60 protein-coding genes (1 of these 60 only partly in view) are annotated in these 115,343 nt (G+C 70.3%); 39 read left to right on the top strand and 21 right to left on the bottom strand.

Going from position 1 to position 115,343, the window contains the following annotated elements; translation table 11 throughout:
* From ACFWMR_RS05860 to ACFWMR_RS05845, 4 genes are all read left to right on the top strand, one after another.
* Nucleotides 1-693 carry the 3' portion of a carbohydrate ABC transporter permease gene (locus ACFWMR_RS05860; protein WP_378377335.1) on the top strand. The gene continues 264 nt to the left of window position 1, outside the view, so the window shows 693 of its 957 coding nt (coding positions 265-957); its start codon lies beyond the left edge, outside the window; it ends in the stop codon at nt 691-693.
* On the top strand, nt 686-1,525 hold the full coding sequence (locus ACFWMR_RS05855; protein WP_093936462.1) for a carbohydrate ABC transporter permease: 840 nt from the start codon (nt 686-688) through the stop codon (nt 1,523-1,525). The genes ACFWMR_RS05860 and ACFWMR_RS05855 overlap by 8 nt, the downstream gene beginning before the upstream one ends.
* A 32-nt stretch (nt 1,526-1,557) precedes the next feature.
* On the top strand, nt 1,558-2,889 hold the full coding sequence (locus tag ACFWMR_RS05850; protein ID WP_378377333.1) for a GH1 family beta-glucosidase: 1,332 nt from the start codon (nt 1,558-1,560) through the stop codon (nt 2,887-2,889).
* A gap of 96 nt (nt 2,890-2,985) precedes the next feature.
* Entirely contained in the window at nt 2,986-3,669 is a 684-nt protein-coding gene (locus ACFWMR_RS05845; RefSeq protein WP_378377331.1) for a DsbA family oxidoreductase, read from the top strand.
* Here the strand turns inward: ACFWMR_RS05845 and ACFWMR_RS05840 are convergent.
* Nucleotides 3,612-4,070, bottom strand: coding sequence for a winged helix-turn-helix transcriptional regulator (locus ACFWMR_RS05840; protein WP_378377329.1), 459 nt, complete (start codon nt 4,068-4,070; stop codon nt 3,612-3,614). The genes ACFWMR_RS05845 and ACFWMR_RS05840 overlap by 58 nt on opposite strands.
* Before the next feature lie 92 nt (nt 4,071-4,162).
* On the opposite strand from ACFWMR_RS05840, the gene ACFWMR_RS05835 reads away from it, so the two are divergent.
* From ACFWMR_RS05835 to ACFWMR_RS05765, 15 genes are all read left to right on the top strand, one after another.
* A complete protein-coding gene (locus ACFWMR_RS05835; RefSeq protein WP_378377327.1) occupies nt 4,163-4,798 on the top strand; it encodes an FMN-dependent NADH-azoreductase in 636 nt (211 codons plus the stop codon).
* Between the two features lie 141 nt (nt 4,799-4,939).
* Complete coding sequence (locus ACFWMR_RS05830) at nt 4,940-6,415, top strand: amidohydrolase family protein (protein WP_093936040.1); 1,476 nt, start codon at nt 4,940-4,942, stop codon at nt 6,413-6,415.
* Complete coding sequence (locus ACFWMR_RS05825) at nt 6,412-7,554, top strand: M20 family metallopeptidase (protein WP_378377325.1); 1,143 nt, start codon at nt 6,412-6,414, stop codon at nt 7,552-7,554. The genes ACFWMR_RS05830 and ACFWMR_RS05825 overlap by 4 nt, the downstream gene beginning before the upstream one ends.
* Nucleotides 7,555-7,585: 31 nt before the next feature.
* The gene (locus ACFWMR_RS05820) at nt 7,586-8,470 is read left to right on the top strand and encodes a GNAT family N-acetyltransferase (protein ID WP_093936061.1); all 885 of its coding nucleotides are present in this window, start codon (nt 7,586-7,588) and stop codon (nt 8,468-8,470) included.
* Nucleotides 8,467-9,573 carry an o-succinylbenzoate synthase gene (menC, locus tag ACFWMR_RS05815; protein ID WP_378377323.1) on the top strand — a complete coding sequence of 369 codons (1,107 nt, stop codon included), beginning with the start codon at nt 8,467-8,469 and terminating at the stop codon, nt 9,571-9,573. The genes ACFWMR_RS05820 and menC overlap by 4 nt, the downstream gene beginning before the upstream one ends.
* Before the next feature lie 76 nt (nt 9,574-9,649).
* The gene (locus ACFWMR_RS05810) at nt 9,650-11,320 is read left to right on the top strand and encodes a PucR family transcriptional regulator (RefSeq protein WP_378377321.1); all 1,671 of its coding nucleotides are present in this window, start codon (nt 9,650-9,652) and stop codon (nt 11,318-11,320) included.
* A gap of 137 nt (nt 11,321-11,457) precedes the next feature.
* Complete coding sequence (locus ACFWMR_RS05805) at nt 11,458-12,720, top strand: MFS transporter (protein WP_093936059.1); 1,263 nt, start codon at nt 11,458-11,460, stop codon at nt 12,718-12,720.
* A 98-nt stretch (nt 12,721-12,818) separates the two neighbouring features.
* On the top strand, nt 12,819-13,730 hold the full coding sequence (locus ACFWMR_RS05800; protein ID WP_378377318.1) for a serine hydrolase: 912 nt from the start codon (nt 12,819-12,821) through the stop codon (nt 13,728-13,730).
* Nucleotides 13,731-13,850: 120 nt separating this feature from the next.
* The gene (locus ACFWMR_RS05795) at nt 13,851-15,239 is read left to right on the top strand and encodes a serine hydrolase domain-containing protein (protein WP_378377317.1); all 1,389 of its coding nucleotides are present in this window, start codon (nt 13,851-13,853) and stop codon (nt 15,237-15,239) included.
* Complete coding sequence (locus ACFWMR_RS05790) at nt 15,236-16,138, top strand: serine hydrolase (protein WP_378377316.1); 903 nt, start codon at nt 15,236-15,238, stop codon at nt 16,136-16,138. The genes ACFWMR_RS05795 and ACFWMR_RS05790 overlap by 4 nt, the downstream gene beginning before the upstream one ends.
* A gap of 9 nt (nt 16,139-16,147) precedes the next feature.
* Nucleotides 16,148-17,746, top strand: a complete 1,599-nt coding sequence (locus tag ACFWMR_RS05785; protein WP_378377314.1) for an ABC transporter substrate-binding protein — start codon at nt 16,148-16,150, stop codon at nt 17,744-17,746.
* A complete protein-coding gene (locus ACFWMR_RS05780) occupies nt 17,746-18,726 on the top strand; it encodes an ABC transporter permease (protein WP_093936034.1) in 981 nt (326 codons plus the stop codon). Before ACFWMR_RS05785 ends, ACFWMR_RS05780 begins: the two co-directional genes overlap by 1 nt.
* 1 nt (nt 18,727) lies before the next feature.
* Nucleotides 18,728-20,608 (top strand): dipeptide/oligopeptide/nickel ABC transporter permease/ATP-binding protein, encoded by a 1,881-nt coding sequence (locus ACFWMR_RS05775; protein ID WP_378377312.1) that lies wholly within the window; start codon nt 18,728-18,730, stop codon nt 20,606-20,608.
* Nucleotides 20,605-21,597 (top strand): ABC transporter ATP-binding protein, encoded by a 993-nt coding sequence (locus ACFWMR_RS05770; protein WP_378377310.1) that lies wholly within the window; start codon nt 20,605-20,607, stop codon nt 21,595-21,597. Before ACFWMR_RS05775 ends, ACFWMR_RS05770 begins: the two co-directional genes overlap by 4 nt.
* Complete coding sequence (locus ACFWMR_RS05765; RefSeq protein ID WP_378377308.1) at nt 21,594-24,926, top strand: serine hydrolase; 3,333 nt, start codon at nt 21,594-21,596, stop codon at nt 24,924-24,926. The genes ACFWMR_RS05770 and ACFWMR_RS05765 overlap by 4 nt, the downstream gene beginning before the upstream one ends.
* A gap of 148 nt (nt 24,927-25,074) precedes the next feature.
* Here ACFWMR_RS05765 and ACFWMR_RS05760 read toward each other — a convergent pair whose 3' ends face one another.
* From ACFWMR_RS05760 to ACFWMR_RS05745, 4 genes are all read right to left on the bottom strand, one after another.
* Nucleotides 25,075-25,260, bottom strand: a complete 186-nt coding sequence (locus ACFWMR_RS05760) for a hypothetical protein (protein WP_378377306.1) — start codon at nt 25,258-25,260, stop codon at nt 25,075-25,077.
* 70 nt (nt 25,261-25,330) lie between these two features.
* Nucleotides 25,331-27,433, bottom strand: coding sequence for a HelD family protein (locus ACFWMR_RS05755; RefSeq protein ID WP_378377304.1), 2,103 nt, complete (start codon nt 27,431-27,433; stop codon nt 25,331-25,333).
* Between the two features lie 87 nt (nt 27,434-27,520).
* On the bottom strand, nt 27,521-28,441 hold the full coding sequence (locus ACFWMR_RS05750; RefSeq protein ID WP_378377302.1) for a helix-turn-helix domain-containing protein: 921 nt from the start codon (nt 28,439-28,441) through the stop codon (nt 27,521-27,523).
* Between the two features lie 9 nt (nt 28,442-28,450).
* The gene (locus ACFWMR_RS05745; RefSeq protein ID WP_378377300.1) at nt 28,451-29,293 is read right to left on the bottom strand and encodes an alpha/beta fold hydrolase; all 843 of its coding nucleotides are present in this window, start codon (nt 29,291-29,293) and stop codon (nt 28,451-28,453) included.
* A gap of 121 nt (nt 29,294-29,414) precedes the next feature.
* Here ACFWMR_RS05745 and ACFWMR_RS05740 point away from each other — a divergent pair, with 121 nt between their 5' ends.
* Together ACFWMR_RS05740 and ACFWMR_RS05735 are read left to right on the top strand one after the other, a co-directional pair.
* Nucleotides 29,415-30,008 carry a TetR/AcrR family transcriptional regulator gene (locus tag ACFWMR_RS05740; RefSeq protein ID WP_378377298.1) on the top strand — a complete coding sequence of 198 codons (594 nt, stop codon included), beginning with the start codon at nt 29,415-29,417 and terminating at the stop codon, nt 30,006-30,008.
* Nucleotides 30,009-30,010: 2 nt separating this feature from the next.
* Complete coding sequence (locus ACFWMR_RS05735) at nt 30,011-30,859, top strand: oxidoreductase (protein WP_378377296.1); 849 nt, start codon at nt 30,011-30,013, stop codon at nt 30,857-30,859.
* Between the two features lie 36 nt (nt 30,860-30,895).
* Here ACFWMR_RS05735 and ACFWMR_RS05730 read toward each other — a convergent pair whose 3' ends face one another.
* Entirely contained in the window at nt 30,896-31,624 is a 729-nt protein-coding gene (locus ACFWMR_RS05730; protein ID WP_378275118.1) for a GntR family transcriptional regulator, read from the bottom strand.
* A gap of 117 nt (nt 31,625-31,741) precedes the next feature.
* On the opposite strand from ACFWMR_RS05730, the gene ACFWMR_RS05725 reads away from it, so the two are divergent.
* The 3 genes from ACFWMR_RS05725 to ACFWMR_RS05715 are packed head-to-tail and all read left to right on the top strand — an operon-like array spanning nt 31,742 to nt 34,052.
* Nucleotides 31,742-32,599 carry a fumarylacetoacetate hydrolase family protein gene (locus ACFWMR_RS05725; protein WP_378377294.1) on the top strand — a complete coding sequence of 286 codons (858 nt, stop codon included), beginning with the start codon at nt 31,742-31,744 and terminating at the stop codon, nt 32,597-32,599.
* Nucleotide 32,600: 1 nt separating this feature from the next.
* On the top strand, nt 32,601-33,518 hold the full coding sequence (locus tag ACFWMR_RS05720; RefSeq protein ID WP_378377292.1) for a VOC family protein: 918 nt from the start codon (nt 32,601-32,603) through the stop codon (nt 33,516-33,518).
* Between the two features lie 18 nt (nt 33,519-33,536).
* Nucleotides 33,537-34,052: an SRPBCC family protein gene (locus ACFWMR_RS05715; RefSeq protein WP_093936025.1), complete on the top strand. Its 516-nt coding sequence runs from the start codon at nt 33,537-33,539 to the stop codon at nt 34,050-34,052.
* A 76-nt stretch (nt 34,053-34,128) separates the two neighbouring features.
* Here ACFWMR_RS05715 and ACFWMR_RS05710 read toward each other — a convergent pair whose 3' ends face one another.
* The gene (locus ACFWMR_RS05710) at nt 34,129-34,905 is read right to left on the bottom strand and encodes an SDR family NAD(P)-dependent oxidoreductase (RefSeq protein ID WP_378377290.1); all 777 of its coding nucleotides are present in this window, start codon (nt 34,903-34,905) and stop codon (nt 34,129-34,131) included.
* Nucleotides 34,906-35,014: 109 nt separating this feature from the next.
* Between ACFWMR_RS05710 and ACFWMR_RS05705 the strand changes: the two genes are divergently transcribed.
* Nucleotides 35,015-35,665: a TetR/AcrR family transcriptional regulator gene (locus ACFWMR_RS05705; protein ID WP_378377288.1), complete on the top strand. Its 651-nt coding sequence runs from the start codon at nt 35,015-35,017 to the stop codon at nt 35,663-35,665.
* Between the two features lie 78 nt (nt 35,666-35,743).
* Here ACFWMR_RS05705 and ACFWMR_RS05700 read toward each other — a convergent pair whose 3' ends face one another.
* Nucleotides 35,744-36,418 carry a S1 family peptidase gene (locus ACFWMR_RS05700; protein WP_378377286.1) on the bottom strand — a complete coding sequence of 225 codons (675 nt, stop codon included), beginning with the start codon at nt 36,416-36,418 and terminating at the stop codon, nt 35,744-35,746.
* Nucleotides 36,419-36,591: 173 nt separating this feature from the next.
* On the opposite strand from ACFWMR_RS05700, the gene ACFWMR_RS05695 reads away from it, so the two are divergent.
* Complete coding sequence (locus ACFWMR_RS05695; protein ID WP_093936021.1) at nt 36,592-37,008, top strand: DUF6228 family protein; 417 nt, start codon at nt 36,592-36,594, stop codon at nt 37,006-37,008.
* A 35-nt stretch (nt 37,009-37,043) separates the two neighbouring features.
* Here the strand turns inward: ACFWMR_RS05695 and ACFWMR_RS05690 are convergent, their stop codons facing one another.
* Nucleotides 37,044-37,598, bottom strand: a complete 555-nt coding sequence (locus ACFWMR_RS05690; RefSeq protein WP_378377284.1) for a GNAT family N-acetyltransferase — start codon at nt 37,596-37,598, stop codon at nt 37,044-37,046.
* A 158-nt stretch (nt 37,599-37,756) separates the two neighbouring features.
* On the opposite strand from ACFWMR_RS05690, the gene ACFWMR_RS05685 reads away from it, so the two are divergent.
* From ACFWMR_RS05685 to ACFWMR_RS05675, 3 genes are all read left to right on the top strand, one after another.
* Nucleotides 37,757-38,164 carry a hypothetical protein gene (locus ACFWMR_RS05685; RefSeq protein WP_378377282.1) on the top strand — a complete coding sequence of 136 codons (408 nt, stop codon included), beginning with the start codon at nt 37,757-37,759 and terminating at the stop codon, nt 38,162-38,164.
* A gap of 73 nt (nt 38,165-38,237) precedes the next feature.
* The gene (locus ACFWMR_RS05680) at nt 38,238-38,717 is read left to right on the top strand and encodes a VOC family protein (RefSeq protein WP_378377280.1); all 480 of its coding nucleotides are present in this window, start codon (nt 38,238-38,240) and stop codon (nt 38,715-38,717) included.
* 265 nt (nt 38,718-38,982) lie between these two features.
* Nucleotides 38,983-39,438: a hypothetical protein gene (locus tag ACFWMR_RS05675; RefSeq protein ID WP_378377278.1), complete on the top strand. Its 456-nt coding sequence runs from the start codon at nt 38,983-38,985 to the stop codon at nt 39,436-39,438.
* A 22-nt stretch (nt 39,439-39,460) separates the two neighbouring features.
* Here ACFWMR_RS05675 and ACFWMR_RS05670 read toward each other — a convergent pair whose 3' ends face one another.
* A complete protein-coding gene (locus ACFWMR_RS05670; RefSeq protein WP_378377276.1) occupies nt 39,461-40,900 on the bottom strand; it encodes an FAD-dependent monooxygenase in 1,440 nt (479 codons plus the stop codon).
* A gap of 117 nt (nt 40,901-41,017) precedes the next feature.
* On the opposite strand from ACFWMR_RS05670, the gene ACFWMR_RS05665 reads away from it, so the two are divergent.
* Complete coding sequence (locus ACFWMR_RS05665; protein WP_093936015.1) at nt 41,018-41,986, top strand: Lrp/AsnC family transcriptional regulator; 969 nt, start codon at nt 41,018-41,020, stop codon at nt 41,984-41,986.
* 7 nt (nt 41,987-41,993) lie between these two features.
* Here ACFWMR_RS05665 and ACFWMR_RS05660 read toward each other — a convergent pair whose 3' ends face one another.
* The 3 genes from ACFWMR_RS05660 to ACFWMR_RS05650 all read right to left on the bottom strand — a co-directional run bounded on the left by ACFWMR_RS05660 (nt 41,994) and on the right by ACFWMR_RS05650 (nt 44,225).
* Nucleotides 41,994-42,641, bottom strand: a complete 648-nt coding sequence (locus tag ACFWMR_RS05660) for a response regulator (RefSeq protein WP_378275110.1) — start codon at nt 42,639-42,641, stop codon at nt 41,994-41,996.
* Nucleotides 42,629-43,828: a sensor histidine kinase gene (locus tag ACFWMR_RS05655; protein WP_378377274.1), complete on the bottom strand. Its 1,200-nt coding sequence runs from the start codon at nt 43,826-43,828 to the stop codon at nt 42,629-42,631. The genes ACFWMR_RS05660 and ACFWMR_RS05655 overlap by 13 nt, the downstream gene beginning before the upstream one ends.
* A 76-nt stretch (nt 43,829-43,904) precedes the next feature.
* Nucleotides 43,905-44,225, bottom strand: coding sequence for a hypothetical protein (locus tag ACFWMR_RS05650; RefSeq protein WP_378377272.1), 321 nt, complete (start codon nt 44,223-44,225; stop codon nt 43,905-43,907).
* Nucleotides 44,226-44,386: 161 nt separating this feature from the next.
* On the opposite strand from ACFWMR_RS05650, the gene ACFWMR_RS05645 reads away from it, so the two are divergent.
* Together ACFWMR_RS05645 and ACFWMR_RS05640 are read left to right on the top strand one after the other, a co-directional pair.
* Complete coding sequence (locus tag ACFWMR_RS05645) at nt 44,387-45,451, top strand: ParB/RepB/Spo0J family partition protein (protein ID WP_378377270.1); 1,065 nt, start codon at nt 44,387-44,389, stop codon at nt 45,449-45,451.
* Between the two features lie 255 nt (nt 45,452-45,706).
* Nucleotides 45,707-46,678 carry a ParB N-terminal domain-containing protein gene (locus ACFWMR_RS05640; RefSeq protein ID WP_244199794.1) on the top strand — a complete coding sequence of 324 codons (972 nt, stop codon included), beginning with the start codon at nt 45,707-45,709 and terminating at the stop codon, nt 46,676-46,678.
* A gap of 70 nt (nt 46,679-46,748) precedes the next feature.
* Here the strand turns inward: ACFWMR_RS05640 and ACFWMR_RS05635 are convergent, their stop codons facing one another.
* From ACFWMR_RS05635 to ACFWMR_RS05610, 6 genes are all read right to left on the bottom strand, one after another.
* Nucleotides 46,749-49,076, bottom strand: a complete 2,328-nt coding sequence (locus ACFWMR_RS05635) for a penicillin acylase family protein (RefSeq protein ID WP_378377268.1) — start codon at nt 49,074-49,076, stop codon at nt 46,749-46,751.
* On the bottom strand, nt 49,073-50,575 hold the full coding sequence (locus ACFWMR_RS05630; protein WP_378377266.1) for a tryptophan 7-halogenase: 1,503 nt from the start codon (nt 50,573-50,575) through the stop codon (nt 49,073-49,075). The genes ACFWMR_RS05635 and ACFWMR_RS05630 overlap by 4 nt, the downstream gene beginning before the upstream one ends.
* A gap of 170 nt (nt 50,576-50,745) precedes the next feature.
* On the bottom strand, nt 50,746-51,786 hold the full coding sequence (locus ACFWMR_RS05625; RefSeq protein ID WP_208636018.1) for an ABC transporter permease subunit: 1,041 nt from the start codon (nt 51,784-51,786) through the stop codon (nt 50,746-50,748).
* Nucleotides 51,768-52,694, bottom strand: coding sequence for an ABC transporter ATP-binding protein (locus ACFWMR_RS05620; RefSeq protein ID WP_093936010.1), 927 nt, complete (start codon nt 52,692-52,694; stop codon nt 51,768-51,770). Before ACFWMR_RS05620 ends, ACFWMR_RS05625 begins: the two co-directional genes overlap by 19 nt.
* A 35-nt stretch (nt 52,695-52,729) precedes the next feature.
* Nucleotides 52,730-54,682 (bottom strand): ABC transporter ATP-binding protein, encoded by a 1,953-nt coding sequence (locus tag ACFWMR_RS05615; RefSeq protein WP_093936009.1) that lies wholly within the window; start codon nt 54,680-54,682, stop codon nt 52,730-52,732.
* A 12-nt stretch (nt 54,683-54,694) separates the two neighbouring features.
* Nucleotides 54,695-55,522, bottom strand: a complete 828-nt coding sequence (locus ACFWMR_RS05610) for an alpha/beta fold hydrolase (protein ID WP_378377264.1) — start codon at nt 55,520-55,522, stop codon at nt 54,695-54,697.
* Nucleotides 55,523-55,773: 251 nt separating this feature from the next.
* On the opposite strand from ACFWMR_RS05610, the gene ACFWMR_RS05605 reads away from it, so the two are divergent.
* Genes ACFWMR_RS05605 through ACFWMR_RS05575 form a run of 7 tightly spaced genes read left to right on the top strand, consistent with a single transcriptional unit; the run spans nt 55,774 to nt 113,422 of the window.
* Entirely contained in the window at nt 55,774-56,046 is a 273-nt protein-coding gene (locus ACFWMR_RS05605; protein ID WP_093936007.1) for an acyl carrier protein, read from the top strand.
* Entirely contained in the window at nt 56,043-62,270 is a 6,228-nt protein-coding gene (locus ACFWMR_RS05600) for an amino acid adenylation domain-containing protein (protein WP_378377262.1), read from the top strand. The genes ACFWMR_RS05605 and ACFWMR_RS05600 overlap by 4 nt, the downstream gene beginning before the upstream one ends.
* A complete protein-coding gene (locus tag ACFWMR_RS05595) occupies nt 62,267-83,191 on the top strand; it encodes a non-ribosomal peptide synthase/polyketide synthase (protein ID WP_378377260.1) in 20,925 nt (6,974 codons plus the stop codon). The genes ACFWMR_RS05600 and ACFWMR_RS05595 overlap by 4 nt, the downstream gene beginning before the upstream one ends.
* Nucleotides 83,188-109,242 (top strand): non-ribosomal peptide synthetase, encoded by a 26,055-nt coding sequence (locus ACFWMR_RS05590; RefSeq protein ID WP_378377258.1) that lies wholly within the window; start codon nt 83,188-83,190, stop codon nt 109,240-109,242. Before ACFWMR_RS05595 ends, ACFWMR_RS05590 begins: the two co-directional genes overlap by 4 nt.
* Before the next feature lie 23 nt (nt 109,243-109,265).
* Entirely contained in the window at nt 109,266-109,976 is a 711-nt protein-coding gene (locus ACFWMR_RS05585) for a thioesterase II family protein (RefSeq protein WP_378377256.1), read from the top strand.
* A 9-nt stretch (nt 109,977-109,985) separates the two neighbouring features.
* Nucleotides 109,986-110,810, top strand: coding sequence for an SDR family oxidoreductase (locus tag ACFWMR_RS05580; RefSeq protein ID WP_378377254.1), 825 nt, complete (start codon nt 109,986-109,988; stop codon nt 110,808-110,810).
* Between the two features lie 32 nt (nt 110,811-110,842).
* Complete coding sequence (locus tag ACFWMR_RS05575) at nt 110,843-113,422, top strand: amino acid adenylation domain-containing protein (protein WP_378377252.1); 2,580 nt, start codon at nt 110,843-110,845, stop codon at nt 113,420-113,422.
* 11 nt (nt 113,423-113,433) lie between these two features.
* Here the strand turns inward: ACFWMR_RS05575 and ACFWMR_RS05570 are convergent, their stop codons facing one another.
* Together ACFWMR_RS05570 and ACFWMR_RS05565 are read right to left on the bottom strand one after the other, a co-directional pair.
* Complete coding sequence (locus tag ACFWMR_RS05570; RefSeq protein WP_093939411.1) at nt 113,434-114,099, bottom strand: response regulator; 666 nt, start codon at nt 114,097-114,099, stop codon at nt 113,434-113,436.
* Nucleotides 114,096-115,232 (bottom strand): sensor histidine kinase, encoded by a 1,137-nt coding sequence (locus ACFWMR_RS05565; protein WP_378377250.1) that lies wholly within the window; start codon nt 115,230-115,232, stop codon nt 114,096-114,098. The genes ACFWMR_RS05570 and ACFWMR_RS05565 overlap by 4 nt, the downstream gene beginning before the upstream one ends.
* Nucleotides 115,233-115,343: the final 111 nt, after the last annotated feature.

The raw sequence follows: 115,343 nt of genomic DNA, 5'->3' as shown, positions 1-115,343 counted from the left end.
GCCGCGGCGGGAAAATCACTGCTCGGCTCCTTCTGGATCAGCGTCCTCTACACCGTCCTGTCGGTCGGGTTCTGCTGGCTCTTCGGCACCTCCGCCGCCGTGCTGATGCAGAAGAACTTCCGGGGGCGGGGCCTGCTCCGGACGCTGTTCCTGGTGCCGTACGCACTGCCGATGTACGCCGCGGTGATCACCTGGTCGTTCATGTTCCAGAAGGACACCGGCCTGGTGAACAGCCTGCTGGGCACCGATTCCTTCTGGCTCATCGGGGACAACAGCTTCTGGTCGCTGGTGGTCGTCTCGGTCTGGCGAAACTGGCCGTTCGCGTTCCTGATCGTGATGGCAGGCCTGCAGAACATCCCTGGCGAACTGTACGAGGCGGCGGCGATCGACGGCGCGGGCTGGTGGCGGCAGTTCCAGGCGATCACCCAGCCGATGCTGCGCCCGGTCAACCAGGTCCTGCTGCTGGTGCTGTTCCTGTGGACCTTCAACGACTTCAACACGCCGTACGTCCTTTTCGGAGCGTCCGCGCCGAAGGAGGCGTCGCTGATCTCGATCCACATCTACCAGAGTTCCTTCGTGACCTGGAACTTCGGCCTCGGCTCCGCGATGTCGGTGCTGTTGCTGCTGTTCCTCCTGATCGTCAGCACCGTCTACCTGGGACTGACCGCGCGGAGGAGGAACGCCGTTGTCTGAGCCAAGCTGGGTCCCGTGGGCCCGCCGATTCGTCCTCGGCTTCCTCGCCCTGTTCACCCTGATCCCGCTGTACGCGATGGTTTCGTCGTCGCTGAAGCCGCTCGGGGACGTGCAGGGCAAATGGGAGTGGATCCCGTCGACGCTGACCATCCAGCCGTTCTTCGACATCTGGGAGACCATCCCGCTCGCCGACTACTTCGTGAACAGCCTGGTCATCTCGGGTTCGGCGGCGATCCTCTCGGTGGTGATCGCGATCTTCGCGGCGTACGCGCTGAGCCGGTTCCGCTTCCGGGGCAAGAACTTCTTCAAGATGACCGTGCTCTCCACCCAGATGTTTCCCGGCATCCTGTTCCTGCTGCCGTTGTTCCTCATCTTCGTCAACATCGGCAACACCACCGGCATCGTCCTGTACGGCTCCCGGCTCGGGCTGATCATCACCTACCTGACCTTCTCACTGCCGTTCGCCATCTGGATGCTCGCCGGCTACATCGACTCGATCCCCAAGGAACTCGACGAGGCCGCGATGGTCGACGGAACCGGGCCGCTCGGCGCGTTGATCCGGGTGGTCATCCCGGCGGCCATGCCGGGCATCGTCGCCGTCGGCATCTACTCGTTCATGACGGCCTGGGGCGAGGTCCTGTTCGCGTCGGTGATGACCGACTCGGGCACGCGGACCCTCGCCGTCGGTCTCCAGGAGTACTCCACCCAGGTCCAGGTGTACTGGAACCAGGTCATGGCCGCCTCCCTGATCGTCTCCGTTCCGGTCGTCGCCGGATTCCTGCTGCTCCAGCGCTACCTCGTCGCCGGACTCACCGCCGGTGCCGTGAAATGACCCGCCCGTCGCTCCGTACAGAGAGGTCCGCCTTGAATCTGCACCTGCCCGCCGATTTCCTGTGGGGTGCGGCCACCGCCGCGTACCAGGTCGAAGGCGCCGTCGACGCCGACGGCCGGCTCCCGTCCATCTGGGACGACTTCGTCCGGGTCCCGGGTGCCGTCCTGAACGGCGACACCGCCGACGTGGCGTGCGATCACTACCGGCGCTGGCCGGAGGATCTCGCCATCATGAAGCAGCTGGGTCTGGACGCTTACCGTTTTTCGGTGGCTTGGCCGCGGGTGATCCCGACCGGCCGCGGCGAGGTCAACGCCGCGGGTCTCGGCTTCTACGACCGGCTTGTCGACGCGTTGCTCGAAGCCGGGATCCGCCCGTTCGCCACGCTTTTCCACTGGGATCTGCCCTCGGCGCTGAAGGGCGGCTGGCCCGAGCGCGACACGGCTTACGCCTACGCCGACTACGCCGCCGTCGTCGCGGCTCGGCTGGGGGATCGGGTCAAGGACTGGAACACCGTCAACGAGCCGTTGTGCTCGGCGTGGCTCGGCTACCTCGAAGGCCGTTTCGCTCCCGGGGTCAAGGACCTCAAGCAGGCGATCCACGCGTCACACCACCTCCTGCTCGCGCACGGACTCGGCGTGCAGGCGATCACCGCGAACGCCGCCGAGCCCGCCAACGTCGGCCTGGTGGTCAACCTCAGCGGGATCGAGCCAGCGTCGGACGCGGTCGAGGACGTCGAAGCGGCGGCCCGGATGGACGGGCACGTCAACCGCTGGTGGCTCGACCCGTCGAACGGTCGTGGCTATCCGGCGGACATGATCGAGGTCTACGGCGTCGAACCACCCGTGATCGGGGACGACCTCGAGGTGATCTCGGCCCCGGTCGGCTTCCACGGGCTGAACTACTACTTCCGGCAGATCGTCGAGGACGAGCCGAACGGCCCCGTGCCCCGTGCCCGGCAGGTGCCGGTCGAGGGGGCGGCCACGACCGCGATGGGCTGGGAGATCCACGGCCAGGGGCTCGCGGACCTGATCCACCGCCTCTCCAACGAGTACGGCGCAAGGGCCATCTACGTCACGGAGAGCGGGGCCGCCTTCGACGACAAAGTCGCCGAGGACGGTTCGATCGACGACGCCGACCGCATCGCCTACCTGGAGGAACACCTGGGCGCGGTGGCCAGTGCCGCCGAAGCGGGTGCCCCGGTGAAGGGCTACTTCGCCTGGTCGCTGCTCGACAACTTCGAATGGGACAGCGGGCTGAGCAAGCGGTTCGGGCTCGTGCGGGTCGACTACGACACGCAGGTCCGGACGGTCAAGGCGAGTGGTCACCGGTACGCGGAGATCATCGCGGAGCACCGGAACCGCTAGGAGCACAGCGGCCCATGACGCACTTCAAAGTGCCTTTTGTAAGCACTCTCTTACTCACTCATGATGGTGTTACGCACTAATAGTGAGGTGATGAAGATGGGTGAGCAGCCACCCCGACCCAGGGAGCCGCGGGTCGCCATCGAGGTGTGGTCCGACTTGGGCTGCCCGTGGTGCTATCTCGGGAAGCATCGGCTCCAGACCGCGATCGCGCGGCGTCCCGACGCGGACCGGTTCGAGATCGTGATGCGGGCGTTCGAGTTGGACCCGGGCGCCCCACGCGAGCCGGAAGCGAACGAAAAGAGCTTCCTTCGTGCTCACGGCGGCGCCGCCGTCGACGTCCTCCGGGCCGAGCGCCGGATGCAGGCCCTGGCACGCCAAGAAGGGCTCGAGTATTCGCTGAACCGTATGAACGCCAACACCTCCGACTTGCACCGCGTGGTCCGGTACGCCAACGACCAGCGCCGCGGGTTCGAGTTCTTCTCCACCGTCCAGGACGGCTTCTTCGCCGGCACCCTCGACCCTCACGACCCGGACACCCTCGCAGGTGTCGCGGCGGCGATCGGACTGGACGGGCGGCGGGTCCGCGAAATCCTCGCGAACAGTGAGTACGCCGACCGAGTGCGCGCCGATCGCCGTGAGGGTTTGGAGCTGGGCGCGGCCGGCGTTCCGTTCGTCGTCTTCGATCGGCTGGTAGCCGCCCCGGGTGCCCAAAAGATCCCTGTCTACAGCCGACTTCTGGAGCGGGTGGCCGGGCCCGTGCCGGGCGAGCGTGTCTCCTGAGCCGTCTTGCCCCGGCCGACCCCGGTCAGTTCGCTGGCGGCCCGGTTGCCGGCGATCTCGCCGTGGTGGGCGGCGGCCCAGCCCACCATCGCCGTTACCGCGTCCAGCAGTGACCGCCCCAGATCCGTCAGCTCGTACTCCACTCGCGGCGGGACCTCGGCGTACGCGGTCCGCGTGATCAGTCCATCCCGCTCGAGATGCTTGAGGGTCTGGGTCAGCATCCGTTGCGAAATTCCCGCGATGCTCGCCTGTAAATCGGAGTAGCGCAGCGAGCCGGCGCTCAGGGTGCTGACGACCAGCACCGTCCATTTGTCACCGATGCGATCGAGTACCTCGCGGATGAAGGTGCTGTCCTCCGGCCACGCCTGGCATGGACCACTGATCCGTCGCGCTGACGCCATCCCGCTCGCCTCCCATCCGGTGTGCAACCGCACTACCAGTATGTAACACCCGGTCGGCGACCACACGCCACTGTCGAAAGGGAAACCAAGCCATGTCGTACCTGCTTCACCTCGATTCCTCGGCGCTCGGCGAGGCCTCGGTTTCGCGCCAGGTCGCACAGTCCTTCCTCGAAGGCTGGCACGGCGAGGTCGTCCACCGCGACCTCGCCGCGGCGCCCGTGCCCCACCTCAGCGCCGCCGGTATCACCGCCCGCGTCACCGATCCCGCCCGGCACACCGACGAGCAAGCCGCCGCGGCCGCGTTGCAGGACGAACTCATCGAGGAGTTCCTCGGCGCCAGTGCCTACCTGTTCACGGTGCCGATGTACAACCTGTCGATGCCTTCGGTCTTCAAGGCCTGGCTCGACCAGGTCATGGTCTACGGCCGCACCTTCAAGCCGTCCCCGGCCGCCGGACGTCCGGCGGTGCTGATCTCCTCCCGAGGCGGCAGCTACGGGCCCGGCGCGCCCAACCACGGCCTCGACTACGTCGTGCCCACCACCGAGGCGGTGCTCGGGCACGAGAGTCAGCTGGGACTCGAGGTCGCCACCGTGATCCCCGAGATGACCATGGCTCCCCACACGCCGTCCCTGGCGGAGTTCCTCCCGATGCACAAGGCATCCATGTCCGATTCCCACGACCGTGCTCGTGAACTCGCCGCGAGGATCGCCACCGCGACCGCCGCTTGAATCCCCGGCGGTCGCCGCGGCGCGCTGATGGTTCGTGTGCGCGGATGGACCGAGGGGCCCGGATTCGTCGCGCGGTACGAACGGACGTCTGAGGAAACCTCCTAGGGTCGCCATGAACGAGGCGATCCAAGGAGGCGAAGCATGCGGACACTCTTGCGTGGCGGTCGTGTCATCGATCCGGCGACGGGGTTCGACGGCACGGCCGACGTGCTGGTATCCGACGGCGTGATCACCGCCGTCGAAGCGGGTTTGACCGCGGAGCCCGGTGATGTGGAAATCGACGTCACCGGGCTCGTGGTCGGACCGGGCTTCATCGACCTGCACAGCCACGTGCACACCATCGCGGGCCAGCGGCTCCAGGCGATGGACGGGGTGACGACCGCGCTCGACCTCGAAGCCGGGCTGATGCCGATCGAGCGGGCCTACGCCGAGGCCGCCGCGGCGGGGCGTCCGCTGCACTACGGGTTCTCCGCGTCCTGGGGCGCCGCGCGGGCGCAGGTGCTCGCCGGGATCGAACCGGACGCGAACATCGACAGCGGTCTCGCGGTGCTCGGGAACCCGGTCTGGCAAAGGTCTTCGTCGCCGAAGGAACTCGCAGCCTGGTTGTCCCTTGTGGACGGTGAGCTGGCCGCGGGCGCGCTCGGCGTCGGGGTCCTCCTCGGCTACGCGCCCGACACCGACCCCGGCGAGTTCCTCGCGCTGGCCCGCCTCGCGAAGGAGGCCGGGGCGCCGACCTACACCCACGTCCGCGAACTGGTCGAGGTGAACCCGGAGACGCCGATCGACGGTTCGGCGGAGATCGCGATCGTCGCGGCCGAGACCGGCGCCGCGATGCACCACTGCCATGTGAACAGCACGTCCGGTCAGCAGATCGAGCGGGTGCTCGCGGCGCTCGAAGCGGGCCGCTCGGCCGGATCCAGGGTGACCGTCGAGGCCTACCCGTACGGTGCGGGCAGTACCGCGATCGGCGCGGCGTTCCTCTCACCCGAACGCCTGAAGATGAAGGGGCTCTCGCCGTCCAGCGTGATCATGCTGGAGTCGGGGGAGCGCATCGCCGACGAAGGCCGCCTCCTCCAGGTTCGCGCCGAAGACCAGGGCGCGCCGTGCATCCTGGAGTTCCTCGACGAAAGTGACCCGCACGACCTCGGCCTGCTACGCCAGGCGCTCGCGTTCCCGGATGCCATCGTCGCCAGCGACGCGCTGCCCGTCTACTGGAAGAACGGGACCAGCGAGAGCACCGAATGGCCGCTGCCGCCCGGCGGTGCGACGCATCCGCGCACGGCCGGCACGTACGCCAAGACGTTGCGCCTGATGGTGCGCGAGAGCAAGGCCTGGACCTGGCTGGAAGCGTTCCGGCGCTGTTCGTACCTGCCGGCGCGCGTGCTCGACGAGGTCGCTCCCGGGGCCCTGGCCAAGGGACGGCTCGACGTGGGAGCCGACGCCGACATCGTCGTCCTCGATCCGCACACCATCACCGACGCGGCGACCTACTTCGACTCGACCAGGCCTTCGGTCGGCGTCCGGCACCTGTTCGTCGCGGGCGTCCCGGTCGTCACCGACGGGAACCTGCGCACCGACGCCTTCCCCGGCAAGCCGCTGCGGGGTGAACCGCGATGAGCGAACTGCTGGACGACATCGAGACGCTCGTCCGCTGCGAGTCCCCGTCCTCGGACCACGAGGCGGTGTCCCGCAGCGCCGAAGTGGTGGCGGAAGTGGGCCGGAGACTGCTCGGCGTGGAGCCGGAACGGATCGTCGTCGACGGGGTCACACATCTGCGCTGGCGATTCGGCGACGGACCGCCGCGGGTGCTGCTCCTCGGACACCACGACACGGTGTGGCCGCACGGTTCGCTGGAGACTCATCCGTTCTCCGTGCGGGACGGTGTGCTGCGTGGCCCGGGCTGTTTCGACATGAAGGCCGGGGTCGTCATGGCCTTGCACGCTGCCGCGACCGTGCCCGACCGCGACGGACTGTCCATTCTGGTCACCGGTGACGAGGAGGTCGGCTCACCGTCGTCCCGCGCCCTGATCGAGGAATCGGCGGCGGGCTGCGACGCGGCGTTCGTGCTGGAGGCGTCGGCCGACGGTGGCGCGCTGAAATGCCGTCGCAAAGGCGTTTCCCACTACCGGGTCGAGGTCGTCGGCCGCGCCGCGCACGCCGGGCTCGAACCGGAGAAGGGGATCAACGCGGGGATCGAGATCGCCCACCAGATCCTCGCGATCGCCGCGATCGCCGATCCGGAGGCCGGGACCAGCGTGACACCCACCGTCGTCTCGGCGGGAACGACGGTCAACACCGTTCCCGCCGCCGCGAGCGTGGCCGTCGACGTCCGGGTGTGGAACGAGGCCGAGCAACTCCGGGTCGACCGGGCCATGCGTGACCTCCGGCCGGTACTGGAGGACGCGGAGGTCCGCGTGACCGGCGGGATCAACCGGCCGCCGCTCGAAGAAGGTTCGTCGGCGGGATTGTTCGAGCTGGCCCGGGAACTGTCGGGCGAACTCGGTCTCGGTGAACTCGCTTCCGCGTCGGTCGGTGGCGCTTCGGACGGGAATTACACCGCGGGGATGGGAATTCCCACGCTGGACGGCCTCGGCGCCGTCGGCGGCGGGGCGCACGCGGATCACGAACACGTCGTCGTCGCGGAATTGCCCCGGCGCACCGCTTTGCTGGCCACACTCGTGGAAAACGTGCTCGCGAAGCGGGGTCCGTCCGGCGCGACGAATAGCGCGGGCGAATCTGGTGTGGCACGACGGTGACTCGGCCACCGAGCCGGGAAAGGATTGTCCCGTGACGAATCTTGCGACGAATACCGAGAGCCTGGTGCCGGTGGAGGTGCGCGACGAGGCCGTCGCCGCCGCGCGCGCCGCGGCCGCGGCTTCGGGCGTCGAAATCCGCGAACTCACCGAAATCGCCGATCTGGCCGCGGTGGTCGGCCTGTTCGACTCGATCTGGCAGTCCGCCCCGGGCTCCCGGCCGGTGAGCACGGAGCTGCTCCGTGCCATGTCCACCGCCGGGAACTACGTCGCGGGCGCGTTCGAGCACGGCGAACTGCTGGGGGCCTGTTTCGGTTTCTTCGGGAATCCGGGGAAAGGGAGCCTGCACAGTCATATCGCCGGGGTCGCCCACGCCGGCGCGGGACGGGGGATCGGGCACGCGCTCAAACTGCACCAGCGCGGCTGGGCGCTGCTCCAGGACGTCTCGGTGATCACCTGGACCTTCGATCCGCTGGTGCGCCGCAACGCCTATTTCAACCTGGGGAAACTCGGCGCACGCCCGATCGGGTACCTGCCCGATTTCTACGGTCCCATGGAGGACGGCATCAACGGTTCGGGTGACACCGACCGGCTGATGGTCGGCTGGGACCTGACGAGCCCGGACGTCCGCTCCGCGGCGTTCGGCGAACCCGTCCTGATCGACGCGGGGGCGCTGGGCGCGGCGAAGGCGCTGTCGGTCGACTCCGACGGCGGTCCGAGCATCGGATCCGCCGACACCCCGACGGTGCTCGTCGCCGTCCCGTCCGACATCGAACGGTTACGCCGCACCGATCCCGGTCGCGGCAACGCGTGGCGCGTCGCCCTGCGCGAAGTCCTCGGCGGACTGATGGCGGACAACGCCCGGGTCGCCGGTTTCGATCGTGCCGGCTGGTACGTGATCTCGAAGGAGCAGTCGTGAAACTCAGCGGTGTGGAACTGCGCCGGGTCCGGATGCCGCTCGTGGCCCCGTTCCGGACGTCGTTCGGGACTCAGTCCGAACGGGAACTGCTGCTCGTCCGCGCGGTGACCCCGGCGGGCGAAGGCTGGGGCGAGTGCGTCACGATGGCGGCGCCGGTCTACTCGTCGGAATACAACGACGCCGCCGAACACGTGCTGCGGAACCATCTGATCCCGGCCCTGCTGGCCGCCGACGACGTGACCGCGTACAAGGTGACGCCGTTGCTGGCGAAGTTCAAGGGCCACCGGATGGCGAAGGGCGCGCTGGAGATGGCGATTCTCGACGCCGAGCTCCGGGCGCACGAACGGTCCTTCGCGGCGGAGCTGGGATCCACTCGCGACACAGTGGCCTGCGGTGTCTCGGTCGGGATCATGGACTCGATCCCGCAGCTGCTCGACGTCGTCGGCGGGTACCTCGACGAGGGCTACGTCCGCATCAAGCTGAAGATCGAACCCGGCTGGGACGTCGAGCCGGTACGGCAGGTGCGGGAGCGCTTCGGTGACGACGTGCTGTTGCAGGTCGACGCGAACACCGCGTACACCCTGGGCGACGCGCCGCTGCTGTCCCGGCTCGACCCGTTCGATCTCCTGCTGATCGAGCAGCCGCTCGAAGAGGAGGACGTGCTCGGCCACGCCGAACTGGCCAAGCGGATCCGGACGCCGATCTGCCTCGACGAGTCGATCGTCTCCGCCAAGGCCGCGGCGGACGCGATCAAGCTGGGCGCCTGCCAGATCGTCAACATCAAGCCGGGCCGGGTCGGCGGCTACCTCGAAGCCCGCCGGGTGCACGACGTCTGCGCGGCGCACGGGGTCGCGGTGTGGTGCGGCGGCATGATCGAGACCGGGCTGGGCCGGGCGGCCAACGTCGCGCTGGCGTCGCTTCCCGGCTTCACACTGCCGGGTGACACCTCGGCGTCCGGCCGGTTTTACCGCACGGACATCACCGAGCCGTTCGTGCTGGACGCGGGGCACCTGCCGGTGCCGACCGGGCCGGGCCTCGGCGTGACCCCGATTCCCGACCTCCTGGACGAGTTCACCACCGAGAAAGCGTGGATCGGTTCGTAGCGAACTACGAATTCCGGGGTTAGATTTGGTCGAAACGAACCAATCGGTTCGGTGAGACCGGGTTTAACTTCGGGGGGTGCTGACACCGGTGCCCAGCAAGCCGCACACGAGCTTGGGGCGCGTCCTCGAAGACCTCGGGGACGTGCTCCTGGAGCCGGTCGCGGTCGGCCGGACCACCCGCAAGCAGCTCGGCGGGGTGGTCATCCACGATCCGCACGACGAATCCGACATCCCTGGCGGAGCCGTCGTGCTCGGCGTCGGGGTGCGGGAGCAGGACGAGGTCGTCCGCCTCTTGCGCGACGTGGGCGCGAGGGGCGCGGCGGCGCTCGTCGTCCGCTCTCCCGTCACCCCGACGCCGGAACTCCGGCGCGCCGCGGATTCGTCCGGGGTCGCCCTGCTCGGGCTCGCGCGAGGCGCGTCCTGGGCCCAGCTCGCCGCCATGCTCAGGACCCTGCTCGCCGAGGGCGACGTCGGCGAGGTCTCGCCGCAGACGCTCGGCGGCATGCCGTCGGGTGACCTTTTCGCGCTGGCCAACGCGATCGCCGCGCTCCTGGACGCCCCGGTGACCATCGAGGATCGGAACTCACGTGTCCTCGCCTTCTCCGGACGCCAGGACGAGGCCGACCCTTCCCGGGTCGAGACCATCCTCGGCAGGCAGGTGCCGGAGCGGTTCACCCGCGGTCTGGAACAGGACGGCGTCTTCGAACGGCTGTACCGCGACCACACGCCCGTCTACGTCGACCCGCAGCGATACGAAGACATCGAGATCGTCCTTCCCCGGGTGGCGCTCGCCGTCCGGGCAGGCGACGAGATACTCGGCTCGATCTGGGCGGCGGTCCGGGAACCGCTCAGCGACGAGCGGACCCAGGCGCTGATCGACGCCACCAAACTCGTCGCGCTGCACCTGCTCCGGCTTCGCGCGGGCGCGGACGTCGAACGACGGCTGCGCGCGGACCTGGTGAGCACGGCGCTCGAAGGCGGTTCCGGGGCGCCGGAGGCCATCGCCCGGCTCGGCCTGCTCGGCCAGCCGTCGATCGTGCTCGCCATGGGACTGCTCGGCGCGCCCGCGCTGGAGGACGACCTCCGGCTGGTCGCGGATCGCCAGCGGGTCGCCGACGCGCTCGCCATGCACCTCAGCGCCGTACAGCCGCGCTCGGCCGTCGCTCTCGTCGGCGACGTCGCCTACGGCATCGTCCCGATGCCGGGCAGCCACGACGACTGCCAGGAGCGTTCGGTGCGGGTCGCGTCGACCTTCCTGGAGCGCACCGGGCGACGGGCGGCCGCCGCGATCGGCATCGGCCCGCTCGCGCTCGACGGCTCCGGCCTGCGTGCCTCACGTGACGGCGCGGACCGGGCGCTGCGCGTGCTGCTCACCAACGCCGGCGCGAAACGGGTCGCGACCGCCGACGACGTCCACGTCGACGCGCTCATGCTGGAACTGGCCGACCTCGCCGCGGCCAGGGGAGACGTCGCGACAGGACCTGTCGCGCGGTTGCTCGCCTACGACGCCCAGCACCAGTCACAACTGGTGCACACCCTCCGGTGCTGGCTGGACGCCTTCGGTGACATCGGTGCCGCGTCCGCCGCCGCCTACGTCCATCCGAACACGTTCCGCTATCGCTTGCGGCGCCTCGCGGAAGTCGGGGAAATCGACCTCGACGACGCGGGCGAGCGGTTCGCCGCGATGGTGCAACTACGGCTATTGCCCCGCGACGCGCGGACAGGGCCACCGGGCGCCGAAGACTGACGTTGGTCTCCCGGCCCGAAACGGCGCCGGATGTTCGTGAAATCGCACGAACTCCGTCCGCCGAGTGCGTTTCAGAATGAGTGATCGGCGCCACCCTCGCCGTTCTCCTTCTCTCCCAACGTTTCCGCGGAGGCGCCATGACGGCAGTGGTCAATGAGGACACCTGGACAGCGCGGCGGATCAACCGGACGGCGCTCATCACCATGGTGGTGATGGTCTTCGCCTGGGCGGTCGACTACATCGACCGGTTCTCCATCGGGATGGCGCTGCCGATGATCGGCGCCGAGTTCGACCTCAGCAAGACCCAGCAGGGCTGGCTCGTGACCGTGTTCGCGCTGGTCTACATGGTCTGCCAGATCCCGGCGGGATTCCTCGCCGACCGGTACGGTTCGCGGGGGCCGATGCTGGTGACGTTGCTGGCCTGGTCGGCGTTCACCGCGATGACCGGGATGGCGGGCACCTTCGGCATGCTGTTGGTCGTCCGCGGCCTTTTCGGCGTGTGCCAAGGTCTTTTCCCGGCGGCCTCGTTCAAGGCGATCGCCGAACGGACCACTCCCGGCAACCGGGCGACGGTGACCGGCGTGATGCTGTCCGCCGGCGGGATCGGCGCGGGACTCGCGCCGCTGATCGTCGGCCCGCTGCTGATGGCCCTCGGCTGGCGGCACACCTTCTTCTGGATGGCCGGGATCGGCGCGATCATCGGCGTGGTCGTCTGGACGCTGTTGCCCAAGCCGCTGCCGAAGTCGTTGAGCAGTCTTCCCCGCACCGAGGCGAGCACGCCCGAAGTGTCGCGCAAACAGGTGCTGAAGTCCTTTGTGGTCTGGAAGTTCACACTGTTGTTCTGCGCCACCAACATGCTGAACTACGGCCTGATCACCTGGGTGCCCAGCTATCTGCTCGAAGCGCGGGGCTTGACGCTGAATCAGACCGGGGTCCTCGCGGCCATCCCGATGCTGGTCAGCATCGGCACGACGATCCTCGGCGGCTGGCTGTTCGACAAGTACTTCCACGACCACGGCCGCTGGTATCTCGGTTCGATCGCGCTGGTGACCGTGGCTTTGCTGACACTGATGGTGAACGCGGACAGCACGGCGGAATTCACCCTCTACGAGACGCTCGCGCTCGCGGTGTTCGGCATGGCGACGATGGCCGTCTTCGGTCTGCCGCTGCGGGTTCTGCCCACGGCCGTCACCGGAATCGGCATGGGAGTGATGAACTTCGGCGGCCAGGTGGCCGGCGCGGTCGCTCCGGTGGCGATGGGCTGGCTCGCCGACGCCTTCTCATACACCGCGGCGTTCGGTTTCCTCATCGGCACCACGTTCCTCACCGCGGTGATGGCGTTCTGGGTGCCGCAGAATCCGGCGCAGTTCACCTTCTCCCCGGCGAGTCCCAGGGGCTGAAGGGGCCCTTCACCGCGTCAGATGCGACGAAAGCGTCCTTCGCCGCGTCGCATGCGGTGAAGGGCCCCTTCAGTCCACCCAAAGCAGACAGGAGTTCCATGACCACCGCGTCCCAAGTCATCGAAACGATCAACGCCCGAGCCAAGGAGGTCGGCGTCCGGGTCCGGCTGCACGCGGCCGAAATCGACGGCGCCCGTCGGATCGGGATCGACGAGAACGCGCCCGTCGTCACGGCGTCGGTCTTCAAGGTCCCGATCGCGCTGGAGCTGGCGAGGCAGGGCGCCGAGGGTGAGCTCGACCTCGGCGAGCCGGTCACCGTCCCGCCCGGGCACCCCACGCCGAGCCCGTACGGCCTGGCCACCTTCCGGCACGAGATCACGATGTCCTGGTACGACCTCGCGATCCTGATGATCGGGATCAGCGACAACGTGGCCACCGACCTGATCCTCGCCCGTGTCGGGAAGGAACCGACGGCCAAGACGTTGCGGCGCCTCGGTTTCGAGCACACCACCGTCCCGCAGGACTGCCGCGAGGTGCTCGACAGCATCGGCGAGGACCTCGGGATCTCCTACGAGGACGATGAGAAAGCGCTGTCCGAGCTGTCGATCGAGCGGATACACGCGTTGCGCGCGTTGCAACCGGCGCACACCTGCGCCACGACGGCCGAGGAGATCACCCGGCTGCTCGGGCTGATCTGGCGGGACGAGGCCGCGTCGCAGTCCGCGTGCGCCGACGTCCGGCGCTGGCTCGACCTCCAGGTGTGGCCGCACCGGCTGCGATCCGGGTTCCCGGACGACGGGATCCGCGTCAGCGGCAAGACCGGGACGCTGCCGTCGGTGCGCAACGAGGTGGGTGTGGTCGAGTACCCGGATGGCGGCCGTTACGCGGTAGGGATTTTCACCGACGCCGTCGACGGGCGGTCGCGGGTGCCGGAGCGGGACGCGTTCATCGGCTTCGCCGCGGCGCAGGCCGTCGAATGGCTCAGGCTTCCCGAGGCCGGGGACGAATGATTCGTCCGCCTGGATGAATTTTCTCGCCGCTCTCGTCGTTCCGCACGAACCGGTGACGCCCGTCACCGTCTTAGCATTCCGGGAACTGCCGGTCCACTCTTTCCACGGACAAGGATGCCCATGTCGAAACTTTCCGAAATCGATGCCTGGCTCGCGGACAACTTCGCCGAGCTCCTGGCGAAGCATCAGGTACCCGGCGCGGCCGTCGCGGTCTTCGCGAACGGCCAGGTGATCGACCACGCGGCCGGCGTCCTGAACAAGAGCACCGCCGTGGAGTCCACAGTGGACTCGGTCTTCCAGATCGGCTCGATCACCAAGGTGTGGACGACCACGCTGGCGATGCAGCTCGTCGACGAGGGCAGGCTGGACCTCGACAAGCCCGTCCGCGACTATCTTCCCGAGTTCGTCCTCGCCGACGACGCCGCCGCGGCGCGGATCACCGTGCGGCAGCTGACCTGTCACACCTCCGGCTTCGAGGGCGACATCTTCACCGACACCGGACAGGGCGACGACTGCGTCGCGAAACTCGTGGCGACCCTCGCCGACGTGCCCCAGCTGTTCGAGCCGGGGGAGATGTTCTCCTACAACAACGCCGGGTACTGCGTGCTCGGCAGGATCGTCGAGGTCCTGCGCGGCAAGTCCTACGACGACTGCCTGCGCGAGCACCTGTTCGCGCCGCTCGGGCTGACCCACGCCGCGGCCGGGCCGTACGACGCGATCCGCTACCGCGCCGCGATCGGCCACGTCCAGCCCGCTCCGGACGCCGAGTCGGTCGCCGCGCCGGTCTGGGCGCTGACGCGGTCGAACGCCCCGGCGGGCTCGCATCTCGCGATGCGCCCGCGTGACCTGCTCACCTTCGTCCGCATGCATCTCAACGAAGGCCGCGCGGACGACGGCACCCAGGTCCTGAAGCCCGAAACCGCCCGCGCGATGTGGGAACGCCAGGTCGAACTGCCCTACCTCGGCCTGATGGGTGGGGCGTGGGGCCTCGGCTGGATGATCTTCGACTGGGACGGCGGCCCGGTGATCGGTCACGACGGCGGCACCATCGGCCAGTCGGCGTTCCTGCGGGTGGTGCCGGGCAGCAACGTCGCGGTGGCGCTGCTGACCAACGGCGGCAAACCGCTGCACCTCTACCTGGACGTCTTCCGGAAGGTGCTGGGCGACCTCGCGGGCGTCGAGGTCCCGCCGCTGCCCGAGCCCGACGCCGCGGAGGCCCCGGCCGACCCGTCCCGCTTCGTGGGCGAGTACTCGTCGCAGGTGGCGGAGATCGTCGTCAGCCAGGACGAGGACGGCGACCTGTGGCTGGAGCGCACGCCGAAGGGGATCTTCGCCGAGCTCGGGACCGGGCCGGAGAAGAGCAAGCTGCTCGGCTACAAGGGTGACACCCTGGTGGTGGCGCACGACGGGCTCGGCCTGCACATGCCGCACGCGTTCGTCGGTGACGACGGCACCGGCCGCGCGTTGTACGTCCACACCGGCCGCGCCGACCGGCGGGTGAGCCGGTGACGGCGATCGTCGAACGGATCGAAGCGGTCTTCGCGAAGGCGGGGGCGCGCGGGTTCGTGCACGCGCGCGAGGTCGGCGCCCCCGGCGGTCCCGAAGTCGGCGTCGGTGCGGACGACCCGGTCGTGCTGGCGTCGGTGTTCAAGATCCCGGTGGCGGTCGCCTTCGCCCGTGAGGTGGCCGCCGGACGGCTCGACGACACCGAGCGGACCCGTGTCACCGCGCGCTACCGGATCGGCGGCATCGGCACCGCCGGCTGCGCGGACGACGTCGAGATGAGCTGGCGCGACCTGGCGCATTTCATGCTGACGATGAGCGACAACGCCGCGACCGACGTCGTCTACCACCGGGTCGGGCAGGAGGCCGTCGACAAGGTCCTCGCCGATCTCGGACTGACCAGGACACGGCTGATCGGCTGCTGCGAAGACCTCTTCGCCTCGGTGATCGCCGATCTCGGCGCGAAGCCGGACGACGACCTGGAGGCCGTCTTCGCCGCGGCCACCGAGGAACAGCTGTGGAAGCTCGCGGTGCTCGACCCGGAACGCACCACGGCGTCGACGCCGCGTGAGATCACCGAACTGCTGGACGCGATCTGGACCGACCGCGCGGGCGACCCGGCCGCCTGCGAACGCGTAAGGACGATCATGGCCCAGCAGATCTGGCCGCACCGGATCTCGTCCGGTTTCCCCGCGGGAGTGGCGATCGCGGCGAAGACCGGGACACTTCCCGCGGTCCGCAACGAAGCGGGGGTGGTGACCTTTGTGGACGGTCGCCGGTACGCCGTCGCGGTGTTCACCCGCGCCGACTCCCTCGCCGATCGCCAGCCCGCGATCGATTCCGCCATCGGCGAAGCCGCCAGCCTCGCCGTCGAACACCTCCGTGCGCAGACCGTCACCCAGTAGGAGAACCGCATGAAGAAAGCCCGGCTCACCGCCGCGATCGCGAGCGTGGTGGCCTTGACCGTGAGCGCGTGCGGGGGGACGTCGCAATCCGGGCAGGACCGGACCGCGAACCAGAAACTCACCGAAGGCAAGACCTTCACCATGGCGATCGGGACCGACCCGGGAGCGCTGGACCCGGCGATGACCGTGCTCTCGACCGCTCTCGAAATCGGCCGCTACCTCTATGACAGCCTGATCAACCTCGACGAGACCGGGAAACCGATCCCGGGACTCGCCGAAAAGTTCGAGGCCACCACGACCACGGCCTCCTTCACCCTGCGGAACGGAGTCACCTGCGACGACGGCGCGCCGTTGACCGCGAGTGACGTCGCCGCGAACATCAACTTCGTCGGGGACCCCGCCAACAAGTCCCCGATGTCCGGGCTCACCGTCACGCCGGGAACCAAGGCGACCGCCGACGACGCGGCCCGGACGATCACCCTCACCAGCGGGGCGCCGGACGCGTTCCTGCTGCGCAACCTCGGCGGGATGCCGATCGTCTGCGGCAAGGGCGTGACCGACCGGCAGGCGCTGGCCAAGGGGAAGTACGGCACCGGCATGTTCACCATGACCGAGATCGTGCCGAACGACCACTACACCCTCACCCGGCGGAAGGACTACGCGTGGGGACCGGGCGACTGGAAACGCGACCAGCCTGGTTTGCCGGAAAAGGTCGTCTTCCGGGTCGTCCAGAACATGACCACCACGTCGAACCTGCTGCTGTCGGGTGAGCTCAACGCCGCCCGGATCACCGGTCAGGATCAGCAGCGCCTCCGCGCCCAGAAGTTGTTCCACGGCGAGATGGTCGTGCCGATGGGCGAGATGTTCTTCAACCAGGCGCCGGGCCGTGCCGGTGCCGATCAGGCCGTCCGCCGCGCGCTGGTGCAGGCACTCGACCTGGCCCAGATCGGCAAGGTGCTCACCAGCGGCGCCGGGGCGCCCAGCCAGGGCATGGTCACCACCGAACCCAGGGCGTGCGCGGGTGACGCGGTGAGCGGCAAGCTGCCCGCGTTCGACGTCGCCGCGGCCAAGTCGGCCCTCGACGCGGCCGGGTGGAAGCCGGGCGCGGACGGCGTGCGGGTCAAGGACGGCAAACGGCTCGCGCTCACCGCGATCTACGGAACCCAGCTGGGGCCGACGATGGCTTCCGCCGCCGAACTGATGCAGCAGTCGTGGAAGGCCGCCGGCGTGGACGTCACGCTCAAGGGCCTCGACAGCCCGGGGACCAGCCAGGTGCTCTTCAACACCGGCGAGTGGGACATCTCGCTCGCGCCGGTGACCCTGTTGCTGCCGAGCCAGGTCAGCTCGTTCGTGTCCGGGCCGAAGCCGCCCGCCGGGACGAACTTCGCGCACATCGAGAACGAGAAGTACACGTCGGAAGCCGCGAAGGCGGCGCAGTTGCCGGGGGACTCCGGCTGCGCGACCTGGCTCGCCGCGGAGTCGGCGCTCATCGAGCGGCTGGACGTCGTGCCGTACGTCAACTCGGTCGTCCCGATCTTCGGCAGCAACGCGCGGTTCAAGGTCAACTTCGGCACGATCGAACCGTCGAGCGTCCGGATGTACAGCTGATGGCGGTCGCGCTCGCGCCGTCGGGACTGCGCGGCAGCCCCTGGCTCTCGTTCGCGGTGCGCCGCCTCGGCCGGTTCGCGGTTTCGCTGTGGGTGCTGGTCACCATGGCGTTCCTGATGATCCAGCTGATCCCCGGCGACCCGGTCCGGGCGGCGCTCGGGCTGACCGCGCCGGTGGAACTGGTGAACGCGCGGCGGGCGGCGCTCGGCCTCGACGATCCGTTGTGGTCGCAGTACGTCCACTACCTCGGCGGGCTGGTCACCGGTGACTTCGGGACGTCGATGACGAGCGGGCAGCCGGTCTCCGAGGTGATCGGGGACCGGCTGCCCGCCACCCTCCAGCTGGCGTTGCCCGCCTTCGCGGTGGTCATCGCGGTGGCGATCCCGCTGGGACTGCTGTTCGCCGTGCTGACCCGGGGCGGACGGCGCCGGGGTGGCGAACTGGCCTTCACCTCGACGACCGTGCTGCTCGCGGCCATCCCGGAGTTCCTGCTCGCCGTCGCGCTGGTCGCGTTCTTCGCGGTCCGGCTCGGCTGGTTCCCGGTCGCCGGGAACGCGGACGCGACCTCGTTCGTGCTCCCGGTGATCGCGCTCGCGCTCGGCCCGGCCTCGGTGCTCTCCCGCATCGTCCGGGTGGAGACGCTTTCCGTGCTGGGCAACGACTTCATCCGCACCGCGCGGGCGAAACGGTTGCCCGCGCGGCTGGTGTACCTGCGGCACGCGCTGCCGAACGCGCTGACCGCGACGCTGACCATGGGCGGGCTGATGCTGACCGGGATGGTGGCGGGGACGGTGCTGGTGGAGACCGTGTTCGCCTGGCCCGGCCTCGGTTCCACCATCACGCAGTCGATCCTCCAGAAGGACTATCCGCTGGTGCAGGCGATCGTGCTGGTCTACGGCATCGGGGTGCTGCTGGTGAACCTGACGGTGGACGTGCTGCTGGCCGCCCTCGATCCGCGTTCGACGATCCGGGAGAACTGAGATGGCGAAGTGGTTCGCGGCCCTGCGCACGCCGGTCGGCGCGTTTTCGGCGGTCCTGCTGTTCCTGGTGCTCGTGCTCACGGTGTTCGCCCCGATCCTGTGGCACGACAACGCCTTCGAGATCGACACCGAGGCCATCGCGCAAGGGCCGTCGGCGGCGCATTGGCTGGGCACCGACGACCTCGGCCGCGACATCCTCTTCCGTGTCCTGGTGGCGACCCGGCTTTCGGTACTGCTGGCGGTGTTCGCGACGGTGATCGGGGTGGTGACCGGACTCGTCCTCGGCACGTTGCCGTCGCTGCTGCCACGGCCTGCCGCCCGGCTGATCACCTCGGCGGTGAACATCGCTGTCGCATTCCCTGGTCTGCTTCTGGTGCTGTTCTTCTCGGTCATCTTCGGGGTCGGTACCCACGGTGCGGTGCTGGCGGTCGGGTTCGCGCTGGCACCGGCGTTCGCCCGGCTTGCGCAGACGTTGTCGGCTTCCGTGGCGGGGCAGGACTTCGTGTCCGCCGCGCGGATCTCCGGCGTCGGCCGGATCCGGCTGCTCGTCCGGCACATCCTGCCCAACATCGGTGAACCGCTGGTGGTGAACGCGACCATCGGCGCGGGCGCCTCGCTGCTGGCGTTCGCCGGGCTTTCGTTCCTCGGCATCGGTGTCCAGGCGCCGGAGTACGACTGGGGACGGCTGCTCGGCGAAGGGCTCAACGGGATCTACGTCAATCCGGCGGCGGCGCTCGCGCCGGGTGTCGCGGTGGTGCTGGCCGGGCTCGCCTTCAACCTGGCGGGGGAGACCGTGGCCGGCGTGATCGGTGTCCGCACCGGGCTGCGCAAGCTCGCACCGCGGAAGGCCGTTCCCGCCAGGGAGAGCGCCGCCGAAGACCGCGACGACGCCGTGCTGGTGGTCGAGAACCTCCAGGTGGCTTTCCCCCGTCCGGCGGGCTGGACCGTGCCGGTGCGCGGCGTGAGCTTCACCGTCCACGCGGGCGAGGCGATCGGCGTCGTCGGAGAGTCGGGTTCGGGGAAGAGCCTGACCGGGCTGGCGGTGTCACGGCTGGTCGAAGCGCCGGCCGTGGTCACCGCGGACAGGCTCGATTTCGCCGGGAAACCGTTGCTGAAGACCCCGGAACGGGAATTGCGCGGGCTGCTCGGCACGTCGCTGGCGATGGTGTTCCAGGATCCGATGACCTCGTTCAACCCGACCAGGCGGATCGGCCGTCAGCTGGCCGAGGTCGCCGAACAGCACCAAGGCCTGCCGCGTGCCAAGGCGTTCGAACGGGCCGTGGACCGGTTGCGCGCGGTGCGGATCCCGGCCGCCGAACGGCGTGCGAAGCAGTACCCGCACGAGTTCTCCGGCGGGATGCGGCAGCGCGCGATGATCGGCATGGGGCTGATGGGCGACCCGCGGCTGATCATCGCCGACGAACCGACCACCGCGCTCGACGTCACCGTACAGCGGCAGCTGTTACGGCTGCTGGCGCGGACAAGGGCCGAACGGGACACGGCGATCATCCTGATCAGCCACGACATCGCGGTCGTTTCGCAGACCTGCGAGCGGATGCTGGTCATGTACGCGGGCCGGGTCGTGGAGGACATGCCGTCGGCGGGGACGCCGAGGCATCCCTACACCAGGGCCTTGCTGGCCGCGACGCTCGACCTGGAGACCGATCGTGACGCGCCGCTCGCGGTGATCCCCGGCCGTCCGCCGGAACCGGATCGCGTGCCCACCGGCTGCGCCTTCGCCGACCGGTGTCCCGCGGTGACCGACCGCTGCCGTCTCGAAGACCCGGTGCTGGAACGCGTGGAATCCGGGCATCGCGTCGCGTGCTGGGAGGCGTCTTCGTTGCCCGTCAAGGAAACCGTGACCGCCGGAGGTGCGGAGTGAGCGATCTCGTCTTCGACGCGGTGAGCGTGCGATACGGCGGACGGCGCGGTCTCACCGCCGTCGACCGGGTCGGGCTGACCGTCCCTTCCGGACAGGTCGTCGGGCTCGTCGGCGAATCGGGCTCGGGCAAATCGACGCTCGCCCGTGCCGCCGTCGGGCTTTCGCCGGTCAGCTCCGGACGGGTCCTGCTGGGCGGGGTGGACGTCCGGAAACTGCCAAGGCGTCCTCCGTTGCAGATGGTGTTCCAGGATCCGTATTCCTCTTTGGACCCCCGGATGAGCATCGGGGAGTCGATCACCGAGGCGATCCCGCGCGGTGTCCTTTCCGGTCGCGGCGCGCGCCGGGACGAGGTCGCCCGGCTGCTGGAACTGGTCAACCTCGATCCGGATCGCGCCGGGCACCTGCCACGGCAGCTTTCCGGCGGCCAGCGGCAACGGGTGGCGCTCGCCCGCGCGCTGGCCGGACGGCCCGAGGTGCTGATCGCGGACGAGATCACCTCGGCGCTCGACGTCTCGGTGCAGGGCGCGGTGCTCAACCTCGTCCGGTCCGTGCAACGGCGGCTGGGCCTGTCGATGCTGTTCATCTCCCACAACCTCGCGGTGATCCGTTACCTCAGCGACATCGTCGCCGTGATGTACCTCGGCCGGATCGTCGAGGTCGGCCCGGCGGAACAGGTGCTCACGGATCCCCAGCATCCCTACACCCGCGACCTGCTCGCCGCGGCGCCTTCCGCGCACACCTCCTTGCTCGGCACCGGCGAGGACGCGGCGATTGCCGACACCGAGCCCGCCGACCCGCACCATCCGCCTGCCGGATGCCGCTACCACACACGCTGTCCGGTCGGCCCGCTCGTGCGCGCAGACCGCGAACTCTGCCTCCAGGCGGATCCCGCCGCCGACGCGGCACACCGACGTCATTCGGCGGCCTGCCATTTCAGCGAAAACGAGAGCCGCCGGCTCGCGATCCCCAGAGGAGCAAGCGCACCATGACCCGACGTCTCGGTCTTGACGACCTGTACGGAATCGCCGTCCCCAGCCAGCCTTCGCTGTCGCCGGACGGCGAACGGATCGTCTACGTCCTGCGCACCGCGGACCGCGACGAGGACCGGAACACGCACACGCTCTGGGAGGTCGGCGCCACCACCGGCGAAGCCCGGCAGTTGACACGCGGAACCGCCGACCTGGCGCCGAAGTGGGCGCCGGACGGCGCGCGGATCGCGTTCCTCCGCGCCAAGGACGGCCCGCCGCAGCTGTGGTTCCTGCCGTCGTCGGGCGGGGAGGCCGAACAGATCACCGAACTCCCGCTCGGGGCGGGCGCGCCGGTGTGGAGCCCGGACGGCGGCAAGATCGCGTTCTCGGCCGCCGTCGACCTGGCCGGCGGCGAACCCGCGCCGAACGCGCCGGTGGTGGCGGACCGGCTGGACTTCAAGGCCGACGGCGCCGGGCTGATCAAGACCATCCGCAAGCACCTGCACGTCCTCGACGTCGCCACGAAGGAAGTCCGGCAGGTCACCTTCGGCGATTGGCACGCCGGCGACCCCGCCTGGTCGCCGGACGGCACGCACCTGGCCTTCTCCGCCGGGCGGGACGCCGACGCGGACCTGACTTTCCGTTCCGGCGCCTACGTTCTCGACGTCACGACGAAGACGTCCGAGCCGCGGCTGGTCGGCTCCGGTGAAGGCATGGCGGGCACCGTCGGCTGGACGGCGGACGGTGCCGCGTTGCTGGTGGTCGGCCGGGCGGACACGCGGGTCGGTCACCTCGGGCTGCTGCGGGTCTCGCTCGACGGCGGCGAGTCCGTGGATCTGGCGGCGTCGCTCGACCGCAACGTGATGGCCGGTGGCGCGGGCTACCCGGGCGCGCTTCCTCAGTTGACCGCGGACGGCGGTTCCGTACTGTTCGGTCTCCGCGACCGCGGCTGTACCCATCTGTACCGAGTGGACGTCGACGGCGGGAATCCGCGTGCCGTCCTGGCGGGCGCCGGCAACGTGGTGTCCGGAATGGACATCGCGGGGGCCCGGGCGGTGGTCGCGCTGGCCACGGAGACCTCGTTCGGCGAGATCGCGGTCGTCGATCCGGAGACAGGCGACGTCGACGTGCGCACCCGGCACGGCGCCGCTGTCGCCGAGATCGAGCTTTTCCGGCGCGAGGAACGGGAATTCACCATCGGCGACGGCACCGTCGTCCACGGCTGGCTGCTGCGTGACCCGGCCCGGTCCGGCGCCGCGCCGCTGCTGCTGGACATCCACGGTGGCCCGCACAACGCCTGGAACGGTGCGGCCGACTCGGTCCACCTCTATCACCAAGCGCTGGTCGCGCGAGGGTGGGCGGTGCTGCTGCTCAACCCGCGAGGCAGCGACGGCTACGGCGAGGACTTCTACACCGGCGCCGTGGGCGCGTGGGGCACCGCCGATTCCCCCGACTTCCTCGAACCGCTGGACCAACTCGTCGCCGAAGGGATCGCCGACGCGGACCGGCTCGCCGTGTCGGGCTACAGCTACGGCGGGTTCATGACCTGCTACCTGACCAGCCGCGACAACCGTTTCGCCGCCGCCGTCACCGGCGGCGTGGTCAGCGACCTGACCAGCATGGGAGGCACTTCCGACCTCGGGCACTACCTGGCCGTCGGCGAACTCGGCGGCACGTCGTGGGACATGGCGTACGCGGAATTCTCGCCGTTCTCGAAGGTCGACCAGGTGCAGACGCCGACGCTGGTGATCCAGGGCGCGGAGGACGATCGGTGCCCGGTCGGCCAGGCCGAGCAGTGGTTCGGCGCCCTGCGGGCGCGCGGCGTCCCGTCCCGGATGGTGCTGTACCCGGACGCGTCGCATCTGTTCATCCTCGACGGCCCGCCCTCGCACCGGCTCGACTACAACCGGCGGATCCTCGACTGGGTCGAGCAGTACGCCGTGCCGGTGGGCGGAGTGTCGCGGGTGCCGATCGAAGCGGAGCACTGGCGACGGCGCCTGGCCGAACTCGCGCGCAAGCACCGCGTCCCCGGTGCCGCGCTGGGCATCACCCGGGTCGGCGATGACGTGGAAGGCACTGAGGTACTCGCCTCCTACGGCGTGCTCAACACGGCGACCGGGGTCGAGGTCACCGAGGACTCGGTGTTCCAGATCGGGTCGATCTCCAAGGTGTGGACCTCGACCGTGGTGATGCAGCTGGTCGACGAAGGGCTCCTCGATCTGGACGCGCCGATCTCCGACGTCGTCCCGGAACTGCGGCTGGCCGATCCGGACGTCGCCAAGCAGGTGACCATGCGGCATCTGCTGACGCACACCAGCGGGATCGACGGCGACGTCTTCACCGACACCGGCCGTGGTGACGACACGCTGGAGCGCTACGTCGAGATCCTCGACCAGGCCGCGCAGAACCATCCTCTCGGCGAGACCTTCTCCTACTGCAACTCGGGTTTCGTGCTGATGGGCCGGGTGATCGAGAAGCTCACCGGGCAGACCTGGGACGCCGCGATGCGGGAGAAGCTGTTCGCCCCGCTCGGCCTCACCCACACCGTGACCCTGCCCGAGGAAGCGCTGATGTTCCGCGCCGCTGTCGGTCACGTCCCCGACGCGGACAAGGAACCACGGCCCGCGCCGATCTGGGGACTGCCCAGGAACATGGGCCCGGCCGGCCTGATCACCGCCACGACCAAGGACGTCCTCGGATTCGCCCGGCTGCACCTGACCGGCGGCCTCACCCCGTCCGGTGAGCGGATCCTGACGACCGCGTCCGCGACCGCGATGGCCTCGAAGCAGGCCGACATTCCCGACAAGCATTCGCTCGGCGATTCCTGGGGGCTCGGCTGGATCCGCGACGACTGGAGCGGTCAGCGGGTCATCGGCCACGACGGCAACACGATCGGACAGTCGGCGTTCCTGCGACTGCTGCCCGCCCAGGGGCTCGCCGTCACGCTGCTCACCAACGGCGGCAACACCCGCGACCTGTTCCAGGAGCTGTACCGGGAGATCTTCGCGGAACTCGCCGATGTGGCGATGCCGAAACCGCTGGAGCCGCCCGCGATCCCGGTCACCGTCGACGGTTCGAGGCACGTCGGCGTCTACGAACGGGCCGGGGTGCGGATGGAGGTTCTGTCCGAAGGGGACGGTCTCCGGCTGCGGCAGACCGTCACGGGACCGCTCGCGGACTTGATGCCGGAGAAGACGATGGAGTTCGACCTGGTCCCGGTGGCCGACTCGCTCTACGTCTGCCGGGAGCCGGGTGCCCAAACCTGGATGCCGGTCACCTTCTACACCTTGTCGACCGGTGAGCCGTACTTGCACTACGGCGTGCGCGCGACGCCGAAGGTGTCCTATTGAGGGTAGTCGAATATGGCTTTCCTGACCGGTCGCGTCGGCGGCGGATGTTCCCAATGTCGCATTCGTGTCGCTGAGCGTCTCCAATGCGACATTGGGAACAAGGACCGGGAACAGGAGCCCCGAAAGACCAGCCGGGCGGGCCGTGTGCTTACGCCCTGCGTTTGGCCACGTAACGGATGATCAGAAGCACGATGCAGACGACCGAGACGGCGCCCGCGATCATGCGGAAAGTCCAGTCCATCCCCGCGAACTGACCGATCGAGTTGGTGGCGGCGCTGACGAGGAGGACGAGCCAGAGAGAGGCGGTGACCAGGACGCTTTTGCTGTCGTTCATGGGAAAGACGCTAGGGAAGGGCAAGGTGGGGAACCAGGGGAGTGACCCCCGATCGCTGGTGGTGCTGGCGCTACCCCGGAAACGGCGTGAGTTCTTGGATCCGTGACAGTTCGGCCGGTACCGGGCCGGGATGCACGATCTCCAGCCGCCGGGTGGCGCGTGTCATGGCGACGTAGAGATCGTTGTGTCCCAAGGGGGTGGTGAGGATCGCGGCGGGGTCGATGATCAGCACGGAATCGAATTCCAGTCCTTTGGCCTGGACGGGTGTCAGTACGACGACCGGATCGGTGATCGCGGGTGTCATGGCGAGGCGCAAAGACCTCCTGAGCATGGTCAGGTGGGCGGGCGGGGTGATGATCGCCAGCCTGCCGGAGGTGTGCCCGCCGGCGATGCCGGCGACGACGTGGGGCAGTTCGGCGAGCGTGGTGCGCCGTCGCCGGGGTGATTCACCGGAGGCGCGTACGGATCGGGGCGGTCGCAGGCCGGGATGGTGCGCGGCGAACAGGTCGCCGGTGGCGGCCATGATCTCGGCCGGGGTTCGATAGTTGATGGTGAGCTGGGCCAACCGCCAGCGATCGCGCACATGTGGCCGCAGTACGCGATCCCAGGACGAGGCGCCTGCCGGATCGCTGGTCTGGGCGAGGTCGCCGACGATGGTCATCGATCTGGTGGGGCAGCGGCGCATCACCATCCGCCAGGCCATCGCGGACAGTTCTTGCGCCTCGTCGACGACCACGTGCCCGAACGTCACCCTGGACGCGGCGCTGGTTTCGCCGAGGATCGCGGCCGCCTCGTCCAGCAACGGAATGTCCGCCGTGCTCCACCGCCCGGCCGGGTCGGCGAGCAGGTCGGTCACCACCTGCCGCGCGGTCAGCGGGGGCCACAGCTCGTCCAGCATGCGGCACACCGCACCGTCGGTCAGCAAAGCGCTGCGCAGGCGGGCGACGTCGTCCTCGTCGAGCAGGCGCCTCGGGCCGGCACGGTCGTCCTCCCGGCCGGGGTCGATCACCACACCGGCGGCGGCCAATGCCCGCAGGTCGGCCGCGCTGAGCCGCCCGTCGGCGCTGCCGCCATCGATGGCGTCGCCGGTATCGGTGAACACCACGCTCTCCATCTGGTCGATCAGGCACTGAGCCATCAGTTCGACGAGCCGTCGCTGGAACACCAGCCGAGCCTGGTTGTGCGGTAATCCACTCCGGGTAGCCATGTCCAGCGCGCGGCGGCAGTCACTCGGATCCAGCCGCACCGTCTGCTGCTCGAACTCCGCCTCGACCGGCTCATCGGGCACGCGCACCCGCGACCGCACCGCGGCGGCGATCCGGTCGGCCATGTCGGCCCCGCCTTTGACCTCGGCGATCTCCGCCGGGTCCGTGCGGCCGATCCGGATGTCCGGACGGAGCAGGGAGATCGTGCCTGTCACCACGGCGTGTTCGCCCAGCCCGGGGAGCACCTGCCCGATGTGGTCCAAGAAGACTTCGCTGGGGCCGACGATCAGCACACCCCGCGTGCGCAGGTGCGGACGGGTGTACAACAGGTAGGCCAGCCGGTGCAGTGCGACCGCCGTCTTGCCCGTCCCCGGTCCGCCCTGCACCACCAGCACTCCGGCATATCCGTCGCGGACGATGTGGTCCTGTTCGGTCTGCAGCGTGGTCACGATGTCGCGCATCCGTCCGGTTCGATCCGCCGTCAGCGCCGCCATCAACGCGGCCTCCCCGACCAAGGCGCCTTCCTCGGCGGTATCGGCCGTATCCGGATCGAGCAGTTCGTCGTCCAGCGCGAGGACCACCCGGCCTCGGGTCGTGATGCGCCGTCGCCGTCTCACCCCGTGCGCCGCGGCCATGGTCGCGGTGTAGAACGGCTGAGCCGCCGGCGCCCGCCAATCGAGAAGCAACTGCTCGTCGTACTCGCCCTGGAACAACCCCAGTCGGCCGACGTAAACACGGCGCCCGTCACGCAGGTCCAGCCGCCCGAAGCACAGTCCGTCCTCAACGGACTCCAGGCGAGCCAGTTCCGCCTGCCACAACGCCATCGCGTCCCGGTCCGCGTCGGCATCCCGGGCCGCGGACAGCCGGGTCGCCGCGTGCGCGCGCAGGGTGTCCAGCCTGGCGTACAGGGCGGTCACGTACTCCTGTTCGAGGACAAGCTCGCGATCGGTCTCGTCGCTGGTCGGCACCCCTGAACTCCTTGCCGTTCGATGATCGATGACATCGAGGGTGCACGGCGATATCGCGAAGAAACAGTCTTGTTCTTGTCGGCGGCTTCAGCCGGTCGACACGAGGCTGGGCGGCCGGCAAGGACCACCCAGGGCCGGCGCCTGGTCTATCAGGCTGTCGCGGGGTTGCGGGGCCGGTGATGATCCGGGCCACGCGACGTCGTCGATGGCGAGCCACGGCGCGACGGCCACGACCGAGGGCGTCTGCCCGGTGAACGCCTTGACCTCGCGGTGGAGGTGGGATTGGTCGACGTAGCCGCACTCGGCGGCGACGCTCGCGGCGGGGTGACCGGCCGCGAGGAGGTGCGCGGCGTGGTCGAACCGCACCAGGCTGATGGCGCGTTTGGGGCTGATTCCGAGCTGTGACCGGAAGCGGGACCACAGGCGCTTGCGGTCCCATCCGACCTCGGCCGACAGGGTGTCGACCCGTATCCGCCCGCGGCTCCTGAGCGTCCGCCGCCAGCTGTGGGCGACTTCCGGTTCGACCGGTGTGCGGACGCGCATCCGTTGGCTCACGACCTCGGCCGCGATCCTGAACCGTTCGTCCCATGTCGAGGCGGAGCGCAACCGGCCTTCGAAACGCCCGGCGTCGCGACCCCAGACGTCCGCCAGCGATGACATCGTCCCGCTCAGATCGGGTGCCGCGTCGAACACAGTGGCCGCCACGTCCGGCTCCAGCCGGATCTGGAGGCATTCACCCACGTGGCCACCTGCCCGCAGATCGCCGGGCGCGAGCCCGATGACGACGCTGCCGCGCTCGTGTCGGTCACGGCTGTCGACGACGATTCCTTCTCCCTCGCTAAGGTCGATGAGCAAGGTGACGGACGGGTGCGTGACCATGGCGATGTCCACGGGGGCGGGGAGACTCTGGCGGAACCCGGCCATGCTGACCCCCGGCAGCCGATTCGGCCGACGCGGAACCGCGATGTCCACCGTGTTCCAGTCCAGCGGTGTTCCGGTCAAGGGCACACGGCCAGTCTAGGGATCGGGAACCACCGGCGGGGTGCTCGCGGTTCGCCGCCGCGAGGTCCAGTCCAGCAGTAGTTCGGCGGTCGCCGCGGGGGCTTCGAACGCGGGAAGGTGCCCGACACCGGACAGCAGTTCGATCCGAGCTCCTGGCACCACCTCGTACTGCCGCACCGACGACGGGTCCCAGCGAGGATCGGCCGTACCGAAGACCGCCAGTACCGGGACGTCAAGGGCGGCGAGGCGATCGGGCACGCCGCGCTCGGCGATGTACTCGGTGTTGTGGCGCAATATCGCCCTGAACGTGTCGTAGGAGATGTGTTTGAGATCGGCGACCGCCTCATCGGGTACGTCCACCGGGAGAGCCGCCGTCGCCCCGATTCCCTTGCGGATCACCGCATCCGAACGTCTCGGCCAGATCAGTGGGCCGAACGGCGGGCCCAGCAGGAGCCGAAGGATCAACGGCTGGGCGAGCAACGCGCCGGGATGCGGGCCGCAGCTGATCAGCGCGACCGAGCGCACCAGGTCGGGGCGCTGTTCGGCGAGGGCGGTGGCGACGTAGCCGCCGCTGGAGTGCCCGGCGACGGCGACTTCGCCGAGGCCGAGGTCGTCGAGCACCGCCGCTACTCGGCTCGCCTGAGCGGGCACGTCGTAAGGCGGTGAAGGTGGGGATTGGCCACAGCCGGGGAGGTCGACCCGGATGACGTGATGGTGATCGGCGAGGGCCGGGACCACCGGGCTCCACGACGCACCCGACGCCCCGGATCCGTGGATGAGCAACAGCGGCGGCGCCTGCCGCGGACCGTCGCGCACGACGTGTATCCCCTGCGAACGCTCAACATCGTTCTCGCTCATGCGGGGATCGTGCACGGTCGACGACCAGCGGTCTTGGACGAATGTCGTCCTGCGATCTACGCCACGCTGAATTTTTTCGACAGCGTGCAGAGTTTTCTCGGCACTGTGTCATAGTCGTGTCGTGGCACCGAAACGTCGGGAAACACCGAGCAAGGGCGATCTGCGGGAACAGGCGATCCTGGACGCCGCCGAGGTGCTGCTCGAACGGGAACACGCCGAGCCGATGACCGTCGAGTCGATCGCCAAGGGGGCGGGCATCTCCCGCGGCTCGCTGTACTTCTACTTCGGGTCGAAACAAGAGGTTCTCGCCGCGCTGGTGGCACGCACCGTCGCCCGGTTGTACCTGGACGAGCAGCCCGCCGACCCCGGCCTGCCCGCGCACGACACCGTGCGAAGGGCTGTGGGGAACGCGGCCCGCGCCTGGCGTGAGCACGGACCGGTGATGCGGGCGGCGGTCGAGTTCGGCCCCGAAGTGCCCGAGATCGCCCGGCTGTGGCGCGAAACCATCGCCAACAACGCCGAGGCCATGACTCGCGTCCTCGTCGCGGGCGGCCTGCCCGCCGGGGACGGCCCGACCGGCGCGGCGGCGCTGGCCCAGGCTCTGTGCTGGATGACCGAACGCAACTTCTACCACGCGTCGACACAACCCGGCGGCCTGGATCGCATGACCGAGACGATGGTCGAGATCTGGTGCCGCCTCCTACCTGGAGGGTAGCCATGCTTTTCCTGATCACCGGTGTCAGCAGCGGTCTCGGCCGGGCGTTCGCCCAAGGGGCGCTCGACGCCGGGCACACCGTCGTCGGCACGGCCCGCCGGGCGGAGGACGTCGCGGCGTTCGAAGCGCTCGCGCCTGGACGTGCGCACGCGCGTCAGCTGGATGTCACCGACGACGACGCGGTGTTCTCCGTCGTCGGTGAGATCGAGGCTCAGGTCGGACCGATCGACGTGCTCATCGCGAACGCCGGATATGGACACGAAGGAGTGTTCGAGGAGTCACCGCTGTCCGAGCTGCGGGCGCAGTTCGCCGTCAACGTGTTCGGCGTGGCCGCGACAGTGCAGGCGGTGCTGCCGTTCATGCGCGAGCGTCGTGCGGGGCACGTGTTCACGGTCAGCTCCATGGGCGGGTTGATGACCGTGCCCGGGCTGGCCTACTACTGCGGCAGCAAGTATGCCGTGGAAGGCATCCTGGAGACCGTTGCCAAGGAGGTCGCGGATTTCGGCGTGCACGTGACGATCATCGAACCCGGCTCGTTCCGCACCGACTGGGCCGGCCGATCGATGGTCCGCACGCAACGGTCCATTCAGGACTACGACGCGCTGTTCGAACCCGTCCGCGCGGCCCGGCAGGCGGCCAGCGGCAACCAACTGGGCAACCCGGCCAAAGCGGCCGAGGCCGTCCTGAAGATCCTGGAGGCCGAGAAGCCGCCTGTTCATCTGGTGCTGGGCTCGGATGCGCTGCGGCTGGTCGCGGCCGGCCGCTCCGAGGTCGACAAGGATCTGCGCGAGTGGGAGGAGCTGTCTCGCTCCACCGACTTCCCGGATGGTCACCAGATCGCTTCGAACTGACCACGACGCGAACTTCGAGTGGCGGACCGAGGCGATTCACGAAGTGTTCGTCACCGAGGATCGCGAAGCCGGTTCTTCCCCGACCTGGTTGGGCTGATCGGGCGCGCAGCTGATCAACAGCCGGGCGGTGTGCGCGATGTGGTCACGCAGCAGTTCCTGCGCGTGATCGGCGTCGCGCGCGAGAACGGCGTCGAGTAGCGCTCGATGCTCGGCGGCGACGTCGCGGCCGGGTTCGTTGCCGAGGGATACCGACCACTGCCGGTACAGCTCGGCCTCCTGTCGCAACGACCGCGCCGCGTCGAGCAGCCGCTGGTTGCGGCAGCCGGCCAGCAGCGCGTGATGGAAGGCCGCGTGCGCCTGCGACCACTCGTCGGACAGGTGGTCCGGATCGGCCGGGTCCAGATACGGCGCGCGTTCCAGAAGGTGGTGCGCGGCAACGGCATCGGCCTCCCAGCGCGTGTCGCCTTCCCGCACCGACAGCCCCAACACCAGGGACTCGATCTCCGCCCGCGCCTGTGTCAGTTCGGCCAGATCCCGATGGGACAGCGGCCGGACCAGATATCCCTGACGCGGCCTGGCCACCACCAGTCCTTCGGCGACCAGTCTCGTCAATGCCTCGCGGGTGGCTCCGACGCTCACTTGGTAGCGGTCGGCCAGGTCCGGGAACTTGAGCCGGTCGCCCGGTATGAGCCGACCGGCGAGGATGTCGGCGCGCAACGCCTGGTGGATGCCGTCGGTGCGGGTCGCTCCGCCGCTTGTGGTCATGCCCTCAAGTCTAGCACTTTACGAATCTGGGTTGAACTTTCGAAAGTTTGGGGCTAGTTTCGAATTCGGCCGCCGGCACCGAGGTCGAGTCAGGCCGAATCCCGGAAAGGTGTAGTCATGAAACTGGCCAATGTGGACGGACGCGCGGTCCTGCTGACCGCCGACGACACCGGAATCGACGTCGAAACCGCGTCGGGCGGCAAGTTCGGCCCCGGCCTCGCGTCCGTTTACGAGAACTGGGACGGGTTCCGGGCCTGGGCGCGACTGCCGCCCGCCGAACCCGGCGTCGTCTTCACCCGCGCACAGCTGGGCTCACCCTCACCGGCCCCGCGGCAGATCGTCGCGATCGGCCTGAACTACGACGCCCACGCCGCCGAATCCGGTTTCGAGGCGCCGGAAGGACTTCCCCCGACGTTCACCAAGTTCGTCTCCGCGCTGACCGGCCCCGACGCGGAGGTCGTGCTGCCCGCCGGTGGCGACGTGGACTGGGAGGTGGAGCTCGTCGCCGTCATCGGCCGGACCGCCACCCGGGTCGCGGAATCCGACGCGTGGGACCACGTCGCCGGGGTGACGATCGGACAGGACCTCTCCGAGCGCGTCACGCAACTGGCAGGCCCCGCCCCGCAGTTCAGCCTTGGCAAATCCTTCCCGAACTTCGCGCCGGTCGGGCCGTGGCTGGTCACGCCGGACGAGCTGGCGAACCGGGACGACCTGGCGCTCGGCTGCGCGGTCGACGGCGAGACCGTGCAGGACGGCCGCACCCGCGAACTGATCTACCCGGTCGCCAGGCTGATCTCCGCACTGTCGCGGACCATCACCCTGTATCCGGGCGATCTCGTCTTCACCGGGACCCCGGCGGGCGTGGGCATGGGCCGCACGCCGAAGCGGTTCCTGCGGGCAGGCGAACGCCTCGTCAGCTGGATCGAAGGCATCGGTGAGATGCGCCAGACGTTCGTCGCCGCTCAGGAGGACTGACATGGGCATGCACCGCCTCACCCGGGTCACCATGGGTGTGCCGAACGTCGCGGAGACCATCGCCTACTACTCCGAGTTCGGGCTCACCCACCTCGGCGACGGGGCCTTCAGCACTCGCGACGGCGGCGAGCAGCTGCGGATCCGGCATGCCGTATCTCGGCGGGTGCTCGAACTCGGAGTGGGCGTCGACGACGTCGACGACGTCGCGCGGGCCGCGTCACGGCTGGAACGACTCGGCGTGACAGGCGGCACGGACGGCACCGCGGTCACCGCGATCGAGCCGGTTTCCGGGTTCACCGTCCGCGTCGAAATCGCGCCGAGAATCGCGCAGCAGCCCGTCCCGGCCACCCCGTACAACGGGCCCGGCCGCGTCGAGCGGTTCGGCCGCGCGCCCGGAGTGCTGCGCGAGGACCCGATCCGGCCCAGGAAACTCGGCCACTGCGTGGTGGGCACGACCGATCTCGAAGCCACCATGGGGTTCTTCACCGAAGGACTCGGTTTCAAGATCAGCGATTACATCGGGAACAAGGGCGCCTTCATGCGCTGTTCGGTCGATCACCACAACGTGCTGGCGCTCGCGGCACCGGTGAACTTCCTGCATCACACGTCCTGGCAGGTCGACGACATCGACGACGTCGGGCGAGGCGCGGCGGCGATGCTGGCAGGCGACGCCGAGCGACATGTCTGGGGCCTCGGCAGGCACCACGCGGGATCCAACTTCTTCTGGTACCTCAAGGATCCGGCGGGGAACTTCAGCGAGTACTACGCCGACATGGACTGCATCCCCGAGGACGAGATCTGGACCCCGGAAGTCTTCGAGGGCGCCCAAGGCCTCTTCAGCTGGGGCCCGCCCCCGCCACCGTCGTTCCTGGAACCGGACGACCTCGCCGCGCTCATGACCGGACAACACGCACCCTGATCAACAAAGGAGAAAGTCGTGCCAGTGGAATTGTACGTCCCCCAGATCCCGGACAACCTGAACATCCGATTCGTCGAAAACCGCATTGTCATCAACCGCCCGGCACAGGAGGTGTACGACTGGGTGACCACCTGGTCGAACCTGCCGAAATGGCTGCCGATGGCCCTCGGCACCGAGGTGCGACGCGGCACCGAAGGCGTCCCCGCCGAGATGGGCGACGTACTGCTCGAGACCATTCAGCCGGAGCTGAACGAGAAGCCGAAGCTCTACACCGTGGTGGCGCGGGTCCCCGGCAAGCTGTGGACGGTGGTCGGCCGGGACGTGCTCGACGACGGCTCCCTGGCCCCGGCGATGCACGCGATCGCCACCTTCACCACGTTCGACCTCGGCGATGGAACGACCCTGTTCTGCCGCCTGTTCGAACGACTGGTCCCGGACACCGAGCCGCCCGGCCCGCACCCCGTCGAGGACCCGGCCCGCATCCAGCCCGGCCTGGAACTGATCAAGGCACACCTCGAAGGCACGGCTGGATGACCTCGGTGGTTCGGGGCCGCCACCTCCGGCGGCCCTGAACGGATCGCCGGTCGGCCAACGGCTCCGGCTTCACGCTTTACGCGACGGGGACGTTCAGGGCGGGGCCGAGCAAAAGCCCGCCGTCCGCGACGAACTCCGAGCCGGTGACGAACGAGGCGTCGGCGGAGGTGAGGTAGAGGAGGAGTGCGGTGATGTCGGCCGGGGTTCCCAACCGGGGGATGGCGTACGGCTCGGGGGAGTAGAAATCGGCGATGGGCGGCTGGCCGGCGATCGGTTCGTTGATCAACGGGGTGGAGATGACGCCGGGGTGGATGGAGTTGACCCGGATGCCGTCCCGGCCCAGCTCCAGCGCGGCGGTCCTGGTCAGCCCGCGCAACGCCCACTTGCTGGCGACATACGGCGCGTAGAGCGAGGTGCCGACGTGGGCCATCGTGGAAGCGATGTTGATGATCACGCCGCCGCCGTTGCGGCGCAATGACGGGGTCACGGTCTTGATGCCGAGAAACGTGCCGGTGAGGTTGACGTCGAGAACGAGGTCCCAGACGCGCCGTTCGATGGCCTCGATCGGCACCGCGGGGTTCTGGACGCCGGCGTTGTTGACCAGTACCGCGATCGGACCGAATCGGCGTTCGGTCTCGTCGACCGCCGCCGCCCAGGCGTCCTCGTCGGTGACGTCGAGGTGGACGAACAGTGCCCGCTCACCGAGTTCGGCGGCGAGCTCCTTGCCGAGCCCTTCGGAGAGTGCGGCGATGACCACGTTCGCCCCCTCTTCGTGGTAGGCCCGGACGTGGCTGGTGCCCTGCCCGCCAGTGCCTCCGGTGACGAGAACGGTCTGCTTGTCGAAGCGTCCCATGACGCGGTCCTCCCTGCGAAACAGTGGTGAGTCGAGCGACTCACCTCGCCAACGCTACGGACTTGGCGAGTGGTGAGTCAAGTGACTCGCCTCGCGTAGGATGGCGCCCATGACGAAGGAGCCCTCGCCCTACCACCGGCGCGTCGCCGAGCAGAAGCGGGCGGCCATCATCGAGGCCGCCACCCGGCTGTTCCTCGACGCCGGGTACGCCGGCGCCTCACTGGCCAAGGTCGCCGAGACGGCCGGGGTGTCGAAGGCGACTCTGTTCAAGCAGTTCCCGACCAAGGCGGCGCTGTTCGACGCGATCGTGACGGAGTCCTGGGCGGCCGAGGACGACGGCGACCTCCACCCGCCGGCGGGCGACCTGCGGGCGGGCCTGACGGCGATCGGCCGCCGGTACGTCTCCCTCCTCGCCCGGCCCGGCATGGCGGCCCTCTTCCGCATCGTCATCGCCGAACTGCCGCGCTTCCCCGAGCTGGGGGAGTCTCACTTCGAGCGCGGGAAGATGCCTTACTTCGACTCGGTACGCCGCTATCTCGACACCGAGAACGCCCTGGGAACGGCGAAGCTGGACGACACGGAGCTTGCGGCGACCCAGTTCCTCGGGATGATCTCGAACTACGTCTTCTGGCCCCGGATGCTGCTCATCGACTGGTCTCCTGACGACGCATCGATGGCACACGTCGTGGACGAGGCCGTGCTGATGATGGAAGCCAGATACGGCGCGGCGAACACTGCCAACCGAAGCAGCCGTTCGTAGCGCATGAAGGTTGATGGACGGGGCGACAACGTTGCTCCGGCCGAAGCAGGCTGGTCTACGAGGCGCACCGTCGTCCTCTCAGGCGAGAGTGGCGCCGTACGCGGTGAGCACGGAGCGCAGTGGCTGGAAGAAGCTGACCTTGCTGTTCCCGCCGGACAGCACCCCGTAGCCGATGCCGGCGTAGAACAGCGGGCCGCCGCTATCGCCGCTCCCGATGGGGATGTCGGTGGCGATCGTCCCGACAACCTGTTTGCCCCCGCCGAAGTTCACGGTCTGGTTGAGGCCGAGGACCTTCCCGCACGTCTTCTTCGTGGTCATCCCGCTCTTGCACACTTTCTGCCCCACTTGCGGGGTGCCCGCGCGCAGGATCAGCTGGGTGCTGCCGTCGTAGAGGTCGACCCGGCTGCGCCCGGAGCCGGAAAGGTCGCGGACGCGGCCGTAATCGGTCACCGGGAAATGAGTGTCCACGCTGGGGCCGATACCTTGCCAGTCCAGCCCGTGTTCGGTGCAGTGCCCGGCCGTGAGGATGTAGCGGACGCCCTTGACGAGGATCGCGAACCCCGCTGAGCAGTAATACGGTTCACGGCCGGGGCCCGGCGAGACCGTGTACATCGCATCACCGCCGTACACCGTCGACTGCTGTGCCGCACCGGCCGCGGCCGGTGCGGCGGAGGCGACCGGGCAGGCCAGCAAGACGGCCGCGGCCGCGGAAATAAGCACCCCGGCCTGCTTACGGCGTGAGCTGCCGAACATGGTCAGATCCTTCCGTCCTTTGGAGACTGGATATGTGCGACCAGTCCAGTGCCGCGCGGTCCGCGACACAAACGGAGTCAGCCTGACGAGTGATCAGAAGCCGTCGGCCGCCACGATCGTGCTATCCGGCTATTTCGGTTGTCGTCCCGGCGGCTGAACGCCATGATGCGACCGTGATTCAGGTACGAGTCGGCTCCAACCAAGACTTTCTGCGGCTGACAGCCGATTCCACAGAGGACGGTCCGCCACGGTGCTTGCTCGCCGAACTGCAGCTCGACGGCTTGTCCGCGTCGGTTCTCCTCGCGCAACACTATGCGACAGGGTTCGCCGATCTCGCGGAGTTCTTTCAGGAGCACGGCGATGACTGGCGTGGCTGGGACGGGGTCCGGACCTGGGAGTCTCTCGAAAAAGAGCTGAGAATCGATGCGTCGCACCAGAGCGGCCACGTACAGTTGCGGGTCACCCTCCAGAGGTTTCGGCCCGACTGGGGAAACGACGGCTGGACCGCGACCGGTGATTTGACGATCGAACCCGGAGAACAACTCTCCCGAATCGTCCAAGACATCAAGGTACTGGTGACTGGCTCGTAGCGATTCACCAGCACGACGGGAGATCCGAAGGCCGGCTACAGGTGATTCGCCGGGGTTTCGTAGATGATCTCCAGTCCGTCCTCGTCGTCCCATTGTTCGCCGACCCGGACGAAGCCGTACTGCGATGCCAATCGGTAAGATGCGGTGTTGTCGGGGCTGATCGTGACCCGGACGGTGTGCACCAGCGGCTCCTTGGCGGCCCGCGCCAGCAACGATTCCAAGGCTGCTCGCGCGTAACCGCGTCGCCGGTATGCGGGGTCGACGGCGTAGCCGATCTCGACCATCCCCGCTGTGTCAGGAGGCCCGTGGTAGCCGGCTGTTCCGACAGCCAGCAGCCGTTGCCGATCCCAGATTATGCCGGTGACCCAGGCCGCACTGCCGGGGTCGGCCGCGACCTGTTCGGCGCGCCTGCGCCACAGCCCACGCCGGTCCGGTCCGGCCAGGTAGGCCGTCAGGGGTACCGGGCCGGCCGCGGTTGCTCCGGCCAGATCGCCGAGAGCGAGCGAGTCGAACACAGGGCCGGTCAGCTGCACGATGCGAACGTCCGGCTTCGGCGTGGTCGATTTCGCCGCGTGATGATCGTCTGGCATGGGGGCGAACCTGCCACGGACGAGAGCATGACGCATCCGAAATACCACGGCTACCGTGAACCAAACCCGGCCTGCGCGACACCCGGGTTTGCCTTGACCCCGACGTGGCACATCAGGGCGCACTTGGCAGGGCTCGTGCCGTACGTAACGATGACGCGGTGCTGGTTCAGGTGGAGCGGTCTTCCCAGGGGCCCGGCGATGCCGCGCCGGTCACCGTGATGACCTCGGTCGGGACCGTGCCGGCGTTTTGGGGCGGAAACCCGGAAGCGGCAGCGGGCGAGCACTACATCGAGTGGGAACTGGACGAGGAGTTCCGGTGGGGGTTCAACTGCTCGCCGGTCGCAGTCGAGGAACCGCGCCTTTGGCAGAACGAACGCGGAGTCTTCTGCCGAGGACGACTCGGCCTCACCGGGTTCGAGGGGGCGCAGCCGTTCGCGCATCTTGAGCTGGCCGGCGCGATGATCGACCTCGGCCATATCGACGGCCTGCCTCCCGGGATGGACGGCGAATGGATCGAGATCAACCTGAGCCCTGAGAAGATCAAGATCTATCCCTACCAGCTATGACCGTCATTGCCGCCACGGCCGCTGATCGAGGTCGGGGCGTTTCAGCGCATCGTGGAGTTGGTAGACAGGGCGGGTGAACACCTTCTACCACTTGTGCTTCGTCGTCCAGGACATCGGACGGGCGACCGAGGACCTCACGTCGACCCTGGGTGTGACCTGGAGTCCGGTCCGCGCGGGCACTCTCGGGGACTGGGACTACAACATCGTGTTCTCCGTCGAGGGGCCACCGTTCTTCGAGGTGATCCAGGGCCCCGCCGGTAGTCCGTGGGACGCGACCGACGGTTCCCGCTTCGACCACATCGGCTACTGGTCCGAGGACGTCATGGCGGACAAAGAGCGTTTGGTGGATCGAGGCGCGCCGATCGAGTTCGACTCCTGCCCCTACGGTCGCTCCTTCACCTACCACCGCCTCGACAGCATCGGAGCCCGGATCGAGCTGGTGGACCTCGCGGTCCAGCCAGGGTTCCTCGAAACCTGGGCCCCGGACGCGGCGGCGATGCCCGCGCTCGACCTCGACGATCCGACCACCGGACCGGTCGCGCCGAACTATTGAGGGGCAGATGTGGCGTGTCCGCGGAATGGGTCAGTGACTCCGCGTGGCACCGGAAATCGGGCGCCGACTGTGTGGATTTCGGTGCGTTGGACGCTCAGAAATCCACACAGTCCCGGATGACCGGACCGGTCACGGCCAGGTGGCCCGAGAGGCTTGAGGGGGGTGTGGAGGCTTCCTTGCCGAACCGGCCACACGGGACGCCGCCACCGCCTAGGATCTGCCTGGCGTAGCCGGTCGTCCGGCGGAGAGTTCGTGGAAGGCAGGCATGACACCCCTTACGAGCACGGTCATCGAAACCATCCCGCGAGTGTTGCTGCTCGTGGTGGGGATACTCGGCATGGTCTTTTCGATCAAAGGCCGGTCCAGGGGAGTTTCCGGCCTGATGGTGGCCGCTTTCGTCATCATGATCGTCACGACGGTGGTGAGCATCGCCTGGCAGTTCGTCGTGATGAACCTGTCGTCCTGGGCCGACGACCTCAGCGCCAGTGAGATCCGCTTGATCTTCATGGGGGTCGGCATCCCGCTCGACGCCGGCGCGGTGCTGTCCTGGCTCCTGGTCGCGGTCGGCGTCGTCAAGAGTGGCCGTTCGCTCCGGCAGCCGGGTCCCGCACCGTATCCGGCCCCCGCGGGCTACCCGATGACCGCGCAGCCGGGCTTCCCGGCCCAGCAGCCCGTGAACCAGCAGCAGCCCATCCCGCCGACTCAGCAGCCGCCGAGCTGACGAGAGGGACAGCGGCCGGTGGTCAGCGCGGCGCGCCGAACCACCGGCCGAGCGCCGCTTCGAGGTCGTCCGGGTCACCGGCCCAGCACACGTAGCCGTCCGGGCGGATGAGCATCGGCTCGGTGTCGGCGCCCTGACCGGCGCGGTCGACCCGGTCCGGCCAGAGGTCGGCGACCTTGGCGAACCGGTCACCCGGGTCGATCAGGACGCCGCGCCCGGACCGCAGCAGTTCGTGTGCGCGGACGGGGCCGAGGTCCGCGTCCGGCGCGGCGCGGCCGACGAGCGGATGGCTCCCGGAACCCGGCATCGGGTAGGTGATGGCCATCCCGGACAGCAGGTCGCCCAGATGACGCTGGACCTCCGGAAGTCGCGTCATGGCGGCGAAAAGCTCCTTGGCGGCCAGCACTTCCGGATCGCGGGTGCCCGCCCAGTCCATCAACAGGCTTTGCGCCTGGACGTTGCGCAGCACGGCGGCTCCGACCAGATGCCGTTCCGCGTGATAGGTGTCCAGCAGATCCCCGGGCGCCCATCCGTGCACGGCGCCACCCAGCTTCCAACCGAGGTTGAGCGCGTCCTGGATCCCGGTGTTCATGCCCTGCGCACCGAGCGGAAGGTGGACGTGCGCGGCATCGCCCGCCAGGAACACCCGTCCGTGCCGGTAGTGCTCGACTTGCCGGGCCGCGTTGGTGATGCGGCGGGCGTAGCGCAGTTCGAGCAGTTCCACCCGTGACCCGTACACCCGTCGCAGGCCGTCCCGGATCTCCTCTTCGGTGATCGGGACGTCCCGGGGCACCGAGCGGCCCGGCCCGCCGACGACCAGCCTGCGCAGCTCCCGGCCTTGCGGATCGGTACCGAGCGCGAACAGCGCCACCCAGTCCCCGTCGTCGTTCCAGGTATGCGACATCACCTGGTCGGCGCCGCTCAACCGGACGTCGGCGGCGATCACGGTGGCCGTTCCCGCTTTGCCGGGGAAACCGGCCCGCAGCAGGGATCGCACGGTGCTGTGGGCGCCGTCGGCGGCGACGAGGTAGCGGCAGCGGACGGTGGTGCCGCCCGCGAAGGTGGCGGCGACCCCGTCCTCGTCCTGGGCGAGGCCGATCAGTTCGTGGTCACGCCGGACGTGGAGGCCCTGCGCGGCAAGGTGCCGCTCAAGGAATCCCTCGATGACCACCTGCGGCACTGATCGCCACGGCAGGCGGTGCCCGGCGTGTTCGGGAGAGAACGGGACGCCGGCGAAGTGACCGGCGCTGGTCGGGTAGTTTCCGTTGTCCAGCAACGGTTTCAGCAGGCCGCGCTGATCGAAGGCCTCCAGTGTGCGTGACTGCACACCGCCGGCTTTGGACAGGTCGCTGCGCTGCGGCAGCCTGTCGGCCAGCACTGCCGGGACCCCCGCGAGAAGCAGTTCGTTCGTCAGCGTCATACCGGTCGGACCGGCGCCGACGACGAGCACCTCGGTGTCCATGGATTCTCCCTCTGGTCGTGTCGATCAGGACGAGGACAACGTTCCGCCCGCCGAACCGGGTCAGGCCACGAACAAGTGAGAACGTGCTGATATCCGACACCGATTAGGCTCGAAGCCGTGGAATCCGACTACGACGAGCTGGATCGACGGCTCGTGCACGCCCTCCAGATCAACGGCAGGGCTCCGTTCAGCACGATCGCCGAGGTTCTCGGCGTGTCGGATCGCACCATCGCCCGCCGGTACGCGCGATTACGGTCGGCGGGGGCGGTGCGGGTGCTCGGCGGCGTCGATCCGATCGCGCTGGGCGCGGAGCTGTGGTTCCTGCGGGTGCGCTGCGCGCCCACCGCGTCGGGTGCCGTCGCCGAGGCGCTGGCCCGACGTCCCGACACGTCCTGGGTAAGCCTCACCTCCGGCGGCACCGAGATCACCTGCACGGTCCGTACGGAAAGCGAGGAAGACAGCGAGACGCTGCTGCTGGCCAAGCTCCCGCGCACCCCGCGGGTGGAAGGCGTGACAGCGCATTCCGTACTGCACGCCTTCTATGGCGGCGCGGACAGCTTCGTCGCCAAGATCGGCTCGCTCGACGAGGAGGCGATCGCGCGGCTGCGTCCGCCACCGGTGCCGTATCGCCCGGGACCGGTGCGGCTCGACGACGGTGACCGGAAGCTCCTCGCCACGCTCTCCATGGACGGCCGGGCCGAGCTCGCCCAGCTGGCCGCGGTGACCGGCTGGTCGCCGACGACGGTCCGGCGACGGATGGCCGAACTGCGCGAACGCGGCGTGCTGTATCTCGACATCGACGTCGACGGGAGCCTGTTCGACGTCAGCACCCGGACCGTGCTGTGGCTCTCGGTCGCCCCCGCCTACCTGGAAGAGGCCGGTACGGCCCTGGCCGGGCATCCCGAGATCGCGTTCGCCGCGGCCACGACGGGGCCGACGAACCTGTGCGCCACCGCGGTGTGCGCGAACCAGCGGGATCTGTACCGGTACCTGACGACCCGGGTGGCCGCCTTGCCCGCCATCACGCAGATCGAGACGGCGCCGGTGATCAAGACGGTCAAGCGCGCCGCGAACCGGGCGCGGTGACGTCGCGTCAGTTCTTCCCGCTCAAGTAGGCGAGCACCGCGAGAACCCGCCGATGCCCGCTGTCCTCCGGCAATCCGAGCTTCGCGAAGATGTTCCGGATGTGCTTGTGCACCGCGCCGTCGCTCACCACCAGCAATTCGGCGATGGTCGTGTTGTTGTAGCCCTCCGCCATGAGCCCGAGCACCTCGCGCTCGCGCGCTGTCAGCCCTTCGAGCGGATCGGTGGCCCGGCGGTGTGCCATCAGCTGGGTGATCACCTCGGGGTCCATGGCCGTCCCGCCCTTGACGACCCGGTCCAGCGCGTCGAGGAACTTCTCGACCTTCCCGACCCGCTCCTTGAGCAGGTATCCGACGGCGCCCTTGCCGTCGGCCAGGAGCTCCGCCGCGTACCCGGTTTCGACGTGGGCCGACAGCACGAGCACCGGCAGGCCGGGGTGCATCTTCCTCGCCTTGACGGCGGCGCGGAGGCCTTCGTCGGTGTGGGTCGGCGGCAGCCGGACGTCGGTGATCACCGCGTCGGGCCGGTCGTCGGCGACCAGTTCGAGGAACGCGTCCACATCGTCCACCGCCGCGACGACGTCGATGCCGGAGGTGTTCAGCAGCAGCACCAGGCCTTCGCGCAGCAGCGCGTCGTCCTCGACGATCACGACCCGCATGGCAACTCCACCTTCAGTACGGTCGGCCCACCGTGGGGGCTGGACAGCTTCAAGGTCCCGTCGAACGCCTCGGCGCGTTTGCGGATCCCGGACAGGCCGCTGCCGCCGGATTCGTCGGCGCCACCGTGGCCGTCGTCGCGGATCTCGATGAGGAGGGTGTCCGCGGTGCCGTCGAGCGTGATCCAGGCGTGCTCGGCGCCGGAATGCTTGGTGACGTTGGTCAGCGTCTCGGCGACGACGAAGTAGGCGGCCGCTTCGACGGCGGCGGGACGACGGCTGTCGCTGCGAACGTCCACAGTGCACGGAACGGGGCAGCGGTCGGCCAGCGCGGTGACCGCGCCGTCGAGGCCGCGGTCGGTCAGCAGCGGCGGGTGGATGCTCCGGACGACGGTCCGCAGCTCGGCGAGCGCGCCGGTCGCGGTGTCCTGAGCCTTGCTCAGTAACTCCCGTGCCTTTTCCGGATTCTTGTCGAAGATCGAGTCGGCGATCCCCAGTTGCAGCACCACTGCCGCGATCCTCGCCTGCGTCCCGTCGTGCAGGTCCCGTTCGAGACGGCGGAGTTCGTTGCCGTGCGCCTCCAGCGCGGCGGCACGGGTCGCGGCCAGTTCGACGACGCGGTCGGTCAGCACGACACCGGGCGCGGGGGCGAGCAGCTTGCGCGCGACGGACGCCTGCCACCGCGCCACCGCGGGGGCCAGGAACACGAGCGCCATCATGCCGACACCAGTGATCGCGCTGAGCGCCGCCGTGGGCCAGGACGTCACCATGAACCCGAGTGAGCTTTCCAGCCCGCCGGGCACCGTCGGCCAGACGAACGCCGTGACGACCTGCCGGAGACCGCCGAGCGGCAGCGCGACGGCGAAGATCCCGATGACGAACCCGGTCGCGCCGTGGAAGGCGAGCCAGCCCAGGTCCCGCCGCGAGGCCGGATCGGTCACCGGGTTGCCGTCCCGGTACGGCGCGGGGATCGGCTCGTCCAGCAGGCGGGCGGCGCGCCGGCGTTCGAAGTCGACCGGACGGCGGATCAGCCGGAGCGCGACCGGCAACGCCGGGATCCCGACGCCGAACGGGCACATCAGCAGCACGAACAGCATGCCGACGAGTACGAACCAGGACACCATCGAAGAGGCCGCGCCGACAGCCAGGTACCGGATCGCGGACCAACAGGACCGCAGCCGGGTGATCACCCGGACAGTCTCCCATCCGGCGGGGACCGGCCTGAGGGTGGTGCCCGGCTTGCTCTCGCTCGCGTGAGCTGGGCCACTACGGGTACGGGCGATCGTGGAAGCCCGGCTTCACCGTGACGAATACCCGATTCGTGGGCGCCGACAGCTTCGGAATTCGTCGTCGCCGGTCGATCGAGACTTCGAAGATCGTTCTCAAGGTCCGTACAAGAGATGAATGATACTCCGCCGCAATCCCGTTTTCACCGTCGGCGGGGTCACGATCGGATTCGGGTACGCGATAACGGTTCGCGCGTATCGGCCGTGAATGCATCCGGAATTCAGGCTTGATTGTTTCGGCCCGAATGACATCGACGACGATGAGGCCGAGGTAAGCGGAGCGGCGACTCTTGCTCACCATGGTCGAATCCGCGATGCTTGCGTGGGGGTCACGGATCAGAGCCTGCCACTTCGGCTCGGCGGCGGAGAGCCGGTCGAGTACGCGGTCGTTTTTGGCTTGTCGTGAGCGGTGGGAGACGTGGGGACCGGGCCTCGGACGGTGTCGGACGTCATGGGGGATGCATGATCGATTCGAATGCACGGCTGTTCCGTTCGGTGACGGCGCATGAGGAAATAGTCACGATTCCCATTCTTTCGCTGAGAGCGGGTGAGTCGCCCCGGCTGAGAGGCGAGGACAAGAGACATGTCGCGCGGCTCGCGGAAACGGACGCACCGCTGCCGCCCATCCTGGTCGACCGGCGCACGATGCGGGTCATCGACGGGATGCACCGGTTGATGGCGGCGTCGATGAGGGGGCAGGACACGATCGACGTCGAGTTCTTCGACGGCGATCCCGAGGAGGGGTTCCTGCGGGCCGTGCGGGCGAACGTGACCCATGGCCTCCCGCTGTCCCAGGCCGATCGCCGGGCCGCGACGATCCGGATCGTCGCCGCCCATCCCCGCCTGTCGGATCGGACCATCGCGGAGATCACGGGTCTCGGTGCCAGGACCGTGGCGTCGATCCGGCGGTCCACCGACTCCGTTCCGGAGGTGGCCGCGCGCATCGGCAGGGATGGCAAGGTGCGCCCGTTGAACCACGAGGAGGGGCGGCAGCGGACCGCGGAGTTCATCGCGTCGAACCCGAACGCGTCGCTGCGCGAGGTCGCCCGGGCCGCCGGTGTCTCACCCGGCACGGTACGGGCTGTCCGCAAACGGCTCGAACGCGGTGAGGAGGCCGAGTCCTCCGAGTCGCGATCGAATGGTGAGGCGGAGAAGGACGCCGCGCGACTCGAGCCCGTCGCGGGGGAGGCCGACGCGGTCACCACCGCGAAGTTCGGCGCGGAAGTGGCCAAGTCGCCGGGCGTGGACCACGATGTGGCCCGGTACGCACTGGAGAAACTGCTGCGGGATCCCTCTTTGCGGCACAACGAGCAAGGCCGACGGCTGTTGCGGCTCATTCAGCACACCGCGGCCGAGGCCAAGGATTGGCTCGGTTCCACGGAGGCTGTTCCCCCTCACTGCCTGGCGATGATCACGAGCCTCGCCCGCCACTTTTCGGAGATCTGGCTCTCCCTCGCGGAAGAACTCGACGATCGCGCGGCGATCGCCGACCCCTGGGGCGTCCGTCCGGTGGACGACCCGAAATGACCGCCCCGGCGGCGCCGGTACGCCCGGCGCCGCCGGGTGTTCCACGGGGTGAAACCTCGCGAAGAAACGCGTGACAATCCGCCGCGTTCGGCAAAGAATGATCGGCGCACATCGCGGGCATTATCCGGTCATTCCGTTGTGTGGGATTTGGCCGGGTGCCAATTGTTTCCTGTATTCGTGTTCAACTGCGCAAAAGGTGGCAGTTGAACGCCGTGGCATGAGTGCCGGGTAGGGACGAAGTTAAGGAGCTGGAAATTGCGGTTCGCACTGGGGCGCGACGATCTGCAACCGACAGAAGAAGTGGAAATTCGTTTTCTCTCCGCGGGTGACTCCCCGCGGATCGCGGGCGAGAGTATGGAACACGTGGAAATGCTGGTGGCCGCCAGCGTGCCGCTGCCGCCGATCGTGGTGCACCGGCCCTCGATGCGGGTGATCGACGGCGTGCACCGCCTTCGGGCGGCGATGCTGGCCGGCCGCAAGACGATCGCGGTGCGGTTCTTCGAAGGCACCGAGGAGGACGCGTTCATCCTGGCCGTGGAGTCCAACACCACGCACGGCCTGCCACTGTCGACGGCCGATCGCAGACAGGCGGCGGAACGCATCATCGTCACCCACAGCCGCTGGTCCGACCGGATGATCGCGTCGGTGGTCGGCATGTCCGCCAAGACGGTCGCCGCGATCCGCCGCGACAACATGGCCGGTGAGGAGAACGAGGCGGGCCGTATCGGGAGGGACGGCCGTGTCCGGTCCATCGACGTGAGCGCGGGGCGCAAGCTGGCACACGAGATCATCGTCGGCAATCCCAGCCTGTCGCTGCGCCAGGTCGCCCGGGCGGCGGGCATCTCGGCGGAGACCGTGAGGGACGTCAAGAAGCGGATGTTGCGCGGGGACGACCCGGTCCCGCGGAAACGGCAGGCGAAGCTCGGGGAGTGGGAGCCCGACGACCGGCTCTCCGGCCGTGTCGTCGCCCGGTACGAGGTGAAACCGCCGCCGGCGCTGGTGATGGCGCGGTTGCGGGAGGATCCCGCGCTGCGTCTCAACGAGAACGGCCGGGACCTGCTGCGGCTGCTGAACATCCACATGGTCCGGTCCGAGGACTGGAACAGGCTCGTCGACAGCGTGCCGCCGCACAGTACTGAAACGATCGCCGAACTGGCGCGCTATTGCGCCGAGAAATGGTCGGAGATCGCGTTCCGCATCGAACACAAAGGGTCGAAATCCGCCTGAGGGAGCTGAAAACGGGCCCCTCTCGATGACCTCCTTTGGTCATCGAGAGGGGCCCGTTTTCCCGCGGCAGTCAGGCGCGGGGGAGCAAGACGATCACCTTTTCGGCGTTGCGCTCGATCGCGGTGCGACTGTAGAGCAACGGGAAGTAGTCCCCGGTCCGCCAGCGCTCCAGCAGGTCGCGATAGTGCGGGCCGGTCGTGTCACCGGACTGGCCGGGGGCGCTGACCGCCTTGGAGCCGTCCCAGCGCCCGACGTCGAGCGCCATCTTGAACGAGCCGCCCACCCCCTGGCCGTAGGTGGAGGGGTCGTACTTCGAGACGTCCACCGTGTACCCGGAGCCGCCGCGCTCCACCGGGCCGACATGCCGTCCGGTGGTGCTGAGGAAGGACGTGTGCTGGAGGGCGCCCCAGCGCCATTTGCCCGGATCGTCGCCGAGTTTCCCGCGCACGTCGGCGTAGGCGGCGCCGAGCGTGGTCAGCAACAACCGGTCCCTGGCGGCCGCTCCGCCGGGCCCGAACCAACGGTCGGGATGTTCGAGCGCGTCGAGCATCAAGCCGACGTCGCCGCCGGGAATCGCCGCGAGCGACGCCGCCTCCTCGTTCAGGAACACGCGGAGGAACGCCGGGACGAGGTGATTGGTGAACCAGGGCTCGTAGAGCGCGGTGCCCGCCGAATCGACGTGGGCGACACCGTCGTACCCGCGGAGCAGGTTCAACGCCCGCTCGGTGTCGGGATCGGTGCTCCGCAACCCGGCCAGCAGCGGCACCAGGCGGCGAGCCGGCAGCGAAAGCTGGTCGTTCTGGAGCCGTACCGAATCGTCGACGGACTGCTTGCGGCCGGCGGTGAGCACGTCGTCGATGCGCTGCTTGCGATACGGGGGTTCCCACTCGTAGCCCACCTGGAACGGATGCCCCGCCGGGACGTTGTACTCGTTGGCGGAGGCGATGAAGCCGTTCTTCGGATTGTAGGAGCGGGGCAGTGCCGCGCCATCGTGAAAGCCGGTCCACTCGTGGCGGCCGTCCCCGGGGACCGGGAACAGCCCGTCGTAGCCGGAGCGCTTCGGAGCCAGCCCGGCCGCGACCCAGCCGATGTTCCCGCCGGTGTCGGCGTAGAGCAGGTTTTCCGCCGGCCCGCCCCACTGCCGCAGCGCGGCGGAGAAGTCGCCGAAGTTCCGTGCCCGCAGATAGCGCAGGGAGCCGAAATACGGTGCCGTCCCGGGTTCGGTCCAGGCCGTGCGCAGCGCGTAGGCCACCTGACGCCCAGCGTCGACCCGCAGTACGGGACCGTGCCGGGAGAACTGCATTTCGATCCGCTGCGGCGGCCCGTCCTTGACCGGCACCTCCTCGGTGACGGTCCGGAAGGACTCCCAGCCGTCGCCGTAGCGGTACCGGCCGGGATCGCCCGGGTCGAGCTTGTAGACGTAAAGATCCTCCTGGTCGATACCGAACACGGTCAGGCCGAACGCGACCGATTCGTTGTGCCCGATGGAGACCCCGGGCTGGAACGGCTCGCCCGCCCCGATCACGTCGAGGCCCGGCGCCGAAAGATGGCTGAGGTACCGCAGCGGCGGCGCGGTGAGCGCCCGGTGCGGGTCGTTGGCCAGTATCGGGCGCCCGCTCGCGGTCCTGTCCGGCGACACCACCCAGCCGTTGCTGCCTTCGGCCATGCCGGAGGTGTAAGGAGGCTGCCCGCCGAAGGCAGGAGCGACGGGATCCAGCACGTCCGGCGGGATCGAACACGGGTCGATCCCGGCCGGGACCGCCGGGACGTGGGCGGGCTGGAGCGCATGGGAGAACTTGTCGGCCTCGATGCCGCCCGCGCAGACCAGGCGGGAGCGGAGCACCTCCGACGCCGCGTTCATCGACAGCCCGTGCTTGCGGACGCGCACCACGTCCTCCGGCCGCCATCGCCCAGGCTTGAAGCCGAACTCGGTGAACTCCGGCGGCAGGCTTTCCGGGTGCTGCTCGATCCAGTCCAGCCGGGCGTTGACGCCTTCGGTGAACAGGATCGCCGCTTGTTTCGCCTCGGGACCGTACGCCGCCCATTCGCGGTCCATGTCGCCGCGGTAGAGGAGCAGCCGGGCCGCGCGATCCTGCTTCACGAACGACGGGCCGAGGATCTCCGAGAGCAGCCCGAGACCGCTTCGCCGCCAGATGTCCATTTGGAACAGCCGATCGCGCGCGGCGTTGAATCCCTGCGCGAGGAAGAGATCGTCCGTGTTCCGCGCGTAGATGTGCGGCACACCCCAGTGGTCCACGACCATCCGCACCGGACGGCTCAGCCCGGGGACCTGGAAGGTCTCCGGACGCGGGCCGGCGATCGCGGCCGGGGGAGTCATGCCGGACAGCAGCGCGGAGACGGCCAGCAGCACGACCGCCTTCCGGCCGCGCCGCTTCATCGGACCGGATCCGGTTCGCTCCACGACATGCCGTCGGGCGTCGCGACGAGACCCCCGTCGAAGACCGGGGCGACCTCGCCCGCTTCGTCGCCGAGCTGCGCCCGGGTCTGCACCTGCGAACCCTCCTGCATCGCCTGGCGCACCACCGACGACCGGAACAACGGCGTCATGTTCTCCTCGCGGGCGTCGACCAGCGTGTCGACGGCGTCGGCGAACTCCGCCGAGCGCTGCTTGAGGCGCAGGACCCCCGCCTCGGTGTCGGCCAGGTTGAATTCCGTGCTGGACATCCCGGCGACGAGTTCGACGAACGACTCCAGTTCCGTGTCGCTGCTCTTGGTCACCTTCTTGGCCGACCAGAAGTACGAGTCCTCGTCGATGTGCATGTCGTAGAACGAGGTCAGGAACTCGTAGAAGACGCTGTACTCGCGGCGGTACCGCGCCTCGAACTCGTCGAAGGCCCGTTGCTCGCCGACATTCCCGTCCAGGACGCTGTTGATGGACCGGGCCGCCAGCAGCGCGCTGTAGGTGGCCAGGTGGACCCCGGAGGAGAACACCGGGTCCACGAAGCAGGCGGCGTCGCCGACGAGGACCATGCCCGGCCGCCAGAAATTCGTGTGGTGGTAGGAGTAGTCCTTGCGCACCCGCAACTGGCCGTACTGGCCGGTCGTGACACGCGTCGCGTCGGCGAGGTACTCGCCGATCATCGGGCACTCGTCGATGAGAGCCCGCATCGCCTCCTCGGGGTCGCCCTGGATCCGCGCCGCGTCCTCCCGGCGCACGACGGCGCCGACACTGGTCAGCGTGTCGCTGAGCGGGATGTACCAGAACCACCCGTGGCTGAACGCGACACACAGGATGTTGCCGGAGTTCGGGGCGGGCAGGCGCTTGCCGTTCTCGAAGTAGCCGAACAGGGCGAGGCTGCGGAAGAAGTCGGAGTACTTCCGCGAACCGCCGACCCGTTTGTGCAGGCGACCGGTGTTGCCGGAGGCGTCGACGACGTAGCGGGCCGAAACCTCGTGCTCGGTGCCGTCCGGATCGGTGTACCGCAATCCGCGCACCCGGCCGTCTTCACCCTCCACGACGTCGGTCACCGTGCGGTTCTGGCGGACGTCGACCCCTTTACGAGCGGAATTGTCGAGCAGGATCTTGTCGAATTTGCTCCGTTCGACCTGATAGGCGAACGAGGTCGGCCCGGCGACCTTGGGCGAGACGGAGAAGGCGAAGTTCCACGGCGTCGGGTTGGCGCCCCACCGGAAAGTGCCGCCACGCTTGCGGAGGAAACCGGCTTCGGCGATCTCTTCGTCGACGCCGAGCAGATGACAGATGCCGTGGATGGTGGACGGCAGCAGCGATTCACCGATCTGGTACCTGGGGAACGTCTCCTTCTCCAGAAGCAGGACGCGATGCCCTCGCATGGCCACCAGCGATGCGAGCGTCGAACCCGCCGGGCCGCCGCCGACGACCGCTACGTCGAATTCCTCGTGTCGTGCCGTACTCATTCGACCTCCTGGAACACGTTTCCGGAATCTCTCGATTTCTCGGTTCCAGGGTTTCACAACGACCGCCGGTTACCCACCTTTGACAGTTTTCCCCAACGGACACGGAACTGTTCCAGGGTACGAGAAAAAGCGTCGTCGGAACAATTTCCGACGACGCCTTTCCCGGTGTTTCAGCTCACCCGGCGACGTATCCGTACCAGGCTGAGCGCGACGAGACCGCCGCTGAGCGCGAGATAGACCGCGGTCTCCAGCGTCTGGAAGGTCCAATAGCGACTGGCGGGCTGGTAACTGACGTCGACGTGGAGGTCGTATTTGGCGAGGCACACCGCGGCGTCGCCGAACGTGCCGCCCGCCCCGGTCTTGGGCGGGGTGTTGATGCACGCGCCGAACTTGCCGCCGTCGATGGTCTTGCCGTCCGGCGTGCGCAGCGGACTGGTGTCGGCGATCCAGGCGTCGGGCGCGTTCGGGACCCGCACCCCGTGGATGACCGAGCCGCCGGTGATGCTGCCCAGGTTCTGCGCTTCGTTGATGGCCTCGGCCGTCATCGGCAGCGTGGCGTGTTCGGCCGGCACGAGGTTGGGCCGCACCGTGTTGGCGAAGAAGAACTGGAAGGCGATGAAGCCGACCAGGGTCAGCGCCATCGCGGGCAGTGTCCGCCGCAGCAGGAGGCCGGCGACGGTGCCGACCGTGAACGCCAGCGCGGCGTAGCCGATCGGGGCGATGTAGCGAGCGCCGAAGACGAACGTGCTGAACTGGTTCTTGACGACCTCGTCGAACGGTGCCGCCGCCCAGGTGAGCGCCGCGCCGGCGACTCCCGTGAGGACCATGGCGCCGACGCCGACGACGAGGACCTTGACGAGCAGCCAGCGCTGCCGGGTGACACTTTGGTTCCACGCCAGCGTGTGCGTGTTTCCTTCGAGTTCCCGCGCGATCATCGGCGCGCCCCAGAACGTCCCGAGGATCGCGGGGATCAGGGCCAGACCGGCCGCGAGGAACAGCAACGTGTTCTCGTAGGCGGCGCGGAACTGGGCCGTCGCCTGCGCGCAGTCGCCCTGGCTCCGGCAGGCCGCCTGGTAGACGTCGTAGCCCTGGCGGACATCCGTGCCCACGTACACCAGGTAAGCGACGATCACGGCCAGCGCCACGAGTCCCGCGAGTGCTTGGACGCGGAACTGCCGCCAGCTCAGCCACATCATCGCTGGGTCTCCCATGCCTCGGTCCTGGCGTCCACGCCGATTTCCATTCCCGCCGCCCGGCCCATGTACGCGAGGACGAGTTCTTCGAGCGAGACCGGTTCGGGCGGGTAGGGCAGCGGCCCCGCGGCGGCGTCGATGCGGACGAGCGCGTGGCTGTAGTGGCCGCGGTGTTCGGTCCGGATGACCTCGGTACCGGGGGGAAGCCGGTCGAACCCGCCACGCGGCGCGGCCATCCGGGCGTGACTGTTCAGCAGGTGGCGGACGTCGCCGGCGACCTGCACCCGCGAATCGCACAGCACGATGAGGTAGTCGCAGACCTGCTCGATGTCGTCGAGCAGATGCGAGGACAGCACCGCGCTGGCGCCGAGTTCGACCACGAACTCCATCAGGTTACGGAGGAAACCCTTGCGCGCCAGCGGATCCAGTGCCGCGGCGGGTTCGTCGAAGATCAGCAGTTCCGGTCGCTTGGCGGCCGCGATGGTCAGCGCGAGCTGCGCGCGCTGACCACCGGAAAGCTGGCCCGCCTTCTGTCGCGGGTTCAGTCCGACCTGCCGGATCCGGCGCTCGGCGAGCGCCGGATCCCAGCTCGGGTTCATCTTCGCGCCGAGTGTCAGGTGCTCGGCCACACTGAACGATCCGTACACCGGGGTGTTCTGCGCGACGAACCCCACCCTCGCCAGGTGCGCGGCGTTCGAGGCCGGACGGGAGCCCAGCACGGTCAACGAGCCCTCGGTCGGCTCGATCAGCCCGCAGGCGAGGTTCAGCAGGGTCGATTTGCCCGCTCCGTTCGGGCCGACCAGACCGATCACCCGGCCGGCGGGGACGGTGAGGTTGACGTCGGCGAGTGCCTGCTTGCCGCGGCGGCCGTATCTCTTGGCCAGGCCCGTGGCGTGAAACACCGGAGGGGAGTCAGCGAGTGGCATGGTCCCATCCTGGGATTTCGCCGATCTTCCCAGCATCAGCCCAAAGCATGGTTTCCGCTTTCGGCGGTCGCACTTTTGACCGGTTCTTCGACGAAGTCCCGCTGCTGGGCGAACTGCGTCCGATAGAGTTCCGCGTAGAGTCCGCCGTTGGCGAGCAGTTCCTGGTGCGTACCGCGTTCCTGGATCCGGCCCTCGTCGATCACCAGGATCTGGTCGGCGTCGTGGATGGTGGACAACCGGTGCGCGATGACGAGCGAGGTGCGCCCGGCGAGCGCGGTCTTCAGTGCTCGCTGGATGGCCGCCTCGGACTCGGAGTCCAGGTGGGCGGTCGCCTCGTCCAGCACCACGATCGGCGGCGACTTGATCAGGAGCCTGGCCAGCGCCAGCCGCTGCTTCTCCCCGCCGGACAAGCGGTAGCCGCGGTCGCCGACGACGGTGTCCAGGCCTTCGGGCAGCTGGGCGATGGTCGGCCAGATCCGGGCCGCCTCGCACGCCTCGACGAGCTCGGTTTCGGTGGCTTCCGGCCGCGCGTAGAGCAGGTTGGCGCGGATCGTGTCGTGGAACAGGTGCGCGTCCTGGGTGACCACGCCGACGGCGTCCTGCAGCGAGTCCAGGGTCAGGTCCCGGACGTCCTGGCCACCGATCCGCACCGTGCCGGACGTGGTGTCGTAGAGCCTCGGCACCAGGTTGGTGATCGTGGTCTTGCCCGCGCCGGAGGGCCCGACGAGCGCGGTGAGCCGACCCGCCGGGGCGTGGAAGGTCACCTCGTTCAGCACCAGCGCGCTTTCCCCCTGCTCCGTGACCCGCACCGGCACCGCCTCGAGGGAGGCCAGGGACACCTCGTCGGCGGAGGGGTAGCGGAAGGCGACCTGGTCGAACTCGACGTGCGGCGCGGTGCCGTTCCCGGCTCGCGGGGCGGGGAGGGGTCGGGCGTCCGGCCGCTCGGTGATGAGCGGTTCGAGGTCCAGCACCTCGAAGACGCGGTCGAAGCTGACCAGCGCGGTGGTGATGTCCATCTGGATGGTCGTCAGCTGGTTGATGGGGTTGTAGAGCATCAGCAGCAGGCCCACCAGCGCCACGAGCGTGCCGAGTTGCAGGCCGCCGTCGACGACCAACCAGCCGCCGAAGCCGTAGACCATCGCCGTCGTGATGGTGGTGAGCAGGGTGACCATGATGAACAGCAGCCGCCCGTGGACGGCCATCGAGATCGCGATGTCGCGGACCTTCCCCGCTTTGCTCGCGAAGTCCGCGGTCTCCTCGCGATGGCGGCCGTAGAGCTTGACCAGCATCGCACCCGCCACGTTGAACCGCTCGGTCATCGTCGTGCCCAGTTCGGCGTCGGTCTGCATACCGGTGCGCGCCAGCCGTTCCAGCCGGGCGGCGATGATCTTCCCCGGCAGGAAGAAGATCGGGATCAGCACCAGCGCGGTGAGGGTGATGGACCACGACAGGTAGAACATCGTGCCGAGCACCAGCACCAGGGTCAGCACCGTGGACAGCGCCTGCGACAACAGGGTGGAGATCCCTTGCTCCGCGCCGACGACGTCGGTGTTCAGCCTGCTGACCAGCGAACCGGTCCGCGTGCGGGTGAAGAACGCCAGCGGCTGCCGTTGCACGTGCGCGAACACTTTGGTGCGCAGGTCGAAGATGAGGCCCTGGCCGACCCGGCCGGAGAACCAGGTCTGCGCGTAGATCGCGAAGACGTTCACCACCGCCAGCGCGACGACGAGCAGGGCCAGCGTCACCACGACGGCCATGTTCCCGGGGATGATGCCGTCGTCGATGATCCCCTTCAGGAACAGCGGCGTCGACACCAGGATGACCGCGTCGACCACGGTCGTCAGCATCACGACGAGCAGTGACCAGCGATAGCGCAGGGCGTAGGGGATGATGCGCTTAACCGTGCCGGGTTTGATCGGCTGTGGTTCGACAAGGCCTTCGACGCGCAGCCCGATCGTGCCGAGGCTCGGGTCGTCTCCGATGGTCACGAAAGTCTCTCCTCAGTTGTGGTCGAAAAACTCGGTGATCGCCGCGTTGACCGCGTCCGGACGTTCGAGGCAGCCGAGATGTCCCCCGTCGGGGATCTCGACCAGGTCGCAGAGGGGGATCGCCTCGGCGACCTCGGCGCCGAGGTGCGGAGGGGTGATGAGGTCGTCGGTGAAGGTCACGACCCGGCAGGGAGCCGTGACGCGGCGCAGGGCCGCGCGCCGGTCGCCAGCCAGGTCGGCCCAGACCTGCCCGGTGGCAACGGTCCCGGTGCCGGACATCTCGAACACGTCCAGCCAGCTCGCCACGGCGGCGTCGTCGTCCAATGTGGATGGTGAAAACATCTTGAACACCGTCGTGGCGGCCTCGTACGCGGCGGGAAGCCGTACGCCGCTTTCCACCAGCGCGATCTCGGCTTCGGTCTGCGCGAGCCGGGCGGCGTCCGCGCGGGCCCTGGTGGCGATCAGCACCGCGGACCGCACGAGTTCCGGATGGTCGATCGCGAGTTCCTGCGCGATCATCGAACCCAGTGACATGCCGACGATCCGGCACGGCGCCAGGTCGAGCGCCTCGATCAGTCCTTTGGTGTCGGCGACGAAATCCGCGAGCGAGTACTTGCCCGCCGGCGCCTCGGACGGCGGGATGCCGCGGTTGTCGAACACGACCGTGGCGTAGCCCGCGGCGTGCAGCGCGGGTGTCTGGTGCGGTGTCCAGAAATGGCCCGCGGAGCCGGATCCCGCGATCAGCAGAACCGGTTCGCCGCCGCCCGAATGCTTGTACGCCAAGCGGATTCCGTTCGTGGTGACGAAATCCGTGGCGTGCCGGTAATCGGCGCCACCCATGTCGTTTCCCTCCAGCCTGATCGGCGGAGGGCGTGCGATGCCGCGTCCGTCCCGGTTCAGGAGCGGCGTCACTATGGCACGGGGCAGGTCGGCGGTACAGGTTTCGCGGACGGCCGTGATTGACAGTGGTGCCACCGTGTCCAACTGTGGGCGCGACGTCAGTTGGGCGTCAACGAACGCCTGGTCGTTCGGTTGATGCGCCACGTTTCCGTGGGCCATATTGAGCCGCCTTGAGCCCGAGGAGGCCTGTCGTGTCCGATGCCGAGCTGACCGCCACCAGCCTGACCGCCGAGAAGATCCAGTCCTGGCTCGTCGAACGCGTGGCGCATTACGCGATGATTCCCGCCGAGGAGATCGAATTCGACGTCCCGCTGGCGAACTACGGGCTGGATTCGGTGTACGCCTTCGCGTTGTGCGGCGACATCGAGGACACGCTCGGTCTTCTCGTCGAGCCCATCCTGCTCTGGGACGTCGACACCGTCGCCGCGCTGACCACCCACCTCACCGAGATGGCCGCTGCATGAGTGGTCCGGACCTTCCGCTGACCTCGGCCCAGCTCGGCGTCTGGTATTCCCAGCGGCTCGCGCCGGAGAACCCGGCGTACAACATCGCCGAGTACCTGGAGATCCACGGCGACGTGGACGTCGACCTGCTGGTCGTGGCCCTGCGCCGGGCCCTGGCGGAGGCCGAGACGTACCGGCTCCGGTTCCGGCTCGAGAACGGGACGCCCCGGCAGTACCTCGACGCTTCGATGGAGCACCGGATCCACGTGGCGGACCTCGGTGCGTCGGCGAATCCACGCGAGGCCGCCGAAAAGTGGATGGCGGCCGATCTCGACCGGCCGGTCGACCTCCTGGCGGGCCCGCCTTCCGCGCACGCGGTGTTCCGGCTCGGACCGGATCGGGTCGTCTGGTACCAGCGCGCGCACCACCTTGTCCTCGACGGGACGAGTCTTTCGGTGTTCGCGGCAAGGGTCGCGGACGTCTACACGGCACTCGCCTCCGGGCGAGAACCCGAAAACGGTGTGCTGAAGCCACTTTCGGTCCTGCTCGACGCGGATCGCGCCTACCGGGAGTCCGCCGATCCCGAACGGGACAGGCGGTTTTGGCTCGACGCGCTGGCGGGTCTGCCGGATCCCGGCGGACCGGGGCCGGACCTGCCGTCGCGTCCCGTCTTGTGGATCGAAGAGATCGATGCGGACGAAGCCGCCGGGCTGAGGGCGGCGGCACGCCGGTTGCGCACGAGCTTCGCCGGTCTGGCGCTGTCCGCCGCGGCTCTCTACCGGCAGCGCACGACGGGGGACCGCGACGTGGTGCTCGGGCTGCCGGTCGGCGGGCGGACCTCGGTGCGGGAACTCGGAATTCCCGGGATGACCTCCAATGTGGTGCCCCTCCGGTTGGAGATCCCCCGGGACGGCACCGTCGGCGCGTTCGTCCGGCACACTTCGAGCGCGGTGATCGACTGCCTGCGTCACCAGCGGTACCCGTACGGGCAGATCCTCGCCGACCACGGACTCGTCGGCAGGGGTTCGCTGCGCTCCTTGAGCGTCAACGTGATGTCCCTCGGCCGTCCGCTGCGTTTCGCGGACGCCGTCGCCACCCGGTCCGGCCTGTCGAGCGGACCTGTCGAGGATCTGGGCATCGACGTCTTCGAGCGCGCGGCGGGTGGCGGCGTCCAGTTGCTCGTGGAGCTGAATCCCGCGCTGCACGACCCGGCGGCGGGAGCGGAGACCGCCCGGAGGTTCCGCCGGGTGCTGAACCGGCTGGCGGCCGCCTCGCCCGCCGAAAGCCTGCACCGCGTCGGCGTCCTCGACGACGACGAGCGGCGACGGGTGCTCGTGGACTGGAACCGCACCGAAACGGGTGACGACGTCGCGACCGCGCTCGACCGGTTCGAGCACCACGTCGCGCGCACCCCGGACGCGGTCGCGGTGGTGTGCGGCGAGGCTGAGCTGACCTACCGCGAGCTGGCCGACCGCGCGCGCGGGCTGGCCGGCTCGCTGCGTGAACGCGGCGTCGGCATCGAGTCGGTGGTCGCAGTCTGCCTGCCGCGCGGACCCGAGATGCTCACCGCGATCCTGGCGACCTGGCTGGCCGGAGCGGCGTACCTGCCGATCGACCCGGACCATCCCGCCGAGCGGGTGGAGTTCATGTGCGCCGACGGCGGTGCCACCGTGCTGATCGGGCCCGGCGGGGTGTCCGGCCGGGCGGGCGCGCGGGCGTCCGCGTCGGCGGTCGTGCCCGGCCAGCTGGCTTATGTGATGTACACGTCCGGTTCGACGGGCGTGCCGAAGGGGGTCGCGGTCACGCACGCGGGGCTGGCGAACTACCTCGCGTGGGCGGTCGAGTTCTACCGGATCGGTGCGGGGGACCGGGTTCCGCTGCACTCGTCGCTCGCGTTCGACCTGACGGTGACGAGCGCGCTGGCGCCGCTGATGTGCGGCGGCACGGTGGTGATCAGCCCGGAAGGCGGTCCCGAGGGGCTGGCCGCTCTGGTGCGGACCGGCGGGTTCGGACTGGTCAAGGTGGTGCCGGGGCATCTGCCGCTGCTGGCGGAAACGCTGTCGGCGAGCCAGCGGGCGTCGGCGGCGCGCCGGCTGGTGGTGGGTGGCGCGGCGTTGCCCGGCGCCGACGTGCGGGCCTGGCTGGCGGACGCCCCCGGCACGGTCGTGGTCAACGAGTACGGGCCGACCGAGACGGTGGTCGGCTGTTGCGTGTTCGAGCTGACCGCGGGACGGCCGGTGGGCGACGCGGTGCCGATCGGCCGTCCGATCGCGAACACCCGCCTGTACGTGCTGGACGACGCCCTCGGGCCGGTCCCACCGGGCGTGGTGGGCGAACTGTACGTGGCCGGAGCCGGGCTGGCCCGGGGTTACGCGGGCCGTCCGGGACTCACCGCCGAACGGTTCGTGGCCTGCCCCTTCGAAGGTCCCGCCGCAGCGGGACGGATGTACCGCACGGGAGATCTGGCGCGGTGGACCGCGGACGGGAATCTGGAGTTCCTGGGCCGGGTCGACGAGCAGGTCAAGATCCGCGGGTACCGGGTCGAGCCCGGCGAGATCGAAGCGGCGCTGGCCCGGCACCCGGCGGTCGCGCGGGCTGTCGTGGTGGCCACGGACGAGCCCGGCGATCGCGCGCGACTGGTGGCCTACGTGGTGCCCGTCGCCGGGTCCGAAGTGGACGTCCAGGAGCTGTGCCGGTTCGCCGCGCGGACACTGCCGGAACACATGGTGCCGTCGGTGATTCAGGTACTCGCGGAGATTCCGTTGTCTCCCAGCGGAAAGGTGAACCGGCGAGCCTTGCCCGCGCCCGAATTCGCGGCTTCGGACCGGGCGCCCCGCACCCCGCGGGAAGCGATCCTGTGCCGCTTGTTCGCGGAGGTCCTCGGGCTGGCGAGCGTGGGCGTCGACGACGATTTCTTCGCGCTGGGTGGGCATTCGCTGGCCGTCACCCGGTTGACCGGCCGCATCCGGGCCACCCTCGGCCTGGACGTGCCGATGCGGACCGTGTTCCGGGCGCCCACGGTGGCGGACCTCGACTCCCGGCTGGACACCGGCGCCGGGGCGCGGCCCGCGTTGCGGCCGGCGCGGCATCAGGACCCGGTGCCCCTGTCCTCGGCGCAGCGGCGTTTGTGGTTCCTGCACCGGATGCAGGGCCGGTCGGCGACCTACAACGCTCCACTTGCTTTGCGGATCACCGGCGCGCTGGATCGTGCGGCACTCGAGGCGGCGCTGGCCGACGTGGTGGCCAGGCACGAGCCGCTGCGCACCGTTTTCCCGGAAGTGGACGGGGTTCCCCGTCAGCGGATCCTCGCGCCCGAGGAGGCCCGCGAACGGTGGTCGGTCCACGAGGGCGGAGGGTCAGCCGCCCGCCACGAGTTCGATCTGGCCACGGAGTTGCCGCTGTGGGCCGAGCTGTCCGTGACCGGCCCGGACGAGCATCTGCTGTCCCTGGTGGTCCACCACATCGCGGGGGACGCCTGGTCGACGGGGCCGCTGGCACGGGACCTCGCCGCCGCGTACGCCGCCCGCAGCCAGGGCGAAGAGCCCAGGCTGCCGGAACTGCCGGTGCGGTACGCGGACTACGCGGTGTGGCAGCACGAGCTCATGGCGCGGGCAGACGATCCGGAGAGTCCGCTCGGCCGCCAGGTGGGCTACTGGCGGGACCGGCTGGCCGGCCTGCCCGACCGGCTGCGACTGCCTACCGACCGGCCTCGTCCGGCCGTCGCGACCCATCGTGGCGACCTGATGCCGTTCCGGATCCCGGCCGCGCTGCACCGGGTTCTGGGGGACCTCGCCAGGGAAAACGGTGCCACCCTGTTCATGGTCGTGCACGCGGCGCTGGCCGCACTGCTGACCCGGCTCGGCGCGGGGGACGACATCCCGCTGGGAGCGCCGATCGCCGGACGTCTCGACGCGGTCCTGGACGATCTCGTCGGCTGCTTCGTCAACACGCTGGTGCTGCGGGCCGACGTCTCCGGCAATCCGACTTTCGAGGAACTGCTCCGGCGGGTCAGGGAAACCGATCTGGCCGCGTACGAGAATCAGGACGTCCCGTTCGAACACCTGGTGGAGGTGCTCAACCCGGAACGCTCCCCGGCTCGGCACCCGCTTTTCCAAGTCAGCCTCACCTTGCAGGACGCGTCGCTCGCGACCTTCGGGTTACCCGGTCTCGAAACCCGGCCGGAACCGATCGGCACCGGCACGGCCCGGTTCGACCTGATGGTCAGCCTGACCGATCGCTACGGGGAGGACGGCGCGGCCGCCGGTGTCGAAGGGACGGTGGAGTACGCGACCGATCTTTTCGACGCCGCGACGGTCCGGACGCTGCTGGATCGGCTGAACCGGCTGCTGGAGCAGGCCGCCGAGGATCCCCGGCGGCGCGTGGGTGATCTCGACCTGCTGGCTCCCGGCGAACGACGCTGGCTCCTCGACGAGGTGCACGACAAAGCCCTCGAAGCACCCGACGAGACCTTGGTGACCTTGTTCGAACGGCAGGTGGCCGCCGCGCCGGACGCGATCGCCGTGACCTTCGACGGCGCCGATCTGACCTATGCGGAGGTGAACGTTCGCGCGAACCGCCTGGCTCACCGGTTGGTGGACCGGGGTGTGGGCCCGGAGTCGGTCGTCGGGGTGGTGGCGCCGAGGTCGGCCGAGCTGGTGGTGGCCTTGCTGGCGGTGCTCAAGGCGGGTGGCGCGTACTTGCCGCTGGATCCGGAGTCGCCGGCGGATCGGATCGGATTCGTGCTCTCGGACGCGGGTGCCGTATGCGTCCTGGCGACGCCGGACTGCGTTTCGCTTGTGCCGCAAGGTGTTCCGACCGTGTCGACGGAGAAAGCCGGTGTGGCGCCGGACGCGGACCCGATCGTCCCGCTGCTTTCCTCGAACGCGGCGTATGTGATCTATACGTCGGGCTCGACGGGGACGCCGAAGGGTGTGGTGGTGCCGCATCGGAACGTGGTGGCGTTGTTCGCCGTCACGAAGGGGTTGTTCGGGTTCGGTGCGGGTGATGTGTGGTCGTGGTTCCATTCGTTCGCGTTCGATTTCTCGGTGTGGGAACTGTGGGGCGCGTTGGTACACGGCGGCCGCGTCGTGGTGGTGCCGTTCGAGGTGTCGCGTTCGCCGCGGGAATTCGCCGATCTGCTGGTGCGGGAACGAGTCACGATGCTGAGCCAGACGCCGTCGGCGTTCTACCAGTTGATGGAGGCCACCGGTTGGGAAAGCGTGCGGACGGTGGTGTTCGGCGGGGAAGCCTTGGAGCCCGCGAGAGTGGACGTCTCCGGCCCCCGGCTGGTGAACATGTACGGGATCACCGAGACCACGGTGCACGTGACGCGTTACGAGGTGGTCCCGGGCGGTGCCGAGAGCGTGATCGGCCGTGGTCTTCCCGGTTTGTCGGTGTACGTCCTGGACGAACGGTTGCGACCGGTTCCCGCCGGGGTCGTGGGCGAACTGTACGTGGCCGGACCGCAGGTGGCGCGAGGCTATGCGAACCGCCCGGGTTTGACCGGTGAACGGTTCGTGGCGTGTCCCTTCGGCGCTCCGGGGATCAGGATGTACCGCACGGGCGACCGCGCCCATCGGAAACGCGACGGCGATCTGGTGTTCGCGGGGCGCGTCGACGACCAGGTGCAGATCCGCGGCCACCGGGTGGAGCCGGGGGAGGTCCAGGCCGTGCTCGCCGAGCATCCGGCGGTCGCCCAGGCCGTCGTGACAGCGCGAGAAGAGGAGCCGGGCGACGTGAGGCTGGTGGCCTACGTCGTGCCCGACCGGGAGATCGGGGACAGCGCCGCGGAAATCGCCGCGAAGGTCCGCGCGCACGCCGCCTCGCGCCTTCCCGGCTATCTGCGCCCGTCCGCCGTCACGGTGCTCGACACCTTGCCGAGCACGCCCAACGGCAAGCTCGACGTCGCCGCGCTGCCCGCGCCGGATTACGCGTCGGCCCGCCGGGCGAGCCGGGGCCCCGCCGACGAACGCGAGGCGGCGCTGTGCGCGGCGTTCGCCGAGACCCTCGCCGTGCCCGAGGTCGGGGTGGAGGACGACTTCTTCCTCCTCGGCGGGCATTCCCTGCTCGCCACGAGGCTCGTCGCCCGGATCCGCGCCTCGACGGGGGCGGAACTGCCGATCGAAGAACTGTTCGCGACTCCCACCCCGGCCGGGCTCGCCGCCTGGCTCGCCGAGCACGACGACCGGAACGACCGCGCCAGGCCCGTGCTGCGGCGGATGCGTCAGTCAAGGAGAGGCCGATGATTCCCGCGTCTTTCGCCCAACGGCGGCTGTGGTTGCAGTGGCGGATCGAAGGAGCGGGTGCCACCTACAACACCCCGACGATCCTGCGGCTGACCGGGCCGCTGGACCGGGCGGCCCTGGCCGCCGCGCTGCGTGACGTGATCGTCCGGCACGAGGCGCTGCGCACGGTCTTCCCCGAGGTGGACGGCGAACCGCGCCAGCGGATCGTGGAGCCGGACGGGCTGGTCTGGGACCTGCCCGTGGTGCGGGTGACCGGGACCGAGGAACCGGCGGCACACCAAGGGCTTTCGGCTCTGCGGGAGATGAAGTGGGAGCGGCCGGCGGAGCTGCCGTCGGTCGAGGCGGCCGCCGAGCCGCCCGGCGAGGAGATCGCCGCGAGCGAACTGCCGGGAGCGGTGGCACGGGTGGCCGCGTACCCGTTCGACCTGTCCGCCGAGATCCCGGTGCGCGCCTGGTTGTTCGCGCGGTCGCCGGAATCGGCGGTGCTCGTGGTCGTCATCCACCACATCGCGACCGACGGCTGGTCGGCGGGGCCGCTCGCGCGGGACCTCGCGGCCGCGTACGCGGCACGCGGCGACGGCCGGGAACCGGAGTGGGCGGAGCTGCCCGTGCAGTACGCCGACTACACGTTGTGGCAGCGGGAGCTGCTCGGCTCGAAGGACGACCCGGACAGCCTGTCGTCACGGCAAATCGGCTACTGGCGAGACGCGCTGGAGGGCGTCCCCGAGGAGCTGAACCTCCCGGCGGATCGCCCGCGGCCGGTGGAACCGTCCCATCGAGGACACTCGATCGCGGCCGGTGTCCCGGCGGCGGTGCACGAAAAGCTGATCGCGGTGGCCCGGCGACGTCGCGCCACCCTGCCGATGCTGCTGCAAGCCGGGCTCGCGGTGACGCTTTCCCGGCTCGGCGCGGGCAACGACATCCCCATCGGCACCCCGGCCGCCGGGCGGTCCGACGAAGCCCTGAACGATCTGATCGGTTTCTTCGTCAACACGCTCGTGATCCGGGCCGACCTGACCGGCGACCCGACCTTCGGCGACGTGATCGACCGCGTGCGCGGCGCCGCCGTGCGCGCCCTCGCCCACCAGGACTTGCCTTTCGAGCAGCTCGTCGAGGAACTCGCACCCGTCCGCGCGCTCTCCCGCCACCCCCTGTTCCAGGTCGCTCTCGCGCCGCTGGACGACGGTGCCGCGCCCGAGGTGCCCGGCCTGCGCGCCGACGTGCTCTCGATCGGCCGGACGACGGCCAAGTTCGACCTGGAAGCGACGCTGGGCGAGACCTTCGACGACGCGGGCGCCCCGGCGGGGATCCGCGGCGTGGTCACGGGATCGGCCGACCTGTTCGACGCGCGCACGGTGGAACGGATCGCGGGCTACCTGGTCCGGGTGCTGACGGCCATGGCCGCCGACCCTGGCCGGCGCGTCGGCGCGGTCGAACTCCTCGAACCCGCCGAACGCGCGCGACTGGTGGACGAGTGGAACGCGACGTCGGTGTCCCTTCCGGACCTCTCCGTGCCGGAAGCGTTCGCCGAGCGGGTGGCGGCCACCCCGGCGGCGCCGGCGGTGCGGTGGGACGGCGGTGAGCTGACCTACGAGGAGCTGGCCGTCCGTTCGGACCGGCTCGCCCGGGCGCTGATGGCCGCCGGAGCCGGGCCGGGAGCCGCGGTCGCGGTGCTGATGGAGCGGTCGAGCGAGCTGGTGGTGACGGTGCTGGCGGTGCTGAAGGCCGGAGCCGCGTTCGTGCCGCTGGACACCGGCTGGCCCGCCGCGCGGATGCGCGCGGTGCTGGACGACGTGGGCGCCGCGGTGCTCGTGGTGCACGAGGCGACGGCCGATCGCGATCTCGGCGTCACGCCGATCCGGGCGGACGTCGAAACGGACGCCGTCGCGGAGCTGCCGGGTGGGATTCCGCCTTCCAGTGCCGCGTACGTGATGTACACGTCCGGTTCGACAGGGGTCCCGAAGGGCGTGGTGGCGACCCATCGAGATGTGGTGCGCCTGGCGAAGGACCGCTGCTGGGGCGCGACGCCGCGGGTGCTTTTCCATGCGCCGCACGCGTTCGACGCGTCGTCGTACGAGTTGTGGGTTCCGTTGTTGTCGGGCGGCACGGTGGTGGTGGCGCCGGTGGAGCGAATGGACGCGGCGGTGCTGCGTCGTCTGATCGCCGACCACGAGTTGTCCCATGTGCATGTGACGGCTGGTCTGTTCCGGGTGCTGGCGGACCGGGATCCGCGGTGTTTCGCGGGTGTGCGTGAGGTGTTGACGGGCGGGGACGTGGTTCCGGCCGGTTCGGTCCGGCGGGTGCTGGAGTCGAACCCCGGTCTGGTGGTGCGGCAGCTTTACGGGCCGACCGAGGTGACGTTGTGTGCCACGCAGCACGAGTCCGGTGATTTCCGCGAGGTCGGCGGGGTGCTGCCGATCGGGCGTCCGCTGGACGGCACCCGGGTGTACGTACTGGACGAGTGGCTGAACCCGGTTCCGTTCGGGGTGGCCGGTGAACTGTACGTGGCGGGCGCGGGTGTGGCCCGCGGCTACCTGAATCGTCCTTTGTGGACGGCGGAGCGGTTCGTGGCTTGCCCGTTCGGTTCCAGTGAGCGGATGTACCGCACCGGCGACCGGGTGAAGTGGGACTCGGCGGGACGCCTGGTGTTCGCCGGACGGGCGGACGAACAGGTCAAGATCCGGGGGTTCCGGGTCGAGCCGGGCGAGGTCGAAGCGGCGCTCGCCGGGCATCCGGCGGTGGCGCAGGCCGCGGTCGTCGTCCGGGACGATCCCACCGGCGGGAAGCGGCTGATCGGTTACCTGGTGCCCGGGGTCCGGGGTGCCGCCATCGCCGGGCAGGTGCGTGACTACCTGGCCGAACACCTGCCGCCCTACCTGGTGCCCTCGGCGCTGATGGAGCTCGACGCCCTGCCCCTGACCGTCAACGGCAAGGTGGATCGCGCGTCACTCCCGGCCCCCGAATACGTCCGAGGCGACGGCCGTGCCCCCGCGAACGCGCGCGAAGAGCTGCTGTGCCAGGCGTTCGCCGAGGTGCTGGAGCTTCCCGCCGTCGGCGTCGACGACGACTTCTTCGTGCTCGGCGGCCATTCACTGCTGGCGGTCTCGCTGGTGGAGTGGTTGCGGCAGCGCGGCATCTCGGTCTCGGTGCGGGCGTTGTTCGTGACGCCGACCCCGGCGTCGCTGGCGGCCGTCGCGGGACCGGAGCCGGTGACGGTGCCCGCCAACCTCGTTCCCGAAGGCGCGGCGGAACTCACGCCGGACATGCTGCCCCTGGTCGAACTGACCGAAGACGAGATCGCCCGGATCGTGGCGACCGTCCCGGGTGGCGCGGCGAACGTGCAGGACGTCTACCCGCTGGCGCCGTTGCAGGAGGGGATCGTCTTCCACCACCTGATGGCCGATCGGGACGGCGAAGACGTCTACGCCATGCCGTTCACGCTGAGACTGGACACCCGCGAGCGGTTGACCGCGTTGCTCGGCGCCTTGCAGCGGGTCGTCGACCGGCACGACGTGTATCGCACGGCGATCGTCCGGGAGGGCCTGGCGGAGCCCGTCCAGGTGGTGTGGAGGCACGCCGAACTGCCGGTCACCGAGGGACCTCTCGACGACGACGGCGCGTGGATGGATCTGGGCCGGGCGCCGCTGCTGAGTGTCCGCGTCGCGCCGGAAACCACTGGCCCGGGCTGGCTCGCTTTGATCCGCATGCATCACCTGATCCAGGACCACGCCGCGCTGGAAGTGGTGCTGGCGGAGATCAAGGCGTTCATGGAGGGACGGGCCGACGCGTTGCCGTCGCCCGTGCCGTTCCGCGAATTCGTGGCTCAGGCCCGGCTGGGCGTGCCCCGCGAGGACCACGAGCGCCACTTCACCGAGCTGCTGGGTGACGTGACCGAGACCTGCGCTCCCTATGGGCTGTCGGACGTGCACGGCGACGGCGCCGGGATCGCCCAGGGCCGGGCGGCGGTGGACGACCGGCTGGCCGAGCGCCTGCGGGAGGTGGCGCGGTCACGCGGGGTGAGCCCGGCGACGATCTTCCACCTCGCGTGGTCGCGAGTGCTGGCGGCCGTGTCCGAGCGCTCCGACGTCGTTTTCGGCACCGTGGTGCACGGCCGGGCGAGTTCGGGAGCGGACCGCGTCCCCGGCCTGTTCATGAACACGCTGCCGGTCCGGGTCAAGACGGCGGAGCGGACGGTCGGCGAGGCGTTGATCGAACTGCGCGATCAGCTCGCCGACCTGATGGTGCACGAGCACGCGCCGTTGACCCTCGCGCAGGCCTCGGCCGGCCTGTCCGGTGGCGGGCCGTTGTTCACCTCGATCTTCAACTATCGCCACCTCCAGCGGGACGTCGAGCAGTCGGGAACCGGCATCGAAGGCGTCGAAGCCCTCCTGGCGAGGGACCCGACGAACTACCCGCTCGACATCTCCGTGAACCAGGGTCCCACCGGGTTCGAACTGGTCGTGGAAGCGGCCTCCCCGGTCGACCCGGCCGAGGTGTGCGGGTTGCTGCAGACCTGTGTCGCGAATCTTGTCGCCGCTTTGGCGGAGACCCCGGATCGCGGGCTGGCGACGGTTCCGGTGCTGGGTCCCGAGTTCACCGCCTTGCTCGACGAGGTCAACGACACCGCGGTTCCGGTGCCGGGTGGTGTGGTGCCGGATCTGGTGGCGGGGCAGGTGCTGCGTTTTCCGCGAGCGACGGCTGTCGTCGGTTCGGGTGTCGAGCTGAGCTACGCCGAGGTGGACGCCCGGGCGAATCGGCTGGCACGGAAGTTGATCGCGGCCGGGGTGGGCCCGGAGTCGGTGGTGGCTCTGGAGCTGGAGCGGTCGCCGGACCTGGTGATCGCCATCTGGGCGGTGCTCAAGGCCGGTGGCGCGTACCTGGCCGTCGATCCGGATCTGCCGCGTGAGCGCAGAGACTTCCTGGTGAAGGATTCTTCGGCGGCGCTGGTGGTGGATTCGGAGTTCCCCGGGGACCTCACCGGATACTCCGCGAGGCCGGTGTCTGACGCTGACCGGGTTTCGCCTTTGTCGCCGGGGAATGCGGCGTATGTGGTGTACACGTCGGGGTCGACAGGGCTTCCGAAAGGTGTGGTCGTCACCCATCGCGGTTTCCTGAATTTGTCGGCGAGTCATGCCCGCTTCGGGGCGGGTGTGGGTTCTCGGGTGGCGCAGTTCGCGTCGTCGGGGTTCGACATGTTCTGTGAGGAATGGCTTCTGGCGTTGGGGTCGGGAGCGGCCCTCGTGATCGTTCCGCCGGAGCGGCGCTTGGGCGCGGAACTCGCCGGGTTCCTTACCGAGTACGGGGTGACGCACGCGACGTTGCCGCCCGCCGCCGTGTCGACGTTGCCGATGGGCAGCCTTCCGGCGGAGTTCGTACTGGACGTGGGCGGCGAGGCGCTACCGGCGGAGCTGGTTTCGCAGTGGGCCGCGGACCGGGTGATGTTCAACAGTTACGGTCCGGCCGAGGCGACGGTGAACGCCGCGGTGTGGCGCTGCCGGGCGCCCGGTGACGCGGTGCCGATCGGCCGCCCGATCGCCAATACCCGGGTGTACGTGCTGGACGACGCGCTGAGCCAGGTCCCGGCCGGCGTCGGCGGCGAGTTGTACCTGTCCGGTACCGGTGTGGCGCGGGGGTATGCCGGCCGTCCCGGGCTGACCGGTGAGCGTTTTGTGGCGTCGCCGTTCGAGCCGGGTGAGCGGATGTATCGCACGGGGGACCGGGTGCGGTGGAACGCCGCCGGTGAGTTGGTGTTCTTGGGCCGTGTCGACGACCAGGTGAAGATCCGGGGTTTCCGGGTGGAGCCTGGGGAGATCGAGTCCGTTCTGCTGACGCATCCCGAGGTCGACCAGGCGGCGGTGATCGCACGGGAAGATTCTCCGGGAGACGTCCGGCTGGCTGGATATGTGGTGGGAACCGCGCTGTCGGCCGACGAGGTGCGACGGTTCCTGATCGAGCGGCTGCCGTCGTACCTGGTGCCCTCGGCGATCGTCGTCCTCGACGCCTTCCCCCTGACAGCCAACGCGAAACTCGACCGCAAGGCACTTCCCACACCAGACTTCGCGGGGCTGGCGGGCACCGGTCGCGCGCCGGCGAACGCGCGGGAAGAAATCCTCTGCGCCGCCTTCGCGGCGGTGCTGGGCTTGGACCGCGTGGGGGTCGACGACGATTTCTTCGCGCTGGGCGGTCATTCGCTGCTCGTGGTGTCGCTGGTGGAGTGGCTGCGGCAGCGAGGCGTCTCGGTGTCGGTGCGGACGCTGTTCTCGATGCCGACGCCCGCCGGGCTGGCCTCCGTGGCCGGTCCGGAACCGGTGGTGGTGCCCCCGAATCTCATTCCGGCCGGTTCGGCCGAGCTGACCCCCGGAATGGTGACCTTGGCGGACCTGACCGAGGCCGAGATCGCCAGGGTGGTCGAGGCGGTGCCGGGCGGGGCACCGAACATCCAGGACGTCTATCCGCTGGCTCCGTTGCAGGAAGGCATCTTCTTCCACCACCTGATGGTCGACCGGGACGGAACGGACGTCTACGTCACGCCTTCGGTGCTGCGGTTCGACTCCCGGGACCGGCTCGACGCCTTCCTCGCCGCGTTGCGGCACGTCGTGGACCGCAACGACGTCTACCGCACCGCCATCGTCTGGGAGGGGCTGCGGGAACCGGTCCAGGTGGTGCTGCGCCACGCGGAACTTCCGGTCACCGAGGACACTGCGGCCCGGGTGCTCGCGGCGGACGGCGGGCGGCTGGACCTGCGCCGCGCTCCGCTGATGGACGTGCGCGTCGCCGAGGACGACGACACCGGTGGCTGGCTGGCCCTGGTGCGCGTCCACCATCTCGTGCAGGACCACACGGCGTCGGACGTGCTGCTCGACGAGGTGCGGGCGTTCATGACCGGGCGGCCGGACGGGCTGCCCGCGTCGGTCCCGTTCCGCGAGTTCGTCGCGCGGGCGCGGTTGGGGATGCCTCGCGAGGAGCACGAACGGTACTTCACCGGACTGCTCGGCGACGTCACCGAGACGACCGCGCCGTACGGCCTGACGGACGTGCTCGGCGACGGGAGCGCGGCCGCGGAAAGCAGGCTGGTCGTGGACGCGGACCTGGCCGCCCGCATATGGGAGGTGGCGAGAGACCTCGGTGTCAGCCCGGCGACGGTGTTCCACCTGGCGTGGGCCCGCGTCCTCGGCGCGGTGTCCGGCCGGAGCGACGTCGTGTTCGGCACCGTCCTGTTCGGACGGATGAACGCCGGTGCCGCCGCGGACCGGGTGTCGGGACTGTTCATCAACACCCTCCCGGTCCGGGTGGACCTCGCGGCCCATGACGTCCGTCAGGCGCTGACCGGCCTGCGTGATCAGCTCGCCGACCTGATGGTGCACGAGCACGCGCCCCTGACCCTGGCGCAGGCGGCCGCGGGCCTGCCCGGCGGCGGGCCGTTGTTCACCTCGATCTTCAACTACCGCCACGTACAGGACGCCGTCATCGAAGAGTCCGAAATGGACGGTGTTCGGGTGCTTTCCGTGCGGGAGCACACCAATTACCCGCTGGACGTTTCGGTGGACCAGGGCCCCACCGGTTTCGAACTGGTCGTGGAGGCCGTGGCGCCGGTCGATCCGGCGGAGGTGTGCGGGTTGCTGCACACGTGTGTCGCGAATCTGGTCGCCGCTCTGGTGGAGACCCCGGATCGCGGGCCGGCGAGGGTGCCGGTGCTCGGACCCGAGTTCACCGCCTTGCTCGGCGAGGTCAACGACACCGACGTCCCGGTGCCGGGTGGTGTGGTGCCGGATCTGCTGGCGCGTTCCTCGGATGCGACCGCGTTGGTGTGTGGTGCCGTCGAGCTGAGTTACTCCGAGCTGGACGCGCGGGCGAATCGGCTGGCGCGGAAGTTGATCGCGGCCGGGGTGGGGCCGGAGTCGGTGGTGGCTTTGGTGTTGGAGCGTTCGCCGGAGTTGATGGTCGCTGTTTTGGCGGTGGTGAAGGCGGGCGGTGCGTATCTGGCCGTCGATCCGAGCCTTCCGCGTGAACGGGTCCGTTTTCTGGTGGAGGATTCCGGCGCGGTGCTGGTGGTGGACTCGCTGGGGTTCGTGACGGAAGTCGATGACTTCGATGCCGGGCCGGTGTCTGACGCTGACCGTGTTTCACCTCTGTTGCCCGGGAATGCGGCTTATGTGGTGTACACGTCGGGGTCGACAGGACTTCCGAAGGGCGTGGTCGTCACCCATCGCGGCTTCATGAACCTGTCGGTGAGTCATGCCCGTTTCGGGGTTGGCCCGGGATCCCGGGTGGCGCAGTTCGCGTCTTCGGGTTTCGACATGTTCTGCGAGGAATGGATTCTGGCGTGGGCGTCGGGGGCCGCGCTCGTGATCGTGCCGCCGGAACGACGGCTGGGTGCCGAACTGGCCGGGTTCCTCACCGAGTACGGCGTGACGCACGCGTCGTTGCCGCCCGCGGTCGTCGCGACGATGCCCGACGACGCGCTGGACCCGGCGTTCGTGCTGGAGGTCGGGGGCGAGGCCTGTCCGCCCGAGCTGGTCGAACGCTGGGCGGACGGGCGGACGATGTTCAACACCTACGGCCCGAGCGAGGCGACCGTCGACGCCACCGCGTGGCGCTGCCGTAACGGTCTGGAGTCCGGCGACGCCGTGCCGATCGGCCGTCCGATCGCCAACACCCGGGTGTACGTGCTGGACGACGCGCTGGAGCCGGTCCCGGCGGGCGTCGGCGGCGAGTTGTACCTGTCCGGTACCGGCCTGGCACGAGGATACGCCGGCCGTCCCGGGCTGACCGGTGAGCGTTTCGTGGCGAGTCCGTTCGAGCCGGGTGAGCGGATGTATCGCACCGGGGACCGGGTGCGGTGGAACGCCGATGGTGAGTTGGTGTTCCTGGGCCGTGTCGACGATCAGGTCCAGATCCGGGGTTTCCGGGTGGAACCCGGGGAGATCGAAGCCGTTCTCCTGACGCATCCCGAGGTCGACCAGGCGGCGGTGATCGCACGGGAAGACGCTTCGGGTGACGTCCGGCTGGCCGGTTACGTCGTTCTCGCGGGTGCGGTGTCCCCTGAGGACCTGCGGGCCTTCCTGGGCGAGCGGCTGCCGTCGTACCTGGTGCCCTCGGCGATCGTCGAACTCGATGCCTTCCCCCTGACGGTCAACGCGAAACTCGACCGGTCGGCGCTTCCCGTGCCGGATTTCGCGAGCCTGTCGGGTGCCGGTCGCGCGCCGGTGAACGCGCGGGAAGAGATCCTCTGCGCCGCGTTCGCGGAGGTGCTTGGCCTGACCCGGGTCGGCGTCGACGACGACTTCTTCGCGCTGGGCGGTCATTCGCTGCTCGTGGTGTCACTCGTGGAGTGGCTGCGGCAGCGCGGGGTGTCGGTGTCGGTGCGCGCGCTGTTCACGACCCCGACTCCGGCCGGGCTCGCCGCGGTCGCGGGGGCCGACCAGGTCGAGGTGCCACCGAACCTGATCCCGGACGGTGCCACCGAGCTGACACCGGAAATGCTGCCGCTGGCCGAGTTGTCCGAGGACGAGGTCGCGCGTGTGGTGGCCACGGTTCCCGGTGGGGTGCCGAACATCCAGGACGTGTACCCGCTGGCGCCGTTGCAGGAAGGCATCTTCTTCCACCACCAGATGACCGGGCGGGACGGCACGGACGTGTACGCGACTCCGACGGTGCTGACCGTGGACACCCGGGAACGGGTGGACGAGTTGCTGACGGCGTTGCGGTGGTCGATCGAGCGGCACGACATCTACCGCACGGCGGTCGTGTCCGAGGGGCTTCGGGAGCCGGTCCAGGTGGTCGTCCGCCGCGGCCGGTTACCGGTCGAAGAGGTGACCTTCGACCCGCACGGCCCGGATCCGGTCGATCAGCTGCTGTCCGCGAGCGAATCCGCCATCGACCTGACGCGGGCACCCTTGCTGCGGGTGTGGGTACTGGCGGCGCCGGACGGCGGGTGGCTGGTCCTGCTGCGGATCCACCACCTGATCCAGGACCACACGACGTTCGACGTGCTGCTCGACGAACTGCGCGCGTTCCTCTCCGGGCGGGCGGATCGACTGCCGCCGCCGGTCCGGTTCCGTGACTTCGTCGCGCAGGCACGACTCGGAACGTCCCAGGAGGACCACGAGCGGTACTTCACCGAGCTGCTCGCCGACGTCACCGAGACCACCGCGCCCTACGGCCTCACGAACGTCTACGGCGACGGCACCGACTCGGCGCAGGTCCGGTTGCCGGTCGACGCCGCGCTGACCGATCGCCTCCGGGATCTGGCGCGGACGTTCGGGGTGAGCCCGGCGACGCTGTTCCACCTGGCCTGGGCCCGCGTGCTCGGCACACTGTCCGGCCGCGACGACGTCGTGTTCGGAACCGTCCTTTTCGGACGGATGAACGCCGGTGCGGGTACCGGCCGCACCCCGGGACTGTTCATCAACACGCTCCCGTTGCGGGTCCGGCTGGCGGACCGGAGCGTGGCCGACGCCCTCGCCGGTGTGCGCCGCGGGCTCGCCGAGCTGATGGTCCACGAGCACACCCCGCTCGCCACGGCGCAACAGGCGGGCGGGGTGAGCCCCTTGTTCACCTCCCTGTTCAACTACCGCCACAACCTGCCCGTCGAAGAATGCGCCGGGACCGGTCTCGACGGCGTGACCCCGGTGCTGGTGCGGGACTACTCGAACTACCCGATGGTCGTGTCCGTGGACGACGACGGGACCGGCTTCGTGCTGGAGATCGAGGCCATCGCCGCGGTCGATCCGGCCTGGGCGGGCGAGCTCCTGGTGACCTGCGCGGAAAACCTGGCGACCGCGTTGGAGCAGGCTCCCGAAACCCCGCTGTCCGAAGTGGACATTCTCGGGACGGCCGGGCGGGAACGGATCCTCACGGAGTGGAACGACACCGCGGCACCCGCTCCCGGCACGTCGGTACCCGAGGCCTTCGCGGCGCGCGCCGCGGCCGAACCGGACGCGATCGCCGTGGCGGGCGACGGCCGCGAACTCACCTACCGCGAGCTGGACGCGCGTTCGGACCGGCTGGCGCGAGTCCTGGTGGGCGGCGGGATCGGCCCGGAGCCGGTGGTCGCCGTACTGATGGAGCGGTCGGCGGAGCTGATCGTGGCCGCTCTCGCCGTGCTGAAAGCCGGTGGGGTGTACCTGCCGCTGGACCCGGCCTGGCCGGCGGAGCGGACGCGGGCCGTGGTGAAGGACTCCGGTGCCTGCCTGCTCGTGGTGAGTGACGCGATGGCGGGCCGGGACCTCGGAATCGCGGAGGTCCGCACGGACGCCGGGGCGGACGAAGGCGCCCTGCCGGTCGTCCGGGAATCGGCCGCGGCGTATGTGATGTACACGTCGGGCTCCACCGGGGTGCCGAAGGGCGTCGTGGCCACGCATCGGGATGTGGTGGCCTTGGCGAAGGATCGTTGCTGGGGTTCGACGTCGCGGGTGCTGTTCCACGCGCCGCACGCGTTCGACGCGTCTTCGTACGAGCTGTGGGTGCCGCTGTTGTCGGGCGGCACGGTGGTGGTGGCGCCGGTCGAACGGATGGACGCGACCGCGTTGCGTCGGCTGATCGCCGAGTACGAGGTGTCGCACGTGCACGTGACGGCGGGTTTGCTCCGGATCCTCGTCGACGAGGATCCGGCTTGCCTGGCCGGTGTGCGTGAGGTGCTGACGGGTGGTGACGTGGTCCCGCCTGACGCCGTCCGGCGGACGCTGGAGTCGAATCCCGGTGTGACGGTGCGGCAGCTGTACGGGCCGACCGAGGTGACGTTGTGCGCCACGCAGCACGAGTCCGGTGTTCCCGGCGAGGTGGGCGACGTACTGCCGATCGGGCGCCCGCTGGACAACACCCGGGTGTACGTGCTGGACGAAGGGTTGCGGCCGGTCCCGGTGGGCGTGGCGGGCGAGTTGTACGTGGCGGGCGCGGGGGTCGCCCGCGGCTACCTGAATCGTCCTTTGTGGACAGCCGAGCGGTTCGTGCCGTGCCCGTTCGGTGCGGGGGAGCGGATGTACCGCACGGGCGACCGGGCGAAGTGGGACGCGGCGGGACGGCTGGTGTTCGCCGGGCGGGCGGACGGTCAGGTGAAGATCCGCGGGTTCCGGGTGGAGCCGGGGGAGGTCGAGGCCGTGCTCGCCGGGCATCCGGCGGTCGCGCAGGCCACCGTCCTCGTTCGGGAGGACACCCCGGGCGACAAGCGGCTCGTCGGCTACGTGGTTTCGCGGGAGACTCCCATCGCCGAGAAATTGCGGAGCTATTCGGCCGAGCGGCTGCCGGAGTATCTCGTCCCGTCGGCGTTCGTGGAACTGGAGTTCCTTCCGCTGACGGTCAACGGGAAGGTGGACCGGGCCGCGTTGCCGGCCCCCGGGTACGCGACCGGCGCGGGCCGGGCACCGGCGAACGCCACGGAAGAGCTGCTCTGCCAGGCTTTCGCGGAGACGCTGGCACTGCCGTCGGTCGGAATGGACGACGACTTCTTCGCGCTGGGCGGGCATTCGCTGCTGGCGATGCGGCTGGTGAGTCAGGTACGCCTGGCGCTGTCCGTCGAATTGCCCCTGCGGACGCTGTTCGAGGCGCCGACACCCGGACGTCTGGCTGCCCGGCTCACCGAGGTGACGGCACCGGGCCGGGTGGCGCTGGTGGCTCGGGAACGGCCGGAGCCGATGCCGTTGTCGTTCGCGCAGCGCAGATTGTGGTTCCTGGGGCAGCTGGAGGGGCCGAGCCCCACCTACAACATCCCGGTGACGCTTCGGCTGACCGGGCCCTTGGATCGGGCGGCTTTCACGGCGGCGTTGCGTGACGTGGTCGAGCGGCACGAAGTGCTGCGCACCGTGTTCAGGACCGGCGGGGGAGAGCCGTACCAGCGGGTGCTTCCGGTCGAGGAGTCCGGGTTCGCGCCGGACGTGGTCGAGGTGGCGCCCGAGGACCTCGACGACGCGATCGCCGAAGCGGCCGGACACGCGTTCGACCTCGCCGCCGAGCCTCCGGTGCGGGCGTCGTTGTTCCCGGTCGCGCCGGACGAGCACATCCTGGTCCTGGTCGTGCATCACATCGCGGGCGACGGCTGGTCGATGGAACCCCTGGCCCGCGATGTGTCCACCGCGTACACGGCGAGGCTGGCGGGCGGGAGCCCGGCGTGGAAACCGCTCCCCGTCCAGTACGCCGATTACACCTTGTGGCAACGGGAACTGCTCAGCGAGAGCCTGACGGCGCGGCAGATCGCGTACTGGCGGGACACCCTCGCGGGAGCACCGGAGGAACTGGAGCTGCCCGCGGACCGGCCCCGTCCCGCCGAGACCGCGCGCCTCGGGCACCTCGCCGACGTCGTGATCCCGGCGGAGCTGCATCGCGAGCTGCTGGAACTGGCGCGCGGCGAGGGCGTGACCGTGTTCATGACGTTGCAGGCGGGGCTCGCCGTGACCCTGTCGCGGCTGGGAGCGGGCACGGACATCCCGATCGGCGTCGCGGTGGCGGGACGGACCGACCCGGCCCTGGACGATCTGGTGGGGTTCTTCGTCAACACCCTCGTCCTGCGCACCGACCTGTCCGGTGACCCCAGCCTCGCCGAGGTTCTCGGCCGGGTCCGGGAGACCTCGCTGTCCGCGTTCGCGCACCAGGACGTCCCCTTCGAACGGCTGGTGGAGGAGCTGGCCCCGGTCCGGTCCCTGGCGCGGCATCCGTTGTTCCAGGTGATGATGACCCTGCAGAACACCGGCCGGACCGGGGAACCGCCGCTGGTCCTGCCCGGTCTGCGGGCCGCCGCGCTGCCTTCCGCCGTCCGGCCGCTCGAATTCGATCTGGATCTGAGCCTCGGTGAAAGCTTCGACGCGGCGGGCGGGCCGGCGGGCATCAGCGGCTCTCTCACCGTCTCCGCGGACCTCTTCGACCGGGACACCGCCGTACGGCTGGCGGACCGGCTGGTGGGAGTGCTGCGGGCGATGACGCGGGACGCCCGCACCCCGATCGCCGAGGTGGACGTGCTCGACGCGGACGAGCGCCGCCGGATTCTGACGGAGTGGAACGAAATGCCGGTGCCCGTCCCGGAGCTGTCGGTGCCGGAAGCCTTCGCACGCCAGACGGCCGCCACTCCCGGCGCGGTCGCCGTCGTCGCCGGAGGTGTCCGGCTCGATTACGGGGAACTGGACGCGCGGGCCGGACGGCTGGCGCGGGTGCTGGTCGCCTCGGGTGTGGGCCCGGAGTCGGTCGTGGCGGTACTGCTGGAGCGGTCGGCCGACGTGATCGTGACGCTGCTGGCCGTCCTCAAGGCGGGTGGGGCGTACCTGCCGCTGGACACCGGCTGGCCCGCCGCGCGGATGCGCGCCGTCCTCGAAGACGCGGGCGCCGAAGTGCTGGTGGTGCACGAGGCGACGGCCGGTCACGAGCTCGGGGTCGCGACGGTCCGGGCCGATGCCGGGACGGACGCCGTGGCGGACCTGCCGGACGTGGTGCCCGCGGACGGTGCCGCCTATGTGATGTACACGTCGGGGTCGACCGGGGTGCCGAAGGGCGTCGTGGTCACCCATCGGGATGTCGTGCGGTTGGCGAAGGATCGGTGCTGGGGCGTGACGCCGCGGGTGTTGTTCCACGCGCCGCATGCCTTCGACGCGTCGTCCTACGAGCTGTGGGTGCCGTTGTTGTCCGGTGGCACCGTGGTGGTGGCGCCGGTCGAACGCATGGACGCGACCGGCCTGCGCGGTCTGATCACCGGGCACGAGTTGTCCCATGTGCACGTGACGGCAGGCCTGTTCCGGGTCTTGGCCGATCAGGATCCGCGGTGTTTCGCGGGTGTGCGTGAGGTGCTGACGGGCGGCGACGTCGTGCCCGCCGGTTCGGTCCGGCGGGTGCTGGAGTCGAATCCCGGTCTGGTGGCGCGGCAGCTGTACGGGCCGACCGAGGTGACGTTGTGCGCCACGCAGCACGAGGTCGGCGATTCCGCCGCCGTGGCCGGTGTCCTGCCGATCGGACGGCCCCTGGACAACACCCGGGTCTACGTGCTCGACGACGGGCTCGGCGTGGTTCCGGTCGGGGTGGCCGGTGAACTGTACGTGGCGGGCGCGGGAGTGGCCCGCGGCTACCTGAACCGTCCTTTGTGGACGGCGGAGCGGTTCGTGGCGTGCCCGTTCGGTGCCTCGGGGGAACGGATGTACCGCACCGGTGACCGGGTGAAGTGGGACTCGGCCGGACGGCTGGTGTTCGTCGGACGGGCGGACGGTCAGGTGAAGATCCGCGGGTTCCGGGTGGAGCCGGGGGAGGTCGAAGCGGTGCTCGCCGGGCATCCGGCGGTCGCCCAGACCGCGGCGGTGGTCAGGGAGGACGTTCCCGGCGACAAGCGGCTCGTCGGCTACCTCGTCCCTTCCGGCACCGGGACTTCGATCGCCGAGGTGGTGCGCGCGTACGCCGCCGAGCGTCTCCCCGGCTATCTGGTGCCTTCCGCGTTCGTGGAGCTGGACGTCCTGCCGCTGACGGTCAACGGGAAGGTGGACCGCGCGGCGCTCCCCGGCCCGCGACCCGAGCCTGGCGCCGGGCGCGCTCCCGCCACCGCCCAGGAAGAGCTGGTGTGCAAGGCGTTCGCCGAGATCCTCGGTTTGCCGGCGGTCGGCGTCGACGACGATTTCTTCGCGCTCGGCGGACATTCGCTGTCCGCGGTGTCACTGGTCGAGTGGCTGCGGCAACGTGGTGTGTCGGTGTCGGTCCGAGCGCTGTTCGTCACGCCGACACCGGCCGCGCTGGCGGCCGTGGCGGGCCCGGAACCGGTGGCGATCCCGCCCAACCTGATCCCGCCGCACGCCGGTGAGATCACGCCCGGGATGCTGCCGTTGCTGGACCTGTCCGAAGCGGAGATCGCGCGGGTGGTCGAGGCGGTGCCGGGCGGAGCGCCGAACGTGCAGGACGTGTATCCGCTGGCGCCGTTGCAGGAAGGCATCTTCTTCCACCACCTGATGACCGACAGCGGCGATGACGACGTCTACGCGATGCCGTTCGTCCTGCGGTTCCCGGCACGGGGGCGGCTGGACGCGTTCCTGGCCGCGCTGCGGCAGGTCGTCGACCGGCACGACGTCTACCGCACCGCGCTCGTCTCGGACGGCCTGGCCGAGCCGGTCCAGGTCGTGTGGCGGCACGCCGAACTGCCGGTCACCGAGGTCACCCTCGACGAGGGCGGCGGGGACGCGGTCGGACAGCTGCTGTCCGCCGCCGGTGGGTGGATGGACCTGCGCCGGGCACCCCTGCTGACCGTGCACGTCGCGGCCGAACCCGGCGGTGACGGCTGGCTGACGCTGGTCCGGATGCATCACCTGGTCCAGGACCACACGGCGCTCGACATCGTGCTCGACGAGATCAAGGCGATCCTGGCGGGCCGGACGGGCACGTTGCCCGCTCCGGTGCCGTTCCGGGAGTTCGTGGCGCAAGCCCGGCTCGGCGTACCGGAGGAGGCGCACCGGGAGTACTTCGCCGGGCTCATCGGCGATGTCACCGAGACCGGCGCCCCGTACGGGCTGACGGACGTGCACGGTGACGGCACGGAGACCGGGCAGACCAGGCTGACCGTGGACGCCGTCCTGACGAGCCGGGTGCGGACGCTGGCGCGATCACTCGGGATGAGCCCGGCGACGATCTTCCACTTGGCGTGGGCGCGACTGCTCGCGGCGGTGACGGGACGCGACGACGTCGTGTTCGGCACGGTGCTGCTCGGCCGCTCCAGCGTCGGCGCGGACCGCGTGCCCGGGCTGTTCATGAACACGCTCCCGGTGCGGGTCAAGCTGGCCGGACAGCCAGTGGGGACGGCACTGACGGACCTGCGCGACCAGCTCGCCGAGCTGCTGGTGCACGAGCACGCGCCGCTGACGCTGGCGCAGAAGGCGGCCGGCCTGCCCAACGGCAGTCCCTTGTTCGCCGCGTTGTTCAACTACCGGCACGCCGGACCCGTCGTCGTGGAGCCCGGCGACGTGCTCGGGGACGTCGAGACGCTGTTCACCCAGGAGCACAACAACTATCCGCTGAGCGTGTCCGTCGACGACGACGGCGTGGAGTTCAGCATCTCCGTCGACGTCGTACGGCCGGTGGACGAGAACCGGTTCGCCACGCTGCTGCACGCCACGCTCGCGGAACTCACCACCGCGCTGGAGAAGGAGCCGGATCTTCCGCTCCTGTCGGTGAACGTGCTCGAAGTGACCGGCCGAGCCCGTCCGGGAACCGGATCCGATCGGCTCGCGCGGCGGCTGGCCGGACTCGGCGTGCGCCGCGAGTCGGTGGTCGCGATCGGCGTGCGCGAACCCGGTGAGCTGGCGGAAGCGCTGGCCGCGGTCGGCGAGGTGGGCGGCGAGTACGTGCTCGTCGATCCGGCGGAGCCTGCCGGGCGGACCGCCACCACGCTCACCGGCGCCGGGGCACTGGTACTGGTCACCACGGCCGAGGCGGCCGGGAATCTGCCGGACTGGCCTCGCCGCCTGCTGCTCGACGAGCCCGAGACCGCGTCCACGGGAAGTGCCGTGTTCGTGCCGGGGACGGTGATCGCGGGCACCGGCCGGGCACCGGCCACCGCGCACGAAGAGCTGCTGTGCCAGGCGTTCGCCCAGGTGCTGGGCCGGGAGCGGGTCGGCGTCGACGACGACTTCTTCGCGCTCGGAGGGAACTCGCTGCTGGCGACCCGGCTGGTGAGCCGGGTGCGCTCGGTGCTCGGCGTCGAGCTGTCGATCCGGCTGCTGTTCGAAACCCTGACCGTGGGCCGCCTCGCCGAACGGCTGGGGCAGGCAGGCGGCGGCCGGTTGCCGCTGACCGCGAGGGAACGCCCGGAACGGCCGCCTGTCTCCTTCGCGCAACGCCGGCTCTGGTTCGTCGGCCAGCTCGAAGGATCGAGCGCCAGCTACAGCAACACCACCGCGCTTCGCTTGCGCGGCGACCTGGATCCGGCGGCGGTGGCCGCGGCGCTGCGGGACGTGATCGACCGGCACGAGGTGCTGCGGACGGTGCTCCCGGCCGAGGACGGCGAGCCGTACCAGCGGATCCTGGCGGTCGAGGAGACCGGGTTCGCACTGCCGGTGGCCGAGGTCGCGGCGGACCGGGTCGTGGACGAGATCGACCGCGCGGCCGGTTACGCGTTCGACTTCGCCGAGGAGATCCCGATCCGGGCGCGGTTGCTCCGCGTGGCGCCGGACGACCACGTCCTCGTGCTGGCCGTGCACCACATCGCCACCGATGGCTGGTCGACGGCGGCGCTCGCACGGGACCTTTCGGCCGCGTACGCCGCGCGACGGGCGGGGCACGCCCCGGGCTGGGCACCGTTGCCCGTGCAGTACGCGGATTACGCGCTCTGGCAACGTGATCTGCTGGGCGACGCGGAAGACCCGGAGAGCCTGCAGGCCCGGCAGCTGGCGTACTGGCGCGGCACTCTCGCCGGGATCCCCGACGAGATACCGCTGCCGTCGGACCGGCCGCGTCCGGCGGTGGCGACGCATCAGGGCGGCGAGGTGACGGTCGAGCTGTCCGCCGAACTGCACCGGCGCGTCGTGGAGCTCGCCTCGGCCGAGCAGGTCACCCTCTTCATGGTGTTCCAAGCGGCCTTCGCGGCGCTGCTGAGCAGGCTGGGCGCGGGCGGTGACATCCCGATCGGCACCGCGCTGGCGGGCCGCACCGACGACGCGCTGGACGAGCTGGTGGGTTTCTTCGTCAACATGCTGGTGCTGCGCACCGACGTGTCGGGCGACCCGAGCTTCGCGGAGCTGTTGCGGCGAGTGCGTGAGACCGACCTGGCGGCGTACGCGCATCAAGACCTGCCGTTCGACCGGGTGGTGGAAGAGTTCGTCCCGCAGCGCTCGCTGTCGCGGGAGCCCCTGTTCCAAGTCGCGCTGGACGTGCGGAACGCGCCCGAGGCGGAACTGCGGCTTCCCGGTCTGGAGGTGAGCGGCGAGCCGCTCGCCCACGGCGTCGCGAGGTACGACCTCATGCTCGGCCTCGCCGAGCGACGCGACGAGCGCGGCGCCCCGGACGGGATGTCGGGCGCGCTGGAGTTCGGCACCGACGTGTTCGACCGGTCGACGGCCGAGGCACTCGTCACGCGACTGGTGCGGTTGCTGGAATCCGTCGTCGCCGAGCCCTCCGCCCGGCTGAGCCGGATCGACCTCCTCGCCGGAGCCGAACGCCGCCAGGTGCTCGACGACTGGAACCCGGCGGGTTCCGGGGTGCCCGAGGCGACGGTGCCCGGGCTGTTCGCCGCCCAGGTCGCGCGACGGCCGGAAGCGGTCGCGCTGGAGACACGCGACACGGGCGTCGGATACGCGGAGCTGGACGCGCGCTCGGATCTGCTGGCCGGTGTCCTCGCCGCGCACGGCGCGGGTCCCGAGACGGCGGTCGCCGTCGTACTGGACCGCTCGGTCGATCTGGTGGTCGCGTTCCTCGCGGTCCTCAAGGCGGGTGCCGCCTACCTCCCGATCGACCCGGTGCTCCCGCCCGAACGGATCGAGTACGTCCTCGGCGACGCGCGGCCGGTGTGCGCGCTGACGATCGACGGCCACCGGTCGTCGATCCCGGAGGGCTCGAAGATCCCGGTGGTCGTACTCGGCGCCGATGAGGCGGCCCCGGCATCGCCCGTCGTTCCGCCGTCGCCGGAGAATCCCGCCTACCTCATCTACACTTCGGGTTCGACGGGACGGCCGAAGGGCGTGGCTGTCCCGCACCGCGGCATCGCCGCCCTCGTGGCCACGCAAGCCGAACGGCTCGCGGTCACCGACGAAAGCCGGGTGCTGCAATTCGCCTCCCCGGGATTCGACGCGTCGGTCTGGGAACTGGTGATGGCGCTGTGCACCGGCGCCCGCCTGGTCGTGGCCGAGGACCTGCTCCCGGGCGCCGGCCTCGCCGCGGTCGTGGCGAGGCACGGCGTGACCCACGCGACCCTGCCGCCCGCCGTGCTCGCCGCGTCCTCGCCGGAGGATCTGTCGCCGGTCACCACACTGGTGTCGGCGGGCGAGGCGCTCAGCGGCGACCTCGTGGCGCGCTGGGCTCCGGGACGCCGGTTCGTCGACGCCTACGGTCCGACCGAGACCACCGTCTGCTCGTCGATGTCTTCGCCGCTGTCGCCCGGTGAACCGCCCGATATCGGGAAAGCCGTGCTCGACAGCCGCGTCTACGTCCTCGACGACACCCTGTCCCCGGCGCCGCCCGGAGTGCGGGGGGAGTTGTACGTGGCGGGCGCGAGCCTGGCCCGTGGCTATCTCGGCAGGCCGGGGATGACCGCAGAACGGTTCGTCGCCTGCCCGTTCACGGATGGGCGGATGTACCGCACCGGCGACCGCGCCCGCTGGACCACCGACGGGCGGCTGCTCTTCGAGGGCCGCGTCGACGACCAGCTCAAGATCCGCGGGTTCCGGATCGAACCGGGCGAGATCGCGCAGGTGCTGTCCGCGCATCCGGCGGTCGCCGACGCGGCGGTCGTGGCCAGGGAGTACCGCGCGGGCGATCGGCGGCTGGTCGCCTACCTGGTCCCCGCCGGTCCCGAAACCGACCGGTCCGGCGAGACGCTCCGGGAGTACGCCGCGCGCAAGCTGCCCGCGTACATGGTGCCCGCCGCGTTCGTCGAACTCGAAGCGTTCCCGTTGACCGTCAACGGGAAGCTCGACCGTGAAGCACTTCCCGCGCCCGGCCACGGCACGGCGGGGGCGGGCCGCGCGCCCGCCACGCGGGAGGAAGAACTCGTCTGCGAGGCGTTCGCCGAAATCCTCGAACTGCCCGAGGTCGGCCCCGAAGACCACTTTTTCGCCCTCGGCGGGCATTCCCTGCTGGCGACCCGGCTGCTCAGCAGGATCCGGGTGGCCGCGGGTGCCGAGGTACCGCTCCGGGTGCTGTTCGAGAGCCCGACCGCGGCCGAGGTGGCCGCGTGGATCGCGGCGAACGCCGGTACCGGGAAGAAAGCCAGGCCGGCCCTCCGGCCCATGCGTGAGCACGAAGAGGAGATCCGATGATTCCGTTGTCGTTCGCGCAGCGCCGGCTGTGGTTCCTGTGGCAGCTGGACGGCCCTGCCGACACTTTCAACATCCCGCTCGCGCTCCGGCTGACCGGTGAGCTGGACCGCGACGCGCTCGCCGCCGCCCTGCTGGACGTGCTCGGCCGTCACGAGGTGCTGCGCACCGTTTTCCCCGCCCAGGACGGCGAGCCCCGCCAGCGGGTGCTCCGGGTCGAGGAGACGGGCTTCGAACTCGAGATCGTCGCGACGATGGTGCTGGACGACGAGGTGGCGCGGGCGAGCGCGTACCCCTTCGATCTGGCGAACGAGATCCCGATGCGGGCCCGGCTCTTCGTGGTGGGCCCGGGCGAGCACGTGCTGGTCCTGGTGGTGCACCACATCGCGGCCGACGGCTGGTCGATGGGCCCGCTGCTGCGTGATCTCTCCACCGCGTACGCGTCACGACTGTCCGGGCGCGAGCCGGACTGGACGCCGTTGCCGGTGCAGTACGCCGACTACACGTTGTGGCAGCGAGAACTTCTCGGCGCGGAGGACGATCCGGAAAGCACGCTGACCGGACAGGTGGCGTTCTGGCGGCGGACCCTCGCCGGGGCGCCGGAGGAACTGGATCTGCCCGCCGACCGGCCGCGTCCGGCGCGGCTGGATCCCCGAGGCCACAGCGCCGAGCTCGAACTTGGCGCGGACACTCACCGGCGGCTCGTGGAGCTGGGACGGACACACGGGGCGACCCTGTTCATGGTGATGCATTCCGCGCTGGCGGTGCTGCTGTCTCGGCTGGGCGCCGGGACCGACCTCCCGATCGGCACCGTGGTCGCGGGCCGGACCGACGAGGGGCTCGACGACCTGGTCGGCTGTTTCGTCAACAACCTGGTGATCCGCGCCGATCTGTCGGGCGATCCGGCCTTCGCCGACGTGCTCGGGCGCGTGCGGAAAGCCGCGCTGAACGCCTACGAGAACCAGGACGTGCCGTTCGAAAAGCTGGTCGAGGAGCTGGCGCCGACCCGATCGCTGTCGCGGCATCCGCTGTTCCAGGTGATGGCCGCGGTGGAAAGCGCGGACCTCGTTTCCGCCGGACACGGCCGCGGGCCGTCGCTGGAGCTGCCCGGTCTGCGCGTCGACCTGATCTCCGACGACCGGCAGGCGGGCGACTTCGACCTCGATCTCGTGGTGCGCGAGGCACTCGACGCCGACGGACGCCCGGCGGGACTGGAGGGCGCGCTCATCGGCGCCGCGGACCTCTGCGACGCCGAGACGGTCGAGCGGATCGCGGCGCGGCTCGTCCAGATCCTGGAAGCCGTCGTGGCCGACCCGTCCGTCCCCATCCGGTCCTTGCCGGTTCTCGACGAGGACGAACTGCGGCGGATCCTCCAGGCCTGGAATGACACCGCGATTCCGGCGCCGGATGGTGTGGTGCCGGATCTGGTCGCGGGACAGGTGTCGCGTTCACCGGAGGCGACGGCGGTCGTCGGTTCGGGTGTCGAGCTGAACTATGCCGAGTTGGATGCGCGGGCGAACAGGCTGGCGCGGAAGTTGATCGCGGCCGGGGTGGGCCCGGAGTCGGTGGTGGCTTTGGTGTTGGAGCGGTCTCCGGAGTTGATGGTCGCCGTTTTGGCGGTCTTGAAGGCCGGTGGCGCTTACCTGGCTGTCGATCCGGGATTGCCCGCGGAACGAATTCGTTTCCTGGTCGAGGATTCCGCAGCCGTGTTGGTGGTGGACTCGCCGGGGTTCGTGACGGAAGTCGACGACTTCGATGCCGGTCCGGTGTCTGACGCTGATCGTGTTTCGCCTTTGTTGCCGGGGAATGCGGCGTATGTGGTGTATACGTCGGGGTCGACTGGTGTGCCGAAGGGTGTGGTCGTCACCCATCGTGGGTTCGTGAATCTGTCGGTGAGTCATGCTCGTTTCGGGGTGGGGCCGGGATCGCGGGTGGCGCAGTTCGCGTCCTCGGGTTTCGACATGTTCTGTGAGGAATGGCTTCTGGCGTTGGGGTCGGGAGCGGCGTTGGTGATCGTGCCGCCGGAGCGGCGCCTGGGCGCGGAACTCGCGGGATTCCTCACGGAGCACGGAGTGACGCACGCGACGCTGCCGCCGGCCGCGGTGACCAGCCTTCCCCAGGACGGTTTGCCCGAGGGCTTCGTGCTGGACGTCGGTGGCGAGGCGCTGCCCGCCGATCTCGTTTCCCGGTGGGCCACGGATCACTTGATGTTCAACAGTTACGGCCCGGCCGAGGCGACGGTGAACGCGGCGGTGTGGCGCTGCCTGCCCGGCGAGGAGGCCGTCCCGATCGGACAGCCGATCGCGAACGTCCGGGTGTACGTGCTGGACGACGCGCTGGAGCCGGTCCCGGCGGGCGTCGGCGGCGAGTTGTACGTGGCCGGTGAAGGCGTCGCTCGCGGATACGTGGGTCGTGCGGCGTTGACCGGTGAGCGTTTCGTGGCGTGTCCTTTCGAGCCAGGGCAGCGGATGTACCGCACGGGAGACCGGGTCCGGTGGAACGCCGACGGCGAGCTGGTGTTCCTGGGCCGTGTCGACGACCAAGTGAAGATCCGCGGCTTCCGGGTCGAGCCCGGGGAGATCGAAGCCGTTCTGCTGACTCACGCCGAGGTCGACCAGGCCGCGGTGATCGCGCGGGAAGACACTCCGGGCGACGTCCGGCTGGTGGGTTATGTGACTCTCGCGGGCGCGGTGTCCGGTGAGGGGTTGCGGGCGTTCCTGGGTGAGCGGCTGCCTTCGTATCTGGTGCCCTCGGCGATCGTCGAACTCGACGTCTTCCCGTTGACCGCCAACGCCAAGCTCGACCGCAAGGCACTCCCCGCGCCGGACTTCGCGGCAGTGGCCGTCACCTCTCGCGCGCCGGAGACCGCGCGAGAGGAAGTGCTGTGCCAGGCGTTCGCGGAGGTGCTCGGCCTGGAACGCGTCGGTGTCGACGACGACTTCTTCGCGCTGGGCGGGCATTCGCTGCTCGTGGTGTCGCTCGTGGAATGGCTGCGGCGGCGCGGCGTCTCGGTGTCGGTGCGCGCGCTGTTCCTGACCCCGACCCCGGCCGGGCTGGCCGCCGTCGCGGGCCCCGCGCCGGTGGTGGTGCCGCCCAACCTGATCCCGCCGGACGCCGGGGAGATCACGCCGGAAATGGTGCCGCTGGCCGGGCTGACCGAAGCCGAGATCGCGCGGGTGGTGGCCGCGATCCCCGGTGGGGTGCCGAACATTCAGGACGTGTACCCGCTGGCGCCGTTGCAGGAAGGCATCTTCTTCCACCACCTGATGACCGAGCACGGCGGAACCGACGTCTACGTGACGCCCACCGTCGTCGAGTTCGACTCGCGTGACCGGCTCGACGACTTCCTCGCCGGGTTGCGCTGGATGGTGGACCGGCACGACATCTACCGCACCGCCGTCGTGTCGGCGGGGCTGCGGGAGCCCGTGCAGGTCGTGGTGCGCCACGCCGAGGTGCCGGTCGAGGAGGTCGTCCTCGATCCCGCCGGACCCGACGCCGTCGAGCAGATCCTGAACGCGGCGGGCGGGCGGCTGGACCTGGACCGCGCTCCGCTGATGGACGTGCGTTTCGCCGCCGATCCGCGCGGGGGCCGATGGATCGGCTTGCTGCGCGTCCACCACCTGTTGCAGGACCACACCACGCTTGAGGTGCTGCTCGACGATCTGCGGGCGTTCCTGTCCGGGCGCACGGGGGAACTGCCCGCGCCGGTCCCGTTCCGCGAATTCGTGGCGCAGGCACGGCTCGGGGTGCCGCGTCAGGAGTACGAGCGGTACTTCTCCGGCCTCCTCGGCGACGTGACGGAGACGACCGCCCCGTACGGACTGGTGGATCTGCACGGGGACGGCACCGGCTCGGAGCAGGCTCACCTGTGGGTGGACGACGCGCTGAGCGAACGCGTCCGCGAGGTGGCGCGGTCGTGGGGCGCGAGCCCGGCCACGGTGTTCCACCTGGCGTGGGCACGCGTACTGGGCGCGGTTTCGGGCCGAGAAGACGTCGTTTTCGGCACTGTCCTCTTCGGACGGATGAACGCCGGTACCGGCGCGGACCGGGTGCCGGGACTGTTCATCAACACCCTGCCGGTCCGGGTCCGCCTCGACCGGCAGGGTGTCGGCGAAGCGCTGACCGGACTGCGGCATCAGCTCGCGGACCTGCTGGCCTACGAGCACGCGCTGTTGGCGCTCGCCCAAGGAGCCAGTGGCCTCACCGGCGGCAGCCCGCTGTTCAGCTCCATCTTCAACTACCGGCACAGCCCGGACACTCCCGAGGAGGCCCGCCCGGCACTGGACGGGATGAAGGTCCTGTCCGCCCGCGACCTCACGAACTACCCGCTCGCGGTCGCTGTCGACGCCCAGGAGTCCGGCTTCGCGATCACCTTGGACGCGGTGGCGCCCGCCGACCCGGCCCGGGTCGGCGCGCTGCTGCTCACCTGTCTCGAAGCGCTCACGACCGCGCTGGCGGACGAGCCGGCCACGCCGTTGCGCACGGTCGACGTGCTGGACGAGACCGAGCTGTCCGCTCTGGTGGACGGCTGGAACGACACCGCGGTACCGGTACCCGAGGTCTCGATACCGGACGCGTTCGCGGCCAGGGCCGCGGCCGGCCCCGACGCCGTCGCGGTCGTCTCCGGCGAGCTGGAGCTGTCCTACGGCGAGCTGGACGCGCGCGCGGACCGGCTGGCGCGGGCACTGGTCGCCGCGGGTGTGCGGCCCGAGTCGGCCGTGGCGGTCGCGATGGAGCGGTCGGCCGACCTGGTGGTGGGCTTGCTGGCGGTGCTGAAGGCCGGTGGCGTGTTCGTGCCGCTGGACACCGGCTGGCCGGCGGCCCGGATGCGCGCGGTGACCGCGGACGCGGGCGCCTGCCTGCTCCTGGCGCACGAGCCGACCAGCGGGCTCGAACTCGGCGTCGCGACGTTGACGGTCGAGGCCGGGACGGACACCGCGGTGGAACTGCCGGACTCGGTGCCGCCGGATTGTGCCGCCTACGTGATGTACACGTCCGGTTCGACCGGCGAGCCGAAGGGAGTCGTGGCCACCCATCGGGACGTCGTGCGCCTGGCGCTGGACCGGTGCTGGGGGACCGCGGCACGGGTGTTGTTCCACGCCCCGCACGCGTTCGACGCGTCGTCCTACGAACTGTGGGTGCCGCTGCTGTCGGGCGGCACCGTGGTGATCGCGCCGGACGAGCGCGTCGACGCGGCGTCGATCCGGCGATCGATCTCCGCGCACGCGCTGACCCACATCCACGTGACCGCCGGTCTGCTGCGGGCACTGGCCGACGACGACCCGGGCTGCTTCGCCGGAGTGCGCGAGGTGCTGACGGGCGGGGACGTGGTGACGGCCGACGCCGTGCGCCGGGTCCTGGAGGCGGGTTCCGGGGTGGTCGTGCGGCATCTCTACGGGCCGACCGAGGTCACGCTGTGCGCCACCCAGCACGAGATCGCCGAGGCCGGCGAGGCCGGCGTCGCGCTGCCCATCGGGCGGCCGCTGGACAACACCCGTGTCTACGTCCTGGACGACGGGCTCAACGTGGTCCCGGTGGGCGTCGCGGGCGAGCTGTACGTCGCCGGTGCCGGAATCGCGCGCGGCTATGTCAACCGCGCCCAGTCCACGGCGGAGCGGTTCGTCGCGTGCCCGTACGGGACGGGCGGGCGGATGTACCGCACCGGGGACCTGGCCCGGTGGACGCCGGACGGACGGCTGGTGTTCGCCGGTCGCGCGGACGACCAGGTGAAGATCCGCGGGTTCCGGGTGGAACCGGGCGAGGTCGAGGCCGTGCTCGCCGGGCATCCGGCGGTCGCGCGGGCCACCGTCGTCGTGCGGGAAGACGTGGCGGGGGACAAACGGCTCGTCGGTTACGTGGTGCCCGTGGACGGCAGCGGGTCCATCGCCGACGCGGTGCGCGACCATGTCGCGGGCCGCTTGCCCGAGTACCTCGTCCCGGCGTCGTTCGTGGAACTGGCGGCGCTTCCATTGACGGTCAACGGGAAGGTCGACCGCGCGGCGCTGCCCGCGCCCGAGTACGCGGCCGGTGCGGGGCGCGCTCCGGCGAACGCCACGGAAGAGCTGCTGTGCCGGGCCTTCGCGGATGTCCTGGGGCTGCCGACGGCCGGGATGGACGACGACTTCTTCGCCCTCGGCGGGCATTCGCTCCTGGTGATGCGCGTGGTGAGCCGGATCCGCGCGCTCCTGGACGTCGAACTGCCGATCCGGACCGTGTTCGAGGCGCGGACCCCCGCGCGGTTGGCGGCCCGGCTGGCCGAGGTCGCCGCGCCGGGGCGGGCCACGCTCGCGGCGCGGACACGGCCGGACCGGGTGCCGTTGTCGTTCGCGCAGCGCCGGTTGTGGTTCCTGGGGCAACTGGAAGGTCCGAGCCCGACCTACAACATCCCGTGGGGGCTGAAGCTGACCGGGACTTTGGACCGGGCGGCTTTCGCGGCGGCGTTGCGCGACGTGGTCGAGCGGCACGAGGTGCTGCGCACCGTGTTCGAGCTGGCCGACGGCGAGCCGTACCAGCGGGTGCTTCCGGCGGACGAGTCCGCGTTCGCGCTGGACGTCGTGGAAGTACCCGCCGACGACCTGACGGCCGCGGTGGAGCAGGCCGCGACGCACGCCTTCGACCTCGCGGCGGAGATCCCGGTGCGCGCCTCGCTGTTCGCGGTGGCACCGGACGAGCACGTGCTGGTCCTGGTAGTGCACCACATCGCGGGCGACGCCTGGTCGATGGCGCCGTTGGCACGCGACGTTTCGCTGGCCTACGAGGCACGGCTGGCCGGCGCGGCCCCAGGATGGGCGCCGTTGCCGGTGCAGTACGCCGACTACGCGCTCTGGCAACGGGAACTGCTCGGCGACGACGACGATCCCGGCAGCGTGATCTCACAGCAGGTGGACCACTGGAAGGCCGCGCTCGCGGGCGCGCCGGACGTGCTGGACCTGCCCGCCGACCGGCCGCGTCCGGCGGAGCCGTCCCACCGGGGCCATGTCGCCGAGGCCGAGCTTCCCGCCGAACTCCACCGGCGGCTCCACGCGCTGGCGGACGCCGAGGGCGTGACCGTGTTCATGGTGTTGCAGGCCGCGCTGGCCGTGACGCTTTCGCGGTTGGGCGGCGGACGGGACATCCCGATCGGCACGGCCGTCGCGGGGCGTACCGACCAGGCCCTCGACGAGCTGGCCGGGTTCTTCGTCAACACCCTCGTCCTGCGTGCCGACCTGTCCGGGAACCCGGTCTTCACCGAAGTTCTGCGGCGGGCACGGGAAAACCTCCTCGCGGCGCTGGCGAACCAGGACGTCCCCTTCGAGCGGCTGGTCGAGGAGCTCGCCCCGGTCCGCTCGCTGACCCGGCATCCGCTGTTCCAGGTGATGCTGACCGTGCAGAACACCGCCGGGCCCGACGCCGGGCTGCCCGGCTTGCGGACCTCGATGGTGCCCACCGGCGCGGTGCCCGCCAAATTCGATCTGGACCTGGCGTTCGAGGAGTCCTTCGACGCGGAAGGCGCGCCCGCCGGTCTGCGCGGAACGCTCGTCGCGGCCGCCGACCTGTTCGACCCGGGCACCGCGGACCGGATCGTCACCTGGTTCGCCCGGGTGCTCGACGAGGTGACCCGTCGGCCGGAGCTGCGGCTCGGCGAGATCGGCGTACTCGACGCCGCCGAACTGTCCACTTTGGACAGCTGGAACGAAGCGGGACCGCCGGTCCCCGAGACGACGCTGCCGTCGCTGTTCGAGGCACAGGCGGCGAGGACGCCGGAAGCGATCGCCGTCACGGCCGGAGACGTCGAGCTGTCGTACGCGGAACTGGACACGCGGGCGAACGGTCTGGCGCGCCTGCTGAGGGACCGCGGTGTCGGCCCGGAGTCGGTCGTCGGGGTGGTCGCGCCGAGGTCGGCCGAGCTCGTGGTGTCCATGTTGGCCGTGCTCAAGGCGGGTGGCGCGTACTTGCCGCTGGATCCGGAGTCGCCGGCGGATCGGATCGGGTTCGTGCTCGCGGACGCGGGCGCGGTCTGCGTGGTGACGACGCCGGATTGCGTTTCGCTGGTGCCGCAAGGTGTTCCGGCCGTGGTGGCGGACGGTTCCCGGGATGACGTGGCGCCGGTCCGGTCGGGCGCGGTACGCCCCGAGCACGCGGCGTATGTGATCTATACGTCGGGTTCGACGGGGACGCCCAAGGGTGTGGTGGTGCCGCATCGGAACGTGGTCGCCTTGTTCGCCGCCACGGAAGGCTTGTTCGATTTCGGCGCCGGTGACGTGTGGTCGTGGTTCCATTCGTTCGCGTTCGACTTCTCGGTGTGGGAACTGTGGGGTCCGCTGGTGCACGGCGGCCGTGTCGTCGTCGTTCCGTTCGACGTGTCGCGTTCGCCGCGGGAATTCGCCGATCTGCTGGTGCGGGAACGGGTCACGATGCTGAGCCAGACGCCGTCGGCGTTCTACCAGCTGATGGAGACGGCCGGTTCGGACAGCTTGCGGACCGTGGTGTTCGGCGGAGAGGCACTGGATCCCGCGCGGCTGAGCGACTGGTGGGAGCGGGTGGGCGTCTCCGGCCCCCGGCTGGTGAACATGTACGGGATCACCGAGACCACCGTGCATGTCACGCATTTCGATCTCCTTCCCGGCGTCGACGGGAGCGTGATCGGCCGGGGGATCCCGGGTCTGTCGGTGTACGTGCTGGACGAGTGGTTGCGGCCGGTACCCGCGGGTGTCGTGGGGGAGCTGTACGTGGCCGGACCTCAGGTCGCGCGGGGCTACGTGCGTCGCCCCGGTTTGACCGGTGAGCGGTTCGTGGGGTGTCCGTTCGGTGCTCCGGGCGCCCGGATGTACCGGACCGGGGACCGGGGCCGATGGAACACCGAAGGCCGGCTCGTGTTCGCCGGACGGGCGGACGACCAGGTGCAGATCCGCGGCTTCCGGATCGAGCCGGGTGAGGTCGAGGCCGTGCTGGCGGCGCATCCGGAGGTGACGCAGGCGGCGGTGATCGCGCGGGAGGACGTCGAGGGCGATGTCCGGCTGGTGGGTTACGTGGTCCCCGCCGCGGACGCGTCCGCCTCACCGGAAGCCGTGCGCGGGTTCGCGGCGGGCCGGTTGCCGTCGTACCTGGTGCCGTCGGCGGTGGTGGTGCTGGAGTCGTTGCCGTTGACCGGTAACGGAAAGCTGGATCGCGCGGCGCTGCCCGCGCCTGCCTATTCGGCGGGTGGCGGTCGTGCTCCGGCCACCACCGAAGAGGAACTTCTCTGCCAGGCGTTCGCCGAAGTGCTGGGCCTGGATCGGGTCGGTGTCGACGACGATTTCTTCGCACTGGGCGGTCATTCGCTGCTCGCGGTCTCGTTGGTGGAGTGGCTGCGGCAGCGTGGGGTTTCGGTGTCGGTGCGAGCGCTGTTCACCACGCCGACCCCGGCCGGGCTGGCCGCGGTCGCGGGGGTCGGCTGGGTCGAGGTGCCGCCGAACCTGATTCCGGAGGGAGCCACCGAGCTGACCCCGGCGATGCTGACGCTGGTCGACCTGACCGCGGACGAGGTGGAGCTGGTCGCGGCGTCGCTCCCGGGCGGGGCGGCCGACGTGCAGGACGTGTACCCGCTCGCGCCCTTGCAGGAGGGCATCTATTTCCACTATCTGCTGGCAGGCCGGGACGGCACCGACGTGTACGCCACACCGACCGTGCTGGCGGTCGACACCCGGGAACGCCTCGAAGGCTTTCTCGTCGCGTTGCGATGGCTGGTCGACCGGCACGACATCTACCGCACGACGATCCTGTCCGAAGGACTCCCGCACCCCGTCCAGGTGGTCTCCCGGCACGCGCGGCTGCCGGTCGAGGAGATCACGCTCGACCCGGCCGGACCGAGCCCCGTCGACCAGCTCCTGGCCGCGGGCGACGGCAGGATGGAGCTGACCGAGGCCCCGCTCATCCGGGTCTACGTCGCCGCCGATCCGGCGGGCGGCTGGCTGGTCCTGCTGCGCATCCACCATCTGATCCAGGACCACACCACCTTCGACGTGATAGTCGAGGACCTGCAGGCGTTCCTCGCCGGACGGGCGGGCGAATTGCCGCCGCCGTCCCGGTTCCGCGAGTTCGTCACCCAGGCCCGGGGCGGGGTGTCCCAGGCCGACCACGAACGCTATTTCACCGAACTGCTCGACGGTGTCACCGAAACCACCGCCCCCTACGGCCTTCTGAACACCTACGGGGACGGCGCCGCGGCCGCGCTCGCCCACCTGCGGGTCGACGACGCCCTGTCCGCACGGACGCGCGAAGTGGCACGGACGCTCGGCGTGAGTCCGGCGACGCTGTTCCACCTGGCGTGGGCACGGGTGGTCGGCGCGGTCTCGGGACGCGACGACGTCGTGTTCGGCACGCTCCTGTTCGGACGGATGAACGCCGGCGCGGGAGCCGACCGCGCGCCCGGGCTGTTCCTCAACACGCTGCCGGTGCGGACGCGGCTCGCCGGCACGAGCGTGGCCGGGGCGCTGGCCGCGATGCGGGGTCAGCTCGCCGACCTGATGGTCCACGAGCACGCGCCGCTGGCGTCGGCGCAGGCCGCGGCCGAACTGCCCGGCGGCGGCCCGCTGGTCACGTCGCTGTTCAACTACCGGCACAACCAGGAGGAGCCCGAACCCGGCGACGGCATCGAAGGCGTCCGGACGGTGTTCACCCGGGAACACACGAACTATCCGCTCCACGTGTCGATCGACAACGACGGCCCGGGTTTCGCGATCACCGTCAACGCCGTGGCGCCCGCCGACCCCGACCAGGTCTGCGCGCTCCTGCACACGTGTCTCGGCAACCTGGTCACCGCGCTCGCCGCCGCGCCGGAGACGCCGTTCACCGCCGTGGACGTGCTGGACACCCGGTCCCGCGACCGGCTGGTGGTGGACTGGAACGACACTGCCTCGGCCGTCTCGGACGTTTCCGTGCCGGAGGCGTTCGCCGCGCAGGTCGCCCGCACCCCGGAAGCGACCGCTCTGGTGTCCGGTGAAGTGGCGCTCGGATACGCCGAACTCGACGACCGCTCGGACCGGTTCGCGCGGACGCTGGTGGCCTCGGGGGTGGGCGCGGAATCGCCCGTCGCGGTGCTGATGGAGCGGTCGGCCGAGCTGGTGGTGACGTTGCTGGCGATCCTCAAGGCCGGCGGGGCGTACGTGCCGCTGGACGTCGGCTGGCCGGTCGAGCGGCTGCGGGCGGTGGTCGAGGGTTCGGGGGCCGCGTCGCTGGTGGTGCACGAACTGACGGCGCATCACGAAATCCTGGACGGACTGGGGATCCCGACGATCTGGGCCGATGCCGAGACCGACGCCGAAGCCGCCGCGTTGCCTCCGCGATGCCCGCCGGGACAAGCCGCCTACGTGATGTACACCTCCGGGTCGACGGGGGTGCCGAAGGGTGTCGTGACCACGCATCGAGACGTGGTGGCCCTGGCGAAGGATCGTTGCTGGGGCGCGACACCCCGGGTGCTGTTCCACGCGCCGCACGCGTTCGACGCGTCGTCGTACGAGCTGTGGGTCCCGCTGTTGTCGGGCGGCACCGTGGTGGTGGCGCCGGCCGAACGCGTGGACGCGACCGTCCTGCGGCGGCTGATCACCGGGCACGAGCTGTCCCATGTGCACCTGACGGCCGGTCTGCTCCGCGTGCTCGTCGACGAGGATCCGTCCTGTCTCGCCGGTGTGCGGGAGGTGCTGACCGGCGGCGACGTGGTCCCGGCGGAGGCGGTCCGGCGGGTACTGGAGTCGAATCCCGGCGTCACGGTCCGGCAGTTGTACGGGCCCACCGAGGTGACGTTGTGCGCCACCCAGCACGAGGTGGCCGATCCCGGCGAGGTGGCGGGTGTGCTGCCGATCGGGCGGCCGTTGGACAACACGAGCGTCTACGTGCTGGACGACGGCCTCGGCCTCGTTCCGGCCGGGGTGGCCGGTGAGTTGTACGTGGCCGGTGCCGGTGTCTCGCGCGGCTACCTGGATCGTCCTTTGTGGACTTCCGAGCGTTTCGTGCCGTGCCCGTTCGGCGCCGCCGGTTCACGGATGTACCGCACCGGTGACCTGGTCCGGTGGACTCCGGACGGCCGTCTGGTGTTCGTCGGGCGGGCCGACGAGCAGGTGAAGATCCGCGGGTACCGGGTGGAGCCGGGCGAGGTCGAGGCCGTACTCGCCGCGCATCCGGTGGTGGCGCAGGCCGCCGTGCTGGTCCGCGAAGACGTGCCGGGCGACAAGAGGCTGGTCGCCTACCTGGTCCCTGCCGAGCCGGGCGCGGGCGTCGGGGCCAGGGCACGCGCGTACGCCGTCGAGCGGCTGCCGGAATACCTTGTCCCGTCGGCGTTCGTGGAGCTGGAGACCCTTCCGCTCACGGTCAACGGCAAGGTGGACCGGGCGGCCCTGCCGGCGCCCGAGTACTCGGGCAGCGCGAGCCGCGCTCCCGCGAACGCCACGGAAGAGCTGCTGTGCCAGGTGTTCGCCGAGGTGCTGGGCCTTCCTTCGGTCGGGATGGACGACGACTTCTTCGAGCTGGGCGGGCATTCGCTGCTGGCGATCCAGCTCACGAGCCGGGTGCGTGTGGTGCTGTCGGTGGAAGTGCCGCTGCACACGCTGTTCGAGGCCCGCACTCCGGCGAACCTGGCGGCGTCGGCGTCACTGGGCGTCCCGGGCCGGACGGCCCTGGTGGCGCGGGAGCGGCCGGAACGGGTGCCGTTGTCGTTCGCGCAGCGCCGGTTGTGGTTCCTGGGGCGGCTGGAGGGCCCGAGCCCGACCTACAACATCCCGTTGACGGTGCGGCTGACCGGATCGCTTGACCGAGCGGCTTTCGCTGCGGCGCTGCGCGATCTGGTGGAGCGGCACGAGGTGCTGCGCACCGTGTTCGAGCTGGCCGACGGTGAGCCGTACCAGCGGGTGCTTTCGGTGGCCGAGTCCGCGTTCGCGCTGGACGTGGTCGAGGTGACGGCCGGCGATCTCGACGAGAAGGTCGCCGAAGCGGCGGGACATCCGTTCGACCTGACCGCCGAACCGCCGGTGCGGGCGACGCTGCTCGCGGTGACGCCGGAAGACCACGTCCTGGTTCTGGCCGTGCACCACATCGCGGCGGACGCATGGTCGATGGAGCCGCTGTCGCGCGACCTCGCCGCGGCGTACACCGCGCGACTGCGGGGCACGGACCCCGCGTGGACCCCGTTGCCCGTGCAGTACGCGGATTACGCGCTCTGGCAGCGCGAACTCCTCGGCGACGAGAACGATCCGGGCAGCGTGCTCTCCCACCAGGTGGCCTACTGGCGTGACGCCCTCGCCGGGGCGCCGGAGGAGCTGGACCTGCCCGCCGACCGGCCGCGTCCGGCCACCGCGTCCTATCGCGGCTTGCTCGCCCCGATCGAGATCCCGGCCGGGCTGCACCGGCGCCTCCGGGCGGTGGCGCAGGACCGGGGAGTGACCCTGTTCATGGCGGTGCAGACTGCGCTGGCCACGGTGCTGTCGCGGCTGGGCGCCGGTACCGACGTCCCCATCGGGGTCGCGGTCGCGGGGCGCACCGACCAGGCGCAGGACGACCTCGTCGGCTTCTTCGTCAACACGCTCGTGCTGCGGACCGATCTGGCGGGCGACCCGACGTTCGCCGAAATCCTCGGGCGGGTCCGGTCCACGTCGTTGGCCGCTTTGTCCCACCAGGACGTCCCGTTCGAGAAGCTGGTCGAGGAGCTGGCGCCCGCCCGGTCGCTGGCCCGGCATCCGTTGTTCCAGGTCATGCTGACCCTGCAGAACGCGGGCGGCGGGGCCGCAGTGACGTTGCCCGGCCTGAAGCTCGGCTCGCTGCCCGCCGGTGACGTGGCGGCGAAGTTCGATCTCGACGTGTCGATGGGCGAGACCTTCGACGCGGCCGGTGCGCCGGCCGGGATGGCGGGCATGCTCATCGCGGCCGCCGATCTGTTCGACCAGGACACGGCCGACCGCCTCGCGCGCTGTCTGGTCAAGGCGTTGAGCCTGCTCGCCGAGGACACCGGCGCCCGGCTGAGCGCGGTGGACCTGCTCGATCCGGCCGAGCGACGGCTGGTGGTGAAGGAGTGGAATCGCACCGACTCTCCGCCGCCGGCCTTGCTTGTGCCGTCGGCCTTCGAGGCGCAGGTGGCGAGAACGCCCGACGCGCTCGCGGTGCTGCACGGTGACGGCACCCGGCTGAACTACGCCGAGGTGAACGCGCGGGCCAACCGGCTCGCCCGGCTGCTCGTCCGGCACGGCGTCGGACCGGAGTCGACCGTCGCGGTGTGCCTCGGCCGCTCCGCCGAACTGGTGGTGTCGCTGCTGGCGGTGCTCAAGGCGGGCGGCGCCTATCTGCCGATCGACCCCGCGCATCCGGCCGAGCGTGTCGGATACCAGGTGGACGACGCCCGTCCTGGGCTCGTGCTCACGGAGAGGGCCACCGGCTTCGCCAGCCACGGGCCGGACCGGATCGCGCTCGACGATCCCGGTGTCGCGGCCGAACTGGCGGAACTCGGCGACGGCGACCTGACCGCAGCCGAGCGTCGAGGGCCGCTGCTGCCTGGACACCCGGCCTACGTGATCTACACGTCGGGCTCCACCGGGCGGCCCAAGGGCGTCGTCGTCCCGCACGGCGCCATGGCGAACTTCGTCGCCGCGATGGGCGCGCGCTTCCCGATGACGGCCGCGGACCGGCTGCTGGCCGTCACGACGGTCTCGTTCGACATCCACGTCCTCGAGCTGTACGTGCCGCTGCTCTCGGGTGCCGGGGTCGTGCTGGCCGACGACACGGCCGTCCGGGATCCGGCGACGGTGGCCGGGCTGATCGACCGGTTCGGTGTGACGACGCTGCAGGCGACCCCGGCGCTGTGGCAGGCACTGCTGACCGCGCACGCCGGAGCCGCGCGCGGGGTGCGCCCGCTGGTCGGCGGCGAGGCGTTGCCGGGGGCGCTGGCCGCCCGCATCGCCGAGGCGTCGGGGAACACGGTCACCAACCTGTACGGCCCGACCGAGGCGACGGTGTGGGCGACCGCGGCCGACGTCGACGGGCAGGGCTCCGGCAGGGTGGCGATCGGCGGGCCGATCGCCAACACGAGGGCGTACGTGCTCGACGGCACGTTGCGGCCGCTCCCGCCGGGCGCCGTGGGTGAGCTGTATCTGGCGGGCGTCCAGCTCGCGCGGGGCTACCTGGGGCGCCCCGGAGCCACGGCGGAACGGTTCGTGGCCTGCCCGTTCGGCGACGACGGCGAGCGGCTGTACCGGACCGGCGACGTGGTGCGGTGGCGCGCGGACGGCGAGCTGGAGTTCCTGGGGCGCACGGACGACCAGGTGAAGATCCGCGGGTTCCGGATCGAGCTCGGCGAGGTCGAGGCGGTGCTGGGCGCCTGCCCGGAAGTGGACCGGGTCGCGGTCCTGGCGCGCGAGGACACGCCGGGGGACAAGCGGCTCGTCGCCTACGTGGTGACCACCGGCGCCGACCCGGCGGGGGCGGTGCGTGCGTACGCGTCCGAGCGGCTGCCGTCGTACATGGTGCCGTCCGTGGTCGTGACGCTCGACGCGTTGCCGTTGACCCCGAACGGAAAGCTCGATCGCAAGGCTCTTCCCGCGCCCGGTCCGACGGTGGTCGCGGGTACGGGAAGGCTCCCCGCGAGCCCTCGGGAGGAGTTGTTCTGCGCGGCGTTCGCCCACGTTCTCGGCCTCGGCGAAGTGGGGGCCGACGACGACTTCTTCGCACTGGGCGGGCATTCGCTCTTGGCGGTGTCCCTTGTGGAGTATCTCCGCACCCGGGGCGCCGAGGTGTCGGTGAAGGCGGTGTTCGAGCACGCCACCCCGGCGGGGCTGGCCGCGTCGGCGGGCCCGGACCGCGTGATGGTGCCACCGAATCTGATCCCGCCCGGCGCGACCGCGATCACGCCGGAGATGCTGCCCCTGGTCGAGCTGACCGAGGCCGAGCTCGACACGGTGATCGAGGCCGTGCCGGGTGGCGCGGCCAACGTCGCCGACGTGTACCCGCTGGCGCCGTTGCAGGAAGGCATGTTCTTTCACCACCTGATGGCCAAGGGGGAGGACGCGGACGTCTACGTGCTGCCGACCGTGCTGCGCTTCGGCTCGCGAGACCTCCTCGACGGTTTCCTCGGTGCCCTGCAAGGGATCGTCGACCGGACCGACATGTACCGGACGGCGGTCGTCTGGAAGGGACTGCGCGAACCGGTGCAGGTCGTGTGCCGGACCGCCGCGTTGCCGGTGGACGAGGTCGTCCTCGACGGCAGCGGTGACGCCACCACGCAACTGATGGCGGGGACGGGGATGGCGCTGGACCGGGCGCCCCTGATGCGGGTCCGGGTCGCCCTCGAACCGGACACCGGCCGCTGGGTCGTGTTGCTGCTCATCCATCACCTGGTGCAGGACCACACCGCGCTCGACGTGCTCCTGGACGAAGTCCGCGCGATGCTCGCCGGGCGGGCCGCGGAACTGCCCGAACCCGTGCCGTTCCGCGAATACGTCGCGAGGGCGCGATTCGGTGTCTCCCGGGAGGAGCACGAGGCATACTTCGCCGGGCTGCTCGGCGACCTGACCGAGCCGACGGCACCGTACGGGCTGCTCGACGTGCACGGCGGCGGCGAGGCGGTGACACGCGCCGACCGGTGGGTCGACGACGCACTGGCCCGGCGGGTGCGGGGGCTTGCCCGCTCGCGCGGGGTCAGCCCCGCGGCCGTCTTCCATCTGGCCTGGGCTCGGGTCCTCGGCACCCTGGCGGGACGCGACGACGTGGTGTTCGGGACCGTCCTTTTCGGACGGATGACCGCCGAAGCCGACATACGGCGGGCGGCGGGCCCGTTCATCAACACGCTGCCGGTCCGCGTCCGCCTCGACGGCACCGGGACGGGCACGGCGTTGTCGGCCATGCGGGGACAGCTGGCCGGGCTGATGGCGCACGAACACGCGCCGCTCACGGTCGCGCAGTCGGCCAGCGGTGTGCCGGGCGGTCTTCCGCTGTTCACGTCACTGCTCAACTATCGCTTCACCGCGGCCCCGGAGGAGGACGAGAGCGGGCAAGACCCTGTCGACGGCATCGAGCTCCTGGCGTACCGAGAGCAGAGCAACTACCCGCTGACGGTGTCCGTGGACGACGTGGCGGGCCGGTTCCTGCTGACCGTGGACGCGCTCGCCCCGGCCGATCCGGAGCAGGTCTGCGGATTGCTGCACGCCTGCCTCGACAGCCTCGCCTCCGTACTCGAAGAAGACCCCGGTACGGCGCTTTCGGCGGTCGAAGTGGTGGACGCCGCCGAACGACGGCGTGTGCTGGACGCGGGGACCGGGCCGGTCCGCGAGACACGGCAGGTGTCGTTCGGGGACCTGTTCGCGGCGCGGGCGGCCGAAACGCCGCACGCCGTGGCGCTGGCACGCGGGGACGTCGAACTGTCCTATCGGGACCTGGACGCGGTCACGAACCGCTTGGCACGACTGCTGATCGCGCGGGGCGCCGGGCCGGAATCGGTGGTCGCCGTGGTGCTGGAGCGGTCGCTGGAGCCGGTGATCGCGTTCCTCGCGATCCTGCGGGCGGGCGCGGCCTGCCTGATGGTCGATCCCGCTCTTCCCGCCGAGCGCGTCGGACTGATGTTCGCCGACGCCGCCCCGGCGCTGGTCCTGACGAGCGCCGGTCTCCGGTCGGTGGTGCCCGAAGGCGTGCCCACGGTGGTCCTGGGGTCGCCGGAGATCGACGCGGAGCTCGCGCGGCTGGACGACGCCCCGGTCAGCGACGCCGACCGGGTCACCCGGTTGTCGCCGGACCACCCGGCGTACGTGATCTACACGTCCGGCTCGACGGGGCGGCCGAAGGGCGTCGCGGTCACGCACCGCGGCCTCCCTTCGCTGGCACGAGCCCAGATCGAGTCCTTCGCGCTGGATGACGCGTCCCGGGTGCTGCAACTGGCCTCGCTCAGCTTCGACGCGTCGGTCATGGAAATGGTCATGGCGCTGTCGTGCGGAGCGACCTTGGTCGTCCCGGCGGTGGCGGGACCGCTGGCGGGAGACGACCTCGCCGAGGTGCTGCGGACCGAACGGATCACCCACACGCTGATCCCGCCGAGTGTCCTGGCCACCGTGCCCGAAGGATCGGGCGACGAGCTGGTCACGCTGGTGGTGGGCGCGGAGGCGTGCTCGCCGGAGCTGGTCGGACGCTGGGCACCGGGCCGCCGGATGGTGAACGCCTACGGCCCGACCGAGATCACCGTGCTGTGCACGCTGAGCGATGTGCTGCGTCCCGGCGAGGTTCCGCCCATCGGCCGTCCGACCGAGGGCGTCCGCTTGTACCTGCTCGACGACAGGCTGGCCCCGGTACCGGCAGGCGTGCCGGGCGAGCTCTACGTGGCGGGTCCTGGCGTGGCACGGGGCTACGTGGGCCGCGCGGGGCTGACCGCCGAACGATTCGTGGCCTGCCCGCAAGGCGGGCGGATGTACCGGACTGGTGACCGGGCCCGCTGGGGCGCGGACGGACAGCTGGTGTTCCTCGGCCGCGGCGACGATCAGGTGAAGATCCGCGGCTTCCGGATCGAACCGGGTGAGGTCGAGGCCGTGGTGGCCGCGCATCCGGCGGTGCGCGCGGCCGCGGTCGTCGCCCGCGAGGACGTCCCCGGCGACAAGCGCTTGGTGGCGTACGTGGTCCTGGGCGAGGACACCGGCGAAACGGTGCGGGAGTTCGTGGCCGCGCGCCTGCCGTCCCATCTGGTCCCGGCGGCGGTCGTCGAGCTGGACGCCATGCCGCTGACACCCAGCGGGAAACTCGACCGCGCCGCGCTGCCTGCCCCCGGGTACACCGCCGGTGACGGCCGGGCGCCCTCCAGTGCCCGCGAAGAACTGCTGTGCGGTGCTTTCGCCCACGTCCTGGGGCTGCCGTCGGTCGGAATGGACGACGACTTCTTCGCACTGGGCGGGCATTCCCTGCTCGCGATCCGGCTGGTGAGCCGGGTGCGCGCGGTGCTGGGCGTCGAGCTGCCCCTCCGGGCGCTGTTCGAGACGCCGACACCGGCCGCCCTCGTCCGCGGTCTCGTCGAGGCCGCGCCGGGACGGGCCGCGCTGGCGGCGCGGGAACGACCGGACCTGGTGCCGTTGTCGTTCGCGCAGCGGCGGTTGTGGTTCCTGCGGCAACTGGACGGGCCGAGCGCCGCGTACAACGTCCCGGTGGGCCTTCGGCTGTCCGGGGAGCTGGACCGGGAGGCGCTGGAAGCCGCGTTCCACGACGTGATCGAGCGTCACGAGGTCCTGCGGACGGTGTTCCCGATGCTGGACGAAGAGCCGTGTCAACAGGTCCTGCCGATGTCCGACACCAGGTTCGAGCTCCGGTTCGCCGAGGTGCCGCCCGAGGACCTCGACGACGCGGTGGGCGCGGCGGCCGGGTACGAGTTCGACCTCGCCACGGAGATCCCGCTGCGGGCCTCGTTGTTCGCCACCGGGGCGCGGGAGCACGCGCTCGTGCTGGTGGTGCACCACATCGCGGGTGACGCCTGGTCGATGGAACCGCTGGCCAGAGACCTCGCGACGGCCTACGCCGCCCGGCTCGGGGGACACGAACCGGAGTGGGCGCCGTTGCCGGTGCAGTACGTCGACTACACGCTCTGGCAGCGGGACCTGCTCGGTGACGAACACGCCGCGGGCACGGTGCTGGCCGACCAGGTGGCGTACTGGCGGGACGCCCTCGCGGGGGCGCCGGACGAACTGGAGCTGCCCGCGGACCGGCCGCGGCGGGCCGAGGCGTCCCATCGCGGCCACGAGTTGCCGGTCCTGGTGCCCGCCGAGGTCCACGCGCGGCTGCTGGAGCTGGCGAGGGCCGAGGGCGCGACGGTCTTCATGGTGCTGCAAGCGGCGCTCTCGACGTTGTTGCACCGGCTCGGCGCGGGCACCGACATCCCCATCGGGGCCGCCGTCGCCGGGCGGATGGACCAGGCGCTGGACGAGCTGGTCGGCTTCTTCGTGAACACCCTGGTGATCCGCGGCGACCTGTCCGGCGATCCGACGTTCCGCGAGCTGCTCGGGCGGGTGCGGGCCACCAGCCTGGCGGCGTACGAGAACCAGGACGTGCCGTTCGAAAAGCTGGTCGAGGAGCTGTCCCCGACGCGATCGCTGGCCCGGCATCCGCTGTTCCAGGTCATGCTCACGGTGCAGAACACCACCGGCGCCGGCGGTGGACCGGCCGCCGGGTTGCCGGGTCTGCGGGCGGACTCGCTTTCGATGGGCGGCGCGGCGTCGGCCAAGTTCGACCTCGACCTGAGCCTGGGGGAGACCTTCGACGAGTCCGGTGCCCCGGCGGGACTGCACGGTTCCCTCACCGCGGCCTCCGACCTGTTCGACGAGTACACGACGGGGCGGCTCGTCAGTTACCTGATCCGGGTCCTCACGGCGGTTTCCGCCGACGTCGAAGTCCGCGTGAGCGCGGTGGAGATGCTCGATCCGGCCGAGTACCACCGGATCGTCGAGGAATGGAACGACACCGCTCGCGCCGTGCCGGATCGCCTGGTGCCCGAACTGTTCTCCGAACAGGCGGCGCGGGCGCCGGAGGCGACGGCGCTCGTGCGCGACGGGATCGAGCTGTCCTACGGCGACGTCGAGGCGAAAGCGAATCGCCTGGCGCGCCGGTTCATCGCCCAGGGGATCGGGCCGGAGTCGGTGGTGGCCCTGGTGCTGGGGCGGTCGCCGGAGCTGGTGATCGCCGTCCTGGCGGTGCTGAAGGCGGGCGGCGCCTACCTCCCGATCGATCCGGAACTGCCCGCGGAGCGTGTCCGGTTCATGATCGAGGACGCCGCCCCGGCACTGGTGGTGGACGACCCGGGCTTCGTGGACGAGGCCACGGATCACGCGCCCACCCCGGTGTCCGACCGCGACCGGATCGCGCCCTTGTCACCGACCCATCCGGCGTACGTGATCTACACGTCGGGGTCCACCGGGCAGCCGAAGGGTGTCGTCGTCACCCATGAGTCCTGTGTGAGTCTCTCGGTGAGTCACGAGAGGTACGGCGTCGGAGCCGAGAGCCGGGTCGCGCAGTTCGCGTCGGTGGGCTTCGACATGTTCTGCGAGGAGTGGTTGCTCGCGTTGCTGTCGGGGGCGGCGCTGGTGATCGTGCCGCCGGACCGGCGGCTGGGGCGGGAGCTGGCTTTGTTCCTGGTGGAGCAGCGCGTCACCCATGCGACGTTGCCGCCCGCGGTGGTGGCGACGATGCCCGACGACGTCCTGGATCCGGGGTTCGTGCTGGATGTGGGCGGTGAAGCGTGTCCGCCGGAGCTGGTCGAGCGCTGGGCGGACGGGCGCACGATGTTCAACACCTACGGTCCGAGCGAGGCGACGGTCGACGCGACGGTGTGGCGGTGCCGGCCCGGTCTGGAGCCGGGTACGGCGGTGCCGATCGGCCGTCCCATCGCCAATACCCGGGTGTACGTGCTGGATTCGGCGCTGCGGCCCGTGCCGACGGGCGTGGTCGCCGAGCTCTACCTGTCGGGCACGAGCCTGGTGCGCGGCTACCTGGGCCTTCCCGAGATGACCGCCGAGCGGTTCGTGGCCAATCCCTTCGAGCCGGGACAGCGGATGTACCGCACAGGCGACCGGGTGCGCTGGGACGCCGACGGCCAGCTCGTCTTCGCGGGCCGGGCGGATGATCAGGTGAAGATCCGCGGGTTCCGGATCGAACCCGGCGAGGTCGAGGCCGTGCTCGCGGGGTACCCCGGCGTCTCCCAGGTCGCGGTGATCGCGCGGGAGGACTCGCCCGGCGATCCGCGGCTGGTGGGGTACGTCGTGCCCGAGGAGGGCGCGGACCTCGGCGGGCTGCGGGGCTTCGCCTCGGAGCGGTTGCCGTCGTACCTGGTGCCGTCGGCCGTGGTGGAACTGGAGGCGTTGCCCCTGACGGTCAACGGCAAACTGGACCGCAGGGCGCTGCCGGCGCCCGCGTACGAGACCGGTTCGGGACGCGTCCCCACCACGACCGAAGAAGAGCTGCTGTGCCAGGCCTTCGCCGAGGTGCTGGGGCTGCCGTCGGTCGGCGTGGACGACGACTTCTTCGCGCTGGGCGGGCATTCACTGCTTGCGGTGTCACTGGTGGAGTGGCTGCGGCAGCGCGGGGTTTCGGTTTCGGTGCGGGCGTTGTTCGTGACGCCGACGCCCGCGGGGCTGGCCACGGCCTCCGGCCCGGAACCGGTGGTCGTGCCGCCGAACCTCATCCCGGCCGGGGCGACCGGGCTCACGCCGTCGATGCTGCCGATGGTCGAGCTGACCGAGGCGGAGGTCGCCAGGCTGGTGGAGCAGGTGCCGGGCGGCGCGGCGAACGTGGCGGACGTGTACCCGCTGGCGCCGTTGCAGGAAGGCATCTTCTTCCACAACCTGATGGTCGGCCACGAGGGCACGGACGTGTACGTGACGCCCGCGGTGATCGAGTTCGAGTCGCGGCCGCTGCTGGACGAGTTCCTGACGGCCATGCAGTGGGTGGTGGACCGGCACGACATCTACCGCACCGCGGTGATCTCCGACGGACTCCCGGAACCCGTGCAGGTGGTGGTGCGCCACGCCGAACTGCCGGTCTCGGAGGTCGAGCTCCGGCGGGGCGGGCAGGATCCCGCCGAGGAGCTGACCGCCGCCGTCCGCGACTGGATGCCGCTGGACCGGGCACCACTGCTGACCACGCACATCGCCGCCGATCCCGACGGCGATCGCTGGCTGTGCCTGCTCCGGGTCCACCACCTGCTCCAGGACCACACCGCGATGCAGGTGATGCTCACCGAGCTGCGGGCACACCTGGCGGGCCGCACCGACGAGCTGCCGCCGCCGCTGCCGTTCCGCGAGTTCGTCGCGCAGGCGCGGTTCGGCGTGCCGAAGGAGGAGCACGAACGATACTTCCGCGAAGTCCTCGGCGACGTCACCGAGCCGACCGCTCCGTACGGGCTGACCGAGGTTCACGGCGACGGCACGACGACGGGGCAGGCGGGCCTCCGGGTGGAGGAGGCGCTGTCCGGGCGGCTGAAGGAGATCGCGCGATCGCTGGCGGTCAGCCCGGCGACGGTGTTCCACCTGGCGTGGGCGCGGGTGCTGGCGGCCTTGTCCGGCCGTGACGACGTGGTGTTCGGCACCATCGTGTTCGGCCGGATGAACTCGGGTGCCGGCGCCGACCGCGTCCCCGGCCTGTACATGAACACCCTCCCGGTGCGGGTACGGCTCGGCGGGCTTTCCGTCGGCGAAGCGCTGACCGGCCTGCGGAACCAGCTCGCCGACCTGATGGTCCACGAACACGCGCCGCTGGCGCTCGCGCAGGCGGCCAGCGGCCTGGCGGGCGGCCCGCTGTTCACGTCGCTGTTCAACTACCGGCACAACCAGGAGGTGTCCAGGGACGAGGCGGAGTCGATGGACGGGATCGACCTGGTGTCGGTCCGCGACCTGACCGACTATCCGCTCGGCGTCGCCATCGACGTCGACGGCACCGGCTTCACGATCGCCGTGGACGCGGTGGCCCCCGCCGACGCCGACCAGGTCTGCGCGCTGCTGCACACCTGCCTGGACAACCTGGTCACCGCCTTGGCGGAAGCGCCCGGCACGTCCTTCTTCGCGGTGGACGTGCTGGGCGAGGCCGAGTCGGCCGAGCTGGTCGGGACGCGCAACGACACCGCGATCGCGGCGGCGGACGTCTCGGTGCCCCAGGCGTTCGCCGAGCGCGTGGCCGCCGATCCGGACGCGGTCGCGGTCGTGGGTCAGGACTTCCGGCTCACCTACGGCGAACTGGACGCGCGGTCCGATCGGCTGGCGCGGGCGCTGGCGGTGGACGGGGCGGAACAGATCGTGGCCGTGCTGCTGGAACGCACGGTCGACGTGGTCGTGACGTTCCTCGCGGTGCTGAAGGCGGGCGGGGTGTACCTGCCGCTGGATCCGTCGTGGCCGGTCGCCCGGATGCGGGCGGTCGTGCGGGACGCGGGCGCGCGGCGGGTGGTGGTGCACGAGGCGACGGAGGGCCACGAATTCGCCCGCACGACCGGACTGGCCCGGATAGCGGCCGATCCTGGCGAGATCACGGACGACGAGGCCGTACTGCCGCCGGTCCCTCCGGGCAGCGCGGCGTACGTGATGTACACGTCGGGTTCGACGGGCGTGCCGAAGGGTGTGGTGGCGACTCATCGGGATGTCGTGGGCCTGGCGAAGGATCGGTGCTGGGGTTCCCCGTCGCGGGTGTTGTTCCACGCGCCGCACGCGTTCGACGCGTCGTCGTACGAGTTGTGGGTGCCGCTGTTGTCGGGCGGGACCGTGGTGGTGGCGCCGGACGAGCGGGTGGACGCGGAGGTGCTCCGGCGGTGGATCTCCGCGTACGACGCGTCGCACGTCCATGTCACGGCGGGCTTGCTGCGGGTGCTCGCCGAGCAGGATCCGGCCTGTTTCGCGGGTGTCCGCGAGGTGCTCACGGGTGGTGACGTGGTTCCGGCCGATTCGGTGCGGCGGGTGCTGGAGTCGAACCCCGGTGTCCGGGTGCGGCAGTTGTACGGGCCGACCGAGGTGACGTTGTGCGCCACCCAGTACGAGGTCGGTGCCGTCGACGAGGTCGGCGAGGTGCTGCCCATCGGGCGGCCGATGGACAACACCCGGGTGTACGTCCTCGACGGCGCGCTGAACCCGGTGCCGGTCGGGGTGGCCGGTGAACTTTATGTGGCAGGCGCCGGTGTCGCGCGCGGTTACGCCAACCACGCGCCGATGACGGCGGAGCGGTTCGTCGCTTGTCCGCACGGGGAACCCGGTGCGCGGATGTACCGCACCGGAGACCTGGTCCGCTGGTCCAAGGAGGGGCCACTGGAGTTCGTCGGGCGCGCGGACGACCAGGTGAAGATCCGCGGGTTCCGGGTCGAACCCGGCGAGGTCGAAGCCGTCCTCGGCGGATATCCGGGTATCGCGCACGCCGCTGTCGTGGTGCGCGAGGACGTTCCGGGGGACAAACGTCTCATCGGGTATCTCGTGCCGCACGAGCACGTCGCCCTCGACGACGCCGGAATGCGGGGGCACGCCGCCGAACGGCTCCCGGACTACGCGGTCCCCGCCGCGTTCGTCCACCTCGACGCCCTGCCGTTGACCGGCAACGGAAAGCTCGACCGGAAAGCACTGCCCGCGCCCCAGTACGAAACCGGGGCGGGCGATGGAGGGACGAACGGTCCGCTCGCCGTACTCGAACAGGCCGTGTGCGAGACGTTCGCCGAGGTGCTCGGGCTCCCCGAGGTCGGGGTGAACGACGACTTCTTCGCGCTGGGCGGGCATTCGCTGCTGGCGGTCGCCCTGGTGCAGAAGCTCAAGCACCGTGGCATCACCACCTCGGTCCAGGACGTGATGGCCGCCCCGACCCCGATCGCGCTGCTGAACACGCTCAGCCTGTCTTCGGTGCGGGGCTCGCTCGGCGTGCTGCTGACCATCCGCGGCGCGGGCGACCGGCCACCGCTGTTCTGCGTCCACCCGGCGGGGGGGCTGAGCTGGTGCTACACGCCGTTCGCCGGGCACGTGCCGCCGGACGTGCCCGTCTACGGGTTGCAGGCCCGCGGCATCGACGGCGAGACCCCGCTCGCGGGTTCGGTGGCGGAGATGGCGGACGACTACATCGCGCAGCTGCGTGCGGTGCGGTCGGCCGGTCCGTACTACATCGTCGGCTATTCGTTCGGCGCCACTCCCGCCCACGAGATCGCCGTCCGGCTGCGGGCACAGGGCGAGGAGGTCGCCCTGGTCGTCATGGACTCGTTCCCGCTCGCCGAGATCGTTAAGGAAACGGAGGACACGGAGGAGACTGCCGACGGCGACGAACCGTGGGAAGAGGTGATCCGGGCGGAGTTCGGCCACCTGCTCGGCGGGTTCTCCGAAGCGGAACTCGCGGTCTTCGCGCGGATCTTCGAGAACAACACCAGGATCAGGGCGGCGCATCCCACCGGACTGTTCGACGGCGACACGCTGATCCTCACCGCCACCGACAACGCGTCGGAAGACGGGCCTCTCCGGGCCCGATGGGCTCCTTACATCTCCGGCGAACTGACCGAGGTGCCCATTCCCGGTGAGCACGCGGACATGGTCCGTCCCGACAAGATGGGCCTGGTCTGGCAGGCGATCGCTTCCTGGCTGGAATCGCGATGAGCGAAGGAAAGGAGAGAACGGACATGCGACGGACCTCCCTGGTGTGCGTCCCCTTCGCGGGGGCGGGCGCCTCGTTCTTCCACCCCTGGGCGGCACTGACGGACGGGGCCCCGCGGATCATCGCGCTGCAGCTGCCCGGACGGGAATGGCGGCTTTCCGAGGACCCGTACCGGAACGTCGCGGAAGCGGCGGCCGGGTTGCTTCCCGCCGTCACCGGCGAACTCGAGCCAGGGGAACGGATCGCGGTCTTCGGCCACAGCCTCGGCGCGGTGCTGGCCTACGAGCTGGCTCACCTGCTGGTCGCGCGGAGCGACGCCGAGGTGGTGCGGTTGTTCGTGAGCGGCTCGCCCGGCCCGTGGACGCGGCGGACCCGGCGCGCGACCAGCCTCCCCGACGAGGAGTTCCTGGCCAGGGTCAAGGAGTTCGCCAAGTACGACCACGAGGCGCTCGCCGACCCGGACATGCGGGAGCTGATCCTGCCGACCCTGCGCGCGGACGTCGAGATGCACGAGAACTACGTGCCCGTGACGGACCGGCCGTTGCCGCGGCCGATCACCGCCGTGCGCGGGACCGGGGACGACCTGGTGACGGCCGCACAGACGGCCGAATGGCTGCAGGCGACCAGCGCCGAGTTCGCGCAGGAGGAGATCGAGGGCGGGCACATGTACCTCGCCGAGGATCCCGGTTCCTTGCTGCGGCTGGTGAACGACGAACTCGCCCATCGAGAGTACTGAGGGGAAGCGATGCGACTCGACGGCAAGACCGCGATCGTCACCGGGGCCGCCCGCGGTCTCGGCCGGGCCTGCGCGGTCGCCTTCGCCCGTGAGGGCGCAGATCTCGTCCTGCTCGACGTCTGCGCGGATCTGCCCGGTGTGTCGTATCCGATGGGCAGCGCGAGCCAGCTCGCGCACACCGCCGACCTGTGCCGTGCGCGGGGCGCGGCCGTGCTGACCCGGCACGCCGACGTGCGTGACCTGGCCGCGCTGCGGCAGGTCGCCGACGACGCCCACGGCTGGAGCGGGCGGATCGACGTCCTGCTCAACAACGCCGGGATCGCCACGCCGTCCGGCACCCCCACCGACGAGATCACCGAAGACGAGTGGCAGCTCATGATCGACGTCGACCTCTCCGGTGCCTGGCGCGCCACGGCGGCGGTCGGCAAGATCATGACCGCCCAGCGGAGCGGCAGCATCATCAACGTCGCGTCGACGGCGGGGCTGGTCGGGTACCGCCATTTCGCGGGCTACGTCGCGGCGAAGCACGGCGTCATCGGGCTGACCAAGGCCTCGGCGCTCGACTTCGCCCCGGTGAAGGTCCGGGTCAACGCGCTCTGCCCGGGGTCCGTCCGGGACGACCCCGAGGTGGAGGGCCGGATGCTCGCGGAGATCGCGAGATCGCTGCGGGTGCCGGTCGGTGAGCACGAAGCGGCGTTCGTCCAGTCACAGCCCATGAACGCCCTGGTGGAGCCGGATGACGTCGCCGAAGCCGCCGTCTGGCTCGCCTCCGACGGATCCCGGCAGGTCACGGGATCCGTCGTCACCGTCGACGGCGGGTTCACCGCCCGCTGACCGCGCAGCCGCCGAACCGAGGGGAGAGGGATGTGGTCACGCCTTCGCAGTGGACCAGGAACGCCAAGCACTGTCACGCGCTGTGCCTCCGGCTCGACGGCCCTGTCGACGCCGGCCTGGTCGCCGAGCGCTTCGCGAGCATCGCCGGGCCTGGAGAGCTCTGGGCCGAGCGGGTCCCGTTCGGCGCCGAAGACCCGGCGAGCGCCCAGCGCCGCGCCCGCGAGCTGGCCAGGCCCGTCGATGCCCGGCGCGGGGCGCGGGGCGCGCTGATCGAGTACCCCGACGGCCGGGCGGATCTGGTGATCGTCGCGCACCGGGCCGCGTTCGACGGCCCGGCGCTGCGCCTGCTCGCCACCGCGGCGGCGGCGGGCGGACCGGGCCCCGAGCGGTCGTCAGCTCGCACGTCCGGGGCCGACCACGTACCGGCGTGGGGACTGGGTGACCGGGGGCTCGGCCACTACGAGCCCGCCGAGTTCCGGGTGTCCCTGCCGTCCGGCACCGACCGCGACCCGGAAGGGTGGAAGGCGGCGCTCGCCGCCGTCCTCGCGCGGTACGAGCCGGAGGAACGGCTCGCCGGTGCGGGGATACTGTTCGACCTCGACGGCTTTGATTCCGGTGACCCTGATTCTGGTGACACAGGGGAGTACGTGCCCTGTCTGGCACCGCCGTTCCCGCTGACCGTCACGGTCGGCCGCGCGGGCGGGCTGCGGTGCCACTACCGGCCGGGCGCGGTGAGCCTGCCGGTCGCCACCCGGTTCGTCCGGCATCTGGTCGAAGCCCACCGGACGGCGGGGAAGGACATCTTCGACGAGGCCGAGCGCGAACAGGTGCTGGCGCTCGGACGCCCGTCGCGCGCCCCGAGCACCACGCCGCGCCGCATCCCGGAGGTGTTCGCGGAGCGCGCCGCCGAGCGGCCCGACGCGATCGCACTGTCCGATGAGGACGGTCAGGTCCGCTACGGTGAGCTCGACCGGTGGTCCGCGCGGCTCGCCGACGGCCTGCGCGCCGCCGGGGTGAACCCGGGAGACCTGGTCGGTGTCTGTCTCGACCGGTCGGCGGAGCTGGTGGCAGTCCTGCTCGCCGTTCTCAAGGTGGGCGCCGCCTATGTGCCACTCGATCCGGCCTATCCGGCGGAGCGACTCGCGTACACCGTCGAAGACGCCCGGCTCGCCGTCGTGATCACCACGCACAACGGATTCCCCGTCTCCGGGGGACTTCGGGTACTGACGCCCAGGGATCTCACGGAATCGCACGGCGACGCCGAACCCTCCGCCGTCGGTGGAGCGGACGAAGCGGCGTACGTGATCTACACGTCGGGCTCCACCGGCAGGCCCAAAGGCGTGCTCGTCCCGCATTCCAACGTCGTCGCGCTGGTGGACGCCACCCGGGACGACTTCGCCCTCGGAGCCACCGACGTGTGGACGTTCTTCCACTCGGTCGCGTTCGACTTCTCGGTGTGGGAGATCTGGGGCTGCCTGCTCACGGGCGGGCATCTCGTCGTCGTCCCGTACTGGGTGTCGCGCTCGCCGGAGCAGCTGCGAGACCTGCTGGCCGAGCGCGGGGTCACCGTGCTGAGCCAGACCCCGTCGGCGTTCGCCCCGCTCACGGAGGTGGAGCGCGCGCGCCACGATCGGCTGCCGGTCCGGCTGGTGATCTTCGGGGGAGAGCCACTGCCGGTCAGGAGCCTGCTTCCGTGGCTGGACCGGTATCCCGAGACCCGATGCCGGCTGGTGAACATGTTCGGCATCACCGAGACCACCGTGCACGTCACCGCCGAGACCGTCACCCGGTGGCACGCGCTCGCCGGATCGAGGTCCGTCGGCAGGCCGGTCCCCGGGTGGCGGGTGTACGTGCTCGACGAGTCCGGGCGGCTCGCGCCGCCGGGAGTGGCGGGCGAGATCCACGTCGCCGGCGCCGGTGTCGCGCTCGGCTATCTGCGCCGTCCCGGCCTGACCGCCGAGCGTTTCCTGCCCGATCCGTTCGGCGGCGGGCGGATGTACCGCACCGGTGACCGGGGACGGCTGCGGCCGGACGGCGTGCTGGAGCACCTCGGCAGGCAGGACGACCAGGTCAAGCTGCGCGGGTTCCGCATCGAACCGGACGAGATCCGGTCGGTGCTGGCGGAGGGCACCGGGGTGGTCGCGGCCGCGGTCACGGTGCGCGGGGCGGACGCGGCCTCCAGGCGGCTCGACGCGTACGTGGTGCTCTCGGAGGGGACCACGGCGGCGGTGCGGGAGCGGATCTCCCGGATCCTGCCGGACCACATGGTGCCGGCGACCATCACCGTGCTGCCCGCGATTCCGATGACCGCCAACGGGAAAGTGGACCTCGCCGCGCTACCGGACCCCGTCGAGGCTGTGCCAGAGTCCGATGTGGACGATGAACCTCCGGCGGGAGTGGACGGCCTCGCCGGTGAGCTGCTCGCGGTGTGGCGGCAGGTGCTCGGGTTCGCCGTCGGCGCGTCCGACAGTTTTTGGGAGGTGGGCGGGAATTCCTTGCTGGCCATGCGGATCGCGGCGGCCATGCGCGAGCGCGGATTGCCGCCGCTGCATCCGCGCGCGCTCTACCTCAACCCTACGGTGCGCAAGCTCGCGGCCTCGTTGACATCGTGAGCCGGAACCCCTCAGGTGGGGCTCTGGACGATCCGGTTTTCCCAGGCCCACGCGGCGATCCCGACCCGGTTGCGCACCCCGAGCTTGGTCTGGATCCCGGCGACGTGGCTTTTGACCGTGCTCAGGGAGATGAACAGTTCGGCGGCGATCTCCCGGTTGGACAGGCCCCGGGCGATGGTCCGCACGACCTCCATCTCGCGCCCGGACAACGACGCCGTCCGCGCCGGGTCGGCCTGCGACACCTCGCCGGTTTCGTTCAGATGCTTGAGCAACCGGAGGGTGATCGACGGCGAGACGAGCGCTTCGCCGTTGTGCGCGGCCCGCACCGCCTCGATGAGCAGCGCCGGTCCGGCGTCCTTGAGGACGAAGCCGACGGCGCCGCCGCGCAGGGCCCCGTAGACGTACTCGTCGAGATCGAACGTGGTGACCACGACGATCCGGATCGGGTCGGGCACCCCGGGGCCCGCCAGCGTGCGGGTGACCTGGATGCCGTCGAGCTTGGGCATCCTGATGTCCACCAGGCAGACGTCCGGCCGCAGCCGCCTGGCCATCGTGATCGCTTCCGCGCCGTCCTCGGCCTCCCCGATGACCTCGATGTCGGACTGGTCCTCCAGGATCAGCCGCAGGCCCGCGCGGACCATCGCCTGGTCGTCGGCGAGCAGGATCTTGATCGTCATCGGGGCTCCCTGGTGGGGATGGGCAGAGTCGTCCGCACGGACCAGCCCGCGCCGGAGGCCCGCGGTCCGGCGGACAGTGTCCCACCGAGCGTTTCGACACGTTCGCGCATTCCGATCAGACCGTAGCCCCCGCGGTGACCGGGCCGGGCGGGGCTCGGCGAGGCGTCGTCGACGACTTCGACGGTGACGCCCTTGGCGTCGCGGTCGACGGTGACGTCGACCGAACGGGCGTGCGGCGCGTGCCGCAGCACGTTCGTCAGCGCCTCCTGGACGATCCGGTACACCGTGCTGGTCACCTCGGGCGGCCAGTCCGACGAGCCTTCGGGAGAGCTGAGCCGGACGTTCGCGTGCTGCTTGCCGAACCGCTGGACCAGCTCGTCCAGCCCCTCCGGTTCCGGCGCGGTCGGCGCCGTGTCGTCGGTGTCGCGCAACAACTCCACGACGCGGCGCATCGCGACCATGGCGTCGGAGCCCGCGGCCTCGATCTCGACCAGCGACGCCGAGACCTTTTCCGGATTCCGCCGCGCGACGACCTGCGCGGCCTGCGACTGGATCAGCATCCCGGTGAGGTGGTGGGCCACGATGTCGTGCAGTTCCCTGGCGAGTTCCAGCCGTTCGGCCCGGCGTACCCTGTCGGCGGCCGCCCGCGCCTTGCCGTCGTACAGCCGCAGCGCCAGGCCCGCGGCGACGCCGGCCAGCCAGGTCGCGGCAGCGATCGCGGGGACGGCCGACACCGGCCCGACGGCGAGCTGGACGACGATCATCAGCAGCCCGGCGCCCGCGATGGCGCCGGCCCGCACCGGCGCCAGTGCCCGGACCGCGGACCCGGTGAGCACCGCGAGGCCCAGTGCCATGGCGGGTCCCGGTTCGGCGGGGAGCCGGGTGATCGGCAGCAGGCCGATGAAGATCGTGAGCGCCGCGACGGCGAGCCCGGCGACCGCGGTCCAGGTCCGCTCGCGCCGGCGGGCCAAGGCGAGCCCGCACACCACGACGGCGGCGAGGGCGCCCGGAATCCAGGACGCGCCGCCCCAGCTCGACGCGAGCGCGAAGATCTGGATCGCGACGGCGGCGAGGAACAGAGCGCCGAGTCCGGCGTCGGAAGCGACCTTGGCCCAGCGATCCGGAGTGGTCACGACGGTCAGGTTACCGAATCGCCGCCCCCCGGCCATTGCCGGGGGGGGGGCGGGCGGGAAACCCCAACGGGCGGGCGGGGGGGGTGGGGGCCGGGCAGGCGGGCGCGCGGG

Origin of the sequence: Amycolatopsis thailandensis (assembly GCF_042723255.1) — a bacterium.
Classification (GTDB): Bacteria; Actinomycetota; Actinomycetes; order Mycobacteriales; family Pseudonocardiaceae; genus Amycolatopsis; species Amycolatopsis thailandensis.
The sequence above is the reverse complement of the archived record's forward strand: the minus strand, read 5'-3'. Positions and strand labels throughout refer to the sequence as shown.

Coding starts and splice junctions, on each gene's coding strand:
- ACFWMR_RS05745 (WP_378377300.1), bottom strand. CDS start 29,293: ATGAGCGAGAACGATGTTGAGCGTTCGCAGGGGATACACGTCGTGCGC.
- ACFWMR_RS05625 (WP_208636018.1), bottom strand. CDS start 51,786: ATGGGAGACCCAGCGATGATGTGGCTGAGCTGGCGGCAGTTCCGCGTC.
- ACFWMR_RS05760 (WP_378377306.1), bottom strand. CDS start 25,260: ATGAACGACAGCAAAAGCGTCCTGGTCACCGCCTCTCTCTGGCTCGTC.
- ACFWMR_RS05675 (WP_378377278.1), top strand. CDS start 38,983: ATGACACCCCTTACGAGCACGGTCATCGAAACCATCCCGCGAGTGTTG.
- ACFWMR_RS05795 (WP_378377317.1), top strand. CDS start 13,851: ATGTCGAAACTTTCCGAAATCGATGCCTGGCTCGCGGACAACTTCGCC.
- ACFWMR_RS05785 (WP_378377314.1), top strand. CDS start 16,148: ATGAAGAAAGCCCGGCTCACCGCCGCGATCGCGAGCGTGGTGGCCTTG.
- ACFWMR_RS05825 (WP_378377325.1), top strand. CDS start 6,412: ATGAGCGAACTGCTGGACGACATCGAGACGCTCGTCCGCTGCGAGTCC.
- ACFWMR_RS05735 (WP_378377296.1), top strand. CDS start 30,011: ATGCTTTTCCTGATCACCGGTGTCAGCAGCGGTCTCGGCCGGGCGTTC.
- ACFWMR_RS05595 (WP_378377260.1), top strand. CDS start 62,267: ATGATTCCCGCGTCTTTCGCCCAACGGCGGCTGTGGTTGCAGTGGCGG.
- ACFWMR_RS05835 (WP_378377327.1), top strand. CDS start 4,163: ATGTCGTACCTGCTTCACCTCGATTCCTCGGCGCTCGGCGAGGCCTCG.
- ACFWMR_RS05590 (WP_378377258.1), top strand. CDS start 83,188: ATGATTCCGTTGTCGTTCGCGCAGCGCCGGCTGTGGTTCCTGTGGCAG.
- ACFWMR_RS05710 (WP_378377290.1), bottom strand. CDS start 34,905: ATGGGACGCTTCGACAAGCAGACCGTTCTCGTCACCGGAGGCACTGGC.
- ACFWMR_RS05730 (WP_378275118.1), bottom strand. CDS start 31,624: ATGACCACAAGCGGCGGAGCGACCCGCACCGACGGCATCCACCAGGCG.
- ACFWMR_RS05805 (WP_093936059.1), top strand. CDS start 11,458: ATGACGGCAGTGGTCAATGAGGACACCTGGACAGCGCGGCGGATCAAC.
- ACFWMR_RS05600 (WP_378377262.1), top strand. CDS start 56,043: ATGAGTGGTCCGGACCTTCCGCTGACCTCGGCCCAGCTCGGCGTCTGG.
- ACFWMR_RS05830 (WP_093936040.1), top strand. CDS start 4,940: ATGCGGACACTCTTGCGTGGCGGTCGTGTCATCGATCCGGCGACGGGG.
- ACFWMR_RS05610 (WP_378377264.1), bottom strand. CDS start 55,522: ATGGGTGGCGCCGATTACCGGCACGCCACGGATTTCGTCACCACGAAC.
- ACFWMR_RS05650 (WP_378377272.1), bottom strand. CDS start 44,225: ATGGTGAGCAAGAGTCGCCGCTCCGCTTACCTCGGCCTCATCGTCGTC.
- ACFWMR_RS05775 (WP_378377312.1), top strand. CDS start 18,728: ATGGCGAAGTGGTTCGCGGCCCTGCGCACGCCGGTCGGCGCGTTTTCG.
- ACFWMR_RS05580 (WP_378377254.1), top strand. CDS start 109,986: ATGCGACTCGACGGCAAGACCGCGATCGTCACCGGGGCCGCCCGCGGT.
- ACFWMR_RS05725 (WP_378377294.1), top strand. CDS start 31,742: ATGAAACTGGCCAATGTGGACGGACGCGCGGTCCTGCTGACCGCCGAC.
- ACFWMR_RS05585 (WP_378377256.1), top strand. CDS start 109,266: ATGCGACGGACCTCCCTGGTGTGCGTCCCCTTCGCGGGGGCGGGCGCC.
- ACFWMR_RS05570 (WP_093939411.1), bottom strand. CDS start 114,099: ATGACGATCAAGATCCTGCTCGCCGACGACCAGGCGATGGTCCGCGCG.
- ACFWMR_RS05690 (WP_378377284.1), bottom strand. CDS start 37,598: ATGCCAGACGATCATCACGCGGCGAAATCGACCACGCCGAAGCCGGAC.
- ACFWMR_RS05705 (WP_378377288.1), top strand. CDS start 35,015: ATGACGAAGGAGCCCTCGCCCTACCACCGGCGCGTCGCCGAGCAGAAG.
- ACFWMR_RS05800 (WP_378377318.1), top strand. CDS start 12,819: ATGACCACCGCGTCCCAAGTCATCGAAACGATCAACGCCCGAGCCAAG.
- ACFWMR_RS05845 (WP_378377331.1), top strand. CDS start 2,986: ATGGGTGAGCAGCCACCCCGACCCAGGGAGCCGCGGGTCGCCATCGAG.
- ACFWMR_RS05765 (WP_378377308.1), top strand. CDS start 21,594: ATGACCCGACGTCTCGGTCTTGACGACCTGTACGGAATCGCCGTCCCC.
- ACFWMR_RS05670 (WP_378377276.1), bottom strand. CDS start 40,900: ATGGACACCGAGGTGCTCGTCGTCGGCGCCGGTCCGACCGGTATGACG.
- ACFWMR_RS05720 (WP_378377292.1), top strand. CDS start 32,601: ATGGGCATGCACCGCCTCACCCGGGTCACCATGGGTGTGCCGAACGTC.
- ACFWMR_RS05780 (WP_093936034.1), top strand. CDS start 17,746: ATGGCGGTCGCGCTCGCGCCGTCGGGACTGCGCGGCAGCCCCTGGCTC.
- ACFWMR_RS05630 (WP_378377266.1), bottom strand. CDS start 50,575: ATGAGTACGGCACGACACGAGGAATTCGACGTAGCGGTCGTCGGCGGC.
- ACFWMR_RS05620 (WP_093936010.1), bottom strand. CDS start 52,694: ATGCCACTCGCTGACTCCCCTCCGGTGTTTCACGCCACGGGCCTGGCC.
- ACFWMR_RS05840 (WP_378377329.1), bottom strand. CDS start 4,070: ATGGCGTCAGCGCGACGGATCAGTGGTCCATGCCAGGCGTGGCCGGAG.
- ACFWMR_RS05700 (WP_378377286.1), bottom strand. CDS start 36,418: ATGTTCGGCAGCTCACGCCGTAAGCAGGCCGGGGTGCTTATTTCCGCG.
- ACFWMR_RS05660 (WP_378275110.1), bottom strand. CDS start 42,641: ATGCGGGTCGTGATCGTCGAGGACGACGCGCTGCTGCGCGAAGGCCTG.
- ACFWMR_RS05645 (WP_378377270.1), top strand. CDS start 44,387: ATGATCGATTCGAATGCACGGCTGTTCCGTTCGGTGACGGCGCATGAG.
- ACFWMR_RS05635 (WP_378377268.1), bottom strand. CDS start 49,076: ATGAAGCGGCGCGGCCGGAAGGCGGTCGTGCTGCTGGCCGTCTCCGCG.